Source organism: Streptomyces sp. NPDC088147, from assembly GCF_044741565.1.
In the GTDB taxonomy this organism is placed as follows: Bacteria; Actinomycetota; Actinomycetes; order Streptomycetales; family Streptomycetaceae; genus Streptomyces.
Genome location: NZ_JBIUSY010000003.1, coordinates 568315 through 683657 on the forward strand (window position 1 = coordinate 568315; position 115343 = coordinate 683657).

Sequence of the window (115343 nt, forward strand, 5' to 3'; positions counted from 1 at the left end):
GGTATCGCGGGCGCCTTCACCGGCGGCTGGCTCTCCGCGAAGTTCCTCGACCGTCCCATACAGAACGAGTTCTTCGACCTCGCGACGTGGGGTGCGGCAATCGGCGGCTCCCTGGTCCTGCTGATCGTGTACCGCCTTCTCTTCGGCAATTCGCGCGACTGACCCACAGGCAAGGCTCCGCGGCCGGCCGAAGACGGGCCCGCCCCACGAGACGCCGGACTCCGGGCCGCCACCGCGGCGGCGGTGCGGGCGGATGGGTGGGCGCGGCGGCGTGACGTCACGGCCCGGGGCGTGTTCCGGCCAAGCTTGTTGCGCGTTGAACGAATACCGACCGTGCTCCGTACTCACAAGTGGCCCGGCCTCCACCCGGATCCGGGACGGGCCGGGCCGGATCCGTCCGTACTCGATGGGAGAACTCGCCGTGACTTCTGCCGCCTCCTGGCGCACCCGTACCGCAGCCGTACTCCTGACGGCGCTGACCGTCGCGGGCTTGACGGGAACATCCGCTTCAGCGGCTGCCGTGCCCGTGGTCACCTGCCCCTCGTCCTCCTGCACGACCCTGGTGACCGGCCTCGGCGAGCCCGTCGACGCCGCGTACGACACAGGCGACAACGCCTACCTCACGTACCAGAACGGCGAACTGCGCACGGTGAACCTGGTGACCGGCGCGCGCTCCACCGTCGCCACGGGCCTGGGCAATCTGCGCGGCATCGCCCTCGACGGCACCGGCAGCGCGTACGTCGGAGACTTCGACGGCAATCTGCGCGAGGTCGATCTGGCCACCGGACGGCAGCGCCTGCTCGCCTCCGGGCTCGGCGCGCTGCACGCCATCGCCCACAGCGGCACCACCGTCTACGCCACCGGTGGCAGCGGCAAGCTGTACGAGGTGAAGGAGAGCGGCACCGTGCGCGTCGTCGCGTCCGGCCTCGGCCTGTCCCAGGGCATCGCGATGGACGGACGCGGCGGCGCCTACACCGCCGACATGTTCACGGGCCGGATCCTGCGGACGGACCTCACCACCGGGACGACGAGAACCGTCGCCACCCAGTTCTACGAGCCCACGTCCATCTCCGTGGGGGCGGACGGCCAGGTCTACTTCGCCGTCGGCAACGAGGTCACGCGTCTCGACCCGGACACGGGCGTGGGCACACAGGTCGCCAGTGTGCGCGGCCTCAACTTCTTCGCCTTCGAGCTGGACCGGGACGGCAACGCCTACACGACCCAGGTGACCGGCACGGGCTCGCTCTGGAAGATCGCCAACCTGGTCCCGCGGCGCTGATTCCCGCCGCCCGGACCCGGGCCTGATCGCAGAACGGGCCGCACTCGGCCGCCACCGCCCACCAGTGGCCCGCCAGAACAGGAAAAAGACCCCTTCTGACCTACGTTTCCGCAGGTCAGAAGGGGTCCTTGAGAGTGGAGCCTAGGGGAGTCGAACCCGAATCGACCGGTCCTCCCACCTGTGGTTTTACCAATCCTTTGCGTTGACGTGCCGACGGAAGCCCCTGCACCGTCTCCACCAAGTGGATCACAGTCAAGCCGCTCGGGATGGGCGGCTACCAGCTCGCGCGGGACGGCCGCGACCAAGGCCGTCTTCAGGATGGACAGCACGGGAGTGACCCCGCTGCCGCCCGCCAACAGAAGGAGATCGCCATCCACGGTGCGAGGGGTCAACACCCCCGACGGCGGCAGCACCTCCAGTGCCGTGTCGGCCGTCACGTTGTCGCAGATCCAGTTCGAGGCGGTGTGTGCGTCGGCTGTCTCACGGACCACCTCGGCAACGGTGAGGCGCAGCGCTTCAGTCATTCTCGGGCACCCTTACGATTCCTTCGCGCACCGCCTGCTGGATCGACGCGCGCAGCGCACCGCAGTGCGTCACGCGCGCCGCGTACTCGCCGTCCGCCACCCGCAGGGCTATCTTCTCGCAGGCGACGGCGGCGTCGGTCGTCCACTGGACGCTGGTGTGCGGAAGGCTGTTCTTCTGGACCAGGACTCGGGCTCTGCAGGTCCGGCAGCCGACCTCCTGCATGCCTAACCCCGCGCCGACTGCGGGATCATGGAGTAGGAGACGCCGTTGGCAACGTTCTCCGCGACCTCCTTCTCCCACGCGTCGACCGCCCGGTCGGTGTCGATCTCGAACTCGAACCGGTTGACCATGTCGGGCGTGACGTCCTCGACGTCCACGTAGAACTGCTGGTACCAGCGTCGCAGCTGGTAAACAGGCCCGTCCTGGTCGCTCAGCAGCGGATTGTCGATGGCCGTCTTGTTCTTCCAGATCTCGACGTCCTGCAGAAAACCGAGCCCGACGCCCTCGGCCACCTGCGCGGCCATCGCGTCCGCGTCTTCGTCGGACATGCCCGGGAATTTCTTGACGATCGCTCCCCACTGGAGCATGAAGCCGTTGTCGGAGATCGGGTAGTGACAGTTGATCAGCACGGTCTCGACGGTCTTGCCCGAGGCCTCGTTCCAGAGGTAGTCGATCATGTAGGACGGCCCGTAGTAGGCCGACTCCGACCGCTGGGTGATTTTCTGGGTCTCCGCGCCCGGCACCAGCCCGAGGGAGGCGTCCTCGCGGGACACTCCGTCGAAGTACTGGGTCGCGACGTGCCCCTCGAAGATGTTCTTGAAGTATGTCGGCAGCGCGTAGTGCACGTAGTAGAAGTGCGCCATGTCCACCACGTTGTCGACGATCTCCCGGCAGTGTGAACCGTCCACGCGCAGCTGGTTCCAGGTCCAGGACGACCACTCGTCGCTGTACGCCCCCTCGATCCGAGGAATGGTGACCTCGGGCGGCGGCGGGTTGCCCTGCGGGTCGTGGTAGACGAACAGCTGTTTGTTCTGCTCCAGGGTCAGCCACGCCTGGGTGCGGGCCCCGCGCGGGACTCGGTTGGCGTAGGGGATGCCAGCGCACTTGCCGTCGCCGTCCCACCGCCAGTCGTGGAACGGACAGGCGACGGCGTTGCCCTTGACCGTGCCCTGCGTGAGGTCGCCACCCATGTGCGGGCAGTAGCCGTTGAGGACCTTCAGCTCTCCGTCGCCGCCCTGGAAGACGACGAGCTTGGTGCCGAACGCCTCGACGGCGTGGGGCTTGCCGTCCTTGAAGGACTCGGCGATGCCGAGGCAGTGCCAGCCGCGGGCAAACCTGGCGGGCGGCGGGGCCGCCTCGATGACGCGGTGGTTCATTTCTTGACTCCCTGCGCAGCGATGTGGGTGGCAGCGACATAGCCGAAGGTCATCGAGGGTCCGAGCGTCGCGCCCGGTCCGGGGTAGGTCTCACCCATGACGGCGGCCGAGACGTTGCCGGTGGCGTACAGGCCCTCGATCACCGAGCCGTCCGGCCGCAGAACGCGCGCCTCGACATCCGTGACGAGGCCGCCTTTGGTGCCGATGTCTCCGGGGACGATGGGCACCGCGTAGAACGAGCCCTTCAGCGGCCTGAGATTGGGGTTCGGCAGCGTCGGGTCACCGTAGTAGTTGTCGTAGGCACTGTCACCGCGGCCGAATTCCTCGTCCTTGGCGTTGGCGGCCATCGTGTTGAACCGCTCGACGGTCGCCTTGAGGTTGCCGGCGGGTACGCCGATCTGGGGCGCCAGTTCCTCGAGTGTCGTACCGGTCTTGAGGAACCCGGTGGCCTTCCAGTCCCTCGGGAACGGCTGCCCCGGGAGCAGGCCCACCCAGATGTACTTCTTGTGCGCCCACTCGTCGATGATCATCCACGAGGTCATGGCCTTCTCACCGTGGGCGTACATCTGATCGAGGAACTCGTGGTACGGCAGGGTTTCCTTGACGTACCGCTCGCCGTCGGCGTCCACGATGACCATCGACGGGATGGCCCGGTCGGCAACGAGGAAGAACAGCTTCCCGTCAGGGGTCGGCACCGAGGGGGCGCCCCACACCTTGTCCATCAGGTCGACCGCGGCTCCGGCGGCGAGGCCTGCCCGCAGAGCGTCGCCGGTCTGCCCTTCGGACGCATGGCTCCACTCGGCCTTCGTCGGCTTCGGCAAGTACTGCTCCCGCAACGTCTGGTCGCGCGAGAAGCCTCCTGCCGCGAGGATCACTCCCCCGCGAGCACGGATCGAGATCTCCTTCCCGTTCCGCATCACCCTGATCCCGGTGACGCGGCCGTCCTCCACGACGAGGTCCTGGAACGGTGTGGACAGCCACAGCTCCCCCCTGGCCTCCCGGAGCGCCAGCCGCAGCCGTGCCACCAGCGCCTCACCGAGCGACAGCAACTTCCGCCCGGTGAGCAGGGCCCTGACGGCCCGGAGGCCCACGAGCAGGGCGGTCTTCTTGCCCTTCCAGGTGCGCATGACCATGTTGAGCTTGGGGAAGTCGGCCGAGGTCAACGTCAGCCCGTGCGTGGGCAGCCCGGCCCGGCGCATGTTCCTGAACTCGGGGCCGAGCTTCTTGCCGTCAATGATGCACGGTTCGACGGACCGTCCCTGCGGCTTCCCACCGGGAGTCTCCGGGTAGTAGTCGGGGTAGCCGGGTGTGTGGATGAACCGCACGTGCGGGCTCTTTCGGTCGAAGAACTCGACCATCTCCGGGCCGCGCGTGAGGTACGCCTCCCTACGGGCGGCCGGTACGCGGTCTCCGACGGTCGCGTCCAGGTAATTGCGGGCGTTCTCCAGGGTGTCGTGCTCGCCCGCCCGCTCCAGGTAGACGTTGTTCGGCACCCAGATGACTCCGCCGGACAGCGCGCTCGACCCGCCGTACTTGTCGGTCTTCTCCACCACCAGAGAGGACAGCCCGCGCAGTCGTGCGACCGTTGCCGCGGCGAGGCCCCCCGCGCCCGATCCAACGACCACCACGTCGTACTCGTGATCCCAGTGGGTGCTCATGCCTGACCTCCTGGAACGGCGCGCGGCGAGACGGCCTTGGCCCCGCCCGGATCGGTGACTCCGTATCGCTCGGCCGGCTCCGCCGCGATGAGCCTCCAGCCTCTGTGACCGAGGAGCTCGGAGTCGGCAGCATCCCCGAGTACCGCCGCGACGCCTTTCCCGGCGCTGCGGCGGTCACCGGTGGCCAGTGGGACCGGCAAGGTCACTTGTGACCCCAGTACGCGTCCTCGGTGATCTCCTTGACGGTCCAGTCGGCATCGTCGACGAGGATCGCGTCGCAGCCGTACTCGACCTGGAAGGGGCCGGGAGTGGCAGCGTAGAAGGAGACCATCCTGTCGTTGGTGTGGCGGCCGAGGGACTGCTGGACGTCGTAGCCCGCCTTGTGGACGCGGTCGAGGCCGCGGCCGACCTCGTCCAGGCTGGACAGCTCCAGCATGAAGTGGAAGATCATGCCCGGCATCGGGGCCTCGCACAGGCCGAGGCTGTGGTGGCGCGGGTTGACGCCGAGGAACCGCACCCAGTTCAGCTGGCCTTCCGGCCCACCGAACGCGACGGCCGGGAAGCGCAGGGAGTCGCGGTGGCGGAAGCCCAGCAGCTCGGTGTAGAAGGAGAAGGACGCCTCGATGTCGGCGGCCGACAATACGATGTGGCCGAGCCCGAGGTTCCCTGCCAGGAACTTGTTGCCGTACGGGTTTGCCTGCGGCGCGTGGTTCATCGCCGGGGAGTAGTAGATCTCCAGGTGGTTGCCGTTGGGGTCGTTCACGTGGACAAGTGCCTCGACACGACGGTCGGCGGCCTCCTCCGCGGTGCCAGGGGTGACGGTGTGGCCCGCCTTCTCCAGCCGTTCGACGGTCTCACGCAATGCCGCCGCGTTGGCGACTTCCCAGCCGGCGGCCAGCAGCCGGTCGCTCTCGCCGGGCAGGAACGTGAACCGGTTGGCGTATTCGTCATGCCGGAAGTACAGGGCGTTGTCGTCCGGACCGGTGACGGTCTCGAGGCCGAGCACGTCGGCGCCGAACGAACGCCACTTTTCGAGGTCGGCGGTCTCGAAGCGCAGGTAACCGAGGGAAGTGATCATTCAGGACTCCAGGAAGTTGAGAGTGACACGGTTGAACTCGTCGAAACGCTCGGTCTGGGCCCAGTGGCCGCTGTGCGGGAAGACATGCAGCCGCGCGTTCGGGATGGTCTTCAGGGCGACGAGCGCGCCGTCCAAGGGGTTGACGCGGTCCTCGCGGCCCCAGGTCAGCAGCGTCTCGTGGCGGATCTTGTAAGCCTCGCGCCAGAGCATCCCCTCCTCGGCCATCCCGGGGTTCGCGAAGGTCGCGGCCATCGCGGCATTGCCACGTACGGTCTCGGGGTCGGTCGCCGAGGCGAGGCGTTTGGCGATGAGATCCTCGGTCACCAGTGCCGGATCGTGGGCGAGGGCCGTCAGGAAGGCGACGAGACCCTCGCGTGTCGGGTCCGCCGAAAAATCGAACAGCCGCCTGATGCCCTCGGTGGGGTCAGCGGCCAGCACGTTGAGGCTTACCCCACCCGGGCCCATGAGGACGAGCCTGTCGACCCGGTCCGGATGGTTGATCGCCATCCGGGCGGCGGTGCCGCCGCCCAGGGAGTTGCCCAGGACATGGGCCTTGTCGATGCCCAGTTCATCCATCAGCTCGACGACCGCTTCCGCGGCGGCGGTGAAGAACTGCTTCTCGAAGCGTTCGGGCTTCACCGAACGGCCGTAGCCGGGCTGGTCCACCAGCAGGGTGCGGAACCGCTCGCCGAACACCGGCAGATTGGCGCCGAAGTTGCTGACCCCGGACGCGCCGGGCCCGCCGCCGTGCAGCATGATCAGCGGATTTCCGTCACCCTCTTCGGTGTAGAACAGGCCGTTCTTCGCGGTTCCCTCAGTCACAGCATCACGTCCGTCACTTCGAGACCGAGCGCGCCCTTGCCGTACATGGCGAGCGCGCGCTCCGGGTCGTTGGCGACGTGGACACGGCCCGCGTGGGCATCGCGCCAGGCCCGCTGGACCGGGTTGCCGGCCTTGAGTGCGTGCCCGCCCGCGTTCTCGAACAGCAGGTCGACGGCCTTGATCACGCGCTGAGTGGCCATCACCTGGTCACGCCGGGTGGCCAGGCGGAGCTCCAGCGGGAGATCCTCCCCCGCCTCGGTCAGCCGGAGCTGCTCGGCGATGTTGCGGGAGAGCTGGAGCCAAGCGGCGTCGATCTCGCTGGCGGCGGTGGCGATACGCACCTGGGCGTGCGGGTCCTCGGCCACCTTCTGGCCGCCGTAGGAGAGGCGGATGCGTTCCTTCGTGGCCTGGAGGTAGGCGTCGAGGGCGCTCTGCCCTATGCCGACGATCGGGGCGGAGATCGTCGTGGTGAACATGGCAGCGAACGGGAGCCGGTAGAGCGGGGAGGTGTTGACCTCGTTACCGGGGCAGTCCAGGGCACTCGTGTTCGCGAAGCTGAGAGTCCGGTGCTCGGGGACGAATACGTCCTCGACCACAATGTCGTTGCTGCCCGTACCGCGCAGGCCGACGGTGTCCCAGACGTCGTCGATCTTGTAGTCGGTGCGGGGCAGCAGGAGGGTGCGCATGTCGACGGGGGTACCGTCGGGGCCCGGGATCAGGCCTCCCAGGAACACCCACTGGGCGTGGTCACAGCCGGAGGAAAAGCTCCAGCGGCCGCTGACCCTGAAGCCGCCGTCGACCGGCGTGATCCGGCCGGTCGGCGCATAGGAGGAGGAGATGCGGGCGCTCTGGTCATGGCCCCAGACCTCATGCTGCGCCTCGTCCGGGAACAGGCCGAGTTGCCAGGAGTGGACTCCGACGACCGAGGCGACCCAGCCGGTCGAGCCGCAGGCGGCAGCGATCTCCTTGACGGCGGTGTAGAAGAGCACAGGGTCGGCTTCCAGCCCCCCGTAGCGCTTCGGCTGCAGCAACCGGAAGAAGCCGGCGTCGGACAGCTCCTCGATCGTCGCTTCGGGAACCCGCCGGGCTGCTTCCGCCTCGGCGGCCCGCTCGCGGATGACCGGGACGAGGGAACGGACGACCTCGAATACTTGCTCGCTCAATTCGCGCTCCTTACTCCGTGCGTCCTGTGAGCCAGCTCACGGACCCGTTGCGGATACGTTAAGCGGGGTGTTCCTATTAGGAATAGGAACATCCCGCTCAGCGGGAGACCGAGCGCCCACCGATGAAGTCCAGCCATGCGGGCGCCGCGTTCAAGATCGGGAAAGCCGGTCGGTTCCGCCCACCGGACGGACAGGAGTCGACATGGCAGTCCCCGCCGCCAGCGGACCCGACATCGGCAGCTCGATGCTCGCGCGGGCCGCACTGATCCTGTATTCCTTCAACACGTCCACGCCGGAGCTGTCGTTGATGGACGTGGTGCGCCGCACAGGCCTGCCGCGATCCTCGGTGCACCGGATCCTCGACCAACTCGTCCAGCTCAAAGGACTGGAGCGCACGGGTGCCAAATACCGGCTCGGCCTCAGGCTGATCGAGCTGGGCGCGCTCGCCGCCCATCAGAACTGGCTCCGCGACGCCTCACTCCCCTATCTGCACAATCTGCACAGCAGCACCGGTGCCCTGGTCCACCTCTCCATCCTGGACGGACACGAGATCGTCTACCTGGAGAAGATCGGCGGCTCTCCCGACAACCGCATTCCCTCACGCCTGGGCGGCCGCCAGCCCGCCTACTGCACCAGCGCGGGAAAAGCGATGCTGTCTTTCGCCGACGAGGACGAGCTGGACGAGATCCTCAAGACGGGCCTGCCCGCCCGGACGCCTTTCACCATCACCGATCCCCACGCGTTCCGCCGTGAACTCGCCCAGATCCGGGAACGCGGTGTGGCCTTCGACCGCGAGGAGAACTACCGGGGCATCGTCTGTGTCGCGGCGCCGCTCCGGGATGCCACGGGCCGTGCCATCGCCGCCATTTCCCTCGCGGGTGCACCCAGCCGGATCAAGCTGCAGGCTCTGATCCCACCGCTGCTGGTCACGGCGCGCCAGACCCGGCACGCCCTGTTCGTCCCGGGGCACCGCGGCCCCGTCCCGTCGGCGGAACCACCACGACCGGACCGGGCCGGCCAGGTCTGGTCCGGCCCGAGGATGCGCTGAGCCCGACTCCGCCGGGGACCTTGGCGATCCCCGGCGGGGCGGCATGATCGACGGGCATGCTCGGCGCTGTTCAAGGCCCGACGCAGTTGTCGAGGTGTCCGTTGTCGCTCCATGCCCGTTCGGGTGAGCAAGTTCCTTCTCCGACCGTGCAGATGGCGCGGGCGAGCGACCCGGGTGGTACGGCGGCGATGTGAGTGAGAGACCGCCTGGGCGGGCTGTGGCGTGACGAGGACTTCGCCGACCGGTATCCGCGTGACGGCCGTCCGGGTCTCCTCGCCCGCTCAGCCGGCCACCGTGTGTGCTGCGGTTCCTGCTCGGTCTGTCGGATCGGCAGGCGACCGAGGCGGTTCGCTGCCGCATCGATTTCACGTACGCGCTGGCCTGCGGCAGATGATGGTGCAGAACTACTGCCGCGACGGGGCGGGCCGCCTGCGCCGGCGCACCGCTGAGGACGGCGGGCTGCCGCGCTCAGCCGTCGCAGTCGTCTCGGCCTACGACCCGACGGCCCGCATCGTGGCACCGTTCACCAAGAGCCAGTGCCGCCCCTGTCCGGTCCGATCCGCTGCTCGACCATCGCCGACAGCGCCCGAACAGTCGGCTTTCCCCCGCGAGAACTCCGCGATCTGCAACTCCGCGTCCGCGCCGGGCAACAGACACCCGAATGGCAGGCCCGCTATTCGGTCCGCTCCGGAGTGGAAGGCACCGTCAACGAGCTCGCTCACGGACACGGCATGCGCCGCTGCCACTAGCGGGGACAGCAGAAAGCCCACCTACAGCACGTGTTCACAGCCATCGCCGCAAATGTCGAGCGCCTCAGCCGACGGCCGCCGACCGGAGAAGGACCCCCGTCCCGGCCGCCGGCCGCCTTCCAGAACTTGCTGGACCAGCACGGGATCCCCCGGCCGGGGTCTTGACGGTCCGCCAGAGACCGAGCAGGTGATACCAATATCCCCGACGAAGTCGAGCTGAGCGGGATTGTCGCCTGGACGCCGCGCAGCGGCTGGATGTGAGGGCTGCACCGACCCCGTCGGGCGGCCGGGGGCGTCAGCCCTGCCCGGCGATCTCCAGAGCGATGTCGATGAGCTGATCCTCCTGCCCGCCGACAAGGTTGCGCCGGCCGGCGCGGACGAGGATCTCCGCGCCGGAGACGCCATAGCGGTCGGCGTGCTGGGCGGCGTGCTTGAGGAAGCTGGAGTAGACACCCGCGTACCCCATCATGAGCTCCATGCGGCCCAAGGTGCACTCGTCGTCCATGACGGGACGGACGACGTCCTCGGCCGCGTCGACGATTTTCATGACGTCGATGCCGGTACGGAAGCCGAGCTTCTCGCAGACTGCGGCGAATGCCTCGACGGGTGTGTTGCCCGCACCCGCGCCGAACCTGCGGACGGAGCCGTCGATCTGGAGGGCGCCCGCGCGGACGGCAGCGACGCTGTTGGCGACGCCGAGGCCCAGGTTCTCGTGCCCGTGGAAGCCGACTTGGGCGTCGTCGCCGAGTTCGGCGACCAGGGCGGCGATCCGGTCGGTGGTCTGTTCCAGGATCAGGGCGCCCGCGCTGTCGACGACGTAAACGCACTGGCAGCCGGCGTCGGCCATGATCCGCGCCTGCCTCGCGAGCACCTCGGGCGGCCGGCTGTGGGACATCATCAGGAAGCCGACGGTCTCCAGGCCCAGTTCGCGAGCCAGACCGAAGTGCTGGATCGACACATCGGCCTCGGTGCAGTGGGTGGCGATCCGGCAGATCGACGCTCCGTTGTCCGCGGCCTCGCGGATGTCCTCCTTGACGCCGAGCCCGGGCAGCATCAGGAAAGCGATCTTCGCCTGACGGGCCGTCTTCACCGCGGCCTTGATGAGCTCTTGTTCGGGCGTCTTGGAGAATCCGTAGTTGAAGGAGGAGCCCCCGAGACCGTCGCCGTGGGTGACCTCGATGACGGGCACGCCTGCTTCATCGAGGGCGGAGACGATGTCCACGACATGCTCGACGGTGAACTGGTGGCGCTTGGCGTGAGAGCCGTCGCGCAGGGACGAGTCGGTGACGCGGATGTCCCACTCGTTGTTGTAAGGCATGTCAGGCTCCCGCGATGCGTTTGGCGAACTCTTCGCCGACCTTGGTGGCGGCGGCCGTCATGATGTCGAGGTTTCCTGCGTAGGGCGGCAGAAAGTCCCCCGCGCCCTCGACCTCCAGGAAGATCGCCACCCGGGCGAGTCCGCCGGAGACCGGGGTGGGGTCGTCGAACTGGGGATCGCCGCACAGCCGGTAGCCGGGTACGTAGACAGCGACATCGGCGGCGATCTGGTGAACCGACTCGGTGATCTTGTCGCGGTCGGCGTCGGCAGGGATGGCGCAGAAGACCGTGTCACGCATGAGGGGCGGCGGGTCGGCCGGGTTGAGGATGATGATCGCCTTGCCCCGGCGGGCGCCGCCGATCACCTCGATGCCGCACCGCGTGGTCTTGGTGAACTCGTCGATATTGGCGCGCGTGCCCGGCCCCGCACTCTGCGACGCCACCGAGGCCACGATCTCCGCGTACTCGACCGGGACGACCCGCGACACCGCGTGGACCATCGGGATCGTCGCCTGCCCGCCGCAGGTGATCAGCGAGACGTTGTCCGCGTCGAGGTGTTCGGTGAGATTCGCAGGGGGTACCACGGCAGGTCCGACGGCGGCCGGGGTGAGGTCGATCGCCCGGATGCCCGCCTCCCGGTAGCGGGGGGCCGCGGCCCGGTGCACGTAGGCGCTGGTGGCCTCGAAGACCAGATCGGGCAGCTCCGTACGGGAAAGCAGCCAGTCGATGCCCTCGTGGCTGCTTTCCAGGCCGAGGTGCGCGGCCCTTTTCAGGCCCTCGGACTCCGGATCGACGCCGACCATGTAACGGGGTTCGATGCGGTCGCTGCGCAGCAGCTTGTAGAGCAGGTCGGTGCCGATGTTGCCGGGCCCGACGATGGCCGCGGTGGCTTTGGCCACGGGGCGCTCCTTTACGTGAAGGTGAGCGAGACGGAACCGAGGCCGGTGAACTCGGCGGTGAACGTCTGACCAGCGGCGACGTCGATAGCGCGAGTGCAGGAGCCTGGCAGGATCACGTGCCCGGCATGCAGCCGGACCCCGAAGGAGGCGACCTTGCCGGCCAGCCAGGCGACAGCGGTGACGGGGTTGCCGAGCACGGCGTCGGAGCGGCCTGCGACGACATGCTCGCCGTCGCGGTAGAGGGTCGCTTCGATCGCTGTGAGGTCGAGGCTGTCCGGGACGACGCCCTCTCCGATCACATATCCGGCCGAGGACGCGTTGTCGGCGATGGTGTCGGCCAGGCCGATCTTCCAGTCGCTGATCCGGCTGTCGATCAGTTCGAGGGCGGGCACGACGCGCTCGGTGGCGTCGAGGACGTCCTCGACGGTGCAGCCCACGCCGGGCAAGTCCTTGCCGAGAACGAAGCCGACCTCGACCTCGACGCGCGGACAGCAGTACCGGGCAGCCACGACCGGGACGTCCTGCCGCAGCTCCATTTCGGCAAGCAGATGCCCGTAGTCAGGTTCTTCGACGCCCATCATCTGCTGCATCGCCTTCGACGACAGACCGACCTTGTGCCCGTTGACCACGGCTCCGGTCTCGAAACGCCGACGCATGTTGATCAGCTGGATCTCATAGGCGTCGACCGCGTCTATCGCCGGGAACAGTTCAGTGAGTGGCGCGATCGGTGCCCGCCGCAGTTCGGCGGCAAGCAGCAGATCGGCCGCCCGCCGCCGGTCGTCCTGTGTCAGCATGCAGTTGACCCTAGGGACGTTTGACGGGCTGACACTGCCCTGTCTCCCGCTGGCTGGGAGGGTTTCTCATTTCGGGCCCGACAGGCGGGCTAACCGAGGCGAGCGCCCGCACGTGTGGGCCACGGCCATGCCGAGTGAATGCCGGCGCAACCTGGACGGCCTGCCAGGGGACGGCTCCCGCCGGGGCCAGGCGGTCCTTCACGGCGGATGCGCGCGGCCGGCCACCGGCGAGACTTCATGACGCCCGGTACTCGCCACCGTTCAGGCCCGGCCGGAGCGCACGTCGAGCATGCCGACCCGCTCGGCGACGCGTACCCGGTGGTTGTACTTGAGCGGCATGCAGACCACGCCGTGGCCCATACGAATCGTGGAGGTCTTCGCTGGCACCCGGGTGAGGAGAACCTCGGACGCCGTCATGCGGGCATGGCGCTCAAGGCCGTGGTGCTCGACCGCCCAGATCGGGTCGAAGCCCATCTGGGCGTGGGGTTGGCGATTTGCGCCTCGAGGGTCATCGAGAACTGCACGTGAACTTCGATATTTCGACTAGGAATAGTTCCAACAGGTATATAGCGTTGCCGCTTCATCATGGTTCGGTAGCCTTGAGGGGTGACTGAGAAATCCCCCACCCTGCCGCCGACCAGTTGGGCGGTCCTCGGGCTGCTCTCCTTCGGAGAGGAACTGTCCGGCTACGACCTCAAGAAGTGGGCCGACTCGAGCCTGAAGTTCTTCTACTGGAGCCCGTCCTACAGCCAGATCTACAGCGAGCTGAAGCGACTGGAGAGGGCCGGCTATGCGGTGTCGCGCGTCGAGCTGACCGAGAGCACACGTGGCAAGCGCGTCTACACGATCACCGGCGAAGGGCGGGAGGTTGTCACACGGTGGGCCCGGGACGCCCCGGTCGAGCCGCCCATCCTCAAGCACGGGGTCATGCTCCGGGTGTGGCTCGGCCACCTGATGGAGCCCGAGAAGTTGCGCGGGGTCATCGAACAACACCGGGACTACGCCGATAAGATGCGCAAGCTCTCCGCGATCGACGCCGAAGCCGCCGCCGAGGTCTCCGACTGGGCCTATCCCGAGATGGTCCTGCGCTGGTCGGAACGGCACTACGAGTCCGAGCGCGACCTGGCCCAGCACATGCTGAACGACCTCGACGCCCTCGCGGCCCAGCCCCGCCCCCAGCCTACGGGCGGAGCCTACGCCCGCTTCAAGAAGCAAGCCGCTCGGACGTCGGGTACCCGTTCCCGGCTGAAATGATCGCCCGGGCCCCCTTGGCCCGTTCTGGTCAGTTCAGCCGGGACAACCGGCGGTGGAGTGATCCCGGCGGAAGCACGCAGGGCAGCCCGGCACTGTTCAGGAGCGCCGGCACCCCTCAGATCCAACGGGACACCACCCTCATGCATCATCGGCACACATCGGCCGCGCGCTGGGACCTGGCCGCCAGGGTCAGCGACCCCGACGCAGGAGACAGCCGGATCAGAACCAGCGGTCTCCGCTCAGTGCGCCGATCAGGTCGCGCGGGACTCGGTCGCTTCCGCCGGGAACAGATGTCAGGGTCCCGAACGAGCTGCGGAAGAAGAGGAGCGGAGCACCGTCCCCCTCAGCCGTCAAGGCGGTGACGGCGCCGACGGCGATGCTGTGGTCGCCGCCAGCCAGTTCGTCGGCGAGGTCGGCCTCGATCCAGGAGAGCGCGCCGGGCAGCAGTGGTGCGCCATTGACCCCCGGGCGCCAGTCGAGGCCGTCGAACTTGCGGGGCCCGGCGAGAGCTTCGCAGAGGCGACGCTGGTCGGCCGCCAGCACATTAATCGCGAACCTGCCCGCGGCTCGGATCTTCGGCCAGGACGTCGAGGCCTCGCCCGGGCAGAACAGCACCAGAGGCGGGTCGAGGGAGAGCGACGAGAACGACTGGCAGACCATGCCGACCGGCTTCTCGTCGTGGATGGCGGTGACGGCAACGACCCCGCTGGCGAACGTTCCGAGCACCCTGCGCAACTCGACGGACATGACGATCCTCCCTTAGCTCGGAAGCTATTTCAGTTGGGTATGTTCTGACTGGCGATGACCCCCGCACTCGCCTCGGAGTACAGCAAGGAGAACGCCGGCCCGGGTCTGCCGGAGGACGCCGACTACACGCTGATCGCGAAACTGCTTCCTGCCACGGGCGACGGCTTCGGGCGGCCGGAGCCCGTGGCCGGCGTCGTCGCGAACTCGGCTCAACCGACGGCTCATTCATCATCGGGTACCGAGATCCGCGACGACGAGGGTACGCACTGCTGAGGCGCAGCTCCCCCGTGATGGGTACGGTGGAGCAGACCTGCTCGGCGCCGACGGCGCGGTCCGGCGGCGCGTGGCCGCCCCCAGCCGGTGGCCTCCCCGTCAGCGTTCGGCCAACACACAGTGCGTGCCACTGAAGGTGGTGGGGCATGCACTTGTTGCAGTGGATGCACAGAGACCGGGTGCCGCTCTCGCTCTCCATACGATTGATCAGGTCAGGTTCACGCAGCAGTGCCCTGCCCATCGCCACGAACTGGAAGCCTTCGGCCATGGCCCGCTCCGCGGTCTCCCGCAGGGACACCCCGCCGAGCAGGACCAGCGGCAGGCCGAGCGCGGCACGGAACTGCCGGGCGCTTTCCAGCAGATACGCCTCTTGGTACGGATAACTGCGGATGAACTGTTTGCCCACCATGCGCACGCCCTGACGGACGATCGGATTGCGCATCGCGGCGGCGAACTCCGTGAGTGGCGCCTCGCCCCGGAACAGGTACATCGGGTTGAGCAGCGAACTGCCCGCGGTGAGTTCAAGGGCATCCACACTGCCGTCGACCTCCAGCCACTGGGCCACCTGGAGGCTTTCGTCCAGCCACAGTCCGCCCGGAACGCCGTCGTCCATGTTGAGTTTGGCCAGGATAGCGATGCGGTCACCCACAGCGTCCCGGACCGCGCGGGCAGCATTACGGGCGACTTTGGCACGGCCCTCCAACGTGCCGCCGTACTCGTCCTTCCGCTTGTTGATCTTGGGGCTCAGAAAGGAGCTGGCGAAGTAGTTGTGGCCGAGGTGGATCTCCACCGCGTTGAAACCGGCTTCGACGGCGTGCAGTGCTGCGTCGGCGTGGGCCGTGGTGATGCGTGCAATGTCGGTTTGGCTCGCCCGCCGTACCCGTCGGAGCGACTGCTTGTTGAACGTGGTCGAAGGACCGAGGGCCGGCACGCCGTTGGAGCTGCCGTCTGCCACCGGGCCCGCGTGGCCGAGCTGCGCCGAGACCGCCGCGCCCTCGGCGTGCACCGCATCGGTGAGTCGGCGCAGCCCCGGAACGGCCTCCGGGCGCATCCAGATCTGATCGCGTTCGGTTCGGCCCTCCGGGGCTACGGCGCAGTAGGCAACAGTGGTCATGGCCACGCCGCCCGCGGCGTGGCGGCGGTGGAAGTCAATCAGTTCGTCGCTGACCAGCGCACCCTTGCTCATGCCCTCGAACGTCGCCGCTTTGATGAACCTGTTGCGCAGCGGCAAGGGGCCGAGCCGCGCTGGTCCGAAAAGGGCGGGTGGTGTCATAGCGACCTCCAGTGTGCGGTAGACGTGCGGGGCAGGGACGCATGGCGGTGGGCTGGGTGTCCGGACGCAGGGCTGCGGCAATGCCACCGCCGGCGAAGAGGATCGTCGGGGCGGACACCCTGCGGCCCGCGGCGCTGTCAGCGGCCGCTTGCCATCAGGGTGGCGTCTGGTATGTCATGACCGCCCTTGAAGTAGAGCAGCGGCGCGTCCTTGCGTTCGACGCGCATTTCGCGCACCCGGCCCACCACGATGTCGTGGTCGCCGCCGTCGTACACGGCCTCGATGGCGCACCCGAGCCAGGCGAGGACCCCGTCCAGGATGACGGTCCCGCCTGGTGAGCGGCGCGAGCCGACGGCGTCGAACTTGGGACCGTAGGTACTCCCGAACGCCTTGCAGACCTCGCGCTGGTCCTCGGCCAGTATGTTGACCCCGAAGTGGCCGGAGGGGCGGATACGTGGCCAGCTCGTGGAGCTGTGCCCCGGGCAGAACAGGACGAGCGGCGGATCGAGGGAGAGCGAGGAGAACGACTGACAGGTCAGGCCCACCGGCTCATCACCGTCCAGACCGGTGATCACGGTCACTCCGGTGGCGAACTGTCCCAGGACGGCGCGGAACGTCCGTATGTTCGCACTGGGCAGCATAGGAACTCCTTCAGTGTTCGGGAGCCGGGCGGCTCAGTCATAGACGACTTCCACCTGGTCAGTGAGCGGCACCGCCTGGCAGGCCAGGACGTACCCCTCAGCGAGGTCTTCCTCCATCAGCACGGAGTTGCGCAGCAGCTTCACTTCGCCGCCGACCACCCGGCAGGTGCAGGCGCTGCAGGACCCCTCCCGACACGAGAACGGTGCGTCGAGGTCCTGGGCGAGAAGGAGGTCGAGAAGAGTGGTGCGGGCCGGCCACGGGAATGTCCGGCGCTCCCCGTCGAGTTCGACGGTCAGCGTCCCGGTACACGCCTCGTCGGCGGGCGGTGGCGCGGGCGCCGCGGACAGTTCCGCGAACGGGTTCGACGTCAGCGACTGGTACTCCTCGGACAGCACCCGCGAGCGGTCCATGCCGGCCGCCTCCAGCGCCTCGGCCGCCGTGTGCATGAACCGCTTGGGCCCGCACAGCAACGCGGCGTCGGCTCCGGCCCAGGGCCGGACCAGGGCCGTGAGACGACCCAGGTCAGGCAGCCCGTGCAGGGTCTCCAGCCAGTGGACCACCTGGACCCGGTCCGGGTACTCCTCGGTCAGACGGCGCAGTTCGGCCGCGAAGATGACCGACCGTTCGTCGCGGTTGGCATACACCAGAACGGCGCTGCCGCCCTCCCGGACCCGGGACCGCAGGATCGACATCACCGGGGTGATGCCGCTGCCTGCCGCGAGCAGTAGCAGGTCGCGGTGGCCCGGCGCGGGGGTGAACCGGCCGGCCGGAGGCAGCACCTCGATGGTGTCACCGGGACGGAGCCGGTCACAGATCCAGTTGGAGGCGAGGCCGCCCGGCACCCGCTTGACGGTGACGGTCGGGCGGGGATCGCCCGGCGCGCTGGACAGGGAGTAGCAGCGGGCCACCCAGCCGTCCGGCCCTGGTATCCGTAGGGTCAGGAACTGGCCCGGCTTGTAACGGAGTTCGTCGGCAATCCCGGCTTCGGTCTCGAAGGAGACGGAGACGGCGTCGGCCGTCTCCGGCGTCACCTCGGCGACACGCAGTGTGCGGACCACGCCGCTCACGCGTCGACCACCGCCAGGGCTCCGTTCCGTAGGGTCCGTTCGATCGTCGCCCGCAGCCAGGTGCAGGTGGGAATCACCGGGGTCCGGGGTCGTCCGCGGGTGGCGATCGCTTCGGCGAACTCCGCGCTGCCCTCGGCGCTGTCGGGCCACTGCATGGAGGTCTGCGCCAGGCTGCTCTTGCGCACCAGCACCGCGGTGGCGCGGCTCTGGCACACCAGGGGTTGCACGTTGGCTGTCCGCTCCGGGTCCGCGAGCGGGCCCCGTGCGCCGGCCATATGCGGGCAGTAGCCGTTGAGGATGTTGAGCTTGCCCGTGTTGTCGGCGAAGACCACGAGCTTGGTACCGAAAGCCTGCACAGCGTGCGGCTTGCCATCCCGGAACGTGTCGGCCAGGCCTGGGCAACGCCGGCCGCGGGCGTATCGGGTGAGGGGTGTTCCGGTCTCGATGACGCGGACATCGTCGTCCGAGTCGACTGTTGCCATCGCTCCTCCATCTGTACGCGGCACGCGGCTGGGGCGTCACGTCCTGCCGACCCCTCAGCGTCACTCCTGGCCGTCATCGTGCGAACGGGACGACGGTCCAGAAAGGCCCGTTCCCGCTGACCGGGACGGCGGGGTCAAAAGTCGGCCACGGGTGGAACCAGCCGTCGCGGGACAGGTTCCAACGGGGTGAGAGACCACATCGGCCACCGCACGACGGCGCCCCGAAAGAGCGGCACGGGGAATCACGCACATCCGCCACCACGGCGCCGCGAGTCATGCCGCCACTTCCCCAAACCCCTTCTCGGCACCTGCGGTCCAGCGGATCGGTCCCGGTCAGCGGGAGCCACCCGTACGGCCGGTGCCGAACCCCTCTAGCGTCGGGCCGACCGGGCGACGGCACACAAGAGGGCCGTTCGCGGTGAGGTTCGGAGGTTGTGATGACGCACGAAGTGGTCCGCCGAGTCGAGGAGGTCTCGCCGCTCCCGGCGGCGACGGCCGAGGAGACGGAAGCGCTGTGCAGGCTCACCGACCGGGGTGTCTAGCTCATCCGCCAGGCGGGGGTGATGCGGCTTCTGCAACCGCGGGACTTCGGCGGCCACGCGGCCCACCCGCGCGACTTCGCGGAGGCGGTGATGGCGGTGGCCCGCGTCTGCGGGTCCACGGGCTGGGTGAGCGGTGTCGTCGGAGTGCACCCGTGGGAGATGGCGCTGATGGACCGCAAGCTCCAAGCGGAGGTCTGGGGTGAGAACCCCGACACCTGGATCGCATCCCCGTATGCGCCTCAGGGCATCGCCACCCGGTGGACGGCGGCTACACCCTGAAGGGGCACTGGAACTTTTCCTCGGGAACCGATCACTGCGACTGGATCTTCCTCGGCGCGCTGGTTGCCGGCCCCGACGGCAGACCGCTGCAGCCGGTCAAAGTGCTGCACGTGGTGCTGCCCCGCTCCGACTACACGATCGTGCCGGACTCCTGGGACGTGATCGGCCTGTGCGGAACCGGCAGCAAGGACGTCATCGTCGATGACGTCTTCGTCCCCGACTACCGCACCATCGACGCCGATGAGGTTTCCGAGGGCGAGAAGGCAGCGGAGCGCGTGGGCCGCTCGGACACCCTGTACCGGTTGCCGTTCTGGGCCATGTTCCCACTGGGCATCACAGCGTCGGTGATCGGCACCGCCGAGGGTGCGCTCGCTGCCCATCTCGACTACCAGCGGGACCGCGTCACAGCGAGAGGTACGAAGATCAAGGAAGACCCCTACGTGCTGCCCGCCATCTCGGAGGCGGCCGCCGAGATCAGCGCCTCCCGCACGCAGCTGGTCGACGGCATCAGCAGACTGTACGACAAGGCCGAGAACGGCCGTCCGATCACTTTCGAAGACCGTGCAGCCGTCCGGCGCGACCAAACCCGTTGCGCCTGGCGGGCAGTGGCCGCAGTCGACGAGATCTTCGCTCACTCCGGCGGGAACGCGGTGCGCAAGCATAACGTGATGCAGCGCTTCTGGCGCGACGCCCATGTGGGCCTCCAGCACGCCATCCACGTCCCCGGCTCGATCTACCACAGCGCCGCTCTCACCGCGATGGGAATCGAGCCCGAGGGACCGCTGCGGGCACTGATCTGACGCGCTCCGCCACGTGGCCCTGTCACTTTCCATACCGCTTACCGATCAGATTCTGAGAGGAACACAGTTCGCTGGGCTACGTGAGGGGCCGGGCCGCCGGCATGGCGGCCCGGCGTGCCTTCGCCTTCGAGACGGCCGGCTTCGCAGAAGGGAGCGGCCCGGAGTCGGAAGCGCTGTATCTGCGCATGGACGAGCGTTGCGGGCGGATCGTGATCCTGCCGGGTCGGGAGGACCGGGTCGAGGTTGTGGGCCGGGAGGTCCGCGACCATCTGGTACTCGGCCAGGTGCGGCAGGCCGTCGAGGCCGCCGTGATCAAGCCACTGTCCCAGGAGGACTGCGATCTGCGTCGAGTGGAAGCGTGCCTCACCTTCGAGGCGCCGGGCGGTACTCCGGTTGAGATCTTCCATGGCCGGCTCTGGACCACGGCCCAATCGCCACCCCGTACGGCAACCGCTTCGTCACGGCACGCTGGGCGCAGGGCATGTTGTGGTGCCGGTGGGGGACCTAAACGGGGCGGTCCGTTTCTGCACCGAGACGCTCGGCTTCTTGCCGCGCGGTGCGTTCCGGCTGCCCGCTCCGCCGGAGTTCGGCCCGGTCCGGCTGCGTTTCCTCGGATCCCGACAACCTCACTTCGCTGCGGCCGCCGCAGCAACTCCCGCGCCCCCGAGACCGGTGGCCTCTCCATGCCGCTGTCAGCGACCGCGGTTCGGGCGGGCGGCTCGCCGAACACGCCGAGCGTGGGCCCGAGGCACGTGAGCCGCAGGACAACTCCGCCGGCTATTCCGGCGCCCGTGCGTACATGTGTGAGGGGTGAGGCCGCCCACCGAAGCGGCCTCACCCCTCACACGGTCGTGCCGGTCATGCCCATGCGGCGTCGTGCGTCTCTGGAGGCCGGTCCAGCAGGTGGCGCGCGGCCAGCATGATCTCGTATCGCCCCTCACCGGGAGAGGTCCGCCTGCTCAGCGCCGAGAAGAGAACGCCCCACCAGCTGTACGTGAACATCCGCGCAGCCGTGACCCGTGCCGGGCTGTGGTACTCGTCACCGAGCGTGCGCAGGATCGCGTCGTCCAGGAGCGATTCCGGTACCAGTACCTGCCGCGCCGACTGGTCGCTGTAGTTGGCCGCGGTCGACCGCATCATCGCTCCGCACAGTGTCGGCTGTTCCATGAGGCGGTGAGCCAAGGCCACGAGCCGCTCATCCGCAATCGCCATGGCTTCCGCGTCTGTGTCGCAGTCCTGTTCTCCCGGCAGCCACTCCTCCTCGAGGAAGCACGCGACGCGCGAGGCGGACACGGCGGCGAAGAGCTGCACCTTGGGCGGAAGTAGCGGAAAGAGCGTGCCGCGTGCCACATCGGCGGCACGCTCTGTCCCCTGCATCTGCACCACATCCTCGTACTCCGTGTCGGAGCCGAGAGCCGCCGCCGCGTCCGCTATGCGGTTCCAGCGCTCGGGCGCCCCTCAGACATCGCCACCCGGCCGGTTGAGGAAGGCCAGGACGGCGCTCTCCCAGGCGTCCTTCTGTTCAATCATCACCCAGTGACCGCAGTCGGGCATGACGTGCAGCTCCGCCTTGGGCATGGTGCGCATCGGCAGCAGTGCCATGTCCACGGGGCTGACCCGGTCGTCGCGCCCCCAGGTGATGAGGGTGGGTACGGTGATCTTGTGCAGCATGGCCCAGTACGGCGGCTGGTCGCCCGCCTCATCGGCGGCGAGGAGCGCGGCCAGCGCCTCGCGCCCGAACATACGGCGAGCCGAGGCCAGCGTGTCCGGATCGGTGGCCTGGGCCCAGCGCTCCTCCACCATCTCGTCCGTGACGACCGCAGGGTCGTACACCATGGAGTGCATCCAGCGGACCAGGGCTTCCCGGGACGGATTTTCGGCGAACTCCACGAGCAGCTTGATGCCCTCGCCAGGGGACGGGCTGAACAGGTTGCGGCCGATGCCACCCACGGACACGATGCGCCGGAACAGACCGGGCCGCGCGATCGCCAGGTTCGCTGCGACGATCCCGCCCATGGAGTTACCCACGACATCGACCCGGTCCAAGCCCAGCCCCTCCAGGAATCGGACCACGGCCTTGGGTGCGGCAAGCATCGGGTGCTCGTTCGTCGGGTCACTTACTCCGAAGCCGGGGAACTCCAGGACGAGACAGCGGAAGTGCCGGGCGAACGCGGCGAGGTTGCCCCGGTAGTTGCGCCAGCCGGTCACACCGGGACCCGAGCCGTGGAGCAGCAGCAGGGGCGGACCGTCACCTGCCTCGTGGTACCTCAGAACACCCTGATCGGTGGGGAGTTCACGCAGTGTCTCGGCATAGCTTGGCACCGCGGGCGTAGCCTCAATCATGGTTCTCGCCACCTCTTGTGTCGGAGTCATCAACGCCGTCCCGGTCTCGGTGTCTCGGGAGCCGTCGTGCTTGACGTTAATCAGATTCCCATGCACCTGTGCCCGCGCATCCCGGACAGCGGGAGCCGCCCGAAAGTGCGCCGGCTCGCCTGTCCGGCGCCGACGACCTGTCCGGCGTCGGGCCGTTCGGCAAGGACCCGGGCTGTGCCCGGCACAACCCTCCGGGCGGTTCCCCAACCCGGCCGCGGCGAAGATCAAGCCGGACTGGGACGTGGTCGACGGAGGGCGCCGCGGCGGGCAATCTTCTCCTCGGACCAACCGTCTGCCCGCACGGTCGCGGTCTCTTCCTCGTGGTCGTCGTTCCACTGGGCGGCCACGTCCTGTGCGTGCTGGCGGTCCGTGAACGGGACTTCCCGGCCGCCGAGCGTGACGACGAAGACCGGGTCGTCCCCATGCTCCGTATCGTCCTGCGGCATGTCGCTGGCATCCTTCCAGGTCTCCTGAGCCAGGCCGGAGGGCTGGCGGGGCACTTGGGGGAGTCGGTCTGTGGCGGACGCAAGGCCGGAGCGCTCCAGGAAGCCGGGAAGCGGAGCGGTTGGGTCCATGGCCCATTCGACGGCGGCCACAACCTCGTCGTCCAGCGCGTCCAGCAGATGCCCGTACGTGTCCACCGTCGTGGTGATGGACTCATGGCCCAAGCGGCGTTGGATGGCGGGTAGCGGCACCTTCGCCGCGATCAGCCACGACGCATGCGAGTGCCGGATGTCATGGATTCTCGGCCGCTTGATCAGGCCGTACTTCTCGGCGGCCAGTTCGATCGCGGGCAACCAGCGCAGGCGACGGAAGGTGCCCGGGTCCCATTTATTGCCCTCCGGCCCGGTGAAGAGAAGGTCGTTCCGCTTCAAGCCCTGGGCCCGGCGCCGCAGCATCTGGTCCAGCTTGTGCGTGATCACGACCGTCCGGCGCGACTTCCGAGTCTTCGGAGCACCGAGCACAGACTTCCCGTCCTCGTCCTTCTTCCACGCCCTCTGCACCCGGACAGCGGGGCGGCCGTTGCGCCGCCGGAGGTCGCGCGGCTGGAGTGCGGTCACCTCGCCCCATCGGAAGCCGGTCTCCGCGATGGTCTCGCCAAGGTCCTTGGCGTCGTCGGGAAGGCATTCGTAGATCCACGCCCACTCATCGCGTTCGAGGAAGACGATCTCTTCCTCATCCTCGGTGGAGTCGAGCCGGGGCAGACGGGTCTTAGCGCAGGGATTGGAAGCGCGCAGTGACGTTTCTGCATCGACGGCGGATTGCATGATCGCGCTGAGGAGGCCGTGGACGTTGTGGACGGTCTTCGGCTTGTACGCGGTTCGGGGCTTCCGATTTGGGGGATCAAGCGGAGCGAGGCGGCCGGCCTCCAGGTCGTTGACCCAGTCCTGGACCATGGAGCGGAGGATGCTCCCCTCGCCGTCCTCCACGCAGTACGGCCCGAACCAGGGGACCATATTGTCCAGAACTTGCTTCTTGTACTTCGCGCGCGTATCGCCCTGGATGCCGGTGAGGCGACCTACGTAGGCGAGGGCGAAGGACTCGAACATCGTCTCCGCACGGCGTCGGTCGGCAACGAACCCCTGCCCGCGAATCCACCCGGGGGGCCAGTTCTGACCATGCCCGTTGACCAGATCTTTGAAGCGCTTGGCATCCTCCTCCTCGTCGAAGACCTCCGAGTCCTGCTTCCCCCCGGCGGTCCCACCGGCTCGCCACATGACGGTGTAATAAACCGATCCGTCGCTTCTGACCCTGTCCTTCACGTACGCCATGCCGAGCACCGCAAAACAGGTCGATGCTGACGCGGTGCTGACGTTATAAACACGGAGAGCCCACCTGACCTACGTTTCCGCAGGTCAGGTGGGCTCTCGGATTGTGGAGCCTAGGGGAGTCGAACCCCTGACATCTGCCATGCAAAGACAGCGCTCTACCAACTGAGCTAAGGCCCCTCGACGGGATGGTACGACCGAGCCGCGCGAGAGCGCTCGTCCATCACCGGGACCAGGGTACCGGGTGTACCGAGTGATCCCGCAAAAGGATTGGGACTCCCCGTGCACGACCACGCTCCGTAAGATGCCCCACGAGGTTCGCAGCAGCGAAGCTGCCGCATTGGGGAAGCGATGGGGAGACGCGCATGGACGCCGCACAGCAGGAATCGACTGCCAGAGCCAGAGAACTCCAGCGGAGCTGGTACGGAGAGCCGTTGGGGGCGCTCTTCCGTCGTCTCATAGATGACCTGGGCCTGAACCAGGCCCGGCTCGCGGCGGTCCTCGGACTCTCCGCGCCGATGCTCTCCCAGCTGATGAGCGGTCAACGCGCGAAGATCGGCAACCCGGCCGTGGTCCAGCGGGTCCAGGCCCTTCAGGATCTGGCGGGGCAGGTGGCCGACGGAAGCGTCAGCGCCGGGGAGGCCACGGACCGGATGGAGGAGATCAAGAAGTCGCAGGGCGGCTCCGTCCTCACCGGTACGAGCCAGACGACGAACAGCTCGGGCGCGCCGACCGTGCGCCGGGTGGTCCGCGAGATCCAGTCCCTGCTGCGCTCGGTCGCGGCGGCCGGCGACATCATCGATGCCGCGGACTCCCTCGCCCCGACCCAGCCCGAACTGGCAGAGTTCCTCAGGGTCTACGGCGCCGGGCGCACCGCGGAGGCGGTCGCCCACTACGAGGCGCATCAGAGCTGACGGCGTACGGGACGACGGGGAGCGAGCGCGGCGCATGGGTGAGGTCTTCGCGGGACGGTACGAGCTGATCGACCCGATCGGACGCGGTGGTGTCGGCGCCGTCTGGCGCGCCTGGGACCACCGGCGTCGGCGCTATGTGGCGGCGAAGGTCCTCCAGCAGAGCGACGCGCACACCCTGCTGCGCTTCGTACGGGAGCAGGCGCTCCGGATCGATCACCCGCATGTCCTCGCCCCGGCCAGCTGGGCCGCGGACGACGACAAGGTCCTGTTCACCATGGATCTGGTGAGCGGCGGTTCGCTGGCGCATCTCATCGGCGACTACGGGCCGCTGCCGCCGCGCTTCGTCTGCACCCTGCTCGACCAGTTGCTGGCGGGTCTGGCCGCGGTGCACGCGGAGGGGGTCGTGCACCGCGACATCAAACCGGCCAACGTCCTGCTGGAGGCCACCGGAACGGGCAGGCCGCATCTGCGGCTGTCCGACTTCGGCATCTCCATGCGCAAGGGCGAGCCGCGCCTGACGGAGACCAACTACGTGGTGGGAACGCCCGGTTACTTCGCGCCCGAGCAGATGATGGGCGCCGAGCCGGACTTCCCCGCCGATCTCTTCGCGGTCGGTCTCGTCGCGCTCTACCTGTTGCAGGGTCAGAAGCCGGACGCCAAGGCCCTGGTCGAGCATTTCACCGCGCACGGCACCCCCGGGGCGCCCCAGGGCATCCCCGAGCCGCTGTGGCAGGTCCTGGCGGGCCTTCTGCAACCCGACCCGCACGCGAGGTTCCGTACGGCCACGGGCGCCCGCAAGGCGCTGACAACGGCCGCGGAGCTGCTGCCCGAGCCCGACATCGACGACGAGATCGTCGAGGTCTTCGACCAGATCGGTCCGCTCCCCTCGGCGTTCGGTCCCGAGGGCCCCGAAGGCCGCGTCGGCCCCGCAGCTCCCGCCGGTCCCGTAGGTCTCACCGGTCCCGCCACGGATCCCCACACCGGCGGCCACACCAGCGGCCGGACCGGCGGCCACACCGGCGGCCACCCCGCCGCTCCCTACACCGACGCCACCGGCGGCCCGTACACCGATCCGCGCGGGGCCCAGCCGCCCGCCGGACCGGCGACGGCCGCGTCGCCCGTCACACCGCCGCCCGCCACACCCCCGCCCGCCACACCGCCGCCCGCGCCGTCCCCCACTCCGGCGCCAGGGCCCGCCTCCATGTCGGAGACCGGCAGCTTCCATCTCCCCCCACCGCCCGGCCGGGACCACGTGTCCCAGCAGACCCCGCAGACCCAGCAGGCTCAGCACCCCCCGCAGCCTCAGCCCGCCCCGCAACAGGCCTACGTCCCGCCGTATCCGGCGCAGCACATCCCCCCTCACTACGGCTACGGCACCCCGCCCGACCTCTCCCAGGCGGAGACGGCGGCGGTCCGGCACGAAGAACAGCCCCACACCCGCCCCTACACCGCTCAGAGCCCGCAGATCCCCTTTCAGCAGCCCGCGCCCGCGGTTCCCCATCCGCGGACACCGGCCCACCACGGCCCCGGCAAACGCCCGGGACCGCCCCCGAAGGTGACGGTCCCGGTGCTGCTGCTCGCGCTGGCCTGTTTCGCCGTGGGGATCTGGGCCCTCACCCAGATCCGGAGCTGACGGCCCGGACCCTCAGCCGGGTCCCGGTGCCGCGCGCCGCCGCGCGAGCAGCGTCCACACCCCCAGGCCCGCCACCAGCACGGTCCCCATACCGATCCCGCCCGCCGCGACCAGTGTCATCGTGCCGTTGTCCGCCGCCGCGGCGGTCCGGGACGTGTCACCGCCCGTCGACGCCTGCCGGTCGTCCGGGTCCACGCTGAAGTCGCCGGCGGGCCCCGCGTACGCCGGAGCGCCCTTCGGGTCGCCCGTGACGTCGACCCGCAGCGTCAGCCCGTACGGCCCCGGGCCGAACTCCTTGCCCACCTCCGGGCTGAGGCTGACGCGCAGGTAGTACCAGCCCGCGAACCGCATCTCCTTGTCACCGGTCCGCGAGCCGAAGCGGTTCTCGTACGCCACCGGGGGCAGCGCGTCGAGAGCCGTCGTCTTCTGCTTCCCGTTGTACGAGAGCGAGTTGCTGGTGTCGACGAGCCCTCGCGCCGGGTTGTAGAGGGCCATGGAGAAGGCGCCGCTCACAAACCCCGACCCTGACCCGGACCCGGTTCCCGCCGCGCTGCCCAGGTCCGCGCCGGCGAAGATCTGCTGCCCCCAGTCCACCGGCACCCGGTAGAAGAGCGAGGCGCCCGGCTCGATCTCCGCCGTCCACTCGCCCTTCCCCAGCTCCGCCGCGTCGTAGAAGCCCGTACCGCCCGCCCGCGCCCGAGACTCGCCGCCGACCGGCTCCGGCGAGGCACTGGGCCACCCCGAGGGCGCCTCGGACGGTCCGGGGCTCGTGAGCTCCGGCTCCGAGACATGGCGGATCTCCAGCTCCCACGGCTCGGGGGTGGAGCTGTCCTCGCCGGTCCGCTCGATGACGACGTAGTACGGGCCGGCCTCCTGGCAGGAGTACGCCCCCTTCTCGACCAGCCGGTAGGCATAGGCCGCCAGCGGCCGGGGGTATTTGCTCGCCGTGCCGAACTGCGCGTCGTTGGAACTGCAATCGCTGCCCTGGCTGTTCTGGAGCGAGATCTCGATCTTGTCCCCGTAGGCGACCGTCGACGCCGCCCCGGGCACGGCGACGGCCGAGACATAGGCGTTCGTCCGCGCGTCGAGGTTCAGCCGGTAGATGCGCGTGCCGCCGGGCTCGATCGAATCGCGGTAAGTGCCGTCGGCGTCAAGCTGCTTGGCCCCGCTCGTGGTCGCCGCTCCGCTGATCCGCTTCGCGCCGGGATCGAAGACGTACGGGCTCGGCCCACTGTCCGCCCCGGCCTGGACCGGCAGCGCCGCCAGCACACACACCGCCGCGCCCACCGCCGCCGCCCTGGCCGACGCCGCCCGCCCCCTGCTGCGCTGCCACTTCACGCGCTTCCCCTCGCCCTCTCGGCCCCGCCTGGCCCCCGTCCGGTCGGTCCATCCTGCCCCGGGGCTCCCACCGCTGTCTGCGGGGTCCGCACGGTCAGCCGGATCCCTCCCGGTCTACCCAGCCATTCTTTGCGTAAGCAAGTCAAAGATTCACGTAAGTGAACCCTTCCAGTGGGCGCACGGAGCCCGCCGGCACGAGTCCGGACAGCACAGAGCCCCGACCGCTCGGCGGCCGGGGCTCGTATCAGGACTACTGCGTCTCACACACCCGAACCTGCGGGCACGGAGTCGGTCTCCTCCGTCCACAGATCCTGCTCGGCGCGGTCCGCCTGGATCTGGCGGTACACGAGGAGCCCGCCGATGGCGGCCAGTGCGACCAAGAGAAGCTTCTTCACCGCGCGACCTCGTCTTTCCTTGACGTAGGGGACTTCTGGCGCCCGACTATACACACCGACCGATACCGATCGGTGACCTGCCCGCAACGCGAGGCGGGGCCGCCACCCATAGGAAGAATCGCGAAAAGCAATCGGCTCGTACGGAGCGATCCGTACGAGCCGATTGTCGCGGTGGGGCTAACAGGATTTGAACCTGTGGCCTCATCCTTATCAGGGATGCGCTCTAACCAACTGAGCTATAGCCCCGCGCTGCCCCTGAAGATTAGCGCACTTCAGGGCCAGCCCCAAAATCGATACCCGGCCCTCACTCGTCCTCGGCGAGCGTGAGCTCAACACCGCCCACAAAGCCCGCGGACAGGTTGTAGATGAAGGCGCCCAGCGTCGCCAGCGCCGTGGCGAGCACCACGTCGATCACCGCGATGACCGACGTGAAGATGATCACTCGCGGCAGCGACAGGAACGACTGAAGATCGAAGCCGTTGCTCTCGTTCGAGCCCGTGGCCTCACTGATCGTCCCGCCCACCGTCGAGAAGACGCCCATCGCGTCCATGACCATCCACAGCACGGCTGCCGCGACGATGGTGCACAGACCCAGCGCGATGGAGAGCAGGAAACTGACCTTCATCACCGACCACGGATCGGCCTTCGCCACCCGCAGTCGCGCCTTGCGGGTGCGCGGAGTCGTCCGCGCGCCCGTCCGCGGCCGGCGCACCGCGGAAGCGGAGGAAGCCGCCGAAGGACCGGTCCCACCGGAAACGGCAGATGTCACGGGAGCCCCTTGCTGGATCTGCTGTCCGCCCTGACTCGGCCCGCCGCCCTGTGGCGATGGGTACGCCTGCGGCGGGTGATACGGCTGAGCCCCCGGCTGCGGCTGCTCGGGGCCGTACGTCTCGTAAGGGGGCTTCTGCCCCCGGGTGTCGGTCACCGTTACCCCCTGGGAGTCCGTGGCAGGGCCACGGGCACCGTTCGCTCCGGAAGCGGCCGATCCGGCGCCCGTGGCTCCACTCACGCTCTACTCCTCGTGCTCCCCGGCCGAGGGCTGAGTGCCCTCGGCGACGACCTCGGCCGTACCAGCCTCTTCGGTCCCCGGGTCATCCGTCCCGTCGACCTCTTCGGCTTCACGTCCCGCCTCGGCGTTGCGCGCGATACCGACGACGGCATCCCGCTTGCCCAGGTTGATCAGTTGGACACCCATCGTGTCACGGCCGGTCTCCCTGACTTCGTTGACTCGCGTGCGAATCACACCGCCGCCGAGAGTGATGGCAAGGATCTCATCCGTTTCCTCCACCACCAACGCACCGACGAGAGAACCCCGATCCTCCACAATCTTGGCGGCCTTGATACCCAGACCCCCACGACCCTGGACGCGATACTCGTCGACGGCGGTTCGCTTCGCGTATCCGCCATCTGTAGCAGTGAAGACGAAAGTACCGGGCCTGACGACATTCATCGAGAGCAGTTCGTCGCCCTCCCGGAAACTCATGCCCTTCACGCCCGAGGTGGCACGCCCCATCGGCCGCAGCGCGTCGTCCGTCGCCGTGAACCGGATCGACTGCGCCTTCCGGCTGATGAGCAGCAGATCGTCCTCCGCCGACACCAGCTCCGCGCCGATCAGCTCGTCGTCCGCGCCGTCGTCCGTCTCCCGGAGGTTGATCGCGATGACACCGCCCGAGCGGGGTGAGTCGTAGTCCTTGAGCGGGGTCTTCTTCACCAGACCCGCCTTCGTGGCCAGCACCAGATACGGCACGGCCTCGTAGTCACGGATCGCCAGGATCTCGGCGATCTGCTCGTCCGGCTGGAAGGCGAGCAGATTGGCCACATGCTGACCCCGCGCGTCGCGCCCGGCGTCCGGCAGCTCGTACGCCTTCGCCCGGTAGACCCGGCCCTTGTTCGTGAAGAACAGCAGCCAGTGGTGGGTCGTCGAGACGAAGAAGTGGTCGACGATGTCGTCTTCCTTCAGCTTCGTACCGCGTACGCCCTTGCCGCCGCGCTTCTGCGAGCGGTAGTCGTCCGTCTTCGTCCGCTTCACATAGCCGCCACGCGTGATCGTGACGACGATGTCCTCCTCGGCGATCAGGTCCTCCATGGACATGTCGCCGTCGAAGGGCACCAGCTTCGAACGCCGGTCGTCGCCGAACTTGTCGACGATGACGGCCAGTTCGTCATGGACGATCTGGCGCTGCTTCTCCGGCGAGGCCAGGATCGCGTTGTACTCGTTGATCTTCTGCTGGAGCTCGTCGTGTTCCGCGACGATCTTCTGCCGCTCCAGGGCCGCCAGCCGGCGCAGCTGCATCTCCAGGATCGCGTTCGCCTGGATCTCGTCGATCGTGAGCAGCCCCATCAGGCCCTCACGCGCGATCTCGACCGTGTCACTGCGCCGGATCAGCGCGATGACCTCGTCGATCGCGTCGAGCGCCTTGAGCAGACCGCGCAGGATATGTGCGCGCTCCTCGGCCTTGCGCAGCCGGAACTTCGTACGCCGGACGATGACCTCGATCTGGTGCGTCACCCAGTGCCGGATGAACGCGTCCAGCGAGAGCGTGCGCGGCACGCCGTCCACCAGCGCCAGCATGTTCGCGCTGAAGTTGCTCTGGAGATCGGTGTGCTTGTACAGGTTGTTCAGGACGACCTTGGCGACCGCGTCCCGCTTCAGGACGACGACCAGGCGCTGGCCCGTACGCGAGGACGTCTCGTCGCGGACATCCGCGATGCCGCCGATCCTGCCGTCCTTGACCAGGTCGGCAATCTTCTGAGCGAGATTGTCCGGGTTGGTCTGGTACGGCAGCTCCGTGACCACCAGGCACTGGCGGTTCTGGATCTCCTCGACCTCGACCACCGCGCGCATCGTGATCGAGCCGCGGCCCGTGCGGTAGGCCTCCTCGATGCCCTTGCGCCCCACGACCAGCGCACCGGTCGGGAAGTCCGGGCCCTTGATCCGCTCGATCAGCGCGTCGAGCAGCTCCTCGTGGCTCGCCTCGGGGTGCTCCAGCGCCCACATCGCACCGGCCGCCACCTCCCGCAGATTGTGCGGCGGGATGTTCGTGGCCATACCGACGGCGATCCCGGCGGAGCCGTTGATCAGCAGATTCGGGAACCGCGCCGGCAGAACCGTCGGCTCCTGGTTCCGGCCGTCGTAGTTGTCCGTGAAGTCGACGGTCTCCTCGTCGATGTCCCGGAGCATCTCCATCGACAGCGGCATCATCTTGCACTCGGTGTACCGCATCGCCGCGGCCGGGTCGTTGCCCGGAGAACCGAAGTTGCCGTTGGAGTCCACCAGCGGCATCCGCATCGACCACGGCTGCGCCAGCCGGACCAGCGCGTCATAGATCGAGGAGTCGCCGTGCGGGTGGTACGTACCCATGACGTCACCGACGACGCGGGCGCACTTGTAGAAGCCCTTCTCGGGCCGGTAGCCGCCGTCGTACATCGCGTAGAGCACACGCCGGTGGACGGGCTTGAGGCCGTCCCGTACGTCCGGCAGCGCGCGCGACACGATGACGGACATCGCGTAGTCGAGATACGAGCGCTGCATCTCCGTTTCGAGCCCGACCGGCTCTACGCGCATCGCGAGACCCTCGACCGCCTCGACGGCCTCCTGCACCACGGGGGTACCAGGGGTGCCGGGGGCGCCGGAGCTCTCGGGGATATCAGGGGTGTCAGGGGTGTTCTCGTCGGCCATTGCTGGTCAGTGTTCCTTTCGGCCTTGTCGAATCCGTCAGCTGAGACCGACTCAGATGTCGAGGAAGCGGACGTCCTTGGCATTGCGCTGGATGAACGACCGCCGCGCCTCGACGTCCTCGCCCATCAGCACCGAGAACAGATCGTCGGCCTGGGCCGCGTCGTCCAGCGTGACCTGGCCGAGCACCCGGTGGTCGATGTCCATCGTGGTGACCCGCAGTTCCTCGGCGTTCATCTCGCCCAGGCCCTTGAAGCGCTGGATCGAGTCCTCGCGGATGCGCTTGCCGTTCTGCTTGCCCAGCTCCACCAGGGCGTCGCGCTCCCGGTCGGAGTAGGCGTACTCGAAGTCGTCCCGGCCCCACTTGATCTTGTAGAGCGGCGGACGCGACAGATAGACGTGCCCGGCCTCGACCAGGGGGCGCATGAAGCGGAAGAGGAACGTCAGCAGCAGGGTGTTGATGTGCTGGCCGTCGACGTCGGCGTCCGCCATCAGGATGATCTTGTGATAGCGGAGCTTCTCGATGTCGAAGTCCTCGTGCACACCGGTGCCGAACGCCGAGATCAGCGCCTGCACCTCGGTGTTCTGGAGGATCTTGTCGATCCGCGCCTTCTCGACGTTCAGGATCTTGCCCCGGATCGGCAGGATCGCCTGGTACATCGGGTTACGGCCCGACTTCGCGGAACCACCGGCGGAGTCACCCTCGACGATGAAGATCTCGCACTTCGACGGGTCGTTCGACTGGCAGTCGCTCAGCTTGCCCGGCAGCGACGCGCTCTCCAGCAGACCCTTGCGCCGGGTGAGATCCCGCGCCTTGCGGGCGGCGACCCGGGCCGTGGCGGCCTGGATCGACTTGCGGATGATGTCCGCCGCCTCGTTCGGATTGCGGTCGAACCAGTCCGTGAGGTGCTCGTGCACGATCTTCTGGACGAAGGTCTTCGCCTCGGTGTTGCCGAGCTTCGTCTTCGTCTGGCCCTCGAACTGCGGCTCGCCCAGCTTCACCGAGATGATCGCGGTCAGACCCTCGCGGATGTCCTCGCCCGCCAGGTTGTCGTCCTTCTCGCGCAGGAACTTCTTCTCGCGCGCGTAGCGGTTGACCAGACCGGTCATCGCCGCGCGGAAGCCCTCCTCGTGCGTACCGCCCTCATGCGTGTGGATCGTGTTCGCGAACGAGTACACGCCCTCGCTGTACTGCGCGTTCCACTGCATCGCGATCTCGACCGAGAGCAGCCGCTCCTTGTCCTCGGCCTCGATGTCGATGACCGTCGGGTGGATCAGCTCGCCCTTGCGCGAGTTCAGGTACTTCACGAAGTCGACGATGCCGCCCTCGTAGAAGTACGTGACCGTACGGACGGGCTCCTCGCTCGTCCCCTCCGTCACGTCCGTGCCCGCGACATCGGCGCCCACGACGGCCTTCGCCGACTCGCGCTCGTCGGTCAGCGTCAGGGTCAGGCCCTTGTTGAGGAAGGCCATCTCCTGGAAGCGCCGCGACAGCGTCTCGAAGGAGTACTCCGTCGTCTCGAAGATGTCCGGGTCGGCCCAGAACGTCACCGTCGTACCGGAGTCCGAGGTCTCCTCGTTACGGACCAGCGGAGCCGTCGGCACACCGAGCTTGTAGTCCTGCGTCCAGCGGTAGCCGTCCCGCTTGACCTCGACCGCGACCTTCGACGACAGGGCGTTGACGACCGAGACGCCGACGCCGTGCAGACCACCGGAGACGGCGTAGCCGCCGCCGCCGAACTTGCCGCCCGCGTGCAGGACCGTCAGCACGACCTCGATGGCCGGCTTGTTCTCGGACGGAACGATGTCCACCGGGATACCGCGGCCGTTGTCGACCACGCGCACCCCGCCGTCGGCCAGGATCGTCACGTCGATGGTGTCCGCGTGGCCGGCCAGGGCCTCGTCGACGGAGTTGTCGACGACCTCGTACACCAAGTGATGCAGCCCACGTTCACCGGTGGAGCCGATGTACATACCGGGCCGCTTGCGGACCGCGTCCAAGCCCTCGAGCACGGTGATGGCACTGGCGTCGTACGAAGCGGTGACCTCGCCGTTCTCTCCAGTGGCGGTGGACGGAGTCTTCTCATTGGGGTTGCCGGAATCGGCCACGAAGCGCCCTTTCTGGCACAGCACAGGCCGTTCTCCGGCGAGCGGGAGCGGCTGCGTCGTTCGGCTTGTATCGACGGGTCCCGCAAGCAGAGCGGGATTTTCCACCAGTCTACCGGTAGCGCCGACCCGAATGGGGGTTTGCCGGTACCTGAGTCCGCATGTGCCGCCCTGAATGAGCGCCCGCCGACTCCCCATATTCGGGAAGGGGCTCCAAGAGGCTCACACCGGCATTGAGCGCTTCGGCCTGTCAACCTCCCACTACGGTGAGGGACACCTCAGTCTCCACAGGCGTCCCACCAGGACATCCCGGAGTCGGAGAGAGGGCCGCGGCAGCCGGACGACCGGCCCGCGGCGGGCCGCGCGAGAGCACACCGGACCCGCCGCCACGGAGCGGACGGCGGTCGGCAGCCGCGTCCCGTCGACGGCGAAAGACCTGGTCAGAGCCTTCTTCCGACTGTCAAGGCGGAACCGGCGCCATCAGCCGTACGTGTCACCCGGGCCCTTGCTGCCCGGCGCCCGCAGCCTGCCGAACCGCTGCGGCGGACCACCCGGGCCCAGCACCTTGATCATCCGTACGGTGCCATGCCCCAGGTCCTCGTTCAGCCGCGCCACCAGTCGCGGCGCCAGCAGCCGCAGCTGTGTCGCCCACGCCGTCGAGTCGCACTGCACCGTCAGCACCCGCTCGTCATTGCCGTCGTCGTACCGCTGCGGCACACAGTGCTTCGCCACGTCCTCGCCGACGATCTGCGGCCACCGGCCCATGACCCCGCCCACGGCGGCCGGCGTCTCCCAGCCCCGCTCCGTGATCAGCCGGTTGATCGCCGCACCCAGCGGCAGCGGATCACGGCCGTCCGCGCGCGCACCCGAGCGCAGCCCGCCGCCACGCCGCGCCTGCTTCTTCTGCTGTACGGCGGCGCCCCGTGCCCGCGCCTGCTCCTTAGCCGCCCGCAGCGCGACCCGCGCCAGGTCCACCCCGGACGACTCCGCGGGCAACGGCGCACCCGGCGCTCCGGACCCACCGGAGACTCCGGGGGCAGCGGAGACCGAAGGGGCAGCGGAGACCGGGCCGGAGCCCGGCAGCTCGGCGGGCCCCCTGGATCCGTCGGCCCCGGACGGCCCGGCCGCGCCGCTCGGCCCGGACGGCCTGCGAGAGGTGCTCATACGCGCTCCACCGCACCGTCGGCCACCGCGAACCGCGCCCCGGCCAGCACCCCCGGCACATCGTCGTCCACGGCCGCCGTCACCAGCACCTGCTCTCCCGGAAGCACCAGTTCCGCGAGCCGCTCCCGGCGCCGCGCATCCAGCTCCGCGAACACGTCGTCCAGCACCAGCACCGGTTCATTGCCCTCGGCGCGCAGCAGATCGTACGAGGCCAGCCGCAGCGCCAGCGCGAAGGACCAGCACTCGCCGTGGCTGGCGTACCCCTTCGCGGGCAGCCGGCCCAGCTTCAGCACCAGGTCGTCGCGGTGCGGGCCGACCAGCGTCACCCCCCGCTCGATCTCCTGCTTGCGCACCCCGGCCAGGGCCGCCAGCAGATGCGCGTACAGCTCGTCGCGCGATGTCACTCCCGGGGCGACGAGCCCGTCGGCGGCCCCGGGCCCCGCAGCGTCGTCGCCGGAGGCGCCAGACGCCCCCGGGTCGCCGGGATCACCGGCGGAGGAACGGTACTCCAGCGCCACCGGACCGCCCCCCGGCGCCAGTTGCTCATACGCCTTGTCCGCCAGCGGCTGGAGCGTCGCGATCAGATCGACCCGCTGTGCCAGCAACTCGGCCCCCGCGCGCGCCAGATGCTGGTCCCATACATCCAGCGTCGACAGATCCATGCCGCGCCCGCCGTGCCGCCGCGCCATCGCCGCCGACTTCAGCAGCGTATTGCGCTGCCTGAGCACCCGGTCGTAGTCCGACCGCACCCCGGCCATCCGGGGCGAGCGCGCCGTGATCAGCTCGTCGAGGAACCTGCGCCGCTCACCCGGATCGCCCTTCACCAGCGCGAGATCCTCCGGCGCGAACAGCACCGTGCGTACGATCCCGAGCACATCACGCGGCCTGACCTGCGAAGACCGGTTGATACGCGCCCTGTTCGCGCGGCCGGGATTCAACTCGAGCTCCACCAGCTGCGAACGCTCGCCCTGGGTGACCGCGGCCCGGATCACCGCACGGTCCGCGCCCATCCGTACCAGCGGGGCATCCGACGACACCCGGTGACTGCCGAGGGTCGCGAGATAGCCGACCGCCTCGACCAGATTGGTCTTCCCCTGCCCGTTCGCCCCCACGAAGGCGGTGACGCCCGGATCGAGCGGTACCTCGACCCGGGCGTAGGACCGGAAGTCGGCCAGCGACAGATGCGTGACGTGCATGGATGTACGCGGGCCTCCCCGGCTCAGGGCTCTACTTCTTCGGCTTGTTCGTCTCGACCGCGTGGCCGCCGAACTGATTGCGCAGCGCCGAGACCATCTTCATCTGCGGCGAATCGTCCTGCCGGGACGCGAACCGCGCGAACAGCGACGCGGTGATCGCGGGCAGCGGCACCGCGTGGTTGATGGCCGCCTCGACCGTCCACCGGCCCTCGCCGGAGTCCTCCGCGTAGCCCTTCAGCTGCTCCAGGTGCTCATCCGCGTCCAGGGCGTTGACCGCCAGGTCCAGCAGCCAGGACCGGATGACCGTGCCCTCCTGCCAGGAGCGGAAGACCTCACGGACATCGGTGACCGAGTCGACGCTCTCCAGCAGCTCCCAGCCCTCGGCATAGGCCTGCATCATGGCGTACTCGATGCCGTTGTGGACCATCTTGGCGAAATGGCCCGCGCCGACCTTGCCGGCGTGTACGGAACCGAAGTTGCCCTCGGGCTTGAGCGCGTCGAAGACCGGCTCGACCTTCGCCACGTTCTCCGGAGTGCCGCCGTACATCAGCGCGTAGCCGTTGTCCAGGCCCCATACGCCGCCGGAGACACCGCAGTCGACGAAGCCGATGCCCTTGATGCCCAGCTCGACCGCGTGCTTCTCGTCGTCCGTCCAGCGGGAGTTCCCGCCGTCCACCACCACGTCGCCGGGCGACAGCAGCTCGGCCAGCTCGTCGATCGTGGCCTGCGTCGCGGCACCGGCCGGAACCATCACCCACACCACTCGCGGACCCTTGAGCTTGCTGACCAGCTCCTGGAGGCTGTGGACATCGGCGAGGTCCGGATTGCGGTCATATCCGATGACGGTGTGGCCTGCGCGGCGGATCCGCTCGCACATGTTGCCGCCCATCTTGCCGAGACCGACGAGACCGAGCTCCATCAGGTGTTCCTTAAGCGTTGAGGCGATTCGTACCCGGGTTTGTACCCGGATCCGAGCCTACGCCCGGACCCGGCCACTCACCTGTGGGGTCAGCCGCTCAGGCGTACCGGCATGATCAGGTACTTGTACGCCTCGTCCGCCTCCGCGTCGACGGCCGGGCGGCCGCTGAGCAGCGCCGGCTTCGTGGACGTCGTGAAGGAGAGCTGTGCGACCGGCGAGTCGATCGCGCTCAGCCCGTCGAGCAGGAAGGTCGGGTTGAAGGCGATCGAGATGTCATCGCCCTCCAGCTGTGCGTCGACTCGCTCCACAGCCTGTGCGTCGTCGCTGGAACCGGCCTCCAGGATCAGCACGCCCTGCTCGAAGCTGAGCCGTACCGGGGTGTTGCGCTCAGCGACCAGCGCCACACGCTTGACGGCCTCGACGAACGGGGCGGTCTCGATCACCGCGACCGAGTTGAACTCCGTCGGGAAGAGCGTGCGGTACTTCGGAAGATCACCTTCGAGCAGCCGGGTGGTCGTACGCCGCCCGGCGCCCTCGAAACCGATGAGCCCCTCGCCGGCGCCCGCCCCGGAGAGCGCCAGCGTGACCGTGTCACCGCTGGTGAGCGCCTTGGCGGTGTCCAGCAGCGTCTTGGCGGGCACCAGCGCGACCGCGGACACGTCGGGGGCCTCCGGCTTCCACAGGAACTCACGGACCGCGAAGCGGTAGCGGTCGGTCGAGGCCAGGGTGACCGTGTCGCCCTCGATCTCGATCCGTACACCGGTCAGCACCGGCAGCGTGTCGTCACGGCCCGCGGCGATGGCGACCTGGGAGGCGGCCGAGGCGAAGACCTCACCGGGGACCGTGCCCGTCGCGGTCGGCATCTGCGGCAGCGCCGGGTACTCGTCCACCGGGAGGGTGTGGAGCGTGAAGCGGGAGGAGCCGCAGACCACGGTCGCCCGTACACCGTCTGTGGAAATCTCCACCGGCCGGTTCGGCAGCGCGCGGCAGATGTCGGCGAGGAGCCGGCCGGAGACGAGGACGGTGCCGTCCTCCTCGACCTCGGCGTCCACCGAGACCCGCGCCGAGACCTCGTAGTCGAAGCTGGAGAAGCTGAGAGCGCCGTCCTCGGCCTTCAGCAGAAGGCCCGCGAGTACGGGCGCCGGCGGACGGGCCGGAAGGCTACGGGCCACCCAGGCCACCGCCTCCGCGAGTACATCGCGCTCCACCCGGATCTTCACCGGAACCGCCTCCTGCTGTTGCTGGCTCGCCCTGCTGGCCTTCGTCGTCGGCTGTGATGCCGGGGACCAGTCTGACGTACGGCGCCGACAGTCGGTGCGGCTGTGGGTCAAGTCGGAGCGGCGGGTGTCGGAGGCTCCGGGGCCGAGTTGTGCACAGGGCCTTCTTCGAAGCGGATTCCCCGTTAACTCTGAGTGGGAGTAGTAGTAGGGCCTGTGGAAACCGTGGATAACGTCATCCGCGCAGGTCAGACCCGTTTTTTTGTCCACCGACCCTGTGGGCGCCGTCCGTGGACAACCCGGTCGTTCTGTGGACGGGCGAAAGTTCTGCACAACCGATGCACAGGGCACAGGGACTTCTCCCCAGCCACGTCCCCAGCTTTACCCACGTTCCCCACAGCCCAATCGACCTCCTTGGTGTGATGCCTTTCACTCGACTCAGCGATCCCGGGCGTTTCGTTGCCGAACAGTGGACAGGGGTGTGGAGAAGCTGTGGGAAAGAGAGGCCTGCCTGTGGGCCGCCAGTGGACAACAGCGACGGCGCCCTGTGGAAGAATTTTCCGTCCACAGTCTGTGGAGCAGCGTCGACCACAAATCCACAGGGCTCTGACCTGGGCAGATGCCCTTCCGCTCGGTGGGCCTGTGGACGCGATCTGGACAACTTCCCGGTCCCCAGGCTGTGGACGGAAGATCACGACCCGATCTGTGGAGAAGACCCCTCCGCCCCCAGGTATTCGAACAGCCGGGGCCGGGCGACGACACGCGGCCCCGGCCGCCGCGGGGTCCACACACCGCGAAAAGGCGCCCAGGGACCGTCGTGGACGGTGTCCCTGAGCGCCTCGGCAGCGGGCGGAGAGCCGGCTGTCAGCCGTTCTTGATGCGGTTGGTGAGCTCCGTGACCTGGTTGTAGATCGAGCGCCGCTCGGCCATCAGCGCGCGGATCTTCCGGTCCGCGTGCATCACGGTCGTATGGTCCCTGCCGCCGAACTGCGCGCCGATCTTGGGCAGGGAGAGATCGGTCAGCTCACGGCAGAGGTACATCGCGATCTGCCGGGCCGTCACCAGCACCCGGCTCCTCGACGAGCCGCAGAGGTCCTCCACCGTCAGCCCGAAGTAGTCGGCGGTCGCCGCCATGATGGCGCTCGCGGTGATCTCCGGGGCCGAGTCCTCCCCGCCCGGGATCAGATCCTTGAGGACGATCTCGGTGAGCCCGAGGTCCACCGGCTGCCGGTTGAGCGAGGCGAACGCCGTCACCCGGATCAGCGCGCCCTCCAGTTCGCGAATGTTCCGCGAGATCCGGGAGGCGATGAACTCCAGGACCTCGGGCGGGGCGTTGAGCTGCTCCTGCACCGCCTTCTTACGGAGGATCGCGATACGCGTCTCCAGCTCCGGCGGCTGGACGTCGGTGGTCAGACCCCACTCGAAGCGGTTGCGGAGCCGGTCCTCCAGGGTGATCAGCTGCTTGGGCGGCCGGTCCGAGGAGAGCACGATCTGCTTGTTGGCGTTGTGGAGCGTGTTGAAGGTGTGGAAGAACTCCTCCTGCGTCGACTCCTTGCTCGCCAGGAACTGGATGTCGTCGACCAGCAGGATGTCGACATCCCGGTACCGCTTGCGGAAGGTGTCGCCCTTGCCGTCGCGGATCGAGTTGATGAACTCGTTCGTGAACTCCTCGGAGCTCACGTACCGCACGCGCGTGCCGGGGTAGAGGCTGCGCGCGTAGTGCCCGATGGCGTGGAGCAGATGCGTCTTGCCGAGCCCGGACTCCCCGTAGATGAAGAGCGGGTTGTACGCCTTCGCCGGGGCCTCGGCGACCGCGACCGCGGCCGCGTGCGCGAACCGGTTGGACGCCCCGATGACGAACGTGTCGAAGAGGTACTTGGGATTCAGCCGGGCGTGCGGCTCTCCCGGACCGGGTGCCGGGGCGGGCTGGGCGCCCAGCGGCCCCAGCGGTCCGCCGCGCGGACCCCCGCGGCCGACATGGGGCCCGCCGCCATGGCGCGGTGACGGCGGCTCCTGGAGATCGTGCCGTTCGGGGCGCTGCTCGTACGGAGAGTGCTCGGGCCCCTGCGGCTGCCGGTAGTCGTGCTGCGGCTGCTGCTGATGAGCGGTGGCGTACGGATCACGGTCCTGGTAGCCGCCGAGCCGGGGCTGCTGCCAGGACAGGTCCTCCTGGGGCCGCGGCCAGGCGCCGGGGTCGGGGCGCTGCTGCTGATAGTCCGGGTACGCGGGCCGTACCGACGGCATGCCGTCGTCCGACGGGCGGTGCCCGTAGCCGTCGTATGTGTCGCCCTGCCGCTGCTCGTCATGGGGCGGCCCCTGGTAGCGGTGCTGCTGGGGCACGGGCGGGGCCGGCGGCGTGGGCTCGGCGGCCGAGTCGTCCACGGTGATGGCGATCCGGATGGGCCGCCCGCACTCATGGCTCAGCGTCTCGCTGATGAGAGGGGCGAGCCGGCCCTCCAGGACCCTCTTGCCCCATTCATTGGGGACGGCGAGCAGTGCGGTGTCGGCGACGAGTGCGAGAGGCTGACAGCGTTCGATCCACTGTTTGTCCTTGGGCTCGACGCCCTGCTGGCCCTCCCTGAGGAGCTGCTCCAGCACTCGTGGCCACACTGCGGCAAGATCGGCAGGTACATCAGCCACAAGGCACGCTCTCTCGCAGGTCCTGGTCCCACGAATGTGTGGTTCTCGGGACGGGATGGGAAGACCGGCAGGAAATGAAGCCGGAGTTCAGCCACGGTAGTCAGGGCGACCCGCGCGGTTCAAGTTGTTGTCCACAGCCTGTGCACAATGGAACCCGGCCTGGAACTGGTTTGACCGGATGGCGTAGCCGCGCGTACCGTGACCAGGTCGAGTTGTCGATGGCTGCTGCCGCCTGCCTCCGATGGGCAAAGATCACGATCTGTGGTTATGAAGCGGTGCACTCGAGCGTTGATCGCGAGCTTCTCAGGTTCTCGTGGGCGCACGGTGACAGCCAGGCGATGTCCCGCCGTCCACACATCATTTTCTGGAGCCCCCGAGTGAGCAAGCGCACCTTCCAGCCGAACAACCGTCGTCGCGCCAAGACCCACGGGTTCCGGCTGCGGATGCGTACCCGTGCCGGCCGCGCGATTCTCGCGACCCGCCGTGGCAAGGGTCGCGCCCGTCTGTCGGCCTGATCACCTGATCGCCAACAGGTCATGACGTGCTGCCTACCGAGAATCGGCTGAGGCGGCGCGAGGACTTCGCGACCGCGGTACGCCGGGGACGCCGGGCCGGACGCCCGCTTCTCGTCGTCCATCTACGCAGCGGTGCAACGGACCCGCACGCGCCTGGGGAGAGCGCCTCCCCGACGCGTGCGGGTTTCGTCGTGAGCAAGGCCGTGGGTGGAGCCGTCGTCCGTAACCAGGTGAAGCGGCGACTGCGTCATCTGATACGCGAACGACTGTCCGAGCTGCCCCCCGGTAGCCTGGTTGTCGTACGGGCGCTGCCCGGAGCAGGCGACGCCGAATACGCACACCTGGCCCGAGACCTGGACGCCGCCTTTCAGCGGCTGCTGGGAGGGGGCACGCGATGAAATACCCGCTGCTGGCTCTGATCAAGCTGTACCAGTGGACGATCAGCCCGCTTCTCGGGCCCGTCTGCCGGTACTACCCGTCGTGCTCGCACTACGGATACACGGCCATCGACCGGCATGGCGCGGTGAAGGGCACGGCGCTGACCGCCTGGCGCATTCTGCGGTGCAATCCGTGGTCGCCGGGTGGTGTGGACCATGTCCCGCCGCGCAAACGCCCGCGTTGGCATGAATCGCTGCGCAATGCCTGGCGTGGCGGTAAGGGCGGACACTCCGCCGCTGGCGTGCCCTCCGGGGGATCGGCCCCCGACGCCCCGAGTCCGGCCGCAGAGACCTCGCCCAAAGCTCAAGGAGCCTGATTAGTGGACACGATTGCCAGTTTCTTCAGTTTTATTACCACACCTGTTTCATGGGTCATCGTCCAGTTTCACTCGCTGTACGGGATGATTTTCGGCCCCGACACGGGCTGGGCCTGGGGACTGTCCATCGTGTCCCTGGTGGTACTGATCCGGATCTGTCTGATCCCGCTGTTCGTCAAGCAGATCAAGTCGACCCGGAACATGCAGGTGCTCCAGCCCAAGATGAAGGCGATCCAGGAGCGCTACAAGAACGACAAACAGCGTCAGTCCGAAGAGATGATGAAGCTGTACAAGGAGACGGGCACCAACCCGCTCTCCTCCTGTCTTCCCATCCTGGCGCAGTCACCGTTCTTCTTCGCCCTGTACCACGTGCTCTCCAGCATCGCGAGCGGCAAGACCGTCGGCGTCATCGATGACCAGAGGCTGCTGGACAGCGCGCGTCAGGCGCATATCTTCGGTGCTCCGCTGGCCGCCAAGTTCATGGACAGCGCCGACAAGGTCGCGTCCCTGAACGCCTCGCTGACCGATGTGCGGATCGTCACCGCGATCATGATCGTGATGATGTCGGCGTCGCAGTTCTACACGCAGCGCCAGCTGATGACGAAGAACGTCGACCTGACGGTCAAGACGCCGTACATGCAGCAGCAGAAGATGCTGATGTACATCTTCCCGCTGATCTTCGCCGTCACGGGTGTCAACTTCCCCGTCGGTGTGCTCGTCTACTGGCTGACCACCAACGTGTGGACCATGGGCCAGCAGATGTATGTGATCAACCAGAACCCGACCCCGGGCAGCAAGGCGCAGGACCAGTACTTGCAGCGTCTGCTGAAGACCATCACCACGCACAGTGAGGTGCGGTCCCGCCGTAAGCGCACGATCGTCCAGGCGATCGTGGCCAAGGGACCGGACCGCAATGACAACGAGCGCAAGTTCGTCACGAGCCTGGCCAAGGCGGGGCTGGCCGCCCAGCCCGACGGAACGGTGATCAAGAGCGACACCGCCGCTGCCGAGGCCGAGTCCGGTGCCGCGGCGAGGCGGCACCAGCCCAAGCGTCAGACCAAGTCGAAGCGGCAGGCCGCCGCCCAGTCGGGTACGGACAAGGCGGACCAGCCCAAGGACTCCGAGGCCGCTGGTGAGCCGGCGAAGACTTCGTTGCAGAAGGGCGAGCCGCAGGACACCACGTCCAAGCCGACGGGCAAGCCCGCCGCCGGTTCCGCACGCCAAGCCAAGTCGGGGCAGCGTAAGGGCCAGCAGCGGCCCAAGCACCCGTCCAAGAAGTAAGAAGGAGTCCATCCGTGACGGAAGGCACCATCTCCGCCGCCGAGTCCGCCGACGAGGGGGGCGACACCCTGACCCGCCTGGAGCAGGAAGGGGAGATCGCGGCCGACTACCTCGAAGGTCTGCTCGATATCGCTGATCTCGACGGCGATATCGACATGGACGTCGAGGCCGACCGGGCCGCGGTCTCGATCATCAGTGACTCGGCACGGGACCTGCAGAAGCTTGTCGGACGCGACGGTGAGGTGCTGGAGGCACTTCAGGAGCTGACTCGGCTCGCCGTGCACCGGGAGACCGGGGACCGCAGCCGGCTGATGCTGGACATCGCCGGCTTCCGGGCCAAGAAGCGCACCGAGCTGGCCCAGCTGGGCGCCAAGGCCGCGGACGAGGTGAAGAGCACCGGTGAGCCGGTGAAGCTGAAGCCCATGACGCCCTTCGAGCGGAAGGTCGTGCACGACGCGGTCGCCGCCGCGGGTCTGCGGAGTGAGTCCGAGGGCGAGGAGCCGCAGCGCTTCGTCGTGGTGCTCCCTGCCTGAGCGGTCCATTCTTTTCGGCCCCGTCTGTTGCGCAGACGGGGCCGAGTTTTGTCAGCCTGATAGTCAGCCACCGGCCGGTGGTTCGGTATGGAAGGACGGTTCCCGTGACGGAGGCAGCAGAGCTTCCCCCCGCACCGGATGAGGCGCGCACTGTTTTCGGTGAGTTCTTTCCGGAGGCTGTCCGCTACGCGGAACTACTGGCGGACGCGGGGGTCAAGCGTGGCCTGATCGGTCCGCGTGAGGTCCCGCGGCTGTGGGAGCGGCACCTGCTGAACTGTGCGGTGCTCTCCGAGGTCGTGTCCGAGGGCGTGACGGTCTGCGATGTCGGTTCGGGTGCGGGGCTCCCCGGGATCCCGCTGGCGCTGGTACGGCCCGATCTGAAGATCACGCTGCTGGAACCGCTCCTGCGGCGGACGAACTTTCTTCAGGAAGTCGTCGAGCTGCTCGGCCTGGACCATGTGACGGTGGTGCGTGGCCGTGCCGAGGAGGTCCTCGGCACCCTTCAGCCGGTCCATGTGGTGACGGCGCGCGCGGTGGCTCCGCTGGACAGGCTGGCGGGCTGGGGGGTGCCCCTGCTGCGGCCGTACGGCGAGATGCTGGCGCTCAAGGGCGACACCGCCGAGGAGGAGATCAACGGGGCCCGCGCGGCACTGAGCAGGCTCGGTGTGGTGGAGACCTCGGTCCTGCATGTCGGTGAGGGCATCGTCGACCCGCTGGCCACCGTGGTGCGTGTGGAGGTCGGGGAGAGCCCCGGCGGTGTGCGGTTCGCCACGAAGCGGGCCAAGGCCGCACGGGCCGGCCGTGCGCGGCGGCGCCGTTGAGCCGTACAGTCCGTACTGCCTATCAGTGATGCTCCATACAAGCTGCCATACCTATGCAATGCGGAGTGTCGTGACGGTGTAGCTCTGCGGCCCGTGCATCGTGTTTCACGTGAAACGTCGCTCACTGCTGCAGGGAATCATCGGCCGTGGCCGCGCTGCTGCTACACCGCGCGGCCGAAAGCCCCTCGCAAGGGGGACGGAGTTGTCCACAGTGATGGATTCCTCCACAGAACCACGGGCCTCGCTGGTTCACGACCCCGAAAGCATGGCAGGCTCTGTCCATTGCGAGTCTGAAGTCGAGGAGAGTGAATCCTTGCGGTCCGACGCCAACATCGCGGGACCGATGACCGATCCGGTCCCCGGTCCCCGTACCGAGTCGGCGGGGGAGGATGTTTCACGTGAAACACCACCCCCGATGGACGACACCCCCATTGGCCGTGCTGCCCAACTGGCGGTGGAGGCACTGGGCCGCGCCGGTGAGGGTCTGCCCCGCCCAGAGCAGACGCGTGTCATGGTTGTCGCCAACCAGAAGGGCGGCGTAGGGAAGACCACCACCACGGTCAATCTCGCCGCCTCGCTCGCGCTCCATGGCGCGCGCGTGCTGGTGGTCGACCTCGACCCCCAGGGCAACGCCTCCACGGCGCTGGGGATCGACCATCACGCCGAAGTTCCCTCGATCTATGACGTCCTGGTGGAGAGCAAGCCACTTTCGGAAGTGGTCCAGCCTGTCCCGGACGTCGAAGGTCTCTTCTGTGCCCCGGCCACCATCGATCTCGCCGGTGCGGAGATCGAGCTGGTCTCGCTGGTGGCACGGGAGAGCCGACTACAGCGGGCGATCGAAGCGTACGAGCAGCCGTTGGACTACATCCTCATCGACTGCCCGCCCTCGCTCGGCCTGCTGACCGTCAATGCGATGGTCGCCGGTGCGGAGGTGCTGATCCCCATCCAGTGCGAGTACTACGCGCTGGAGGGGCTGGGTCAGCTGCTGCGGAACGTCGACCTGGTGCGGGGGCATCTCAACCCCACACTGCATGTCTCGACGATCCTGCTCACCATGTACGACGGCAGGACGCGGCTCGCCTCGCAGGTGGCGGACGAGGTACGGAGCCACTTCGGCAAGGAGGTGCTGCGGACGAGCATCCCTCGGTCCGTACGAATCTCCGAGGCACCGAGTTATGGGCAGACGGTGCTGACCTACGATCCGGGATCCAGCGGATCCCTGTCGTATCTCGAAGCCGCCCGTGAGATCGCGCTACGGGGGGTCGGGGTCCACTACGACGCCCAGCAGGCCCATGTGGACAGTCAGAACAGTCAGCAGAGTATGTCGGAGGGGATCCAGTGAGCGAGCGACGCAGGGGATTGGGACGTGGGCTCGGTGCGCTGATCCCTGCCGCTCCGCAGGAGAAGCAGGTGACCTCTCCAGGAGAGGCCGCTGCCACTCTGGGGGCGGCTCCCGTACTGACCGCGGAGCGGGGTGTGGCCGCAGCGAAGGTGACGTCGCTGCCGCAGGCCTCCATGGCGCCGGAGACGGAGACGGTCGCGTCGGAGTTCGAGGCGGCGCCCGAGCCGGCGGCGACGGCAGGGGCGCACTTCGCCGAAGTGCCGATCGACTCCATCACGCCGAACCCTCGCCAGCCGCGCGAGGTATTCGACGAGGACGCCCTCGCCGAACTGATCACCTCCATCAAAGAAGTCGGTCTCCTCCAGCCCGTGGTCGTACGGCAGGTGGGCTCCGAGCGCTACGAGCTCATCATGGGGGAGCGGCGCTGGCGGGCTTGCCGGGAAGCCGGACTGGAGCGCATTCCGGCGATCGTCCGCGCGACCGACGACGAGAAGCTGCTGCTGGATGCGCTGCTGGAGAACCTGCACCGTGCTCAGCTGAATCCGCTGGAAGAGGCCGCGGCCTACGACCAGTTGCTCAAGGACTTCAACTGCACGCATGACCAGCTGGCCGACCGGATCGGTCGCTCACGTCCGCAGGTCTCCAACACGCTCCGGTTGCTGCGTCTCTCTCCCCCGGTGCAGCGCAGGGTCGCCGCCGGTGTGCTCTCGGCCGGCCACGCGAGGGCGCTCCTCGCGCTGGACGACTCCGAGGAACAGGACCGGCTGGCGCACCGCATCGTGGCCGAGGGTCTCTCGGTGCGCGCGGTCGAGGAGATCGTGACCCTGATGGGTTCGCGCCCGCAGAACTCCTCCAAGGCGAAGGGTCCGCGGGCCGGCGCCCGGCTGTCGCCGGCGCTGACTGATCTCGCGTCACGTCTCTCGGATCGTTTCGAGACCCGGGTGAAGGTCGACCTGGGCCAGAAGAAGGGAAAGATCGTCGTCGAGTTCGCCTCGATAGACGATCTGGACCGGATTCTCGGCACCCTCGCCCCCGGTGAGGGGCGCGTCCTGGACAAGGGACTCACCGAGGAAGCCGGGGAAGACGACGAGAGCTGAGGCCCTCAAACAGCCTTTGGGCGGGCCGTGTTCCACGCTTACCGGAACACGGCCCGCCCTTTGCTGTCTCGCGGTGTGCCGGACATCTACGGGTGGATACGATGCGTTCTGGTATGGCGCATCCACCTTGATCCATCCCGGAAGGAGCGCGGGGGCCATGCGATCGGTGAGCCGCAGTCGGCTGGTATCGGCTGGACTGGGTCTTGGAGTGCTCGGCGGTTTCGTCGGCAGCCTGCTTCGGGAGCGGAGCGCGCTGACGGCCGCCCGCGGCGCGGCAGGCGAAGGAAGTGAGGAACAGCCTCCATGGGGCGTCGGCTCGTACCGCTCACGCTGGACAACCTTTCCGACCTCCCCAAGCGCTGCCGCGCGTGTGTCTTCTGGGAGCTTGATCCGGTCAGCGGGGAAGCAGCGGTAGGGGCCGGCCGGGCCGAGGCGGAGAAGGAAGCCTGGATCTCGGCCGTTCTGCTGGAATGGGGATCCTGCGGCCGCGTGGTGTATATCGACGATGTGCCGGTCGGCTTCGTCCTGTACGCGCCTCCTGCGTATGTGCCGCGGTCCATGGCCTTCCCGACGAGCCCGGTCTCTCCGGACGCCGTCCAGTTGATGACCGCGTGGATGATGCCGGGGTATCAGGGGCAGGGACTCGGCCGAGTGATGGTGCAGACCGTGGTGAAGGATCTGCTGCGGCGGGAGTTCAAGGCCATCGAAGCCTTCGGCAACACCCGCTGGAAGGAACCGGCCTGTGTGCTCCCCGCGGACCATCTGCTGGCGGTGGGCTTCAAGACCGTACGTCCGCATCCGACGTATCCACGGCTGAGGCTGGAGCTGCGGACCACGCTCTCCTGGAAGGAAGACGTGGAGCTGGCGCTGGACCGGCTGCTGGGAGCGGTCAAGAAGGAACCCGCGCTACGGCCGCTCTGAGCCGGGCGACGTATGCGAAAAGAGAAACGGGCCGACTCCCCCATGGGGAAGTCGGCCCGTTTCACGTGAAACATCGAGGGTCGGCGGCTGCCGACTTACTGGCCGATGAAGTCCTCAAGGTCGCGGACGAGCGCGGCCTTCGGCTTGGCACCGACGATGGTCTTGGCCACCTCACCGTTCTGGTACACGTTCAGCGTCGGAATGGACATGACGCCGTACTTGGCTGCCGTGGCCGGGTTCTCGTCGATGTTGAGCTTGACGATCTCGATCTTGTCGCCGTGCTCGGCCGCGATCGCCTCGAGCGACGGCGCGATCTGGCGGCACGGTCCGCACCAGGCGGCCCAGAAGTCCACCAGTACGGGCTTGTCGCTCTTGAGTACGTCGTCGTCGAACGACGCGTCGGTCACATGCTTCAGGTCGCCGGCCACGGCGGCCTCCTTAGATTCGCGGGGTGTGGGTCGGTACAGCTGGTCAGACGGTGGCGGTCTTCTCCGGCTCGGCGTTCTCGCTGTCGCTCAGCGCGGCGAGGAAACGCTCGGCGTCGAGAGCGGCGGAGCAACCGGTGCCCGCAGCCGTGATCGCCTGGCGGTAGGTGTGGTCGACGACATCACCGGCGCCGAAGACACCGGACAGGTTCGTCCGTGTCGACGGGGCGGCGACGGTCAGGTAGCCCTCGGGGTCCAGATCGAGCTGGCCCTTGAACAGCTCGGTCCGCGGGTCGTGGCCCACCGCGATGAACAGACCGGTCACGGGGAGCGCGGAGGTCTCGCCGGTCTTGGTGTTGCGCAGGGTCAGACCGGAGAGCTTCTGCTCGCCGTGGATCTCGGCGACCTCGCTGTTCCAGGCGAACTTGATCTTGGGGTCGGCGAAGGCGCGGTCCTGCATCGCCTTGGAGGCACGCAGGGTGTCCCGGCGATGGACGATCGTGACGGACTTGGCGAAGCGCGACAGGAAGGTGGCTTCCTCCATCGCGGTGTCGCCGCCGCCCACCACGGCGATGTCCTGGTCCTTGAAGAAGAAGCCGTCGCAGGTGGCGCACCAGGAGACACCCCGGCCCGAGAGCGTGTCCTCGTTGGCCAGGCCGAGCTTGCGGTGCTGGGAGCCGGTCGTCACGATCACGGCCTTGGCCTGGTGCACGGTGCCGGCCGTGTCGGTGACCGTCTTGATGTCACCGCTGAGGTCGACCGCGACGACATCGTCCGGGACGAGCTCGGCGCCGAAGCGCTCCGCCTGTGCCCGCATGTTGTCCATCAGGTCCGGGCCCATGATGCCGTCGCGGAAGCCCGGGAAGTTCTCCACATCAGTGGTGTTCATCAGCGCACCACCGGCGGTGACGGCGCCCTCGAAGACCAGCGGCTTCAGCGATGCACGCGCGGTGTACAGCGCGGCGGTATAGCCGGCGGGCCCGGAGCCGATGATGATCACATTACGGACGTCGCTCACGGGTTTCTTCCTCGTCTCTGCAGACTGCCTACTGGGGCCGGATCAACGACTTTCACCCCATCCAACGGATCCTACGGGTCCCGCATTCCCGAGGTGTCCCGGCTCCACGAAGGGGGATCGTCAGCGGCGAGGGTAGGCGTGCTTCAGGAGGACTTTCCCCTTGCCCGAAGGATCACTGTCGACGCAGGCCGCGTCGATCACATAGGCCTGCACACGGGTGCTGTCGGCGGCGTGCGGCAGCACGACGAGGTAGGCGCTGCTGCCCCGGTACGTACCCGGCTCGGCGGCGAGGGCGGGCGCGGTGCTGCCCGTGCCCTGTCGAATACAGGGCGGAATCTCGGGCTCGGGCTGGACCAGCGGCGAATTCGCCGTGCTCCGGTCACCCCCGGTAGCGCGAGGTTCCTCTGCCTGTGAACCCCTGGACTCCTTGACCGTGGCGCCCGGGGCCAGCAGCGCGTCCACGCGGCTCTGAAGGTGGGCTTCCGAGAACTCTTTGCCGTTCCCCGGGGCGCTGGCCGCGGAGTCGGCCGCAGAGCTTTTGGCGCTGTTCGTCGCCCCGAGCGACCCGAGCGACTGGATCAGGAGAACGCTGACACCCACGGCCGCTGTGCCGAAGACGGCCCCCAGGACGGCGTTGCGACGGCGACGGCGGGTGTGCCCACCGCGGCCGGGGCCGGTGGCTGCCCTCGGACGGCCGGCGGGCCGGTCCGTCCGTACCGAGTCCGGCGACGTGGTCCCCGCCAGGGCCGGCGGTCCGGTCGGTGTGGCGACGGACGGTGCCGTCGGCGTGGGGGATGAGGACGTCCGGGACGAGGGCGGTGTTTCACGTGAAACATCCGCGGTCTCATCGGGGGCAGTGGCGTTCAGGAGCGCTTCCGCGGCCAGCGCGGCATCGATACGTCCGGCGACATCGGCCGGCATCCGAGGTGGTCCGGGCAGGGTGCCCAGGAGCCCCCGGATCTCTTCGAGCGAGTCATGGACATCCGCGCACAGAGCGCAGCCGTCGAGATGGCGTCGTACAGCGGCGGTACGGGACGGCGAGAGCAGCCCCTCCGCGAGATCGGAGATCTCCGAGACATCCGGGTGCTGAGCCGTGTCGGTCGTAGATGTCACGCGCGCCCACCTCCGCCCTTCACTCCAGCAGGATCACTCGGTCCTGGGTCTGTTGGTTCCGCTGCCGGTGGGACGGATGCCCCCGGCGTCCGGTTCCTTCCCCGGCCAAGAGCGCTGTTATCCCTGGTGGCCCCGCGTAGATGCGAGAGCATGGGCAGCAATCTGGCCCGGCCGCGTGCGCAGCGGCTCTTCACTGTTCCGGTGGGCACGCCCAGCACCGCGGCGGCCTCTGCCACGGGGTAGCCCTGCATATCGACGAGAACCAGGGCGGCCCGCTGGTCGACGGGGAGTTTGGCCAGCGCCGCCAGCAGCTCACGGTGGAGATCCTGGCGTTCCGCGGGGGCCTCCGCCGACTCGTGGGGCTCAAGGAGCTGCTCCAGCCGCTCGGTGTCGTCCACGGGGGAGGTTCGGCGTGAGGCGGCCTTACGGGCTCGGTCGAGACAGGCGTTGACGGTGATGCGGTGCAGCCAGGTGGTCACGGCGGACTGCCCGCGGAAGGTGTGGGCCGCTCGGAAGGCGGAGACCAGTGCGTCCTGGACCGCATCGGCGGCTTCCTCCCGGTCACCCAGCGTCCGCAGGGCCACCGCCCAGAGCCGGTCCCGGTGGCGCCGTACCAGCTCGCCGAAGGCGTGAGGGTGGCCCTCGACATGAGCGCTCAGCAGATCCTGGTCGCTTGAGTCGCCGAGTGCGGCATCGTCCAACAGTGAGCCCCCCTCCCCTGATCCCTCAGCCGGTGAACGTGATCTCGGAGATTCCCCCGCGAAAGCGGTCGGCGGACCCGTCCGTGGGCAGTTCGGTGATGTGGATCAATACGTACCGGGTTCGCACGGGCTTGTCGAGAGTGGTCTTGAGAGTTCCGCCCACAGTCTCCAGCTTGGTGAGGCGCTGAGAGAAGTCCGCGAGGGCCGACGGGTCCGACGTATCCGCATCCGCCGCGAGTAGCTCGGCCTTCTGGCCGCTGCGGTACATGTCTATGTCGATACCGGACACGTCCTTCACGCTGCCCAGGTCGACGATGATTCCGCTGCCTTCCTTGCGGTCCGGGCGATTGCCGAAGTTCGGGAAGTTCTGATACTGCGCTGTGATCCAGGCGGTGCCGGGGTCGCCGTCCACGGAGTTCGGTGCGAGTTCGGGCTTTATCCCGGACCCGCTGGGCATGAACTCCGTCGCGTCCGCGATCCGCAGCGGCTTGGGAACCTTGGTCGCCTTGTTGTCGCCCGTGGTGGGCTGGGTGGGCGCGGGATCGTTGTCGCTGCCCTGGTCGAGGAGGCGGTCGGCGACCTGCCAGCTGCCGAGCCCCAGCGCGGCGATGAGGAGCGCGGCGACGGTCCACTTCAGCAGCTTGCCGGTACGGCTCTGGAGCGGGGGCGGCGGGGGCGCCACCGGCGGGAGGGGCGGAGCGCCGAGGCCCGCCTGCGAGCGTCCGTAGGTGCCCTGCTGGTAGGTGGTGCGCTGGTACTCCGGCGGAGCGGTGAACGTGGGCTCGGGCGGCCGGATGCGCGGCATCTCCGCGACGGCCGCGGCCAGCTCGTCGGGGGTCGTGCACGGCGGTTCCTGGCGCGAGGCGGTGGCGCCGTCATTGACGAGGGCGCGCATGGCGAGCTCGGAGAGACCGCGGTGGATGCCGGCGCGGACCTGGTCGGGGGCGATGAGCCCGACGCCCTTGGGAAGGCCGGAGAGCCCGTACGCGTCGGCTTCGTAGGGCCAGCGCTGGGTCAGTGCCGCGTAGAGGAGCGCGCCGATCGCCTCCGTGTCGGTGCGCTGCGGCCGGTCCGCGCTGATCCCGCGCAGAGCGGCGTTCACGGCGAGGCCGCGGATGCGGTACTGACCGGTGGACGTACGCAGCACCGCTCCGGGCGTCAGCCGCAGGTGGGCGAGACCCTCACGGTGGGCCGCAGCCATGGCCTGGGAGACCTGGCTGACGAGCTGATACGCCTCATGGGCCTCCAGCGGCCCCGCGGCGAGGAGTGCGGTCAGCTCGACCGCGTCGGGCAGCCACTCGTGAACGACATAGACGAGGTCGTTCTCCTCGACGGCGTCCAGGACCTGTACGAAGCGGGGATCGCCGAGCAGGGCGGAGGACCGGGCCGCCGCCAGTACGGAACGGGCCCGCGGATGGTCGGCCGGGAGGAGATGCACGCCGACGGCGCGGCGCAGCTTCTCGTCGACCGCTCGCCAGCTGCTGAAACCGTCCAGACGGGTGACGCACTCCTCCAGACGGTAGCGTCTGGCGAGTTTGTGGCCGCTGTGCAGCTCGGGCGCCGAGATGCCCGGCTCGGTGTTCTGCCGTTCGCTGCCCGTGTCCGCCGCGGACTTCTCCGCCTTGTCCTGGGCTTCCGCCAACCCGTCGGTCGTGGCCTTGCCCGCCTTGGCGGCCAGCGGCTCATCACCGCTGTTGTCGGCCACGTCGACGGCAGCCGTGCTACGTTCCGCCACCGTCGCTCCTGCCTCCCCATCCGTTGCGCACTATCCAACAGCCAAGCCAATTGTGCCCACAGTTGGACGCTATGCACGACACGCGGCAGCCGCTGATGGTTGTGCTGGACCCTGCCGCGTTTACCGTCCGAGGCGTCCGCGCACCATGCCGACCATGGCGTTCATCTCTTCGATCCGCATCTTCTTCGCCGCGACGAAGAAGAGGGCCAGCAGGGCGAGACCGCCGCCGAGCAGTGCCACCAGCGAGCTGAGGGCGCTGCTGCCCAGAGCGTTCAGGACGGCGTAGGCGATCGCACCGGCCGCGAGGGCTCCGGGGACGGCCGCCAGGCAGAGCCGGGCGTACGTACGCAGGACGCGGCCACCGTCCAGATCGCCGCCCAGCCGGTTCCGCAGCCTGCGCCAGGCGACACCGACACCGACCGCGTAGGCGAGGCCGTAGGAGGCGGCCATGCCGACGACGGCCCAGCGGGAGGGCAGGAGCACGAACGAGACGCCGGAGGCGGCGGCGTTGACCGCGGCGACGATCACGGTGTTGTAGAAGGGCGTCCTGGTGTCCTCGTAGGCGTAGAAGCCGCGCAGGACGACGTATTGCACGGAGTACGGGATGAGTCCGAGGGCGAACGCCATCAGGATGAAGCCCATGGAGCGTGCCGATTCCAGGCCGCTGGACGAGAACATCAGGATCGACAGCGGGACGCCCAGTGCGAGGAAACCGAAGGCGATCGGCACGATGGCGACCGCCGAGTTGCGCAGTCCCTGGGAGATGTCGTCGCGTACGGCGCCCGGGTCGCCGTCGTGGGCGGCGCGGGAGATCCTGGGCAGCAGGGCGGCCATGACGGAGACGGTGATGATGGCCTGCGGCATGCCCCAGATCAGCTGGGCGTTGCTGTAGGCGAGGATGCCCGTGCCGTCCTTGCCGGAGGCGACGCCGGCGGCGGTGGCGAGCTGGGTGACGACCAGGACCCCGGCCTGGTTGGCGAGGACGAAGAGCACCGTCCACTTGGCCAGTTTGACCGTCTTGCCGAGGCCGTGGCCCTTCCAGTCGAAGCGCGGGCGGAACCGGAAACCGGTCTCCCGGAGGTAGGGGATCATCGCGAGCGCCTGGACGACCAGACCGAGCAGCGTACCGATGCCCAGTAGCCGCACGCCGTCCGGCGGGATCGTCTGCACGGTCATGCCCGAGTCGGCGGCGGTGCCGTACACCCAGATGAACAGACCGAACGTGGTGATCATGACGATGTTGTTGAGGACCGGAGTCCACATCATCGCGCCGAACTTCCCGCGCGCGTTCAGGATCTGGCCCATCACCACATGCACACCCATGAAGAAGATCGTGGGCAGGCAGTAGCGGGCGAAGGTGACGGCGACGTTGTTGGCGGCCGCGTCGCTGGCGATCGGGTCGGACATCAGACGCACCAGCCACGGTGCCCCGAACACGGCGAGGGCCACGATCGCGCCGAGCGCCACCATGACGAGGGTCAGCAGCCGGTTGGCATAGGCCACGCCACCGTCGTCGTCGTTCTTCATCGCCCGCACGAGCTGCGGGACGAACACGGAGTTGAGGCCGCCCCCGACGGTGAGGATGTAGATCATCGTCGGCAGCGTGTACGCCACGGTGAAGGAGTCACCGAGCAGGGCCGCGCCCAGCGCGGCGGTGATCACCAGGCTTCGTACGAAGCCGGTGAGCCGGGAGACCAGGGTGCCCGCGGCCATCAGGGCACTGGACTTGAGGAGCCCGGCGGCCTTGCCTCCTGACTTCTTGGGCGGCGGTGCGGGTGCTGCTTCGGGCTCCGGCGCGGTCAGTACCTGGCCCGAGCCCTGCTGGTCGCGGTAGAGATGGGCGAACGCGTCCGGATGGGAGTCTTCGTCGCCTGCGCGGGAGACCAGGTCGTCGAGGCCGGTGAACTGGGTGGTTCGCGGGTCTTCCCCGTACGGGAGATGGCGCATGGGCCCGGAGGGCTCGGGCGCCGGGGTCTGGGCCCATACCCGGGGGTCGGGCGCGTTCTGCGGGGTGGGCGGCTGCTGGTAGAGCTGGTGGGCCTCCGGATAGGTGCCGGGAGGCGGCGGCGGATGTGAGGCGCGGTCGTACAGCGCCTCCGTCACCGGATCCTGCGCGGAGAGATCCTGTGACCAGTAGGGGTCCCGGTTGTAGGCATCCTGGACATAGGGATCCTGGGCAGGCTGCGGAGTGGGCGGAATCCGGCCCGCCGGGTCGCCACCCGCGCCCTGCCCACGGTCACCGTCGTACGGCGCGTTCATGGTTACCCCACCTCATCGTCCCCGGCCGACCGGCCACGACATCGCTCAACGGTCCACTTTCTCACCCGCGCCCGACGCGTCCGCGCTTTCCGGACCGGTGTCCGGTGTCGGGTCACTCGGCTGCCCGGGATCTGTGTCCTCAGGGGCCCGCGCGCCGTCCGTGCTCTGCGTGTCCCGCGCCTTCCCGTCCGTGTCGATGCCGTCCGCGCCGTCGTCTCCGCCGTCCGTGTCCTCAGCGGCTGCCTTACGGGCCACCGCGCGCTTGCGCTGGCTGTACATCTTGACCCCTGCGAGGACGAGAAGCAGCACACCGCCGGCGATGACGAGCATCACGGTGGGGGTGATCTCGGAGACCTTGACCTGGAACGTCATCGGGCTGCCGTACGGCGTGCCGTCCACCGTGTAGAGCTGGGCGGTCACCTGCACCGGGCCGTTGGCATTGCCCGCCCCGGTGAACTTCACCGACTGGCTGTGCCCGCCGTCGATCTTGATCGGCCGCTCCGCGACCGCACGGTCGCCGTCCAGCTTGAGCCGCGTCGGGTTGTCGGACTTCAGGCGCAGTACCAGATTCTGGACGCCCTGCAACAGCTGGTTCTGGACGGTCACCGGGATCGTCGCACTGCGCCCCGACAACGTCAGCACGGACTTCGGGATGAGCTGGACCTCGGTGGTGAGGCCCACCAGATAGTCCTCCACCGTGTGGCGGTACTGCTCGGCCTCGTCCGGCTCCCCGCGCCACGAGGTCGACATCGCCCGGCCGATCGCGTTGCCGAAAGGCGCGGCCACCCGGTCCGGAGCGCTGAGGATGGCCTTGAAGTTGTCGAGCCGCTCCTGTGTCTCCTTGATGTTCAGGAAGACCTCGGTCGACAGCTCCTGGTCCCGAAGCTTCTTCGGGTACCGCGAAGAGCCGGGCACCTTGGTGGTGGCGTCCGAGTCGGGTGTGGCCGCCGCCGCCGCGATGAGATCGGACGGCTCGGTCCAGCGCTCGGAGTCCAGGCCTCGTAGGGCACGCGCCATCGACTGCGCCTGGGCGGCGCTCGGCATCCGCTGGGGAGCGACGACGATACTGCGCTGGTTCTCCGGGTTCTGAAGCGTCACGGCCAGCGACTGGGCGAGGAACCTCTGGACCGCGAGGGTGGACGTGCCCGCCTTCGACATATCCCCCTGGAAGGCGGTGGAGAGCCGGGTGTCGGCGACGACGGCTGTCGTGCCGCCACCGATCGGCCGTGCCGCGGTGGGGGTGTACGGCAGGTTGTCCTGGAGGCTGTCGCTGCGGGTGATGATCTCGTGGGCACCCGCCGAGGTCGCGACATCGACGATCGAGGGATCGATCGCACCGTCCACGGGCCAGGCGAAGTCGACGGACGGCTTCACATGGAGGATGGTCTCCACGGTCTTCCCGGCCACATCCGTGGCGGGCTGTAGATGGCTGAGCGCTCCGGAGACGTCCTTGCCGCGGTGGGCCAGCGACGCCAGGTCCGGGTCGGCGAACGGCAGTGCGACCACCTTGGCGCCGCCCGTCACCGCCTTCTCCAGGGAGTCGAGCCACTTGGTGGCAACGGCCTGGTTCTTGCCGGGGACGGTCGTGTCCCCGCTTCTGACCCGGTAGTCCTTGGTCATGGCGTCGGCGGTGGCGAGCAGATCGGGGTCGATCACCCAGGTGACGGGAAGCTGACTGCCGAGGGAGACCAACTGCTCAAGCCGGCCGCCGGGGGCCAGCTCCGCGGCCAGGTCGTCGTTCTCGAAGACGGGGGTCTGCTGATCGTCCGAGCCGGTCTCCGCGGACAGGCGCGTGGACGAGATCAGTGGCCAGAGGACGCTGAGCTGTGTCTTCTCCTCCGTCGCGTCCGGCTGCCAGGGAAGGAACGTGCGCTGGATGCCCAGCACCTGGTCGTACGGCGCGGACGAGGTCTTTCCGGTCAGTGAGACACCGAGCTGATAGACACCGTCCTGGCCGAGCCCGAGCTTGCTGACCGGTACCGAGAGCGCGAAGTCCTGGGAGATGCCGACATCGAGCCTCGGGATGGTGACCTTGTACTTGCCGCCGATCGGAGCCACATCGCCCGAGGTGCTGGTGCGCTCGGCGGCGTCATCGATGGCCGTCCTGCCGTACATCCGCGGGCCCACGCGCAGATCGACCTGCGCGTCGCTGATGGTGTTCTTGCCCTCGTTGGTCACCGTCCCCGAGACGGTGAGCGTGTCGCCCTTCACCGGTGCACTGGGGGTCAGTGTGTCGATCGACACATGGACCGCACGGGAGCCGGCGGCCGTCGGAGCGGCTTGGGCCGCGGGCGCCGCCGTCCCGGCCAGCAGACCCGCCAGGAGCGGCGCTCCGGCGAGCACGGAGGCTGTGCGCCGCAGCCACCGGCGGGCAGGAGAATGACCCATCCCCTGGAAGTCTGCCGCCTCCGCCACGCGCTCGCCCGTCCCTCGTCATCGTCGGTTGCCGTTGGTGGTTGTCAATTGTCGCGTCCACGCATGGTAACGATGTGCGCTGTGGCGAAGTGCTGGGGACTGCTCCACATGATCGGAAGAATCTCATGAGCCACCGGAAACCTCCGCATCGAGGCGGGGAGGGCCGAAACGGGAGCGCCCGCGGGGGCCGCGGCACGTACCCTTTTCTGTTGTGCCGAAAGCCAATGAAGACAATCCCCGTGCCCTCAGTCAGGTGCAGCGCCGCGCGGTCAGCGAACTGCTACGGGTGTCCCCCGTCGCCGACGACCTCGCCCGCCGGTTCCAGGATGCCGGATTCACCCTCGCCCTCGTCGGCGGCTCGGTCAGGGACGCCCTTCTCGGCCGGCTCGGCAACGACCTGGACTTCACGACCGATGCCCGGCCCGAGGACGTTCTGAAGATCGTCAGGCCTTGGGCGGATTCGGTGTGGGAAGTGGGGATCGCCTTCGGCACGGTCGGTGTCCAGAAGGATGCCCGTGTCGGAGACGCCGATCAGCGCTTCCAGATCGAGGTGACGACGTACCGCTCGGAGGCCTACGACCGGACATCACGGAAACCCGAGGTGTCCTACGGCGACTCCATCGAGGACGACCTCGTGCGCCGGGACTTCACGGTGAACGCGATGGCCGTCGCGCTGCCGCAGAAGGAGTTCATCGATCCCCACGGCGGGCTGGAAGACCTCTCCGCGCAGGTGCTGCGGACCCCCGGCACCCCCCAGGAGTCCTTCTCCGACGATCCCCTGCGGATGTTGCGGGCCGCACGGTTCGCCGCGCAGCTGGACTTCGAGGTGGCCCCGGAAGTGGTCGCGGCCATGAAGGACATGTCCGGCCGTATCGAGATCGTCTCCGCCGAACGCGTACGGGACGAGCTGAACAAACTGATCCTCTCCGGCCACCCGCGCAAGGGCCTGGCGCTGCTCGTCGACACCGGGCTCGCCGACCGCGTGCTGCCCGAGCTGCCCGAGTTGCGCCTGGAGAGCGATGAGCACCACCGGCACAAGGATGTCTACGAGCACTCGCTGACCGTCCTGGAGCAGGCCATCGACCTGGAGGAGAACGGGCCGGACCTGGTGCTGCGGCTGGCCGCACTGCTGCACGACATCGGCAAGCCCCGGACGCGCCGCTTCGAGAAGGACGGCCGGGTCTCCTTCCACCACCACGAGGTGGTGGGCGCGAAGCTGACCAAGAAGCGCATGACCGCGCTCAAGTACTCCAACGAGATGGTGAGGGATGTCTCCCGGCTGGTGGAGCTGCACCTGCGCTTCCACGGCTACGGAACGGGCGAGTGGACCGACTCGGCGGTGCGGCGCTACGTACGCGACGCCGGGCCCCTGCTCGACCGGCTCCACAAACTGACCCGCTCGGACTGCACCACGCGCAACAAGCGCAAGGCGAACGCTCTCTCCCGGGCCTATGACGGCCTGGAGGAGCGCATCGTCCAGCTCCAGGAGAAGGAGGAGCTGGACGCCATCAGGCCCGATCTGGACGGCAACCAGATCATGGAGACCCTGGGTGTCGGCCCCGGACCGGTGATCGGCGCCGCGTACACGTTCCTGCTGGAGCTGCGGCTGGAGAACGGTCCCATGGAGCACGACACGGCTGTCGCCGCCCTCAAGGAGTGGTGGGCCACGCAGAACTGAACCGGCGCGGGTCATGTTTCACGTGAAACATGACCCGCGCGTGATGCTTCGGGGGCGATGTTTCACGTGAAACATCGCCCCCGCGCTCTGTACGTCAGAGCCGCGGCCACGCCCAGATAGAGCACGGCCACCGTCGCCACGAGCGGTACGGAGCGGCCATCCCGCGGCAGCATCAGCGCGGCCACCCCCGCCGCGCCGACGAAGGCGACATTGAAGAGGACGTCGTAAAGGGAGAAGACCCGGCCGCGGAAGTCGTCGTCGACCGCCGTCTGCACCACCGTGTCCGTGGCGATCTTCGCTCCCTGAGTGATCAGGCCGAGGATGAAGGCGGCGGCCAGGATGGGTGTGGGCGCGAAGGTCAGCCCCAAGGCCGGCTCCAGGACGGCCGCCGCTCCCGCGCACAGTGCCATCCACCCGTACGTGCCGAGCCGTCCCACCGCCCAGGGCGTGAGGACCGCGGCGGCGAAGAATCCCGCCCCGGAGATGGCGACGGTCAGTCCGAGCAGTGCGAGCCCGTCGGCCTCACGCTCCGTCCAGGCGTATCTGCAGAGCATCAGCACCATCACTGTCAGCGCCCCGTAGCAGAAGCGCATCACCGTCATGGCGGCCAGCGCACCGGCCGCGGACCGTCGCTCCGCGAGATGCCGTACTCCGTCCGCGAGTCCGCGCGCGCTGGAGGACAGGGCGGTCCTCAGCCGGGGCCGGCCCCGCGACGGCTCTCCGGGCCCCAGCAGCTCGCGCGACATCAGGAGCGAGGTGAGCGCCCCGCAGAGATAGAGCGCGGCGCCCAGCAGCACCACGGCGGCGTCGGAGTCCGCGACCGTCAGCCGTACGACGAAGGCGAGTCCGCCGCCCACGGTCGCGGCGAGCGTTCCGGCGGTCGGGGAGAGGGAGTTCGCGACGACGAGCCGCTCATCGTCGACCACATGCGGCAGGGCGGCCGAGAGCCCCGCGAGAACGAACCGGTTGACGGCGGTCACGGACAGCGCCGCGATGTAGAAGAGCCAGTCGGGCACGGAGGCCACGAGCAGTACCGCCGTACAGGCCGCGAGAAGAGCCCGCAGCAGATTCCCGTACAGAAAGACCTGGCGGCGCTGCCAGCGGTCCAGCAGCACCCCGGCGAACGGGCCGACCAGTGAATACGGCAGCAGGAGTACGGCCATCGCGGAGGCGATCGCGCCGGGCGAGGTCTGTTTCTCCGGGGAGAAGACGACGTATGTGGCGAGCGCCACCTGGAAGACGCCGTCGGCGGCCTGGGAGAGCAGCCGGACCGCCAGCAGTCGGCGGAAGTTTCCGAGGCGCAGGAGCACACGCAGATCACGCACGACAGGCATGTGAGCCAGCGTCACACACGCGGCTCCGGTACACACGAGAAGGGTCGCCGGACCAGCAGTCCGGGGACCCTTCTCGTGGTGGCGGGGAGGCCGCGCTCTAGCGCTCGACCTCGCCGGCGATGAACTTCTCGACGTTCTCGCGGGCCTGGTCGTCGAAGTACTGGACCGGCGGCGACTTCATGAAGTACGAGGACGCGGAGAGGATCGGGCCGCCGATGCCGCGGTCCTTGGCGATCTTCGCGGCGCGGACGGCGTCGATGATGACACCCGCGGAGTTCGGGGAGTCCCAGACCTCCAGCTTGTACTCCAGGTTCAGCGGGACGTCACCGAAGGCGCGGCCCTCAAGGCGGACGTACGCCCACTTGCGGTCGTCGAGCCAGGCGACATAGTCCGACGGGCCGATGTGGACGTTGTCGGCACCCAGGTCACGGTCGGGGATCTGGGAGGTGACGGCCTGCGTCTTCGAGATCTTCTTGGACTCCAGGCGCTCACGCTCGAGCATGTTCTTGAAGTCCATGTTCCCGCCGACGTTCAGCTGCATCGTGCGGTCCAGGACAACGCCCCGGTCCTCGAAGAGCTTCGCCATGACGCGGTGCGTGATCGTAGCGCCGACCTGCGACTTGATGTCGTCACCGACGATCGGGACACCGGCCTCGGTGAACTTGTCCGCCCACTCCTTCGTGCCGGCGATGAAGACCGGGAGGGCGTTGACGAAGGCGACCTTGGCGTCGATGGCGCACTGCGCGTAGTACTTCGCGGCGTCGTCGGAACCCACGGGCAGGTAGCAGACCAGGACGTCGACCTGCTTGTCCTTGAGGGTCTGGACGATGTCCGCCGGCGCCTCGGGGGACTCCTCGATCGTCTGGCGGTAGTACTTGCCCAGACCGTCGAGGGTGTGGCCGCGCTGGACGGTGACGCCCGAGGACGGAACGTCGCAGATCTTGATGGTGTTGTTCTCGCTGGCGCCGATGGCGTCCGCGAGGTCGAGGCCGACCTTCTTCGCGTCTACGTCGAAGGCGGCCACGAACTCGATGTCCCGCACGTGGTACTCGCCGAACTGGACATGCATCAGCCCCGGTACCTTGCCCGCCGGGTCGGCGTCCTTGTAGTACTCGACGCCCTGCACCAGTGAGGCGGCGCAGTTGCCCACGCCGACGATGGCTACGCGTACCGAACCCATTCCGGTTGCTCCCTGTGTGATGTCAGTGTTCGTGATGAAACCCTGCGGAGATGCAGGACCTCACTTGGTGGTGTCCGCGGACGGATCCGGCGGGCCTGGATGTCCCGGGGGCGTGCCCCCGGAAGACGCGACATCCCGGTGCCGGGGCAGGCCGTCCGCTTCTCCCGATGTGTCTTCCTGCTCAGCGGGGCTCCCGGGGCCGGACCGTCTCTGGTCCCGTCCCGCCCGCTCGCTTTCGATGAGCTCGTTCAGCCAGCGCACCTCGCGCTCCACGGACTCCATGCCGTGCCGCTGGAGCTCCAGCGTGTAGTCGTCGAGGCGCTCGCGGGTACGGGCCAGGGAGGCGCGCATCTTCTCCAGACGCTCCTCCAGCCTGCTGCGGCGGCCCTCCAGCACCCGCATCCGCACCTCGCGCTCCGTCTGCCCGAAGAAGGCGAACCGAGCAGCGAAGTGCTCGTCCTCCCAGGCGTCGGGACCGGTGTGGGACAGCAGCTCCTCGAAGTGCTCCTTACCTTCCGCCGTCAGCCGATAGACGATCTTGGCGCGGCGCCCCGCCAGCGAAGCGGCGAGCGCGTCCTCCGGAGCGCTCCCCGGCTCCTCGATCAACCAGCCGTTGGCGACCAGCGTCTTGAGGCAGGGGTAGAGCGTCCCGTAACTGAAGGCGCGGAAGATCCCCAGCGATGTATTGAGCCGTTTCCGCAGCTCATAGCCGTGCATAGGGGACTCGCGGAGCAGACCGAGGACAGCGAACTCAAGGATGCCCGAGCGTCTGCTCACCCGTCGCCTCCTTCGCTGTCCGGACTCTTATGCCGTACTGATGTATCGACTCGATACATCCCGACGATAGAACGGAGTGGAGGTCGCGACAAGAGGGGCCATGGTGAACGGCGTCACATCACCAATTCTCAGGAAGCAACTTGCCTGATTTAGGGTGAACTTCAGCTCTCGGGGGGTTTTGACCGTGCGTAGTCTGTGCGGCATGCAGACCACCGGGAACCGATTGGCGTCGGTAAGCGTCAAGACTGTCGGCTTACCGGATGCATATCGGATGAGCCCCATGCCGGGCCGGTCCGTATTCATTTCGGGGGACCGGAACCCAACTGCCGCTTCCAGGCGTCCGCGCCTGCCCGAGGAGTAGTCGTTCGATGAGCGAGCACCGTCGCAAACCGCCGCAGTCGCAGGGGGGCGGTCGTGCCGCGGCCAGGCGTGCAGCCCAGCAGGCGTCCGGCCGCCGCGCGGCCCCGTCCCGAGAAGCCGTTTCGGCCTCACCCTCCGATTCGTACGAGGAGGAGCAGCCCTACGGCGGCCGCGCCGCGGCCAGACGAGCCGCCCAGCGCGGTGGCCGCAGGCGTGGGGGGGACGATGGAGGCGCCCGACGTGGCGGATCCGGCCGCGGCCGTGGTGAGCCGTACAAGAAGCGGCTGATCGACTACCCGCGCCAGGGCAAGTACGGCTGGCGGCGCTGGGTGCCGTCCTGGAAGCAGACCACCGGACTCGGCATCGCCTTCGTCGGCTCCATCCTGGCCGCCGGGACCATCGCGTACGCCGTGGTGGAGGTGCCGGACCCCAATCTCGCCTCGAAGGCCGAGAACAACGTCTATTACTGGGACGACAACACCCAGATGGTCGCCACCGGCGGTGAGGTCAACCGGCAGATCATCCCGATCGAGAAGATCCCCGGTGAGATGCAGAACGCGGTGATCTCGGCCGAGAACAAGACTTTCAGGGACGACTCGGGTGTCGACCCGATGGGTATCGCCCGCGCTCTGGTCAACATGGCCAAGGGCGGCAACACGCAGGGTGGCTCCACCATCACCCAGCAGTACGTCAAGAACGCCCGGCTGGGCGACCAGAGCCAGACCCTGAGCCGCAAGTTCAAAGAGCTCTTCATCTCCATGAAGGTCGGCACCGAGATGAAGAAGCCCGCGATCATGGAGGGCTATCTCAACACCTCCTACTACGGTCGAGGCGCCTTCGGTATCCAGGCCGCCGCCCGTACGTACTACGGCAAGGACGCGTCTGATCTGAACGCCAGTGAGTGCGCGCTCCTGGCCACGCTCCTCAAGGGCGCGACGTACTACGATCCGGCCGGCCAGACCTCCATCGACCCGAGGGCCACCGCGGCGGCGAACACGGAGAGAGCCACCAAGCGCTGGGCCTGGATCCTCGACGAGATGGTCAAGGACGGCCACCTCGAGGCGGCCGAGCGGGCCAAATACACCAAGTTCCCGACGCCGGACGGAGTCAAGAAGAACACCGCGCAGGGCGGACAGATCGGCTACCTGGTCGACCTCGCCAAGGCGTACTTCGTCAACAACAACACACAGGGCATCACGGCGGACGACCTCTCCAGAGGCGGGTTCGAGATCCACACGACCTTCAACAAGAAGAAGGTCGAGCAGCTGACCAAGGCCGTCACGAAGGTCTACGACGCCAACATCGACCCCAAGAAGCGCCCGAAGACCGACACACACGTTCAGTTCGGCGGCGCCTCCGTCGAGCCCGCTACCGGCAAGATCGTCGCCATCTACGGCGGCCAGGACGCCACCAAGCACTTCACCAACAACGCCGACCAGACCGGTGCGCAGGTCGGATCGACCTTCAAGCCGTTCGTCCTGGCCGCGGCGATGGAGGACGGCGTCCGCGATCCGGCCGACGGCACCCGTACCCCCATCTCGCCGGACAAGACCATCTACAACGGCGACAACAAGCTGAAGATCAAGAACTATGACGGTTCGATCTGGACCAACGAGGAAGACAAGGAGTGGCTGCAGGTCAACGATGGCGACAAGTCCTACGGGCCCATCGATCTGCGCTACGCCATGCAGGAGTCGGCCAACTCGCCGTTCGTGCAGCTGGGCATGGACGTAGGCATCCCCCAGGTGCGTGACGCCGCCATCAAGGCCGGGCTTCTGAACAGCTCCCTCTCCCAGTCGAACGTGCCGTCCTTCTCGATCGGCATCTCCGACCCCAGCGCCATCCGGATGGCCGGCGCCTACGGCACGTTCGCCTCCAGCGGCAAGCAGCGCGACCCCTACTCCGTCACCAAAGTGCTCCGGAGCGGCAAAACCGTCTACGAGCATGAGGGCAACGAGAAGAGGGCATTCCAGCCGGCTGTCGCGGACAACGTCACGGACGTGCTGAAGACCGTCGTGGAGAAGGGCACCGGTACGAATGCCCAGCTCCCGGGGCGCGAGGTGGCCGGCAAGACCGGCACCACCGACGGGAACAAGTCCGCCTGGTTCGTGGGCTACACCCCGCAGCTGTCGACCGCCATCGACATGTACCGGATGGACGACGACGCGACGAACAAGAACCGCGAGTTCCTGAAGATGTTCGGCACGGGTGACCAGGCAAAGATCCACGGTGCCTCGTTCCCCTCGGAGATCTGGCACGACTACATGGCGGAGGCGCTCAAGGGGCAGCCGGCCGTGAAGTTCCCCGAGCCCGAGCCCATCGGAGAGGCCTGGTACGGCGGAGGTGCGTCCCCGTCCCCGACGCCGAGCGAGACGCCGTCCGAGACGCCCAGCGAGACCCCGTCCGAGACGCCGAGCGAGACCCCGTCCGAGACCCCGTCCGACACGCCGTCCTCCTCGGAATCCTGCGACCTGCCGTTCGGCTGCACCGACGGCGGGCCCGGCGGCAACGGCGGTAACGGAGGCAACGGGGGTAATGGCGGCAACGGCGGGCCCGGCGGAGAAACCAGCTCGTCACCCGGGCCCGGCGAGAGCAACGACAACAACGGAGGCATCTTCGGAGGCCCCGAAAGCTGACCGCCGCGGGCCCGGGAGGCTGACCGCCTCCACGGAACCCGTCACGAGGGCCGCCGCACCGGCACGTACCGACTCGCGTACGTGTACGGTGCGGCGGCCCTCGCCGTGTTCCTGGCGGCGTACGGCAGGATGGGGGCCATGCCCAGCGCAGAAGAGACCACCGTGGACCAGGACCGGCCGGACGTGCCGCCCACGCGGCGCGACGAGATCGCCGCGGCCGGCAGTGAGCTGATCGGCGGCCCGGTCGGGCGCTGGGCCCGGTTCGGCAGCAGCCGACTCACCCCCGTACGCGTCGTCTCCCTCGTGGCGCTCGGCATGTTTGCGCTGGGCATGGCGCAGAAGATGCCCTGTTACGACTGGGCCTGGTTCCGCGGCGCCAGCTCGCAGTACACCCACGCCTGCTACTCGGACATCCCGCACCTCTTCCTGGGGCGGGGCTTCTCCGACAACCTGGTGCCGTACTTCGACCGCCTCGGCGGCGACATGGAGTACCTGGAATACCCCGTACTGACGGGCCTCTTCATGGAGGTCGCCTCCTGGCTCACACCGGGCGGCTCCTTGCAGTACCGCGAGCAGATGTACTGGATGGTCAACGCGGGAATGCTGATGATCTGCGCCGCGGTCATCGCCGTCTGCGTCGCCCGCACTCACCGCCGCCGCCCCTGGGACGCCCTGCTGGTCGCCCTGGCGCCCGCCTTCGCGCTCACCGCCACCATCAACTGGGACCTGCTGGCCGTGGCGCTCACCGCCGCCGCGATGCTGATGTGGTCGCGGGGCCGCGCCCTGGCGTTCGGCGTCCTCATCGGCCTCGCCACCGCCGCCAAGCTCTACCCCGTGCTCCTCCTGGGACCACTCCTCCTGCTGTGCTGGCGGGCCGGGAGATTCCGCGAGTACGGAACGGCGGTCCTCGGCGCTGCCGCCGCGTGGCTGGCGGTGAACCTGCCGGTCATGATGCTGGCGCCCGAAGGATGGAAGAAGTTCTACACCTTCAGCCAGGAGCGCCAGGTCGACTTCGGCTCCTTCTGGCTGATCATCACGCAGCGCACAGGCAAGTCCCTGGACGTCGGCACCGTCAACAACTACGCGATGCTGCTGATGCTCCTGGCGTGCGCGGGCATCGCGACGCTCGCCCTGACAGCCCCCCGCCGGCCGCGCTTCGCCCAGCTCGCCTTCCTCGTCGTCGCCGCCTTCATCCTCACCAACAAGGTCTACTCACCGCAGTACGTCCTGTGGCTCGTCCCGCTGGCGGCCCTCGCCCGGCCGCGCTGGCGCGACTTCCTCATCTGGCAGGCCTGCGAGGTCATGTACTTCCTGGGCATCTGGATGTACCTCGCCTACACGACGAGCGGAGACGCCCACAAGGGCCTGCCCACCGAGGGCTACCAGCTCGCCATCGCCCTGCATCTGCTGGGGACGCTGTACCTGTGCGGACTCGTCGTACGGGACATCCTGATGCCCGAGAAGGACGGCGTGCGCACCGACGGCTCCGACGACCCGTCCGGCGGCGTTCTGGACCGCGCGGAGGACAGGTTCGTACTCGGCGGGGCGGCCCGGCCGACACAGCACGCCGCCCAGTCGGTGGAGGCGCCCCGGGTCGAATGGGGAGTACGGCCCCCAGGAGCGGCCTGAGCCGCCCGTCAGCCCGCAAGGGCCGCCCGAGGGGTGTCTCCACCGCCCTCATCGTCCCAAAAGGCCGCGGAGCGCCCCTTGGAGCGCTCCGCGGCCTTTCAGATGACGTCCCGCTCAGCGGTCGGCTCCGCCTCAGCGGTCGACGAGACGGTCGAACTGCGTCGTCGTGTGCCGCAGATGCGCCACCAGCTCATCCCCGACCTTGGGCTCCTGCGCGTCCGACGGCACGAACAGGATCGACACCTGCATATGCGGCGGCTCGGCGAACCAGCGCTGCTTCCCGTCCCAGACGAACGGCGACAGATTACGGTTCACCGTGGCCAGACCCGCCCGCGCGACACCCTTCGCACGCGGCATCACGCCGTGCAGCGCCTTCGGAGCCTCCAGACCCACCCCGTGAGACGTCCCCCCGGCGACGACCACCAGCCAGCCGTCGGAAGCGACCTTCTGCTGGCGGTAGCCGAACCGGTCTCCCTTGGAGACGCGGGTGACGTCCAGCACAGAGCCCCGGTACTCGGTCGCGTCATGATCCCCCAGCCACAGCCGCGTACCGATACGAGCCCGGAAACGGGTCTGCGGGAACTGCTGCTGCAACCTGGCCAGCTCCGCGGCGCGCAGATGACTCACGAACATCGAGTGCAACGGAAGCCGTGCCGCACGCAGCCGGTCCATCCACGCGATGACCTCCTCCACCGCGTCGGAACCGTCCGTACGGTCCAGCGGAAGGTGCAGGGCGAAGCCCTCCAGCCGCACATCCTCTATGGCCGCGTGCAACTGGCCGAGCTCCTCCTCCTTCACGCCATGGCGCTTCATGGAGCTCATGCACTCGATGACCACACGAGCGCCCACCAGCGCGTACACACCATCGACGGACGAGACCGAACGCACCACGCGGTCGGGCAGCGGCACCGGCTCCTCACCCCGCCGGAACGGCGTGAGAACCAGCAGATCACCGCTGAACCAGTCCTTGATCCTGGCCGCCTCGTAGATGGTTCCGACAGCCAGCATGTCGGAGCCGAAGCGCGTGGTCTCGTCCGCGAGACGCTCATGACCGAAGCCGTAGCCATTGCCCTTGCAGACCGGGACAACCCCCGGGAACTGCTCGATGACCGACTTCTGGTGCGCCCGCCAGCGCGCGGTGTCGACGTAGAGGGAGAGCGCCATGCCGGTCCGGAACCTTTCTCTCGGCTGCGGTGAATCGAAGAGATGAATGAACGAGGGGAAGGACGAGGGAGGAGAGGAAAAGAAGAGGAGAGGAAAAGAAGGGGGGAGAAGGAAACGAGCGGCCGCCGTCAGCGGCGCGACATATAGATGTCGAGCGCCTTGTGCAGCAGTTTGTTGAGCGGGAAGTCCCACTCACCGATGTACTCGACGGCCTCGCCGCCGGTACCCACCTTGAACTGGATCAGGCCGAAGAGATGATCCGTCTCGTCGAGCGAGTCGGAGATCCCGCGCAGGTCGTAGACCGTCGCCCCCATCGCGTACGCGTCACGCAGCATCCGCCACTGCATCGCGTTCGAGGGACGGACCTCACGCTTGTGATTGGCCGACGCGCCGTACGAGTACCAGACATGACCGCCGACGATCAGCATGGTCGCCGCCGCGACATTCTCACCCTCGTGACGGGCGAAATACAGCCGCATACGGTTCGGATCCTCGTTGTTCAGCACCGTCCACATGCGCTGGAAGTACGAGAGCGGGCGCGGCCGGAAATGATCCCGCTCGGCCGTGATCTCGTACAGCCGCTGCCACTCACCGAGATCCTCGTAGCTGCCCTGCACCACATCGACGCCGGCCTTCTCGGCCTTCTTGATATTGCGGCGCCACAACTGGTTGAAGCCCTTGAGGACATCGTCCAGCGACCGGTTCGCCAACGGCACCTGGAAGACATAACGCGGCTGCACATCACCAAAGCCCGCGCCGCCGTCCTCCCCCTGCTGCCAGCCCATCTTGCGCAGCCGGTCGGACACCTCGAACGCGCGCGGCTCGATATGCGTCGCCTCGACGTCCCGCAGACGCTTCACATCCGGATCCTGGATGCCCGACTTGATGGCACCCGCGTTCCACCGGCGGATCACCACGGGCGGACCCATCTTCACCGAGAAGGCGCCCTGATGCTTCAGATGCGCCAGCATCGGCTGCAACCACTCGTCCAGATTCGGGGCGTACCAGTTCAGCACCGGCCCCTCGGGCAGATACGCCAGATACCGCTTGATCTTCGGCAGCTGACGGTAGAGCACCAGACCCGCACCGACCAGTTGGTCGTTCTTGTCGAACCAGCCCAGGTTCTCCGAACGCCACTCCGTCTTGACGTCAGCCCATGCCGGGACCTGGCAGTGACTCGCCGCCGGCAGACTCTGGATATACGCCAGATGCTGCTCTCGACTGATGGTCCTCAGGGTCAGGCTCATGCGGGGCGCTCCTCGGCAGGTGTGTCCCCATCGATACAGGGGCTCCGGCTCTCGCGCCGAAGCCTACTGCGCCGATGGAGCGCCCCGTCTGGCTGTGGGCGGAGCGTCCGGCTATCCGAGGACCCCACCGAACAGTCCGCCATGCGCCATTCCGAGGAAGAACCCGACCGCCGAGGCGCCGAGTCCGAGGATCGTCAGGAACCGTTCACGCGTCGTCACGGAGATGAACTGCCCGTACGCGCCCGTCAGGATCCCCACCAGCCCCGCCCACGAACTGAGCAGATGCAGGTTGTGGAAGAAAGCCGAGACGAAGGCGAGCACGCCCAGCGTCAGCGTCACCGCGACCAGGGTGTCCTGGAGTGGATGACGCTTGCCGTCCGTGGAGAACAGAGAAGTGGCGGAGTTCGGTCGCATTGCCTGTGCCATCTGGCACCTCCTGGCCTTGCCGGAGGCGGCGCATCGTAGCGCCGCGCACACCCGATGTGTACAGATTGCGTCCGCAGGCGGCCGGATTTCAACCGGAAGCCGGTCTGTGAGTAGTCTGTACGGTCTGCGCCGGTGTCTGCCCACGCCAGAAAACGATCCCCTCGCCCAGCGAGCAGGATTGTCAGTGGCGGCGGATACCGTTGCTTACGCATCACGACCCTCCTGCCACGGAACGACCGTGGCCGCTGAGTCCAAAGGAGGTGGGTTTTACATGCGTCACTACGAGGTGATGGTCATCCTCGACCCCGATCTCGAGGAGCGCGCTGTCTCCCCGCTGATCGAGAACTTCCTCTCCGTCGTCCGTGAGGGCAACGGAAAGGTCGAGAAGGTCGACACCTGGGGCCGTCGTCGTCTCTCTTACGAGATCAAGAAGAAGCCCGAGGGCATCTACTCGGTCATCGACCTGCAGGCCGAGCCCGCAGTCGTCAAGGAGCTCGACCGACAGATGAACCTGAACGAGTCGGTCCTCCGGACCAAGGTCCTCCGTCCCGAGACCCACTGAGCTCCTAGCTCAGAGGTCATCGGGTCCGAGCAGCAGCAAGCAGCCAGAAGCAATCCCCGCCGAGAGGTTCACCCATGGCAGGCGAGACCGTCATCACGGTCGTCGGCAATCTCGTCGACGACCCCGAGCTGCGCTTCACCCCGTCCGGTGCGGCGGTCGCGAAGTTCCGCGTCGCGTCCACTCCCCGCACCTTCGACCGTCAGACCAATGAGTGGAAGGACGGCGAAAGCCTCTTCCTGACCTGCTCGGTCTGGCGTCAGGCGGCGGAGAACGTCGCCGAGTCGCTCCAGCGAGGCATGCGCGTCGTCGTGCAGGGCCGGCTGAAGCAGCGGTCCTACGAGGACCGCGAGGGCGTCAAGCGCACGGTCTACGAGCTGGATGTCGAGGAAGTCGGCCCCAGTCTCAAGAACGCCACGGCCAAGGTCACCAAGACCACCGGCCGTGGTGGCCAGGGCGGCTACGGCGGCGGCCAGCAGGGCGGCGGAAACTGGGGCGGCGGCCCCGGTGGTGGTGGCCAGCAGGGCGGCGGCGGAGCACCCGCCGACGACCCGTGGGCCACCAGCGCGCCGGCCGGCGGCGGCCAGCAGCAGCCGCAGAGCGGCGGGGGCAATGGAGGCGGCTGGGGCGGAAGCTCCGGCGGCGGCTACTCGGACGAGCCGCCCTTCTAGGGCGGGCTCGCACCCCACTTCTTGATCACACAGGAGAAACACCATGGCGAAGCCGCCTGTGCGCAAGCCTAAGAAGAAGGTCTGCGCATTCTGCAAGGACAAGACCCAGTACGTGGACTACAAGGACACGAACATGCTGCGGAAGTTCATTTCCGACCGCGGCAAGATCCGTGCCCGCCGCGTCACCGGCAACTGCACGCAGCACCAGCGTGACGTCGCCACGGCAGTCAAGAACAGCCGTGAGATGGCGCTGCTGCCCTACACGTCCACCGCGCGATAAGGGAAGGGTGACCGAATCATGAAGATCATCCTCACCCACGAGGTCTCAGGCCTCGGTGCCGCCGGCGACGTCGTCGACGTCAAGGACGGATACGCTCGCAACTACCTGGTCCCGCGCGGTTTCGCGATCCGCTGGACCAAGGGCGGCGAGAAGGACGTGGCGCAGATCCGCCGCGCCCGCAAGATCCACGAGATCGCCACCATCGAGCAGGCCAACGAGATCAAGGCCCGCCTCGAAGGCGTGAAGGTGCGTCTGGCCGTTCGCTCCGGCGACGCCGGCCGCCTCTTCGGCTCCGTCACCCCGGCCGACCTCGCCTCGGCGATCAAGTCCGCCGGTGGCCCGGAGGTCGACAAGCGCCGCATCGAGCTCGGTTCGCCGATCAAGACCCTGGGCTCGCACCAGGTGTCCGTCCGGCTGCACCCCGAGGTCGCCGCGAAGCTCGGCGTCGAGGTCATCGCCGCCTGAGCAGAGCGCTCAGCAGTACGCAGTGCAAGGAGAGGGCCGCATCCCCTGGGGGTGCGGCCCTCTCGCTCGCTCTTCCCGACCCTGCTTCCTCTGGGCCCGGGACTGTGCATGTTTCACGTGAAACGTGGACTGCGCTCGCCCGTCAGCGGGTGGCGCCCGTGACCAGCCAGTGGCCCGACCGGGTACGCAGCCAGAGGGTCAGCATGCGGACCGCCATCATCAGTCCCATCGTCCACCACAGGGCCGTCAGGCCGCCGCCCCAGGCGGGGACGAGCAGGGCGACCGGGGCGAAGACCGCCAGCGTCACCAGCATCGCTCCCGCCAGATACGGGCCGTCCCCGGCGCCCATCAGTACACCGTCCAGCACGAAGACGATCCCCGAGATCGGCTGCGTGACGGCCACCACCAGCAGGGCAGGCAGCAGCGTGTCCCGGACCACCTGGTCACCGGTGAACAGCGGAATGAACAGCGGACGCGCCGCCACGATCAGAACGCCGAGCAGCACGCCCGCCGCGACCCCCCACTGCACCATGCGACGGCAGACATCCCGGGCGCCCTGAGTGTCCCCCGCCCCCAGATAGCGGCCGATGATCGCCTGTCCCGCGATGGCGATCGCGTCGAGCGCGAAAGCCATCAGGCTCCACAACGACAGAATGATCTGATGGGCCGCGACATCCGCGTCCCCCAGCCGCGCGGCGACCGCCGTGGCGATCATCAGGACCGCGCGCAGCGACAGCGTACGAATCAGCAACGGCCCGCCGGCCTGGGCGCTCGCCCGTATCCCCGCCGCGTCGGGACGCAACGACGCGCCGTGCCGGCGCGCTCCCCGGACCACCACGATCAGATAGACGGCCGCCATGGCGCACTGGGCCAGTACCGTCCCCCAGGCGGAACCGGCGATCCCGAGACCGGCACCGTAGACGAGCACGACATTGAGCACCGCGTTGGCACCGAACCCGCCGATGGCGACGTACAGCGGTGTCCGGGTGTCCTGGAGCCCGCGCAGCACGCCGGTGGCGGCCAGCACGACCAGCATGGCGGGGATACCGAGACTGGAGATCCGCAGATAGGTGACCGCGAATGGGGCGGCCGTGTCCGATGCCCCGAACAGACCGATGAGCCAGGGAGCGGCCGGCAGCGTGACGGCGATGACCGCCGCACCGAGCAGAAGAGCGAGCCAGATGCCGTCCATGCCCTGGCGTATGGCGGCCTGGAGATCGCCGGCGCCGACCCGCCGGGCCACGGCCGCGGTGGTGGCGTAGGCGAGAAAGACGAAGATGCTCACCGCGGTCGTCAGCAGGGCCGCCGCGATCGCCAGTCCGGCGAGTTGGGGGGTGCCGAGATGGCCGACGATCGCGCTGTCCACCATCACGAAGAGCGGCTCGGCGACGAGGGCGCCGAAGGCGGGAACGGCGAGGGCGATGATCTCGCGATCGTGGCGTCGCGGGGCAGTCCTGGATATCGCGGGAGCCTTTGTCATGCGCTCAATCTAATCTTCCACAGGTAAGTGCTGCAAGCTATCAGGGATCCTTACCGAGCCGCCCGGTGAAGGCTCGGCTGTGTGCCGTTTGTTCTGATCTTGGCCCAGTCGGGAAAGTTTTTCTCCCCCACAGCCGGTGGACGGAAAAACCCCAGCTCAGAGTGGGTTCGGCGGGGTTGCTATGAGTTTGTCCACAGTGCTGTCCCCCGGTCCGTGCACAGGTTCGCCGGGGTTCTCCACAGCATCTGATCGGTCGTCCACATGGCCTGTGGATAACCAGATTGGCTGACGGTGCCCGCGGGCCTACCGTGGACCGGCGTCCGACGCGCCGGAACCGGAGTCAGGCCTCTCGTTTTGTCAGTGTCGTGCCGTAGAAAGAGTGGCACGGCGAGGTCCGCTGAGCGGACGTGAGGAGGTGGCCGGTGAGCATTCCCGAGCCATTGGACGACCCCTGGACCGACGCCGGTCCCAGTGACCGTCTGCCTGTCTCCCGGCAGCGCCGTGGTGAGGGCCGGGGCCGCGAGGAGCAGCACGAGCGCGGCCGGGACGGGGGCGCATGGGACGGCGGGTCTCCCGGGTTCGAACGGGTGCCGCCACAGGACCTCGACGCCGAGCAGTCGGTTCTCGGCGGCATGCTGCTGTCCAAGGACGCCATCGCCGACGTGGTGGAGATCATCAAGGGGCATGACTTCTACCGCCCCGCGCACGAGACCGTCTTCCAGGCGATCCTCGACCTCTACGCCAAGGGGGAGCCGGCCGACCCGATCACGGTGGCGGCCGAGCTGACCAAGCGGGGTGAGATCACCCGTGTCGGAGGGCCGTCGTATCTGCACACGCTGGTCCAGTCGGTGCCCACGGCGGCCAACGCCTCGTACTACGCGGAGATCGTCCATGAGCGGGCGGTGCTTCGGCGGCTTGTCGAGGCCGGCACGAAGATCACGCAGATGGGATACGCGGCCGACGGCGATGTGGACGAGATCGTCAACTCCGCCCAGGCCGAGATCTATGCCGTCACCGAGCAGCGGACCAGTGAGGACTATCTGCCGCTCGGCGACATCATGGAGGGCGCGCTCGACGAGATCGAGGCGATCGGCTCGCGCAGCGGCGAGATGACCGGTGTGCCGACCGGCTTCACGGACTTCGACTCCCTCACGAACGGGCTGCATCCCGGCCAGATGATCGTCATCGCGGCCCGTCCCGCCATGGGTAAGTCCACGCTCGCTCTGGACTTCGCGCGGGCCGCGTCGATCAAGAACAATCTGCCGAGTGTGATCTTCTCGCTCGAAATGGGGCGCAATGAGATCGCGATGCGTCTGCTGTCGGCGGAGGCACGGGTGGCGCTGCACCATATGCGATCGGGCACGATGACGGACGAGGACTGGACCCGGTTGGCTCGTCGTATGCCGGATGTCTCGCAGGCTCCGCTCTATATCGATGATTCGCCGAACCTCTCGATGATGGAGATCCGGGCCAAGTGCCGGCGGCTGAAGCAGCGGAACGAGCTGAAGCTGGTGATCATCGACTATCTGCAGCTGATGCAGTCAGGTGGTTCGAAGCGGGCCGAGAGCCGTCAGCAGGAGGTCTCGGACATGTCGCGAAACCTGAAGCTGCTGGCCAAGGAGCTGGAGCTGCCCGTCATCGCGCTGTCGCAGCTGAACCGTGGTCCGGAGCAGCGTACGGACAAGAAGCCGATGGTCTCCGACCTGCGTGAGTCGGGTTCGATCGAGCAGGACGCGGACATGGTCATCCTGTTGCACCGCGAGGACGCGTACGAGAAGGAGTCGCCGCGCGCGGGAGAGGCCGACCTGATCGTGGCCAAGCACCGTAATGGCCCGACGGCGACGATCACGGTGGCGTTCCAGGGCCACTACTCGCGCTTCGTGGACATGGCCCAGACCTGAGCCGGGCCGCCATAGGCGCTCAGTTCTCCTGGATCTCTTCTCTCGGATCTCTCCGACCGGGCGGCCATACCGGGAGACAGTCCGGAGCGCAGCGGGGTGGGGACGACGCGATGAGCATCGGATACCGGACCCGGTCCACCGCGACGTCACGCTGGTACTGCTGGATCGACGTCGGCCAGCGCGAGTCACCGCAGATCACATGGAAGCGGCTGACCGCGTCTCCGAGATCCCCGGTGGGGACGCGTTTCGCGTCCCCACCGGGGCAGTCGTGCGGACGGGGGCAGGCGACTCCGGGGCAGGCGGCCCCGGGTCAGGCGTAGAAGTTGCGCTGCCAGCGGTGCTTGGCGAGCAGGGTGAGCTGGTCGTCGGTGAGCAGGCGTCCGTCGCTCACGGCGGTGTTGCGCTCCACGTTCCGTACGGTGCGCATGCCGGGGATGACGGTGGAGACGGCCGGTGCGCTGAGCACGTACCGCAGTGCGGTTTCCGCGATCTCGTCGGGGGCGATGCCCAGCTCGCTGGTGATCGCGTCGACGTGCTGCTCGACCTGGGCGGGACGGTCGCCGCGGAAGTAGCGGCTGCGGAAGTCGCCGTCGGGGAAGGTGGTTCCGGCTGTGATACGCCCCGTCAGGCCGCCTTCGTCGAGGGCCACCCGGACGATCACGCCGACCCCGTGTTCCTGGCAGGCGGGAAGCAGGGTGTCGGCCGGGGCCTGGTCGAAGATGTTGTAGATGACCTGCACGGTGTCCACCACGCCGCTGCGGACCAGGGCGAGGGCGTTGTCGGGCTGGTGGTCGTTGATGGATACGCCGAACAGGCGGATCTTTCCTTGCTGTTTCAGCTCGGCGATGGTCTCCAGCCAGTCGCCGCGCCCGGCCCACTCGTCGCTCCAGACGTGGAACTGCAGTACGTCGAAGTGGTCCAGGCCGCTGACGCGCAGGCTGGTCTCCAGGCTGTCGCGGATATGCGCGCCGGGGAAGGTCTCCGCGGGGTCCAGCCCGTCCGGGGCGGGCCAGGCGCGGTTCTTCGGGGGCACTTTGGTCGCCACGTACACCTGGTCACCGGCCCGCTCGCGGACCACCTGGCCCACGATCCGCTCGCTCTCGCCGTAACCGCGTGCGGTGTCGATGAAGTTCACGCCCTGGTCGATGGCGCGGTGCAGCGCGCGTACGGATTCGTCCTCCGTGGCACCCACCCAGCCGGACTCGCCGATGCCCCAGGCTCCGTAGCCGATCTCGGACACCGACAGTCCACTGCGTCCCAGCTCGCGATAGCGCACAGTGCTCCTCCACATCATGGTTGGTCAGGATGGTGCATCAGGCCGCTCGTTCCGCGGCGCTGCGTTCCACGCAGAATTCGTTGCCCTCCGGGTCCGCGAGGGTGACCCAGCCCGTGCCGTCGGGGCGGCGGTGGTCGCCCACGAGGGTGGCGCCGAGGGCGAGGAGGCGGTCCACCTCTTCGTCGCGGGTGCGGTCCTGTGGCTGGAGGTCCAAGTGGACCCTGTTCTTGGCGGACTTGCCCTCGGGCACCTCGATGAACAGCAGCGTGCCGCCCTCTGACACGAGCAGTGCCTCCGAGTCGCCGGGCAGGTCGTCGTCCGCCAGGGAGGCGCCGAGGACCTTGCCCCAGAAGCCGCCCAGGGCGTACGTGTCGCCGCAGTCGATGGTGATATGGCGTACCAGGGATGTCATGTGGTCACTCTGATCATTCCGGTCGTTTCTGTCCAGGGCGATTCCGTGGGCCAAAAGAAGTCGACCGGGCGGGTTGTCGCCGGTAGATGTGGAGCATGACCTCATCTCCTGAAGAGCTGTTGCCCAGTACACGTCGGGCTCTGTCGCATCGCATCGCCCGAGCTCAGGCCGAGGGCCGCGCTCCGTCACTGGTCGGTGCGGTGGCGCGGGAGGGGCGGATGGTGTGGACAGGGGCCCGTAGTTGCATGGAGGGGCATGCTCCGGACGCGGATACGCAGTACCGGATCGGGTCGATCACCAAGACGTTCACCGCCGTGCTGGTGCTGCGGCTGCGTGATGAGGGTCTGCTCGATCTGAATGATCCGCTGGAGAAGCACCTTCCGGGCACCGGGGTGGGCGAGGTCACGATCGCTCAGCTCCTGGGGCACAGTGCGGGGTTGAGCGCGGAGGCCCCGGCGCCCTGGTGGGAGCGGACACCGGGTTCGCTCCGCCCGGAGCTCGCGGACGTCCTCGGGGAGCGGCCCGTGCTGCACCCTGCGGGGCGACGCCACCACTACTCGAATCCGGGCTTCACGCTGCTCGGTTCGCTGGTGGAGGCCGTGCGGGGGACGTCCTGGGAGGAGGCGCTGCGGCGTGAGGTTCTTGAGCCCTTGTCCATGGGCCGTACGTCCGCTCAGCCGGTGGCTCCGCACGCGGGTGGCTGGGCTGTGCATCCCTGGGCCGATGTGATGCTGCCGGAGCCGGTGGAGGACCTGGGACTGATGGCCCCCGCCGGTCAGCTCTGGTCGACGGCCGCCGATCTCTGTCGCTTCGCGGTCTTCCTCTCGGAGGGGGACGAGAGGGTCCTGAGCGCGGAGTCCGTGCGGGAGCTGCGGACTCCGGCCGTCCCGCCCGCGGCCGGGGAGCGGAACGGCGGCTACGGGCTCGGGACGCAGCTTGTCTGGTGGGAGGACCGGACGCTGGTGGGGCATACGGGTTCGCTGCCCGGCTTCGTCGCCGGCCTGTGGGTCAGCGTGGAGGACGACGTGGCCGCGGTGGTGCTGGCCAATGCCACGTCGGGGCCGTATGCCGGGGCGGTCGCGGCCGATCTCATCGGCATTGTGGCGGACGCGGAGCCCCGCTTCCCCGAACCGTGGCGTCCGCTGCCCGAGGCCGAACTGGAGCTGCTGGCTCTCACCGGGCCGTGGTACTGGGGCACGCAGCCCTTCGGGCTGAAGTGGTCCTCGGCCCGGGGCCTGGAGCTGAACCCGCTACGGGGCGGCGGACGTGGTTCCCGCTTCGTGGTGCGGCCGGACGGCGACTGGACGGGGCTCGATGGCTACTACGCGGGGGAGACCCTGCGGGTGGTACGGCGCCCTGACGGCTCGGTGAGCCATCTTGACCTCGGGTCGTTCGTCTTCACGCGCGAGCCGTATGCGCCGGACGACGCGGTGCCGGGGGGTGTGGACGCGAAGGGCTGGCGCGGCCTCGGGGATCTCAGGGAGTAGCCGACCATGATGTTTCACGTGAAACCGGGCAAGCCGGTCAGTCGGCGGTAGAGCGCGTGCGGGCTCCGAAGCCGCACGCTCGGATCGCGGCTTCGGCTCCGTACGTGGAGGTGGACTACGCGCGGGTGCGGTCTCAGATGCTCATCTTGAAACCGACGTGCGAGGCGGTGAAGCCGAGCCGCTCGTAGAAGCGGTGGGCGTCGGTGCGGCTGGCGTCGGAGGTCAGCTGGACCAGCTGGCAGCCCTGGCGGCGGGATTCGTCGACCGCCCACTCGATGAAGCGGGTGCCGAGTCCGCTGCCGCGCTCGTCGGCGTGGACGCGTACGGCTTCGATGATGGAGCGGGTGGCGCCGCGCCGGGAGAGGCCAGGGATGATCGTGAGCTGGAGCGTGCCGATGACCCGGCCGTCGCGTTCTGCCACGACCACATGCTGGTTCGGGTCGCGGGCGAGCCGTTCGTAGGCCTCGGTGTACGGGGTGAGGTCGTCGAGGGACTCGCGCTGGGCGCCCAGCGGGTCGTCCGCGAGCATCGCCACGATGGCGGGGATGTCGTCGGGGGCGGCGGGCCGTATGTTCAGATCGCTCATGATCCGCAGCGTACGCCTGAGGCCGGCGGCAGCGGCCGGACGGATGCCCAGGGCCGGTCTCGGGGCTTCCGGTGGCCCGCACCGCGGCGCCGTGCGGCATCCGGGCGGTTGGCCGGACGGACGGCTCAGCCGGTGGCCATGTTGAGTGGCGCGAATCGCCGGGACCGGTCGCCGGGCAGGTCCCGGTCGCCGTACGCCATGAGTGTGGTGAGGGTGACCGGCTTCAGATCGTGGTCCTTGAGCCAGTTCAGGAGTTCCTTGTGGCGCAGGTCGATGACGGTACGTACGGGGCGCTCCGAGCCGTCGGCCAGTGAGGAGATCAGCGCTTTCGCGGTCTCGGTGTCCCGGGCGATCAGCGGGCCGATGACATCTGCGGCCGGTGTGGGCCAGACCGCCGCGTAGCCGATGAGGGTGGAGCCTTCTTCCGCGACTCTGAGCCGGTCGGCGAAGGCGGGGAGCCGTGCGATGAGGTGGGTGCGGTCTGCTCCGAAGACTTCGGTGTCGAGGCGTACGAGGGCCGGCAGGTCACCGGCGGTCGCGGGGCGGGTGGCGACCCGTGGCGGGTGTTCCGGTGACCGGAGGTGTCCGAGGAGCGTCTCGGCCTCGCCGACGTCGGTGAAGCCGAGCTTTTCGTAGAGCGGGCGTCCGAACGGGGTGGCATAGAGGGTGAGCGGGGTGTCCCCGGCCTCGTGCAGCGCGTGGTTCATGAGCCGCCGCCCGAGCCCCTGGCGGGCATGCCGTCCGGCGACGAGCATCATGCCGATGGCCGCGAGTTCCGGACGGTCCGTGGGTCCGTACGAGGTGACGACACAGACCGCGGCCAGTCCGTTGCCTGTCGGGTCGTCGATGCCGTAGGCGGTGCTCGCCGCGAGCAGCAGGCCCCACTTGTGCTCCTCGCGTGCCCAGTCGCGGTCCTCGGCGAGGTCCGCGCAGGACTGGAGGTCGCTCATGGTCAGGCGGCGGATCGGCTGTGCGGAGAGCGGTGTCGGCATAAGGATCAGGCTGTCGGAGCCGATGATCGTTCGTCCACCACTTTACGAGAAGTGATCCGACGGGATGGAGCCGTGCGCCGTAGACGCCTTCCGCGCTGTGTGAGTCCCCAGGGTTTGAGGATGGAGATCGCTGTCATGAAGAGATAGGCGCAGCTCGCCACGGTGGGTGCGGCGACGAGGCTGCTGTCGGGGAGTCCTGCGGCCGCGGCGTCGGTGATGCCGGGCCGCAGGGCGAAGACGGTTGCCGCGAGGGTGATCAGGGTGAGCCAGAACTTGGTCCACACCCAGCGGTGTCGGGCCAGGCCCCAGGGGGTCCCGAGTGAGAGCAGGACTCCGCTGAGGAGGGCGAGCAGGGCGATGGGGATGATCAGCCAGTCGGCGAAGATCTTCATGGCACGGTAGGCGGCCTGTGTGGTGGCCGCGTCGTCGGTGATGAAGGCGGTGACGCCGAGGGTGAGGAGGCCGAGGGTGAGTCCCAGCCAGCTCACGGATGTGGCGACATGCGTGACGAGAAGGGTCCGGCGCGCGGGCCGCTTGAGTTGTTTCACGTGAAACACGGTGCCTGGCGGCGGGGGTGTGGGGCGTCTGCCCGCGGGAGTAACCCGGCGTACTAACCTCGGCGTACATGGCGAGCGAACGCAGACTTCATCTCTTCGATCTCGATGGAACGCTGATCCGTGGTTCGGCGGCGGCCGTGGAGATTTCGCGGCAGCTGGGGCTGGGGGACGAAATCGCTGAGCTGGAGCGTGAGTTCCTGTCGCTCGGGCTGGCGCCGGACGAGTTCGCGGTGCGGGCCCGGGAGCTGTGGGCGGAACTCACTACGGTGCAGGTGGCGGCGGCTTTCGAGGGTGCGCCTTGGCTGCTGGGTATCCGCGAGGTCTGGGCGGATATCCGGAAGCGGGGGGATTACTGCGCTGTTATCTCCTTGTCGCCCGACTTCTTTGTCGCGCGGCTGCTGGAGTGGGGTGCGCATGCCGCGCATGGTTCCCGCTGGCCGGTGCTGCCTTTCACCGAGCCGGTCGACCGGGCGGGCATTTTGAACCCCGCCGCCAAGGTGAAGATCGCGAACCGGCTGTGTGCAGAGTTCGGGGTGAGCCTGGACGACTGTGTCGCCTACGGTGATTCGATGTCCGACGCGGAGATCTTCGCCGCGGTGCCCCGGGCGGTGGCGGTGAATGCGGATCACCATCTGTCGGGGCTTGCCACACACACGTACACGGGGGGTGATCTGCGTGAGGTCTATGAACTGGTCCGCCTCCAGTGAACCGGTACGGCGGCGGCAGTAATACTCTGACCCGGAGGTGCCGCGGGAAACGCGGCCGGAATCCGGCGAATGAGCACAGGAGCGATGCAGCCTAACGGTAAATCCGGTGTGGATGCCCGGACTTCGCGCTCTTTGTCCCCTGTGGCGAGTTCGCCTGTCATGCTGCGTGTGCAGGCGTTGCGGACAATGTCGCACTCCTTCACCTTGTGCCCGAATTGGGGCTTCGGTGGAGGTTAACGTGAGGTGTCAACAGTCCTAGTCAGAGCGGGGAATTGCTAGCGTATTCCGGGCCAGCGGAAGTGCGCAGACCGACCGAAAGATGTTCGAGGCGAGGCACACCATGGACGCTCCGACCACCACGTCGGCCGACAACGGCACTTCCGGAGACGGCGGAGGAGGCGGTTGGTTCGCGCCCCGTAAGGCCCCGAAGAGCGAGGGCCGGCCGGACTCCGGGACCACGGGCGGCGCGGAGGAGGCAGCGGGCCGGGAGCGAATACCCGTCCCGAGTCGCTCACTTGCCTCCATACGCCCGGTGGGCTCCGGGGCCGCTCGTTCCGCTCCGCCTTCGCGCGAGGGCGCCGCGGGACATGAAGCACGGACGGATACGGCGGCCGGGCGGCAGCCAGGGCCCGTGGATGATGTTCCCGAGGCCTTCCGGCCGCGCGGCAAGGGGGTGCGCGGCGGGGACGGACCGGCTCCTCATCCGCCGGTCCACGAGGATCCTGTCGATCCCGATCCCGCCACGGTCGCCGCGGACTCCGCCATAGCCGCCGCTGATCCCGTCGCGGCGGCCGGGAGCGGCGCTGAACCGGCCTCCGCGGCCATGCCAGGAGAAGCGCGGCCAGGAGCGGCGGAGCCGGGTGCACCGGTGCCGCCCGCACCCGTGCCGCCCGCACCCGTGTCGGCCGCGCTGCCTCCCGAGGTTCCGGCGCCGCAACCGTCCGCCGCGGCCCCGGCAGCGCCCCCCGCTCCCGCCGGCCCCTCCGCTCCCGCGGACGACCCGAACGCTTCTCCGGACGCGGTCCTGGTCCGCCGTACGCTGGCCGAGATCGCTCCGGTCGCCGACCAGGTCACCTCGTACTTCTATTCGCTGCTCTTCGTCCGTCACCCGGATCTGCGCGCGCTGTTCCCCGTCGCCATGGACGCCCAGCGCGACCGGCTCCTCAAGGCGCTGCTGACCGCCGCCGAGCACATGGACACCCCGGACGTGCTGACGGGCTATCTCCGGCAGCTGGGCCGGGGACACCGCAAGTACGGCACGCAGGCCGCGCACTATCCCGCTGTCGGTGAGGCCCTTCTGGGCGCGCTGTCCCGTTATGCCTCGGCCAGTTGGGACGACGAGACCGAGGGCGCCTGGGTCAGGACGTACACCACGATCTCGCAGATCATGATCGACGCGGCGGCGGAGAACGAGCGGCACGCGCCGGCGTGGTGGCAGGCCGAGGTGGTCTCGCACGATCTGCGCACGTCCGACATCGCTGTCGTCACGGTCCGCCCCGACCAGCCGTATCCGTTTGTGGCGGGGCAGTACACCAGCCTGGAGACGCCGTGGTGGCCGCGGGTCTGGCGGCACTACTCGTTCGCTTCCGCGCCCCGCCCGGACGGTCTGCTGTCCTTCCACGTGAAGGCGGTTCCGGCGGGCTGGGTCTCCAACGCGCTGGTCCATCACGCCCGTCCCGGCGACGTTCTGCGTCTCGGCCCGCCGGCCGGTTCGATGACGGTCGACCACAGCACGGACAACGGTCTGCTCTGCCTGGGCGGCGGTACGGGCATAGCGCCGATCAAGGCGCTCGTCGAGGATGTCGCGGAGCACGGGCACCGGCGCCCGGTCGAGGTCTTCTACGGTGCGCGCCATGACGAGGATCTGTACGACATCGAGACGATGCTGCGGCTCCAGAGCGTGCATCCGTGGCTGGCGGTGCGTCCGGTGGTCGCCGAGGGGCCCAGCCAGGGGCTTACGGGGCGGCTTCCGGAGGCGGTGCGCGACTACGGTCCCTGGCACGAGTACGACGCGTATCTGTCGGGGCCGCCCGGGATGATCCGCAGCAGCCTCGACGCGCTCAAGGGATCCGGGATCCCGCTGGAGCGCATCCGTCACGACTCCCTCGAAGAACTGGTGGCGGCGATCGGCTAGGCCCTGTCCGGTGGGACAGGGCCCGCTCCTGCGGCTCGGAACCCGGTGCCGCCGGGCCGGCCGGTGGTCTCAGCCCAGGTCGGGGGCGTGCATCGCGCGTACGCCCTCGATATTGCCGTCCAGGTAGTGCCGCAGTGACAGCGGTACGAGGTGGACGGCGGCGATCCCGACGCGGCTGAAGGGCACCCGGACGATCTCGTACTCCCCGTGGGGCTCCTCGATCTCGGGGCCGTGCCGCTGCGAGGGGTCCATCGACGCCAGCCGGCAGACGAAGAAGTGCTGAACTTTGACGCCGGTCACGCCGCCGTCGGCGATGTGCTCCACGGTATCGACGAAGCAGGGCACCACATCCATGACCTTGGCGCCGAGCTCTTCGTGGACTTCGCGGTGGAGTGCGTCGACGACGGTCGCGTCCGTCGGCTCCACTCCGCCGCCGGGGGTGAGCCAGTAGGGATCGACTCCCGGCTTGGTGCGTTTGATCAGGATCAGGTCGTCGCCGTCGAGCAGGACGGCGCGTGCGGTGCGCTTGACCACGGGCCTTTCGGTCATGGGAAGAGGTTCGCCCGGGATCCCCCTTCTGAAACTCCCGCCCGCTTCTTCCCTCACCACTCCTCCGCGGCGCGCAGCAGCCACTCGTGCGCCCGTGCGACGGGGGGCAGGGTGAGGGTGCCGGTGCGTACGACCAGGAAATACGTGCGCAGCGGGGGTACGGGCGGATCGAGCAGCGCGACCACTTCTCCGCGCTCCAGCGCTCCTTCGCAGAGGTAGCGGGGCAGTACGGCCAGCCCGGCGCCCGCCGCCGTGCATTCGAGGACGGCCCGCAGGTCAGGGGCGATCACGGTGCCGGCGGCGGCCGGCTGGGACTCGAAGACGCTCGCCCAGTAGCGGGAGACGAGCGGGAGGGACTCGTGCACTTCCACCACGGGCAGCTGTTCCAGCACCACCTGGCCCTCGCGCAGTACGTCGTGGCCCAGCCTGGCGGCCCAGCGGGGTGCGGCGATCAGTACGTGCTCCTCGTCGCAGAGCGGGGTCGAGGTGAGCAGTCCGCCGCGCGGCCGGGTGGTGGTGATGGCCAGATCGTGGTGTCCGGCGGCCAGTCCTTCCAGGGCCTCTTCGGGGTTGCCGAAGAACGAGGTGCGCAGGGCGAGGCCCTGGGTGGTGAGCGGGGTGAGCGCGGGCAGGGCGCGCAGGGAGGTGAACTCCGGTGGTCCGGCCAGGTGGAGTGTCCGTACGCCGGATTCCTCGTCGAGTCCGGTCTCGGCGATCTCGACGAGCGCGTCGAGATGGGGCGCGGCGCGCTGGGCGAGTTCGTCGCCGATGGTGGTCGGGGTGACGCCGCGCGCCTGGCGCAGGAAGAGCGGCCGGCCGAGCTGTCGTTCCAGGGTTCTGATCTGGCCGGTCACCGCGGGCTGGGAGAGGCCGAGCAGGGCCGCGGCGCGGGTGAAGGAGCCTGCGCGGTGCACGGTGACGAAGGTGCGCAGCAGGGCCAGGTCCATGTTCCCGCTCTCCCGTCTCGAGCCTCGGCCCCCGCGGCAACTCCGGACAGTCAACTATAAATAAGTCGATAGGTCGCTGTCGCTACTGTGATTGGACACTGACGCAGAGTCAACTAGCCTTGGGCAAATGGTTCTCCGCGCGTGGAACCTGGGACGGTCCGAGCCATGAGGGGGGAGGCTCGGACCGTCTGCCCGGAAGAGCCGGGAGACCCGGAAGCCCCGGAAGACCCGGAGAGCGCGTGGGGCGGAGCGGGGTCATGCCACGGAGGCCTGTGCTCAGGGAGCCGCCTCGTCCAGGGCCCGCAGTACATCCGCGACCAGGTCTTCGGGATCCTCGGCCCCGACGGAGAAGCGGATGAAGCCTTCCGGCACGGCGTCGCCGCCCCATCGTCCGCGCCGTTCCGCCGTGGACCGTACGCCGCCGAAGCTCGTCGCGTCGTCGACCAGCCGCAGTCCGTCCAGGAAGCGTTCGGCCCACTCCCGGTCGGGGAGTACGAACGACACCACGGAGCCGAAGCGCCGCATCTGCTGGGAGGCGACGGGGTACGAGGGGTCGTCGGGCAGGCCGGGGTAGCGCAGCCCGTCGACGTCGGCGCGTGTCTCCAGCGCCCGCGCCAGTACCAGCGCGCCGGCGCACTGCCGGTCGACGCGCAGCTGGAGCGTGGCCAGTGAGCGGTGCGCGAGCCAGGCCTCCATCGGCCCGGGGATCGCCCCGACGACCTTGCGCCAGCGCCGTACGCCCGCCGCCAGTTCCGGATTCCCGCTGGTGACATGGCCGAGCAGGATGTCGCCGTGGCCGGTCATGCCCTTGGTGTCGCTGGCCACCGAGAAGTCCGCGCCCAGTTCCAGCGGTCGCTGGCCGAGCGGGGTGGCGAGGGTGTTGTCGACGGCGACCAGCGCGCCCGCGGCGTGCGCTTCCCTCACCATCCGCCTGATGTCGCAGACGTCCAGGCCGGGGTTGGACGGTGTCTCGATCCAGAGCAGCCGCGCCCCCTCCAGGACGCGCAGCTGGGCGTCCGCGCCGGTCGGCGCGGTCCGTACCGTCACGCCGTACGCCTCCAGGCGCTCCCGCAGCAGCGGCAGGGCCTGGTAGCCGTCGTCCGGCAGGACGATCACCTCACCGGCCCGCAGCTGCGAGAAGGCCACCGCCGAGATCGCGGCCATGCCGGAGGCGAAGACGACGGTCTCGGCCGGCTCCCCCGGTGCCTCCAGCTCGCTGATGGCGCGTTCGAGATGGGTCCAGGTCGGGTTCTCGTCCCGGCCGTAGGTGTACGGGCCCGTCGGCTCGCCCGGCAGGTGGAAGTGGGCGGCGAAGACCGGTCCCGGCAGGGTCGGTTCGTACTTCACGGGGTCGGGCAGCCCGGCCCGTACCGCTCGGGTGCCGTCCCCGATGCTCATGCTGTCTCCTCGCTCGCTCATGCCGCCTTCTCGATCGCGTTCCGTACGGTGGCGAGCAGTCCTTCGCTCGCCGCCTCCACCATCTCCAGGCACTCCTCGAACCCGGCGCTCCCGCCGTAGTACGGGTCGGGCACGCCGAGATCGCCGGACGGTTCGCCCGAGAGCCCGAGGGAGGGATCGGGGGAGGGCGCGAGGGACAGGTCGTAGGACCGCAGCAGGCGCACCTTCGCCGCGTCCTCCGGCGTCGGCGCGAGGCGCCGCAGCTCGCGCAGATGCCCTTCGTCCAGTGCGATCACCAGATCGAGCCGCAGGAACCACGAGGCGTGGAACTGCCGTGCGGTGTGGTCGCTGCCGTAGCCGTGCGCGTCGAGGACGGCGACGGCGCGCGGGTCCGCGCTGTCGCCTTCGTGCCAGCCGTCGGTGCCCGCGCTGTCCGCTTCGACCAGGCCGTCGAGGCCGGCTTCCGTGAGCCGTGCGCGGAAGACGGACTCGGCGATGGGCGAGCGGCAGATATTGCCCGTGCAGACGAAGCAGACGCGGTAGGGAGAGGTCATGGGGCCGCTCAGTCCTTGCCGTCGGGGAGCACGACGTTCAGCGCCCACGACACGATCGAGATGATCAGGCCGCCGAGTACGGCTGTCCAGAAGCCTTCGACGTGGAAGCCCAGGTCGAGCGTGTCCGCGAGCCACGAGGTCAGCAGCAGCATCAGGGCGTTGATCACCAGCGTGATCAGCCCGAGTGTGAGGATGAACAGCGGCAGTGTCAGCAACTGCACCACCGGCTTGACTATGAAGTTGATCAGGCCGAAGAGCAGGGCGACGAGCACCAGCGTCAGGGCCTTCTTGCCGGTGCTGTCGCCGGTCAGGGTGATGTTCTGGATCAGCCAGATCGCGACTGCCAGGGCGCCCGCGTTGGCGATCGTCTTGACGAGGAAATTCTTCATGTGTCTGATCGTGGCATGAAGGCATTCCGACTGGATGAGCTGGAGGCGGAACGTGCCGCCAACGACGGGGCGTATCTGCAGTTTGTGCGGGAACGCAACATGTCTGTGGGGCTGTACGCGCTGGACGCCGGCGCGAGCGACCCGCAGCAGCCGCACCGGCAGGACGAGGTCTACTTCGTCGTGAGCGGCCGTGCCTCGCTCACCGTCGGGATGGAGACCACGCAGGTCAGCCGGGGAAGTGTGGTGTACGTCCCGGCCGGCACCGCGCACAAGTTCCATCACATCAGCGAGGACCTGCGCGTGATGGTCGTGTTCTCCCCGCCCGAGGGCTGACCGCCGCCCGCGCCCTTCCTGTCCTCCCCGTTCATCCGCCCACCGCTTCCCCGCCGTCCGTCCCGCTGCCTCGCCGTCCCCGACCGTCCGCCTCCCGACCCTCAGGTCCGCCTCAGGGTCGGATCAGGGGAGATCGGGGGCCGCGGGGCCGCCACGCACGCCCCCTCGCCTCTAGCATCGAGGGAGCAAGACGGATACTCGGGCTTTTCGGCGAAGCGAGGTAAGGACGATGGCGGTTCGGGGCGTACTCTCGGGGCTTCCCTGGTGGGTGAAGTGGATCGCGGTTCCCGTGATCGTCCTCGTCGTGTTCGGCGGACTGATCACGACGGTCGTCTCGATCGTGGTCGGCCTGCTCTTCAAGCTGCTGATCCTGGTGGCCCTGGTCGGCGGACTGGTCTATGTCGTACGGAAGTTCATGTCTTCCTCTTCCTCCTCGTCGCGCGGTGACTGGTAGAACTCCCCGCTCGAACGGCCGTTAGCCCGCGCGAGGGAAAGGTGAAGGGGAAAACATCCCTCGCCCCGGCCTGCCCTTAGAGTGGCAAACCACTGTCGCGCCCTGGGAAAACACCATCGAAGATCGCTCTGACCATTGGTTTGTGCGATTTTTCTGGGCGGGGCCTCAAGGTTCCTCGGATCCGTCTCGAGGTGCCTTCGGTCCCTCGGTTCCCTCAGGAGTGCGGCGGGCGCGCGGGGGCGGCCCCCGCGGGCGGGCTCTCGCCCGTCAGCACGCCTGGGGGTGACCTTTGGCCACAGCTACACGTACCGCAGCCCCAACTCTGATCGGTTCGGTACAGCGAGCGCTGCGACTGCTGGAGTCGGCGGCCTCCCATCCGGACGGGGCCCCCGCGAAGCAGCTCGCACGCGAGGCCGGCCTCCCGCTCCCCACCGCCTACCACCTGCTGCGCACGCTCACACACGAGGGCTATCTCCGACGGGAGAGGGGCGTCTTCGTACTCGGCGACGCCGTACAGCGGCTGGCGCACGGCGACGCCCCGCAGAATCGTCGCAGCAAGATCACCGAATCGCTCGGCCGATGGCACGACGCGACCGGGGCCCCGGTGTACTTCGCGGTCTACGACAACGGTGAGATCGATCTCGTCTCCGTGGCGGACAGCCCCGCGGCCCCGGCGGTCGCCGACGGGGCGGACATCCGCGAGAGCGGGCACGCACACGCGCTCGGGCAGTGTCTGCTCAGCCGGCTCGACGAGGAATCCCGCCGCGACCATCTGGACCGCTACCCCGTCCGCCCGCTCACGCCCTATTCCGTACCGGACCGCGGGACGCTGCTGGAGCGCCTCGGGTCGCTGGGACCCGCGGAGCCGGTGGTGGAGCGACAGGAATACCGGCTCGGCACCGTCTACGCGGCCGTACCGATCGAGGCCGGAGCCGCCGCGGGCGCCGTGGCCATTTCCATACCACTCCATCAGCAGGAACAGCTGCTTCTGGCGGTCGAGCGGTTACGCAGAGAGATCGAATCGCTGGCGAACTCTCTCGCCGTCTCTATCAGTATCTGAAAAATTACTCCTTGTGATCCGCTAGCGCTTACAGCACGATTGCGTCAAGAGGGTCCATGGGATCATTCCCAGCCACTGCTTCATCTACTCCGGAGTACACGATGCGCGAGTCGGTCCAGGCCGAGGTCCTGATGAGCTTCCTCGTCTCCGAGGAGCTCTCGTTCCGAATCCCGGTGGAACTCCACTACGAGATGCGGGATCCCTACGCCGTGCGGATGACCTTCCATCTGCCCGGCGATGCCCCCGTGACCTGGACTTTCGGCCGCGAACTGCTGCTCGACGGAATCAACACGCCCAGTGGGGACGGCGATGTGCATATCGCGCCGACCACGCCGGAGGACCTCTCCGACGTCCATATGCGGCTCCAGGTCGGCGACGATCACGCGCTCTTCCGCGTCAGCGCGGCGCCGCTGGTGGCCTTCCTCGACCGTACGGACCGGTTGGTCCCGCTCGGTCAGGAGCGCACGCTCAGTGACTTCGAGGGCAATCTGGAGGAGGCGCTCGGTCGCATCCTCGCCGAGGAGAACGCCGGCTGACCGACCGTCCGGCCTCACGCCAGCACGGTCACTTCTTGCGCCGGCGTCCCCTGCCACCGAGCTTGCGGGTCAGCGCGTTCTGCGCCGGCAGCGAGGTGGCCGTCGTAGAACCCTGTTCAGGCGCTGAACCGTGTCCGGGCGCTGCCCCCTGTCCTGGCGCCGAACCCGGGCCGGGGCCCGGTCCCGCGGGCGCCGGGTACGGTGCCATGCCAGGCGCCTCCGGGGCGTGCCGGTCGGCGGAGACCACCAGCGCCGCCAGCGCTGTCGTGACCGGCACGGAGGCGACCAGCCCGATCGAACCCACCAGCGTGCGGACGATCTCCTCCGCCACCAGCTCGCTGTTCGCGACCGTTCCCATGCTCGACTGCGCGATCGAGAAGAGCAGCAGCAGCGGCAGCGCCGCGCCCGCGTAGGCGAGGACGAGCGTATTGACCACCGAGGCGATATGGTCCCGGCCGATCCGGATGGCCGCCCGGTAGAGCGCGCGTGGTCCCATCGTCGGATCCGCCTGACGTAGCTCCCAGACCGCCGAGGTCTGGGTCACCGTCACATCGTCGAGCACGCCGAGCGAACCGATGATCACGCCCGCCAGCAGCAGACCGCTCATGTCGATCTCGGGATACAGGCCGTGGATCAGCCCGGTGTTGTCGTCGGTGTTGCCACTCAGGCTCGCCCAGCCGATGAAGACGGACCCCAGCAGCCCGATCAGCAGTAGCGAGATCAGCGTGCCCAGGACCGCGACCGAGGTACGTGCCGTCAGACCGTGGCAGAGATAGAGGGCGATCAGCATGATCGCGCTGGCGCCGACGACCGCCACGATCAGCGGATTCGATCCCTGCAAGATCGCGGGCAGGATGAAGAGCGTCAGAACGGCGAACGAGGCGATGAGCGCGACCAGCGCCATGACGCCGCGCATCCGCCCCACCACGACCACCACGAGCGCGAAGATCCCCGCCAGCAGTGTCAGGGGGAGCTTACGGTCCACGTCCGTCACGGAGTACTGGAGATCCCGCGGCGCATCGGGTGCGTATGCCACCACGACGCCCTGTTTCACGTGAAACTGCCGCGGCGCGTCCGGCTGGACGACCTCGACGAAGGTCCGCCCCTTCTCCTTGCCGGTCGTGACCTCGACCGTGGCCTTCTTGCACTCCCCGGTCTCCGCCCGCTGCGCCTCACGCCCCTGGGGCTGTGTGGTGTCGCCGGTCGACGGGAGCTGGGAGGCGTTGACGTCCTTGCAGTCGACCCGTTCGATCCGTACGACCTGGCCCTGCTCCGTCTGCCGGTCGAAGCCCACACCGGTGCGCTCGTGTGCCGGGGCACCGCCCGGCCAGAGCACGGCGAGCCCGACGGCCACGGCGACCGCGAACGGAATCAGGACCGCCGCGATGACTTTGCGGAGGTGCTGGGAGACCGGAGCGGCCGGACCATGGCTGTGCGAGTGGCCGTGCGCTTCGTGAGTCTGCTGGGGAGGGGTCACCGACCGATCATCGCAAGAAGGAAGGGGCCCTCTGTTCAGCACGCCGGATATGACGCTAGCGTGGAGGCAACCTTTGCACACGCGGGAGCTCGGAGCACCGGGCTGAGAGGGCGCTGACTGTGTGCCCGGGGTCACTTCCCCGGACACCTGCGCTGCGCCGACCGCTGAACCTGTTACCGGGTAATGCCGGCGTAGGGAGTAGGTCTCATGACCGTTCAGGCCGCACATCCGTCTGCCTCCGATTCGGGGAAGCCGAGCGAGGCCGGAAAGTCCATCGGCTGGCACAAGGGATATGTCCAGGGTTCGCGCCCGGACCTCCAGGTGCCCGTCCGTCAGGTGCATCTCACCAACGGCAAGGACGTCACGCTGTACGACACGTCGGGTCCGTACACCGATCCCGGAGTCGAAACCGACGTACGCCGCGGTCTCGCACCGCTGCGCGAGAACTGGATCATCGGTCGCGGCGACACCGAGGAGTACGCGGGCCGACCGGTCCGTCCCGAGGACGACGGGCTCAAGCACACCTCACCGCGCGGAGGACTGCTCCGGAGCGGATCGACCGATCTGCGCGGTCTCGACGCGGTCTTCCCCGGCCGGCCGCGTCAGCCCAGGCGAAGCAGGGACGGGCAGCCGGTGACCCAGCTCGCGTATGCCCGGCGCGGTGACATCACCCCGGAGATGGAGTACGTCGCGATCCGCGAGAACGTGCCCCCGGAGGTCGTCCGCGAGGAGATCGCCGCCGGGCGGGCCGTCCTGCCGGCCAATGTCAATCACCCGGAGATCGAGCCGATGATCATCGGCAAGCGGTTCCTGGTGAAGGTCAACGCCAACATCGGCAACTCCGCCGTCACCTCCTCCATCGAGGAGGAGGTGGAGAAGATGACCTGGGCGACCCACTGGGGCGCGGACACGGTCATGGACCTCTCCACGGGCCGCAATATCCACACCACCCGGGAGTGGGTGCTGCGCAACTCCCCCGTTCCCATCGGCACCGTCCCGCTGTACCAGGCGCTCGAAAAGGTGGACGGCAAGGCCGAGGAGCTGACCTGGGACATCTACAAGGACACGGTCATCGAGCAGGCCGAGCAGGGCGTCGACTACATGACGGTGCACGCCGGAGTGCTGCTGCGGTATGTGCCGCTGACGGCCCGTCGCAAGACGGGCATCGTCTCGCGCGGCGGTTCGATCATGGCCGCCTGGTGTCTCGCGCACCACAAGGAGTCGTTCCTCTACGAGAACTTCGAGGAGCTGTGCGAGATCCTCGCGGCGTATGACGTGACGTACTCCCTGGGTGACGGTCTGCGGCCCGGTTCCATCGCGGACGCCAACGACGAGGCGCAGTTCGCCGAGTTGCGCACGCTGGGCGAGCTGAACTCGACCGCGAAGCGGCTGGGCGTGCAGACGATGATCGAGGGCCCGGGGCATGTCCCGATGCACAAGATCAAGGAGAACATCGACCTTCAGCAGGAGATCTGCGAGGAGGCGCCGTTCTACACGCTCGGCCCGCTGACGACCGATGTGGCCCCGGCGTACGACCACATCACCTCCGGCATCGGCGCGGCGATGATCGCGTGGTGGGGCACGGCGATGCTCTGCTACGTCACCCCCAAGGAGCACCTCGGTCTGCCGGATCGTGACGACGTGAAGACCGGTGTCATCACGTACAAGATCGCGGCCCACGCTGCGGACCTGGCCAAGGGGCATCCGGGGGCGCAGGAGTGGGATGACGCGCTGTCGGACGCCCGGTTCGAGTTCCGGTGGGAGGACCAGTTCAATCTGGCACTCGACCCGGACACGGCACGGGAGTTCCATGACGAGACCCTGCCGGCCGAACCCGCGAAGACCGCGCATTTCTGTTCGATGTGCGGGCCCAAGTTCTGCTCGATGAAGATCAGCAGAAGCATCACAGAGCAGTTCGGCGGCGACGAGCCGGCGGCGTCCGAGGAGGAGATCGCCGAGGGCATGCTCAAGAAGTCGGCGGAGTTCGCGGCCTCGGGCAACCGGGTCTACCTGCCGCTGGCCGACTAACGAGGGCGCACATGTGATCGGCCCGCGACCTCATGGGCGGAGTCGCGGGCCGATTTTATTGCGCCACGGTCTTGTGAGTCGGTGAGCTTCGGCTAGACCGGACCGCTTGTTTCAAACCGGCACTAGCCCATTTCATTGACCGTTTCCGGTTCAGGCCGTTCTGCTGGACTCCCGACTCTCTTTATAGCCAGAGTTGCAGAACGGGTGAGTCAAGGCCGCGTTGCTGGGAGCCCCTGTTCCTCCATCTTCCTTCCGAATCTTGTGGTCTACAGTGACGGATTTGAAGTCCAGGCGGGCTCTGCAAATTTCACACCTGGTGGCTGCCGTCAACGTCTCCTTCAGGAATACAGAGTTCTTCGTCTCGGCCGAGAAATTTCTGCGGTGGGTCCGGTCATCGTCGGTAGTGACCTTCACGGGCACGCGGGGCGACGTGGTGTCTGCTTGCAGGCGGGCAACTATCTCGGCGGCGTCAGCTCCTTCAGCCATCGCTTCGAAGGCGACTCGGTACATTTTCAAAATGGATGGCACGGAACGCTGCAGACTTCCGTACGCCTGCACGATCTGGTTCAGGAAATACTTGTGGTCGACCAGGAATTCCTCGAACTTCTCGCGAATGTCCGTAAATTTGAAAAGCCGGTTCTTCTCTGCCAGCTCTTGGATGAATTCTGTCGCGGCCAGGAAAGCCGCCGCCTGAAATCGCCCTGTAGCGCTGTAGAAATAGACTGCGGGGTGAAGTCCGAGGGACGCCGGTTCGTTCCCTGCGATCCTGCCAGCGGTCCTTTTTACTGCCCGCATATATTTGAGCGTGCTGGCGCCATCGAGGTCGTCAGCCAAAATGTCGAGCTGGTCCTGGCTTCTGCTTCCGCGCTTTCCTGTGCCCAGGTCTCGGCGGGTCTTGTTGACGAAATTTACTAGCTCGAACACCATCTTGACGCTATCAGCAGAGTATCCCCTGCCAGCTACCGGAAGATCGGCCGAGCGGATAGCGATATCCATGTTCGGTTTGAAGATCAGGTCGTAGACATCCTTGGCGAGAGACTCGATCTCCGCCTGGACTGTCTCCTCGAAAGATGACCAGTATTTGTGTCCGGTGCCTGCTCGGATGAAGGCGCGAGCGGCGAGTGCGTTGGGCTTTCGGCGCGCCTTGATCATTTCGAGTTCGATCGGATCGATTGGTGTTGCCTGTTGGTTGATCCTAAAGAACGAACTCTCCGCCTTCTCTGCCTCTCCGTTCACCCACTGGAGGTGTACCGCGAAAGCACTTAGGTTTCTTGCGAGCTGAAGCTTCTCCCTCGAAGTGGTGTCGGGGTTTCTGAGGGCGAGGCCCAGGTCTGCGTACGATCCGATGCTCTGCTGGATCAGCTTGCGCGTGGCTTCGGCAGCCTTCTTCTGCTCGCTTGGGATTGAATTATCGAAGAACCTGATTGATGTGTGCTTGTCGCCGTAGTCGTCTTGGACCCAAGCGGCGAGCGCGCTGAGTCTATGGGCGCCATCAATTACGAAGATATTCCCGCTAGCTGGGGAGCGCCATAGGATGATGGAAGGAATCAAATCGCCGGCAAGGAAGCTACGAACGAGTTCGGCAACCTTTTCGGGTGTCCAGTTAGCCGTTTCTCGCTGAAAATCAGGTTTCCGCAGGACGTTGTACATAAGACTGTCCTGGGTGAGGTCAGTGATTTTCAACGTGGTGCTTAGGACGGAGGTCGGGGCTGCCTGTTCGGACGGCAGAGCCTCAAAATCTTCACGTGGGATCAATGCGTCAAGATTGACCATGTGTGTCGGCATTACCAGTCCCCTTCGCATGTCTGCTGCTAGGCAGAGTCATTCACGCGCGTCGAATCACGGTCACACTAACGGTTTCTGGCGTCAATTGGGGGTGAATGATTACCCTCGACGTACTGGAGAGTATTTTTATCTACGTATGACACTAAATTTCCCCTTTTGCCCATATGTGCCTTCTATCGATCGCGCCAAGTGGTTGCTCAAGGCGTCGGCAGGGCTGTTTCCCGTTGTGGAAATTCGATGCCTTGCAACGCCCTCGTGTTACTCGGGACCATGAAGCGGTACACAGGGCAGCCGTAGCGAGGGGGCAGCACGTGGAGGCCAGGAAGCTCGTAACGACCTGTGAGAACGGTGACTGTCCCACGCTGTATGCGACGGACAGAGACACCCTTCTCGTGCAGGGTGAGACCCGGACTGGCCACGGGTTGGAGATCCCGGCGCACGAGACCCTGGTCGAGATCCCCATGGAACTCATCCGGAAGGCCATCCGTGATCAGCTCATCTAGCAACCTGGCGGAGCGGTTCAAGACGTTCCACCGCGAGGCATTCCGACTGGAGATCCTGGACGAGTACAACGTCCCGTCGAGCGCGGATAACCTCCGGGCCTTCCTGGCGGGTGAGCCGCAGCCGGAGGACTACAACGCGGGATGGGTCGAGACCGTCCGGGCCGCTACGCACGCCGGCAAGCGGATGCACCGGGTGCACATCGTCTCCCGTCCGCTGACGGACTACCTCCGCTATGAGCTCGGCTGGGGGTACGTGAAGAACATGACGGGCGGTGAGGAGTTCTTCATCCTGGACGTCACCGAGAGGCCGAACCCTTTGGCAGGAGTGCCGGACTTCTGGCTGTTCGATGAGGTTTCCCCCGTCGTCATGAACTACGACGACGCAGGTGTGTTCCTCGGGCCGGACTTCCTTGAGGCCGGGCGTGCGGCGGAGTTCGTCCGTTACCGGGACACGGCTCTCGCTCACGCCGAGCCGTTCCCCGAATGGTGGGCGAAGTACGGCGGGTGAACAGAACGGAGCTGGGTACAGCGCTGCGGGCTCTGCGACAGGCATCCGGTAAGGAGGCCAAGGCGGTAGCCCGTAGCGCGGTCATGTCCACCGCCAAGCTGTCGAAGATTGAGAACGGCCACGTGGCGCCCAGCGTGATCGACGTGGAGCGCATCCTGACGGCCTTGGAGGTGTCCGAACAGGTCAAGGCCGAGTACATGGCCGCGGCCCGAGCTCAGGCCACGGAGGCGACGGCCTGGCGGCTGTTCAGACGTATGGGCTTCCACCGGAAGCAGGAGGAGATCCGGGCGCTGGAAGCGTCGATGGAGCTCCTACGGCTGTTCCAGCCGTCCCTGGTCCCCGGCCTGTTGCAGACACCCGAGTACGTACGAGCTGTCCTGCAAGGCAAGGGGCTGAGCGAGGACCAGCTCGCCCGAACCATCGGTGCACGGATCGAACGGCAACGAGTGCTGTACGACACAGGGAAGCAGCTCCGCTTCGTGATCACGGAACCCGTTCTGCGCTGGCGCCTTCTCCCATCCGCCATGATGGCCGGACAGCTGGACCGCATCGCCTCCGTCTCCCGCCTGCCGAACGTGGACGTCCGGGTCGTCCCGCTGGACCGTCCACAGATCGATGTGCCGGGGCACTCCTTCGTCGTCCGGGACGACCGCACGGTGACCGTCGAGACCACGCATGCCGAGGTGATCGTTACCGATCCCAGGGATGTCGCTCTGTATGTCGAAAAGTACGAGCGATTCGCCTCGGTGGCCCTTGCCAGCGACGAGATGCGGAGGATGCTCGCGGACATCCGGGACGGATTCTTGCGCGAACGGGAAACGGACTAGATCCCGCTGATCAGCGGCTGGACCATCGACTCCACCGATTGAGCGAGCGGGGAGGCGTACGGCGTGAGCAGAGCGCAGACGACGATGTCGGGGCCGATGTACCTGTCGTTGCCGAACCTGCCACCGAAACCGGCGGACGGGTGTGGGGTGTGCAGGGCCTTGGTCGCGCAGCGGCAGGAGGCTCGGGACCGAGGCGACCTCTCGGCGGCGACGGACGCGGATGTGGAGATCCGCAACCATCCGCACCGGACTCGGGGGTCGCGATGACGCGGTCGGTCCTGCGGTACGTGGAACACCGGATCACTCAGCATCCAGGAACGGACATGACGTTCGAGGCCGAATGCCTGCGCTGCGACTGGCAGGCGCCAGCATCGGACGACGGAGCCGCGGTGGACATCGAGAGCATGAGCCACACAGGCCGTACGGGTCATAAGGGCTTCCGGCGCCGGTGTACGTCCTTCGCATGGGTCGAGCGGACGGGATAGCCCGACCACAACCCGGGCAGCCGATTTCAGGCGTCCTCGGCAAGGTGGCGGTACAAGGTGGCGCGGGAGACACCGAGAGCCTTGGCGATGGCACTGACGCTCTCACCTTTCGCCTGCGTGGCTCGGGCGACGGTCAGCACGTCTTCGGTGACTACCGTCGGCCGCCCGCCGGTACGCCCCTGGGTCCTGGCTGCATCGAGTCCAGCGCGGGTCCGTTCCTTGATCAGGCTGCGCTCGAACTCCGCCATCGCACCGACTACCTGAAGCATGAGACGGCCGTCCGCCGTACCGGGGTCGATGTTGGCCAGTGCGCCAGTGAGGACTTTGAACCCGATGCCTCGCTCCCTGAGGGTGTCCACCATCGTTACGAGGTCGATGAGCGACCGGGCGAAGCGATCTAGCTTCCAAACGCAGAGGGTGTCGCCAGGGCGGGCGTAGTCCAGGGCGGCTCTCAGCTCTGGCCTGTCGGTGTTCTTACCTGAAGCCCTGTCCTCGAAGATCCGGGCACAGCCTGCGACGGTCAGCGCGTCGCGTTGAAGCCGTGCTTCTTGGTCGTCCGTCGAAACACGGGCGTAGCCGATGAGTTGGCCGGTTGTGGTGGTGATCGTTGCCATGGCAAGACTGTCTCATAACTCGTCTCAAAATTGCAAGATCGAAGAGTCTGTTGTGAGACGGGTTTTGAACAGGGCGGCTCCCTTCCTCTGCACCTTGGCGGGCTCGTCTCACAACCCCCCCTTGGTTATTGAGACCAAGGCTCGTAGTTACGCTTCGCAGCGAAGCTAGGCTCCCGCACATGGCCAACGATCTCGGTTACACCTGCTCATGCTGCGGCGAGTACCACGCGGAGCTTCCGATGAGCTACAGCACCACAGCCCCCGACGTCTGGGACGAGAGCTTCGAAGGCCGACCTGACAGCCTGCTCTCCTCGGACCAGTGCGTCATCAACGCCGAGCACTACTTCGGCAGGGGTCTGATCGAGATACCGGTCGTCGGCAGCGATGAGGTGTTCTCGTGGGGGGTCTGGGTTTCGCTCAGTCGGGACAACTTCTCCCGGGCCGCCGACATGTGGAACACGCCGGGACGCGAAGCTGAGAAGCCGTACTTCGGCTGGCTCACCACCGAGCTTCCGATCTACTCGCCCAGCACCATCAACCTGAAGACGAACACTCACACCCGCCCGGTCGGCCAGCGCCCCTACATCGAGCTCGAACCCACTGACCACCCCCTCGCAGTCGAGCAGCGCACCGGCATCACTCTTGACCGCGTACGCCAGATTGCCGAAGCCGTCCTCCATGGCAACGGCGCGAACGGCTGACCGGCAAAGCTGTTCAGATCGGCGGCGAAGGGGTGGGGGTATGACCCCTTGAGCCCGACAAGGCGGACCGCCACGTCTTGGCCGCAGAGGTCCTGCCACGGTTCCAAAGGTCGTCCGACGATGGCGAAAGGAGACGGCTGCGAAGAACATGCAGGTCAAGCCGCCTCATCCCATCCGGCCGGTGGCCAGGAGACTGCACAAGAGTGCATCCGTTGAGCTTGTCCTTCGAGGCTTCGCTCGTTTTGGGGCGCGTAGCGCCCCACCTGGTTAACTTCCTGGCCTTCGTCTTTCGGCCCCTGGGGGGCCGCTTTGTCGAAACAGGCTCGGACGATGGCGGCCCGACGGCCGCCCTTGCCTCAGATGAGGGCGCTGTCGCGCCTCGCCCCCCTTCGTTGCTGCTCAGCATGACGCTTTGTGCTGTCGGCCCCGGCAGGGGCCGCACTGTGTGGCCAAATAGATAAGAGAGACCGTGTGCGTTTCCGCAGCTCAGAGGCATTGCGGCTACACGTGTGGTGTGTGTGGGCTACACGTGGCAGCGGTGTCTATCGGTCCTGGTGGATGCGGCACGGCACCGGGGCGCCCTTCCTCTTCTGGAAGAGGTGAGGAGGGACAACGAGGCAAGCGGCCCCGGACCGGGGTGACACGAGGTCCAACCGCTTCGCGCGGATGACGGCATTGGTCGCGCTCTGGTCCGACAAGGGCTGCTCCTCATTGCCCAGCAGAGCGGCCAACTTCCCAGGACCGAAGCTCGCGTGGCCCTGACAGTCGGCCCACCCGAGGGCGGCGAAGTGGACGCGGTAAGCGAGCTGGTGCCGGATGTCCTGGGCCATGCGTCGGTACTCGTGCTGGGAGATCCCACCCCAAGGACGGCCAATGCCGAAGTGGATAGCCACTGAGCGCGGCTCCTTCCTGTGCGGCGCACGGGTGCGCCAGTTACCCCCGCCTGATGGCGGGCCATGTGCCTCCCTTTCTTCGCGGGGGTGGACCAGCCACGGCCGGCATGGTTTTCACAGGTCGCCCAGGCTTCGGGCCTGGACTCGGTCTCGTGCAGTCGGGAGCGACGACGGCGACCTCCTGTGCAGCATACCGAACGAGGGAAAGGCTTCGGGAATGGAGCGGGTTCGGTGACGTATGTCGCAGCTGTACGCATGATGAATTGACAGGCTGCTATGTCGAATTGATGGAGTGGAGGGTATTATGGATTCCTTGTGTTTGCTGCCCTAGGAGTTTGAGATAGTCATCGCTTCCACATCTGGTTCGGTCGGTACGTGTGCACAAGGCGAGCGTCGACAGGTGGATTGACCGGCATGTAAACGACTCTCTCCCATTCACCGAAGCTCAGCTTCAGCAAATGGGGGAGATCCTGGGAGTGAGACTTACTCGGCGGAGCTAGCCCATACCGGGGCGAGCAGTTCCACGTCGAACTTCGCCCGACCGGTCTTGCCGCTCGGCTTCGCGATGACCGTGGTCAGGGTCTTCTTGATGAGTGCCCGCTTCTGGGTGAGCGTGCGGGACTCCCACGCCGTTGCCACGTCGGCCGTCGCCTCCTCGGCGGCGGCCTTCAGGGCCAGGTGCTTGGCCTGCTCCGCCCGCAGCTCCTTGACCCGGGCGTCCAGGCCCGGGAGGTTGCGGTAGAAGACATCGTCCTCGACTTCGCCAGCCTGCCAGCGGCGCTCCAGTTCGCTGCGACGCTTCAGGGCCTGCTCCAGTTCATCCGCGCGGCCCCACTCGGGAATATCCTTCGCAGCGGCGGCAGCCTGGCGTTCCAGCTTGGCGATGACCAGCTTCTCGATGTGCTTGTCGGTCTCGTCTCCGCGTTTGTATGTCTTGTTGCAGCCGCCGTCCACGTTCTTCTTGCACATGTATGCGTGCTTGTACGTGAGCCATTTGTTTGCCTTGATGCCGATCATCTTGTTGTTGCAGATCGAGCCGTCGTCCAGCGCGGCCCCGCAGCGCAGGATTCCTGTGAGCAAGTATTTGTGGACCGTGCCGCCGGTGGGAATTCCGCTTCCCCGGCCGCGTTCCTTGATGGTGGCCTTCACCGCATACCACTGCTTCGGGGTGATGACGGCTTCCCATTCGCCCACGACCGGCTGGTCGTCGCCATCTCGGACCAGCTCGCCCTTGATCTCCCGGTAGCCGCAGAGGCGGGCGCTCGTGAGCACCTGCTTCACACTGTTGTACTGGAACGCGTTGCCCCGGGCCGTGATGAACCCGGCTTCCTTCCACCGTGCGGTGATCTCCCCCACCGACGCACCGCTGATGACGTCGTGGACAGCGGTCCGGATGGCGTCGACCTCCGCCGGGCACAGGGTCACCTTGTCGTCGTCCCAGCCGAACGGGCGCCAAGCGGACACGGACTCGCCACGCATGGCGCGGCTGCGGTGGCTCTGCTTGGCTCGGCGCTGCTTCTTCCTCGTCTCGGCCAGGGACATGGCCACGCCGACCAGGCCCTTGATCTCGAACCCTTCCGCGTACAGATCCTGGACACCGTTGGAGTCGTGATAGACGCGGCCCTCGTGGGCGGTGAACGCCTTCAGGTAGCGCTCCCAGTCGGCGGGACGTCGGTACAGGCGGTCGTCGTTGGCCGCCATCACGCCATGGATCGGGTAGCCCTCAGGGGTCTGGCCGACGCGTAGGTCCTTGAGCAGCCGCTCGAAGTCGTCGCGTACGACATCCTCGCGGCTCGCGCTCTTGTCGTTGTCCGTGTAGCGATCGACGAGCAGCCAGCCGAATGAGCGGGCGGCGGCGGTCATCTCGCGATGCTGGTCCTCGATTCCGTGCCCGTCCTTCTTCCGGCCGTCGAAGGAGATACGGGCGTAGGCCACCACGCACTTGAGGGTGGGGTCCGCGGCGAGCTTGACCCGTACCTCCGCAGGTGTCGGCAGGTCGTCCGGCACTCCCCGATGCCGGCCGACGGTCGTTTCCTGGTCGCTCAACTCTGCTCCCCCTGAGTGGTTCTGATGCGGTGGGAGTAGCAGCCTAGCCAATTTATGTGTGCTCTGATGATGTTTTGATCGATGAAGATCTCGCAGGACATCAGGCGCAGGCACGGCGGCGAGATGGAGGCGGGCATGGCGGAGAAGTCCAAGGAGTTCGCCGCGGCGGGCAACCGGGTGTATCTGCCGCTCGTGGACTGAGCGAGCGTCTGGCGCAGGGGCGCAGGGGCGCGCGGGGTGTCGCGGAGGGTGTCTGTGTCTGCCGCCGCGGCCCCTGCGCAGCGCTTCCGCGACGCGGCCACGCACCGGGCCGGTACGGCCGGGCACCGGCCGGAGAGGCTACTCCGGCCGGTGCTCCGGGCCTCCGAAGTCGGGGCTGGAGAAGTCCGGGCTGCTGTAGGTCGGGCGCCGGCCGGAGGCCGAGCCCTCGTCCGGGCTGGAGAAGTCGGGGCGGCTGTAGCCGATCTTGGGCAGGTGCTTCACCGGCTGTGCCGCGCGCGGTGCGGGCGGGGCGGCCGGAGTGGTGCCCGGGTCGGCCAGCGCGGCCCGCAGGAAGGGCAGGATGCCGCGCTCCAGCAGGGCCTGGCGCCAGGCTTCCCGCGCGTGGGCCACCTCGTCGGGCAACTCGTCGCCCCACCCTTCCTCGGCCGGAAGCTGGGTCGCGGTGTTGCGCAGGGCCGTGACGAGCAGACCTGTCGCGGCGACCAGAAGGCCGACGACGGTGACGGCGGCGAAGAACCAGCCGACCGCGACCATGCTGCGGGCGAAGGCGGGCGGCGGGCTGAGCGCTTTGAGGAGGTAGCCGACGAGCAGGAAGATCACCGCCGCGGTGCCGCCGAGGACCGGGGCCAGCACGGCGATGACGGCCGCGAGCCCCGCTCCGGCCTCCGGAGTCCCGCTCCCCGACGGGGTCGAGGCGATGTCACGCACCGACGAGGACGAGGACGAGGGGGCCGGTGAGCGGAATTCCTCGCGGATCTTCGCGAAGTGTTCGTACTCGGCGGCGGCGGACGAGGTGATCAGCGCCGTGGCGCTCAGGGCCATCGTGCGCAGTTGCTCGCTGTTGAGCCGCTGTCCGGCCGCGGAGAGTTCCGCGAGTTCCGCATGGTCGTGCGTCTGGCGCAGTGCCTCGTCGAGGATCCGCTCGAAATCCGCGCGATCCTCGCTCAGCAGGTGTGGAGCGCTGTTCATGTGCATCCCCCGATGCTCCGTAGGGCCGGTTCGCCCGTGTGGGACGGGCAGTTGGCCGGAAACGGAGGAGAGCCTGCTACGGATAAGGCGATGGTAGAGCCGTTGTGGCGGGGCGTGACAGGGGGTTTGGGGAAATCACCTGTCACACATTGACTCACTTATCCAGTGGAAGCTGTACGACCAGCAGTTTTCCCGCCATGGTGACGCCACCGTCCATGGCGATGGCAAGTGCGTCGGCATATACGTGTGGCCCTTCCACTACCGGGCCCGTGTCGCCTTCGTCGTCGGAAGCGTCTTCTGTGCCGACTTCGCCGAGCAGATAGGGAATGGGGCTGTGGCCGTGGACGACCCGCTTTCCGCCGTACTGGGAGAGGAGTTCGCGGACGGCCTGCGGCCCGCCGTCGTCACGGAACGCGAAGCGTTTGGTGAGTTTGCGGAACAGGTCCCAGCATTCGTCGGCGTCATTGCGGGTGAGGATCTGATGGACGGTGTCGTTGACGTCCTCGATGGTGGATCCGTAGTCCAGATAGGCCGTCGTGTCGGAGTGCATCAGCAGATGCTCGTCCTCCTCGACGACCGCGTCGAGCCGGGACATCCACTGCAGATGGACGTCCTGGAGGCGCTCCATATCGGTCCGCTGGCCACCGTTGAGCAGCCAGGCGGCCTGGAAAGTGGCGGTGCCGGCGCCTGAGTTGACGGGCGTGTCGCCGAATCGCCTGGCGCCGATGAGCAGCAGTTCGTGATTGCCCATCAGGGCTTTGCAGTAGCCGCCGGCCGCCGCCGCCTCGGCGGAGAGCCGCATGACGAGGTCGATGACCCCGATGCCGTCGGGGCCGCGGTCGGTGAAGTCGCCGAGGAACCAGAGCCGGGCGTTGCCCGCGGCCCAGTGGCCGTCGGCGTCGATGAGGTCCTGCGCGGCCAGCGCGGCGAGGAGTTCGTCGAGATAGCCGTGGACGTCGCCGACGACATAGAGCGGGCCGCGGCCGTCGGGCGCGGACGGCTCCACGGGGTCGACCCGTACCTGGACGGTGTCCCCCCGGTTGATCACCGGGAGGTCGCGTTCGGTGGGGGTGTAGCCCTCCGGCGGTTCGTGGTCCGGGACCGCGTTGCCGGGATGCCCTGACGGGCCGTCGGCCGGCGGTCCGGGCGGACCGGGCTCTCCGGACTGCACGGGAACCTGCGCGTACGGCGGTACGCGGAAGTCGCGCAACGTCGCCGTCCGCACCACGGGTCCCTCGCCGGCCCCCTGTGTCATCGACCCCTCCACCACCGTCGCGCCGCCGTACACCTCTCGGGCCCGCCGGGCTGGATGGGGGTGAGCCCATCGCAGGTAGGACGAGGTCCGTGGTGTCGTGCGCCCATCATAGGAACGCCGCTCCCGCTCTGTGACGCACCAGGGGGGAGAATTCGGCGGGACCTCGGGTTCAGCGGCTGTTTTCGTGCCGATCGCCCGATATGCGAAAAGGTCTGGTCCTTCTTTCGGCCCCGGGGACGGCGAGTCTCCGGCGCTGTCCGGCGGGTTGACCGGGGCCGCCCGGCGAGTCGTCGGGACCGTACGGCGGCTTCCCGGCCTGTCCGACGGGACCACGGAACCACCCGACGGTCTGCGGGACTGTCCGCCCGACGGTCTGCGGGACTGGCCGACGGGTTCGCGGGGCCGTCCGGCGGGTCTGCGGGAAGCTCCACAGACCCGGGGACCGTATCGTCCGTTGTCCTCGGCCTTCGGTCAGTCGCCCGCGGGGGACCGGGGCGCGCTGACCGTGGTGCGCGGCGGCCGCCGCTGGGAGGAGGTCCGGATGATCAGTTCGGTCGGTATCACCTGCTCCACCGGCCGGCCGGTGTCGATCCCCTCGATGGCGTCGATGAGGAGCTGGATGACGGCGGTGCCGATGCGGCGCGGCTTGAGCGAGAGCGTGGTGATGGGCGGTTCTGTCGCGGCGTACACCGTGGACTCGCTGCAGCAGACCAGCAGCAGATCCTCGGGGACGCGCAGCCCGTAGCGCCGGGCCGCGGCGAGCAGATCGGTGCCGTTGGGGTCGAAGAGCCCGTAGACGGCGTCGGGGCGGTCGGGGCGGGCCAGCAGCCGGTCGGCGGCGACGGCCCCGGCACACGGGTCGTGGGCGGGATAGGACTCGTAGACCGGGTCCTGGCCGACGCGCTCGCACCAGTGCAGATAGGCGGTGGTCGAGAGCCGGGTGTAGGTGTCCGTGGTGGTGCCGGTGAGCAGGCCGATCCGGCGTGCCCCGGCCGCGGCGAGATGGTCGAGCAGTTCGAGGACGGCCGCCTCGTGGTCGTTGTCGACCCAGGCGGTGACGGGGAGGGTGCCCGCGGGCCGGCCGTCGGAGACGACGGGAAGGCCCTGGCGGACGAGTTCGGTGACGACCGGATCGTGGTCGGAGGGGTCGATGACGACGGTGCCGTCGAGGGCGACGTTCGACCAGACGTCATGGCGGGAGGTGGCGGGGAGGATGACGAGGGCGTAGCCGCGCGCGAGCGCGGCGGAGGTCGCGGCCCTGGCCATCTCGGCGAAGTAGGCGAACTCGGTGAAGGTGAAAGGTTCATCCCCGTATGTGGTCACGGTCAGGCCGATGAGTCCTGACTTGCCGGTACGGAGGGTTCGGGCCGCGGCGGAAGGCCGGTAGCCGAGGCGCTCTGCGACTTCTCGGACATGGCGTCGGGTGGCGTCGGGTAAGCGTCCCTTGCCGTTGAGCGCGTCCGAGACAGTCGTGATGGAGACACCGGCTGCGGCGGCTACGTCCCGGATGCCCGCCCGACTTTGCCGGCTTCCCCGGCGGGTTGTGTCCGTCCGGCTCACCTGGTGTTTCCCTGCTGCTGTCATGGCGAGCCGATAGTAGGGCGCTGAGGGGCGGTGGGGCCGGTCGCATATGCACCCGGCAGCAGGCACGTTTCTGCATGATCCAAAATCACCAACGAGCTTGGAAGGAAAGGGCGTTGGTGGGTTTCACATTGGTCTGCCATGCAAGGAGCGGCATGGGCCTGTCGAAGGGCCCATGTTTCGAAGAGGTCTCAACTCACCTCTACGGGGGATGCGCGCCACGGCGCGGGCCACCGGCGCGCGCCAGGAAGGCGAGCGCGCCCCACCCCTGCGGGCTTTCCTGGTGCCCGCCATTCGCAGGGGCCGCGAATCCTCATAGGGTGAGCAGTATTGAAGAGGTAAGGACCCGTGAACGGCCGAGGAGGACCTGCGGTGAGCGAGACGAGCCCCAAGCTGCGTACCGAGCTGGACGGCATCCCCACGTACAAGCCGGGCAAGCCCGCGGCCTCCGGCGGACCGGTCGCGTACAAGCTGTCCTCCAACGAGAACCCGTATCCGCCGCTGCCCGGCGTCATGGAGCAGGCGATCTCGGCCGCGGGCGTCTTCAACCGCTACCCCGACATGGCGTGCACCGGCCTGATGAACGAGCTGGCCGACCGTTTCGGGGTGCCCGTCTCGCATCTGGCCACCGGCACCGGCTCGGTGGGCGTCGCCCAGCAGCTGCTTCAGGCCACCGCGGGCGCCGGTGACGAGGTCATCTACGCCTGGCGCTCCTTCGAGGCGTACCCGATCATCACGCAGATCTCGGGCGCCACCTCGATAAAGGTGCCGCTGACCGCGGGCGAGGTGCACGATCTGGACGCGATGGCCGGGGCGATCACCGACAGGACCCGGCTGATCTTCGTCTGCAACCCGAACAACCCGACCGGCACGGTGGTGCGCAGGGCCGAGCTGGAACGGTTCCTCGACCGGGTACCCGGAGACGTGCTGGTGGTGCTCGACGAGGCGTACCGCGAGTTCATGCGGGCCGGCGAGGGCGATGGTGGTGCGATTCCGGACGGGATCGACATCTACCGGGACCGGCCGAATGTGGCTGTGCTGCGGACCTTCTCCAAGGCGTACGGGCTGGCCGGCCTGCGGGTCGGCTTCGCGGTCGCCCATGAGCCGGTCGCGGCGGCGCTGCGGAAGACCGCGGTCCCGTTCGGTGTGAGCCAGATCGCACAGGAGGCGGCGGTCGCCTCGCTGCGCGCCGAGGACGAGCTGCTGGGGCGGGTCGGCTCGCTGGTCGCCGAGCGGGAGCGGGTGTACCGGGGACTGGTCGGGCAGGGCTGGACCGTGCCCGAGACGCAGGCCAATTTCGTGTGGCTGCGGCTGGGCGCGCGCACGCTGGACTTCGCCGCGGCGTGTGAGGCGGCCGGTGTGGTCGTACGGCCGTTCGCGGGCGAGGGCGTACGGGTCACGGTCGGCGAGAACGAGGCCAATGACCTCTTCTTGCAGGCAGCCGAGGCGTTCCGCAAGGAGATGTAGTCCGGGCGCAGCAACGACTCCGGCTCCGAGCCGGAAGCGGAGTTCTGGAGCGAAGGGCGGTCTCTTCGAGGCCGCCCTTCGGCGTTCCCGGGCGCCTCTTCGCGGGCGTTCCCCGGGTCTCTCCGTGGAGGGGACCCCCCACGCAAAGATCCGGAAGGCTGTGCGACATAATGCTTGTGAATGTGAACGCGTTCACAAGCGTGCCCCAGTTCCTGGTGTTACGTCCAGGGCAAATGGGGCAGGCCGCGGCTGCGACCGCGGCGACGTGATGTAAGGAGAGATGACGTGGACCTCGCTCTGGCGCCGGAGACCCTGGCGCGATGGCAGTTCGGCATCACCACCGTCTACCACTTCCTCTTCGTCCCCCTGACGATCTCGCTCGCCGCGCTCACCGCGGGGCTGGAGACGGCGTGGGTACGCACGGAAAACCCGAAGTACCTCAAGGCCACGAAGTTCTGGGGCAAGCTCTTTCTGATCAATATCGCGATGGGGGTCGTCACCGGCATCGTGCAGGAGTTCCAGTTCGGGATGAACTGGTCCGACTACTCGCGGTTCGTCGGAGACATCTTCGGAGCCCCGCTCGCCTTCGAGGCGCTGATCGCCTTCTTCTTCGAGTCCACCTTCATCGGACTGTGGATCTTCGGCTGGGACAAGCTGCCCAAGAAGATCCATCTGGCCTGTATATGGATGGTCTCGATCGGCACGGTCCTCTCCGCGTACTTCATCCTGGCGGCCAACTCCTGGATGCAGCACCCGATCGGCTACCGGATCAACAAGGAAGCCGGCCGGGCCGAACTCACCGACTTCTGGGCGGTGCTCACCCAGGACACGGCGCTCACGCAGTTCTTCCACACGATCACGGCCGCCTTCCTCGTCGGCGGCGCGTTCATGGTCGGTATCGCGGCCTTCCACCTGGCCCGCAAGCGCCACATCCCGGTGATGCGCACCTCGCTGCGCCTCGGTCTGATCACCGTCATGGCGGCCGGACTGCTCACCGCCGTCAGCGGCGACACCCTCGGCAAGGTCATGTTCAAGCAGCAGCCGATGAAGATGGCCGCGGCCGAGGCGCTCTGGGAGGGCGAGGCGCCCGCGCCGTTCTCCGTGTTCGCCTACGGGGACGTCGACAAGGGGCACAACGACGTCGCCATCGAGATCCCCGGGATGCTCTCCTTCCTCGCCAACAACGACTTCAGTTCGTACGTCCCCGGCATCAACGACATCAACAAGGCCGAGCAGGAGAAGTTCGGTCCCGGCGACTACAGGCCCAACATCCCCGTCGCCTACTGGGGATTCCGCTGGATGATCGGCTTCGGCATGGCGTCCCTGGCCATCGGCATGGTCGGGCTGTGGCTGACGCGCAAGAAGTTCCTGCTGCCACCCGCGCTGCGGACCGGCGAGGACGAAGTGCCGAATCTGGTGCTCTTCCGGAAGAAGGCGCTCAGTCCGAGATTCGCCAAGTGGTACTGGATCACCGCGCTCTGGACGCTGCTCTTCCCGCTGATCGCCAACTCCTGGGGCTGGATCTTCACCGAGACGGGGCGCCAGCCGTGGGTGGTGTACGGAGTGCTGCGCACCGCCGACGCCGTCTCCCCCGGCGTCTCCCAGGCCGAGGTGCTCACCTCGATGATCGTCTTCACCCTGCTGTACGCGGTCCTCGCGGTCGTCGAGGTCAGGCTGATGGTCAAGTACGTCAAGGCCGGGCCGCCGGAGCTCACGGACGCCGACCTCAACCCGCCCACCAAGATCGGCGGCGACCACACGGACGCCGACCGGCCGATGGCCTTCTCGTACTGAGGAGTTGAGGAGCGATGGAACTCCACGACGTCTGGTTCGTCCTGATCGCCGTTCTCTGGACCGGCTACTTCTTCCTCGAGGGATTCGATTTCGGTATCGGGATCCTGACCAAGCTGCTGGCCCGGAACCGCAAGGAGCGACGGGTCCTCATCAACACCATCGGGCCCGTCTGGGACGGCAACGAGGTGTGGCTGCTGAGCGCCGGAGGGGCCACCTTCGCCGCCTTTCCCGACTGGTACGCCACGCTCTTCTCGGGCTTCTATCTGCCGCTGCTGCTCATCCTGGTCTGTCTGATCGTGCGCGGTGTCGCCTTCGAGTACCGGGCCAAGCGGCCCGAGGAGAACTGGCAGCGCAACTGGGAGAACGCGATCTTCTGGACCTCGCTGATCCCCGCGGTGCTGTGGGGCGTCGCCTTCGGCAACATCGTGCGGGGCGTGAAGATCGACGCGCAGAAGGAGTACGTCGGCACCCTCGGCGATCTGCTCAACCCGTACGCGATCCTCGGCGGGCTGGTGACCCTGGCCCTCTTCACCTTCCACGGCACGGTGTTCGCCGCGCTGAAGACGGTGGGGGACATCCGGTTCAGGGCGCGGAAGCTGGCCCTTCGTCTCGGAGCGGTCACCGCCGTACTGGCGCTCGGCTTTCTGCTCTGGACCCAGGCGGACAACGGGGACGGCAAGAGCCTGGTCGCGATGATCGTCGCCGTGGCGGCGCTGGCCGCCGCCATCGGGGCCATCGCGGCGGGGCGTGAGGGCTGGTCGTTCGCGCTCTCCGGCGTCACGATCGTGGCCGCGGTCGCGATGCTCTTCCTGACGCTCTTCCCGGACGTCATGCCCTCCTCGCTGAACGACGCGTGGAGCCTGACGGTGACGAACGCCTCGTCGACCCCGTACACGCTGAAGATCATGACGTGGTGCGCCGGGATCGCGACTCCGGTCGTGCTGCTCTATCAGGGCTGGACGTACTGGGTGTTCCGTAAGCGGATCGGTACGCAGCACATCGCCGAGTAACCGCGGCGAAGGCGCCGGATCACGCGGCGCCGGATCACGCGGTGCCGGACCCCGTGGCGCTGGATCACGAGGCCCGGAGCGCGAGCCGCCGGACCATATGGCTCCGAGGCGCAGGCAGAGCAGTAGCGGCAGAGCAGTAGGAGTAGGTGTTTCACGTGAAACCAATCGACCCTCGTCTGCTCCGGTATGCGCGGGCCACCCGCTTCTTCCTGGTGGCGGTGGTGGTCCTCGGGGTGGCCGGCGCGGGACTGGTCATCGCTCAGGCGATGCTCATCGCAGAGGTGGTGGTCGGCGCGTTCCAGCGCGGGTTCGACGGCTCCGACCTGCGTACTCCTCTCCTGCTGCTGGTGGCGGTCGCCGCCGGGCGTGCTCTGGTCTCCTGGCTGACCGAGCTGGCCGCTCACCGGGCGAGCGCCGCGGTCAAGTCGGAACTGCGCGGACGGCTGCTGGAACGGGCCGCCGAGCTGGGCCCGGGGTGGCTGAGCGGGCAGCGCATCGGTTCGCTGGTCGCGCTCGCCACCCGCGGGGTCGACGCACTGGACGACTACTTCGCGCGCTATCTGCCGCAACTGGGACTCGCCGTGGTGGTGCCGGTGGCGGTCCTGGCCCGGATCGTCACGGAGGACTGGGTCTCGGCGGCCATCATCGTGGTGACCCTGCCGCTGATTCCGCTGTTCATGGCGCTCATCGGCTGGGCCACGCAGGCCCGGATGGACCGTCAGTGGCGCCTGCTCTCCCGGCTGTCGGGCCACTTCCTGGACGTGGTCGCCGGGCTGCCGACCCTCAAGGTCTTCGGCCGGGCCAAGGCGCAGGCCGAGGCGATCCGTACGATCACCTCGGAATACCGGCAGGCCACCCTCCGTACGCTGCGGATCGCCTTCCTGTCGTCGTTCGCGCTGGAGCTGCTCGCGACCCTGTCGGTGGCGCTGGTCGCCGTCACCATCGGGATGCGGCTCGTCCACGGCGAACTCGATCTGTACACCGGGCTGGTGGTACTGATTCTCGCCCCCGAGGCATATCTGCCGATCCGGCAGGTGGGGGCGCAGTATCACGCGGCGGCCGAAGGGCTGTCGGCGGCCGAGGAGATCTTCAGGGTGCTGGAGACCGAGCCTCCGGCGGGCGGTACGGGGGAGGTGCCGGGCGCGCTGCGGCTGGAGCTGGACGGGGTGACGGTCCGCCATCCGGGCCGTACGGAGCCGTCGTTGGACGCGGCCACGCTGACGGTCGAGCCGGGGGAGACCGTCGCTCTGGTCGGCCCCAGCGGTGTCGGCAAGACCACCCTGCTGCATGTGGTTCTCGGCTTCGCCGTACCCGATGAGGGCCGGGTGCGGGTGGACGGCCGTGATCTGGACTCCCTCGACCAGGAGCGCTGGCGCGAACGGATCGCGTGGGTGCCGCAGCGGCCGTATCTCTTCGCCGGGACGGTCGCGGAGAACGTACGGCTGGCCCGGCCGGACGCGGACGACGCGGCGGTACGGGACGCGCTGCGGGACGCGGGAGCGTACGACTTCGTGGCGGCCCTCCCGGACGGACCGGACACCGCGCTCGGTGAGGACGGGGCGGGGCTCTCGGCGGGCCAGCGGCAACGGCTCGCGCTGGCCCGCGCCTTCCTCGCGGACCGGCCGCTGCTGCTGCTCGACGAGCCCACGGCGGCGCTCGACGGCGAGACGGAGGAGGGCATCGTCGAGGCGGTACGGCGCCTGGCGGTGGGCCGTACCGTACTGCTGGTCGTCCACCGGCCGGCGCTGCTCGCGGTGGCGGACCGGGTGGTGACCCTCACGGAGCGGGCGCGGCCCCTCGAACGTACGGCGGGATCCGAGGGGCCGGAGCTGCCCGGGTCGCCGGTATCCATGGCGCAGCCCCTGACGCCTCTGACTCCCCTGGCGTCGATGGCGTCAGTGGGGTCGGCGATCGAGGAGTCCGGTCCGGGGCTCGGCATTGGTGACCTCCCCGCGCTGCCCCCGCCCGACGAAGAAGGCGCCGTGCCCGCCGCCTTCGGCGCGGTGGACGGCGGGTACGGAGGCGGACGCGCAGACGGCGGGGACACCGGAACACGCGGGAACGGTGGGAGCGCCGCGGCGCGGGCTCCGCTCGCGCGGATGCGGGCCGCCGTCGGCGCGCTCCGTGGCCGCTTCGTGCTCGCGCTGGTCCTCGGGAGCTGCGCGCTCGGCTCCGCCGTCGGGCTGATGGCCGTGTCGGGCTGGCTCATCTCGCGCGCTTCCGAGCAGCCGCCCGTTCTCTATCTGATGGTCGCGGTGACGGCGACCCGCGCCTTCGGTATCGGGCGGGCCGTCTTCCGGTACGCCGAGCGGATCGTGTCGCACGACGCGGTGCTCAGGATGCTCGCCGACCTCAGGGTCTCCGTATACCGGCGGCTGGAGCGCATCGCGCCGGCCGGACTGCGCGAGACCCGGCGGGGCGATCTGCTGTCCCGGCTGGTCGCCGATGTGGACGAACTCCAGGACTACTGGCTGCGGTGGCTGCTGCCGGTCGGCTCCGCCCTGCTCGTCGGGGTGGGGGCCGTCGGATTCACCGCGTGGCTGCTGCCCGAGGCGGGCGCCGTACTGGCCGGGGGGCTGCTCGTCGCCGGTGTGGGCGTACCGCTCCTGAGCGGTGCCCGCGCCCGCCGGGCCGAGCGGCGACTCGCCCCGGCGCGGGGACTGCTGGCCACACGCGTCGCCGATCTGCTCAGCGGTATGGCCGAGTTGACCGTCGCGGGCGCGCTGACGAGCCGGATGCGCGGGACGCGGGAGGCGGACGGGACGCTGACGGCCATCGCCTCCCGTGGCGCGAGCGCCAACGCGCTGGGCGGCGGGCTCACCGCCCTGGTCTGCGGGCTGACCGTCGCGGCGACCGCGTACGTGGGGGTCGGGGCCCTGGCGGACGGACGGCTCGCGGGCGTCGAACTGGCCGTGGTCGTCCTGACCCCGCTCGCCGCGTTCGAGGCGGTCACGGGGCTGCCGCTCGCCGTGCGGTACCGGCAGCGCTCCCGGCGCAGCGCGGAGCGGGTGTGCGAGGTGCTGGACGCGCCCGTACCCGTACGGGAGCCCGAGCGGCCGGCCGCGCCTCCCGTATCGCCGTTCCCCCTGGAGGTGCGCGGGCTGGCCGCGCGGTACCCGGGGCAGCGGCGGGACGCGCTCAGCGGCTTCGATCTGACGCTGACCGCCGGGAAGCGGGTCGCCGTCGTCGGGCCTTCCGGTTCGGGCAAGACGACGCTGGCTCAGGTGCTGCTGCGCTTCCTGGACGCGCGCGAGGGCGGCTGCCGGCTCGGCGGTACCGACACGGCCGCACTCGACGGGGACACCGTCCGGCGGTTCGTGGGGCTGTGCGCCCAGGACGCGCATCTCTTCGACAGCTCCGTACGGGAGAACCTGAGGCTCGCCCGTACGGACGCGACCGAGGACGAACTGCGCGACGCCCTGCGCCGGGCCCGGCTGCTCGACTGGGTCGACACCCTGCCCGCCGGACTCGACACGCTCGTCGGCGAGCATGGCGCACGGATCTCCGGGGGCCAGCGGCAGCGGCTCGCGCTGGCCCGCGCGCTCCTCGCCGACTTCCCGGTGCTGGTGCTCGACGAGCCGGCCGAACATCTGGACCTGGCGACGGCCGACGCACTGACCACCGATCTGCTGGCGGCGACCGAGGGGCGGACAACGCTGCTCATCACCCACCGTTTGCAGGGCCTCGACTCGGTGGACGAGGTGATCGTTCTCGACGGCGGTCGCCCCGTACAGCGCGGTTCGTACGCCGAACTGGCCGCCGACGAGGGGCCGCTGCGCCGGATGCTCGAACGCGAGCGAGCCGGAGACCTCCTGGAAGCCCAGAAGTCGACTTTCCCTGTCAAATAGGACTTATTAGGCTCTTGGGTATGGACGTGCCCGAACCCAAGGACCCCCTCGAGGCCGCCGCCCGCGCGGCAACCAGCCTTGAGGGCCTGTCCGCCGAGACCGCCGCGCGCGTGCCCCAACTGCTGGAGGCGATGTGTTCGGCCGGCACCGGTCTCGGGCAGCACTCCACGCTCGACCGGATCTGTGAGACCGCGGCCGAACTCGCCGACGCCCGGTACGCGGCGATCGGTGTGGTCGACGAGGAGGGCGAGGGCCTCTCGGACTTCGTGACCTACGGGGCGAGCGAGGAGGTGGCCCGGCGGATCGGGCACAGACCGGACGGACGGAGCGGCCTTCTCGGCGCACTGATCCGGGACCCCGACCCGATCACGCTCACCGATCTGACGACCGATCCGCGCACCGTCGGATTCCCGCCGGGCCATCCGCCGATGCGGACCTTCCTCGGCGTCCCCGTCCGCCTGAGGGACAGGACGATCGGCAATTTCTATCTGGCGGAGAAGGCGGGCGGGGGCGAGTTCGACGACGGTGATCTGCGCCTGTTGCGGGTGCTCGCCACCGAGGCCGGGGCGGCCATCGGCAACGCCCGGCTGTACGAGGCGGCCCGGCAGCGCGAGCGGTGGATCGACGGCTCGGTCGCGGTCACCACCACCCTCCTCTCCGGTGGTGACGCCGACGACGCGCTCTCCGTCGTCGCGGAGCAGGGCCGCAGGCTCTCGGATTCGGCCATGTGCGCGGTGATGCTGCGCGCGCGGAACGGCAGCCTGGAGGTCGTGGCCGTGTCCGCGGAGCATCCGGCGCTGCGCGTGGGCTCCTCTGTGCCGGCCGCGGCCCCCGC

The 115343-nt window shown here is 68.2% G+C and carries 103 protein-coding genes, 2 tRNA genes, 3 pseudogenes and 1 riboswitch (2 of these 109 only partly in view); of the genes and pseudogenes, 46 read left to right on the plus strand and 62 right to left on the minus strand.

Annotated features, from left to right (window positions below):
* A protein-coding gene (locus tag ACIOGX_RS13365) for a GlsB/YeaQ/YmgE family stress response membrane protein (protein ID WP_356508856.1) crosses the window boundary here: on the plus strand, positions 1-162 show its 3' portion. It extends 105 nt beyond the left edge of the window; 162 of the gene's 267 nt are visible here — the last part of the coding sequence; its start codon lies beyond the left edge, outside the window; the stop codon is at positions 160-162.
* 259 nt (positions 163-421) lie between these two features.
* On the plus strand, positions 422-1279 hold the full coding sequence (locus tag ACIOGX_RS13370; protein WP_401912776.1) for a hypothetical protein: 858 nt from the start codon (positions 422-424) through the stop codon (positions 1277-1279).
* Positions 1280-1795: 516 nt separating this feature from the next.
* Here ACIOGX_RS13370 and ACIOGX_RS13375 read toward each other — a convergent pair.
* The 6 genes from ACIOGX_RS13375 to hsaA form a co-directional block, all read right to left on the minus strand.
* Positions 1796-2026, minus strand: coding sequence for a hypothetical protein (locus tag ACIOGX_RS13375; protein WP_356508860.1), 231 nt, complete (start codon positions 2024-2026; stop codon positions 1796-1798).
* Positions 2027-2028: 2 nt separating this feature from the next.
* Complete coding sequence (locus ACIOGX_RS13380) at positions 2029-3180, minus strand: Rieske 2Fe-2S domain-containing protein (protein WP_356508861.1); 1152 nt, start codon at positions 3178-3180, stop codon at positions 2029-2031.
* The gene (locus ACIOGX_RS13385; protein WP_401765616.1) at positions 3177-4838 is read right to left on the minus strand and encodes an FAD-dependent oxidoreductase; all 1662 of its coding nucleotides are present in this window, start codon (positions 4836-4838) and stop codon (positions 3177-3179) included. Before ACIOGX_RS13385 ends, ACIOGX_RS13380 begins: the two co-directional genes overlap by 4 nt.
* A 202-nt stretch (positions 4839-5040) precedes the next feature.
* Entirely contained in the window at positions 5041-5916 is an 876-nt protein-coding gene (locus tag ACIOGX_RS13390) for a VOC family protein (protein WP_356508865.1), read from the minus strand.
* Positions 5917-6738, minus strand: coding sequence for a 4,5:9,10-diseco-3-hydroxy-5,9,17-trioxoandrosta-1(10),2-diene-4-oate hydrolase (hsaD, locus tag ACIOGX_RS13395; protein WP_401912780.1), 822 nt, complete (start codon positions 6736-6738; stop codon positions 5917-5919).
* A complete protein-coding gene (gene hsaA, locus ACIOGX_RS13400) occupies positions 6735-7901 on the minus strand; it encodes a 3-hydroxy-9,10-secoandrosta-1,3,5(10)-triene-9,17-dione monooxygenase oxygenase subunit (RefSeq protein WP_356508869.1) in 1167 nt (388 codons plus the stop codon). The genes hsaD and hsaA overlap by 4 nt, the downstream gene beginning before the upstream one ends.
* Positions 7902-8103: 202 nt before the next feature.
* Between hsaA and ACIOGX_RS13405 the strand changes: the two genes are divergently transcribed.
* Together ACIOGX_RS13405 and ACIOGX_RS13410 are read left to right on the plus strand one after the other, a co-directional pair.
* Positions 8104-8949 carry an IclR family transcriptional regulator gene (locus ACIOGX_RS13405; RefSeq protein WP_356508871.1) on the plus strand — a complete coding sequence of 282 codons (846 nt, stop codon included), beginning with the start codon at positions 8104-8106 and terminating at the stop codon, positions 8947-8949.
* A 536-nt stretch (positions 8950-9485) separates the two neighbouring features.
* Entirely contained in the window at positions 9486-9698 is a 213-nt protein-coding gene (locus ACIOGX_RS13410) for a transposase (RefSeq protein ID WP_356508873.1), read from the plus strand.
* Positions 9699-9993: 295 nt separating this feature from the next.
* On the opposite strand, the gene dmpG is transcribed toward ACIOGX_RS13410, so the two are convergent.
* From dmpG to ACIOGX_RS13430, 4 genes are all read right to left on the minus strand, one after another.
* Positions 9994-11016 (minus strand): 4-hydroxy-2-oxovalerate aldolase, encoded by a 1023-nt coding sequence (gene dmpG / locus ACIOGX_RS13415; protein WP_356508875.1) that lies wholly within the window; start codon positions 11014-11016, stop codon positions 9994-9996.
* A 1-nt stretch (position 11017) separates the two neighbouring features.
* On the minus strand, positions 11018-11914 hold the full coding sequence (locus ACIOGX_RS13420; RefSeq protein WP_129770022.1) for an acetaldehyde dehydrogenase (acetylating): 897 nt from the start codon (positions 11912-11914) through the stop codon (positions 11018-11020).
* Positions 11915-11925: 11 nt separating this feature from the next.
* Entirely contained in the window at positions 11926-12708 is a 783-nt protein-coding gene (locus ACIOGX_RS13425) for a 2-keto-4-pentenoate hydratase (protein ID WP_356508877.1), read from the minus strand.
* A 261-nt stretch (positions 12709-12969) separates the two neighbouring features.
* Positions 12970-13182 (minus strand): hypothetical protein, encoded by a 213-nt coding sequence (locus ACIOGX_RS13430; protein WP_401912786.1) that lies wholly within the window; start codon positions 13180-13182, stop codon positions 12970-12972.
* A gap of 132 nt (positions 13183-13314) precedes the next feature.
* On the opposite strand from ACIOGX_RS13430, the gene ACIOGX_RS13435 reads away from it, so the two are divergent.
* Positions 13315-13962, plus strand: coding sequence for a PadR family transcriptional regulator (locus tag ACIOGX_RS13435; RefSeq protein ID WP_356508881.1), 648 nt, complete (start codon positions 13315-13317; stop codon positions 13960-13962).
* A gap of 219 nt (positions 13963-14181) precedes the next feature.
* On the opposite strand, the gene ACIOGX_RS13440 is transcribed toward ACIOGX_RS13435, so the two are convergent.
* Positions 14182-14709, minus strand: coding sequence for a flavin reductase family protein (locus tag ACIOGX_RS13440; RefSeq protein ID WP_356508883.1), 528 nt, complete (start codon positions 14707-14709; stop codon positions 14182-14184).
* 54 nt (positions 14710-14763) lie between these two features.
* Between ACIOGX_RS13440 and ACIOGX_RS13445 the strand changes: the two genes are divergently transcribed.
* Positions 14764-14982: a hypothetical protein gene (locus ACIOGX_RS13445; RefSeq protein WP_356508885.1), complete on the plus strand. Its 219-nt coding sequence runs from the start codon at positions 14764-14766 to the stop codon at positions 14980-14982.
* Positions 14983-15081: 99 nt separating this feature from the next.
* Here the strand turns inward: ACIOGX_RS13445 and ACIOGX_RS13450 are convergent.
* The 4 genes and pseudogenes from ACIOGX_RS13450 to ACIOGX_RS13465 form a co-directional block, all read right to left on the minus strand.
* Positions 15082-16255: pseudogene (locus tag ACIOGX_RS13450) on the minus strand (NADH:flavin oxidoreductase).
* Between the two features lie 137 nt (positions 16256-16392).
* The gene (locus tag ACIOGX_RS13455; protein ID WP_401912790.1) at positions 16393-16896 is read right to left on the minus strand and encodes a flavin reductase family protein; all 504 of its coding nucleotides are present in this window, start codon (positions 16894-16896) and stop codon (positions 16393-16395) included.
* Positions 16897-16929: 33 nt separating this feature from the next.
* Positions 16930-17964 carry a ferredoxin--NADP reductase gene (locus ACIOGX_RS13460; RefSeq protein WP_356508890.1) on the minus strand — a complete coding sequence of 345 codons (1035 nt, stop codon included), beginning with the start codon at positions 17962-17964 and terminating at the stop codon, positions 16930-16932.
* Entirely contained in the window at positions 17961-18446 is a 486-nt protein-coding gene (locus ACIOGX_RS13465; RefSeq protein WP_356508892.1) for a Rieske 2Fe-2S domain-containing protein, read from the minus strand. The genes ACIOGX_RS13460 and ACIOGX_RS13465 overlap by 4 nt, the downstream gene beginning before the upstream one ends.
* 563 nt (positions 18447-19009) lie before the next feature.
* Between ACIOGX_RS13465 and ACIOGX_RS13470 the strand changes: the two genes are divergently transcribed.
* From ACIOGX_RS13470 to ACIOGX_RS13485, 4 genes and pseudogenes are all read left to right on the plus strand, one after another.
* Positions 19010-19267, plus strand: coding sequence for a hypothetical protein (locus ACIOGX_RS13470; protein ID WP_401912793.1), 258 nt, complete (start codon positions 19010-19012; stop codon positions 19265-19267).
* A complete protein-coding gene (locus ACIOGX_RS13475) occupies positions 19246-20067 on the plus strand; it encodes an acyl-CoA dehydrogenase family protein (RefSeq protein WP_356508895.1) in 822 nt (273 codons plus the stop codon). The genes ACIOGX_RS13470 and ACIOGX_RS13475 overlap by 22 nt, the downstream gene beginning before the upstream one ends.
* Before the next feature lie 101 nt (positions 20068-20168).
* A pseudogene (locus tag ACIOGX_RS13480) lies at positions 20169-20231 on the plus strand (hypothetical protein); the annotation flags it as partial.
* Positions 20232-20472: 241 nt separating this feature from the next.
* Positions 20473-20823, plus strand: coding sequence for a VOC family protein (locus ACIOGX_RS13485; protein WP_401913398.1), 351 nt, complete (start codon positions 20473-20475; stop codon positions 20821-20823).
* 102 nt (positions 20824-20925) lie between these two features.
* Here ACIOGX_RS13485 and ACIOGX_RS13490 read toward each other — a convergent pair whose 3' ends face one another.
* From ACIOGX_RS13490 to ACIOGX_RS13505, 4 genes are all read right to left on the minus strand, one after another.
* Entirely contained in the window at positions 20926-21453 is a 528-nt protein-coding gene (locus ACIOGX_RS13490) for a hypothetical protein (RefSeq protein WP_401912796.1), read from the minus strand.
* Positions 21454-21525: 72 nt separating this feature from the next.
* A complete protein-coding gene (locus tag ACIOGX_RS13495) occupies positions 21526-22410 on the minus strand; it encodes an alpha/beta fold hydrolase (RefSeq protein WP_401912799.1) in 885 nt (294 codons plus the stop codon).
* Between the two features lie 254 nt (positions 22411-22664).
* Positions 22665-24212 (minus strand): site-specific integrase, encoded by a 1548-nt coding sequence (locus ACIOGX_RS13500; protein ID WP_356508905.1) that lies wholly within the window; start codon positions 24210-24212, stop codon positions 22665-22667.
* Positions 24213-24316: 104 nt separating this feature from the next.
* A tRNA-Ala gene (locus tag ACIOGX_RS13505) sits at positions 24317-24389 on the minus strand.
* 185 nt (positions 24390-24574) lie between these two features.
* Here ACIOGX_RS13505 and ACIOGX_RS13510 point away from each other — a divergent pair.
* Together ACIOGX_RS13510 and ACIOGX_RS13515 are read left to right on the plus strand one after the other, a co-directional pair.
* The gene (locus tag ACIOGX_RS13510) at positions 24575-25123 is read left to right on the plus strand and encodes a transcriptional regulator (protein ID WP_030354386.1); all 549 of its coding nucleotides are present in this window, start codon (positions 24575-24577) and stop codon (positions 25121-25123) included.
* A gap of 34 nt (positions 25124-25157) precedes the next feature.
* Positions 25158-26756, plus strand: coding sequence for a serine/threonine-protein kinase (locus ACIOGX_RS13515; RefSeq protein ID WP_401912803.1), 1599 nt, complete (start codon positions 25158-25160; stop codon positions 26754-26756).
* Between the two features lie 12 nt (positions 26757-26768).
* Here ACIOGX_RS13515 and ACIOGX_RS13520 read toward each other — a convergent pair whose 3' ends face one another.
* The 11 genes from ACIOGX_RS13520 to dnaA all read right to left on the minus strand — a co-directional run bounded on the left by ACIOGX_RS13520 (position 26769) and on the right by dnaA (position 41407).
* The gene (locus ACIOGX_RS13520) at positions 26769-28094 is read right to left on the minus strand and encodes a hypothetical protein (RefSeq protein WP_401765638.1); all 1326 of its coding nucleotides are present in this window, start codon (positions 28092-28094) and stop codon (positions 26769-26771) included.
* 260 nt (positions 28095-28354) lie between these two features.
* On the minus strand, positions 28355-28489 hold the full coding sequence (locus tag ACIOGX_RS13525) for a DLW-39 family protein (RefSeq protein WP_211266759.1): 135 nt from the start codon (positions 28487-28489) through the stop codon (positions 28355-28357).
* Between the two features lie 172 nt (positions 28490-28661).
* Positions 28662-28735: transfer RNA gene (locus ACIOGX_RS13530), tRNA-Ile, on the minus strand.
* A 58-nt stretch (positions 28736-28793) separates the two neighbouring features.
* A complete protein-coding gene (locus tag ACIOGX_RS13535) occupies positions 28794-29414 on the minus strand; it encodes a DUF3566 domain-containing protein (RefSeq protein WP_356508911.1) in 621 nt (206 codons plus the stop codon).
* Between the two features lie 87 nt (positions 29415-29501).
* Entirely contained in the window at positions 29502-32168 is a 2667-nt protein-coding gene (gene gyrA / locus ACIOGX_RS13540; protein WP_356508913.1) for a DNA gyrase subunit A, read from the minus strand.
* Positions 32169-32219: 51 nt separating this feature from the next.
* Positions 32220-34298, minus strand: coding sequence for a DNA topoisomerase (ATP-hydrolyzing) subunit B (gene gyrB, locus ACIOGX_RS13545; protein ID WP_356508915.1), 2079 nt, complete (start codon positions 34296-34298; stop codon positions 32220-32222).
* A 453-nt stretch (positions 34299-34751) separates the two neighbouring features.
* A complete protein-coding gene (locus ACIOGX_RS13550; RefSeq protein ID WP_401912808.1) occupies positions 34752-35435 on the minus strand; it encodes a DciA family protein in 684 nt (227 codons plus the stop codon).
* Positions 35432-36631, minus strand: a complete 1200-nt coding sequence (recF, locus tag ACIOGX_RS13555) for a DNA replication/repair protein RecF (protein ID WP_356508919.1) — start codon at positions 36629-36631, stop codon at positions 35432-35434. Before recF ends, ACIOGX_RS13550 begins: the two co-directional genes overlap by 4 nt.
* Positions 36632-36662: 31 nt before the next feature.
* Complete coding sequence (gene gnd, locus ACIOGX_RS13560) at positions 36663-37550, minus strand: phosphogluconate dehydrogenase (NAD(+)-dependent, decarboxylating) (protein ID WP_401912812.1); 888 nt, start codon at positions 37548-37550, stop codon at positions 36663-36665.
* A gap of 89 nt (positions 37551-37639) precedes the next feature.
* Positions 37640-38770: a DNA polymerase III subunit beta gene (gene dnaN / locus ACIOGX_RS13565; protein WP_030354377.1), complete on the minus strand. Its 1131-nt coding sequence runs from the start codon at positions 38768-38770 to the stop codon at positions 37640-37642.
* A gap of 861 nt (positions 38771-39631) precedes the next feature.
* Entirely contained in the window at positions 39632-41407 is a 1776-nt protein-coding gene (gene dnaA / locus ACIOGX_RS13570; RefSeq protein WP_356508922.1) for a chromosomal replication initiator protein DnaA, read from the minus strand.
* A 377-nt stretch (positions 41408-41784) separates the two neighbouring features.
* On the opposite strand from dnaA, the gene rpmH reads away from it, so the two are divergent.
* The 9 genes from rpmH (at position 41785) to ACIOGX_RS13615 (ending at position 48671) form a co-directional block, all read left to right on the plus strand.
* Positions 41785-41922: a 50S ribosomal protein L34 gene (gene rpmH / locus ACIOGX_RS13575; RefSeq protein WP_030354375.1), complete on the plus strand. Its 138-nt coding sequence runs from the start codon at positions 41785-41787 to the stop codon at positions 41920-41922.
* A gap of 26 nt (positions 41923-41948) precedes the next feature.
* Complete coding sequence (gene rnpA / locus ACIOGX_RS13580; protein WP_129767285.1) at positions 41949-42320, plus strand: ribonuclease P protein component; 372 nt, start codon at positions 41949-41951, stop codon at positions 42318-42320.
* Positions 42317-42676, plus strand: coding sequence for a membrane protein insertion efficiency factor YidD (yidD, locus tag ACIOGX_RS13585; RefSeq protein ID WP_356508925.1), 360 nt, complete (start codon positions 42317-42319; stop codon positions 42674-42676). The genes rnpA and yidD overlap by 4 nt, the downstream gene beginning before the upstream one ends.
* A gap of 3 nt (positions 42677-42679) precedes the next feature.
* Entirely contained in the window at positions 42680-43957 is a 1278-nt protein-coding gene (yidC, locus tag ACIOGX_RS13590) for a membrane protein insertase YidC (protein ID WP_401912816.1), read from the plus strand.
* A gap of 14 nt (positions 43958-43971) precedes the next feature.
* Positions 43972-44490, plus strand: coding sequence for a R3H domain-containing nucleic acid-binding protein (locus ACIOGX_RS13595; protein WP_129767288.1), 519 nt, complete (start codon positions 43972-43974; stop codon positions 44488-44490).
* Between the two features lie 104 nt (positions 44491-44594).
* Positions 44595-45311, plus strand: coding sequence for a 16S rRNA (guanine(527)-N(7))-methyltransferase RsmG (gene rsmG, locus ACIOGX_RS13600; protein WP_129767289.1), 717 nt, complete (start codon positions 44595-44597; stop codon positions 45309-45311).
* 265 nt (positions 45312-45576) lie between these two features.
* Positions 45577-46653: a ParA family protein gene (locus tag ACIOGX_RS13605; protein WP_129767290.1), complete on the plus strand. Its 1077-nt coding sequence runs from the start codon at positions 45577-45579 to the stop codon at positions 46651-46653.
* Positions 46650-47750: a ParB/RepB/Spo0J family partition protein gene (locus ACIOGX_RS13610; protein ID WP_401912820.1), complete on the plus strand. Its 1101-nt coding sequence runs from the start codon at positions 46650-46652 to the stop codon at positions 47748-47750. The genes ACIOGX_RS13605 and ACIOGX_RS13610 overlap by 4 nt, the downstream gene beginning before the upstream one ends.
* Before the next feature lie 303 nt (positions 47751-48053).
* Positions 48054-48671: a GNAT family N-acetyltransferase gene (locus tag ACIOGX_RS13615; protein ID WP_401912823.1), complete on the plus strand. Its 618-nt coding sequence runs from the start codon at positions 48054-48056 to the stop codon at positions 48669-48671.
* A 95-nt stretch (positions 48672-48766) separates the two neighbouring features.
* Here the strand turns inward: ACIOGX_RS13615 and trxA are convergent, their stop codons facing one another.
* The 7 genes from trxA to ACIOGX_RS13650 all read right to left on the minus strand — a co-directional run bounded on the left by trxA (position 48767) and on the right by ACIOGX_RS13650 (position 58337).
* Positions 48767-49099 (minus strand): thioredoxin, encoded by a 333-nt coding sequence (trxA, locus tag ACIOGX_RS13620; RefSeq protein ID WP_129767293.1) that lies wholly within the window; start codon positions 49097-49099, stop codon positions 48767-48769.
* Between the two features lie 43 nt (positions 49100-49142).
* Positions 49143-50114, minus strand: coding sequence for a thioredoxin-disulfide reductase (gene trxB, locus ACIOGX_RS13625; RefSeq protein ID WP_356508933.1), 972 nt, complete (start codon positions 50112-50114; stop codon positions 49143-49145).
* Between the two features lie 120 nt (positions 50115-50234).
* Entirely contained in the window at positions 50235-51227 is a 993-nt protein-coding gene (locus tag ACIOGX_RS13630) for an anti-sigma factor family protein (protein WP_401912827.1), read from the minus strand.
* Positions 51224-51928: an RNA polymerase sigma factor SigM gene (gene sigM, locus ACIOGX_RS13635; RefSeq protein WP_356508936.1), complete on the minus strand. Its 705-nt coding sequence runs from the start codon at positions 51926-51928 to the stop codon at positions 51224-51226. The genes ACIOGX_RS13630 and sigM overlap by 4 nt, the downstream gene beginning before the upstream one ends.
* 25 nt (positions 51929-51953) lie before the next feature.
* Entirely contained in the window at positions 51954-53663 is a 1710-nt protein-coding gene (locus ACIOGX_RS13640; RefSeq protein ID WP_401912830.1) for a protein kinase family protein, read from the minus strand.
* A gap of 120 nt (positions 53664-53783) precedes the next feature.
* The gene (murJ, locus tag ACIOGX_RS13645) at positions 53784-55922 is read right to left on the minus strand and encodes a murein biosynthesis integral membrane protein MurJ (protein WP_356508940.1); all 2139 of its coding nucleotides are present in this window, start codon (positions 55920-55922) and stop codon (positions 53784-53786) included.
* A gap of 45 nt (positions 55923-55967) precedes the next feature.
* Complete coding sequence (locus ACIOGX_RS13650) at positions 55968-58337, minus strand: DUF6049 family protein (RefSeq protein WP_401912832.1); 2370 nt, start codon at positions 58335-58337, stop codon at positions 55968-55970.
* A 211-nt stretch (positions 58338-58548) separates the two neighbouring features.
* Here ACIOGX_RS13650 and ACIOGX_RS13655 point away from each other — a divergent pair, with 211 nt between their 5' ends.
* The gene (locus ACIOGX_RS13655) at positions 58549-60015 is read left to right on the plus strand and encodes a CCA tRNA nucleotidyltransferase (protein WP_401912835.1); all 1467 of its coding nucleotides are present in this window, start codon (positions 58549-58551) and stop codon (positions 60013-60015) included.
* A 62-nt stretch (positions 60016-60077) separates the two neighbouring features.
* On the opposite strand, the gene ACIOGX_RS13660 is transcribed toward ACIOGX_RS13655, so the two are convergent.
* The 3 genes from ACIOGX_RS13660 to ACIOGX_RS13670 all read right to left on the minus strand — a co-directional run bounded on the left by ACIOGX_RS13660 (position 60078) and on the right by ACIOGX_RS13670 (position 63306).
* Entirely contained in the window at positions 60078-61349 is a 1272-nt protein-coding gene (locus ACIOGX_RS13660) for an MFS transporter (RefSeq protein WP_401912838.1), read from the minus strand.
* Positions 61350-61446: 97 nt separating this feature from the next.
* On the minus strand, positions 61447-62529 hold the full coding sequence (locus ACIOGX_RS13665) for an inositol-3-phosphate synthase (protein ID WP_030354358.1): 1083 nt from the start codon (positions 62527-62529) through the stop codon (positions 61447-61449).
* Positions 62530-62589: 60 nt separating this feature from the next.
* Entirely contained in the window at positions 62590-63306 is a 717-nt protein-coding gene (locus ACIOGX_RS13670) for a helix-turn-helix transcriptional regulator (protein WP_356508948.1), read from the minus strand.
* Between the two features lie 368 nt (positions 63307-63674).
* Here ACIOGX_RS13670 and ACIOGX_RS13675 point away from each other — a divergent pair, with 368 nt between their 5' ends.
* On the plus strand, positions 63675-66302 hold the full coding sequence (locus ACIOGX_RS13675; RefSeq protein WP_401912842.1) for a transglycosylase domain-containing protein: 2628 nt from the start codon (positions 63675-63677) through the stop codon (positions 66300-66302).
* Positions 66303-66440: 138 nt separating this feature from the next.
* Positions 66441-67931, plus strand: a complete 1491-nt coding sequence (locus ACIOGX_RS13680; protein WP_356508952.1) for a glycosyltransferase 87 family protein — start codon at positions 66441-66443, stop codon at positions 67929-67931.
* 132 nt (positions 67932-68063) lie between these two features.
* Here the strand turns inward: ACIOGX_RS13680 and ACIOGX_RS13685 are convergent, their stop codons facing one another.
* The 3 genes from ACIOGX_RS13685 to ACIOGX_RS13695 all read right to left on the minus strand — a co-directional run bounded on the left by ACIOGX_RS13685 (position 68064) and on the right by ACIOGX_RS13695 (position 70768).
* Entirely contained in the window at positions 68064-69095 is a 1032-nt protein-coding gene (locus tag ACIOGX_RS13685; protein ID WP_356508954.1) for an alanine racemase, read from the minus strand.
* Positions 69096-69223: 128 nt separating this feature from the next.
* Positions 69224-70342, minus strand: coding sequence for a peptidoglycan bridge formation glycyltransferase FemA/FemB family protein (locus tag ACIOGX_RS13690; protein ID WP_129767305.1), 1119 nt, complete (start codon positions 70340-70342; stop codon positions 69224-69226).
* Between the two features lie 111 nt (positions 70343-70453).
* Positions 70454-70768: a hypothetical protein gene (locus tag ACIOGX_RS13695; RefSeq protein WP_356508956.1), complete on the minus strand. Its 315-nt coding sequence runs from the start codon at positions 70766-70768 to the stop codon at positions 70454-70456.
* 271 nt (positions 70769-71039) lie between these two features.
* Between ACIOGX_RS13695 and rpsF the strand changes: the two genes are divergently transcribed.
* From rpsF to rplI, 4 genes are all read left to right on the plus strand, one after another.
* A complete protein-coding gene (gene rpsF / locus ACIOGX_RS13700; RefSeq protein WP_006604399.1) occupies positions 71040-71330 on the plus strand; it encodes a 30S ribosomal protein S6 in 291 nt (96 codons plus the stop codon).
* A 74-nt stretch (positions 71331-71404) separates the two neighbouring features.
* A complete protein-coding gene (locus tag ACIOGX_RS13705; RefSeq protein ID WP_249951482.1) occupies positions 71405-71998 on the plus strand; it encodes a single-stranded DNA-binding protein in 594 nt (197 codons plus the stop codon).
* 43 nt (positions 71999-72041) lie between these two features.
* Positions 72042-72278: a 30S ribosomal protein S18 gene (gene rpsR / locus ACIOGX_RS13710; protein WP_003967857.1), complete on the plus strand. Its 237-nt coding sequence runs from the start codon at positions 72042-72044 to the stop codon at positions 72276-72278.
* A gap of 18 nt (positions 72279-72296) precedes the next feature.
* Entirely contained in the window at positions 72297-72743 is a 447-nt protein-coding gene (rplI, locus tag ACIOGX_RS13715; protein WP_030354350.1) for a 50S ribosomal protein L9, read from the plus strand.
* A gap of 142 nt (positions 72744-72885) precedes the next feature.
* On the opposite strand, the gene ACIOGX_RS13720 is transcribed toward rplI, so the two are convergent.
* Complete coding sequence (locus tag ACIOGX_RS13720; RefSeq protein ID WP_401912847.1) at positions 72886-74223, minus strand: MATE family efflux transporter; 1338 nt, start codon at positions 74221-74223, stop codon at positions 72886-72888.
* 422 nt (positions 74224-74645) lie between these two features.
* Between ACIOGX_RS13720 and dnaB the strand changes: the two genes are divergently transcribed.
* Positions 74646-76124, plus strand: coding sequence for a replicative DNA helicase (gene dnaB / locus ACIOGX_RS13725; protein ID WP_129767308.1), 1479 nt, complete (start codon positions 74646-74648; stop codon positions 76122-76124).
* A 310-nt stretch (positions 76125-76434) separates the two neighbouring features.
* Here the strand turns inward: dnaB and ACIOGX_RS13730 are convergent, their stop codons facing one another.
* Positions 76435-77400: an aldo/keto reductase gene (locus ACIOGX_RS13730; protein WP_384768966.1), complete on the minus strand. Its 966-nt coding sequence runs from the start codon at positions 77398-77400 to the stop codon at positions 76435-76437.
* A gap of 40 nt (positions 77401-77440) precedes the next feature.
* Positions 77441-77812: pseudogene (locus ACIOGX_RS13735) on the minus strand (VOC family protein); the annotation flags it as partial.
* Between the two features lie 95 nt (positions 77813-77907).
* On the opposite strand from ACIOGX_RS13735, the gene ACIOGX_RS13740 reads away from it, so the two are divergent.
* On the plus strand, positions 77908-79299 hold the full coding sequence (locus ACIOGX_RS13740; protein WP_401912851.1) for a serine hydrolase domain-containing protein: 1392 nt from the start codon (positions 77908-77910) through the stop codon (positions 79297-79299).
* Positions 79300-79432: 133 nt separating this feature from the next.
* On the opposite strand, the gene ACIOGX_RS13745 is transcribed toward ACIOGX_RS13740, so the two are convergent.
* The 3 genes from ACIOGX_RS13745 to ACIOGX_RS13755 all read right to left on the minus strand — a co-directional run bounded on the left by ACIOGX_RS13745 (position 79433) and on the right by ACIOGX_RS13755 (position 81425).
* A complete protein-coding gene (locus tag ACIOGX_RS13745) occupies positions 79433-79885 on the minus strand; it encodes a GNAT family N-acetyltransferase (protein WP_356508969.1) in 453 nt (150 codons plus the stop codon).
* 125 nt (positions 79886-80010) lie between these two features.
* Positions 80011-80877 (minus strand): GNAT family N-acetyltransferase, encoded by an 867-nt coding sequence (locus tag ACIOGX_RS13750; RefSeq protein ID WP_401912855.1) that lies wholly within the window; start codon positions 80875-80877, stop codon positions 80011-80013.
* Positions 80878-80882: 5 nt separating this feature from the next.
* Positions 80883-81425, minus strand: a complete 543-nt coding sequence (locus tag ACIOGX_RS13755) for a DUF2269 domain-containing protein (protein ID WP_401765688.1) — start codon at positions 81423-81425, stop codon at positions 80883-80885.
* Positions 81426-81502: 77 nt separating this feature from the next.
* On the opposite strand from ACIOGX_RS13755, the gene ACIOGX_RS13760 reads away from it, so the two are divergent.
* Both ACIOGX_RS13760 and ACIOGX_RS13765 read left to right on the plus strand, forming a co-directional pair.
* A complete protein-coding gene (locus ACIOGX_RS13760; RefSeq protein ID WP_129767317.1) occupies positions 81503-82141 on the plus strand; it encodes an HAD family phosphatase in 639 nt (212 codons plus the stop codon).
* Positions 82142-82481: 340 nt separating this feature from the next.
* Entirely contained in the window at positions 82482-84275 is a 1794-nt protein-coding gene (locus tag ACIOGX_RS13765) for a globin domain-containing protein (protein ID WP_401912858.1), read from the plus strand.
* Between the two features lie 69 nt (positions 84276-84344).
* Here ACIOGX_RS13765 and ACIOGX_RS13770 read toward each other — a convergent pair whose 3' ends face one another.
* The 5 genes from ACIOGX_RS13770 to ACIOGX_RS13790 all read right to left on the minus strand — a co-directional run bounded on the left by ACIOGX_RS13770 (position 84345) and on the right by ACIOGX_RS13790 (position 88112).
* Positions 84345-84824, minus strand: a complete 480-nt coding sequence (locus ACIOGX_RS13770; protein ID WP_129767319.1) for an NUDIX domain-containing protein — start codon at positions 84822-84824, stop codon at positions 84345-84347.
* 53 nt (positions 84825-84877) lie between these two features.
* Positions 84878-85771: a LysR family transcriptional regulator gene (locus ACIOGX_RS13775; RefSeq protein WP_129767320.1), complete on the minus strand. Its 894-nt coding sequence runs from the start codon at positions 85769-85771 to the stop codon at positions 84878-84880.
* 276 nt (positions 85772-86047) lie between these two features.
* The gene (locus ACIOGX_RS13780; protein WP_401912862.1) at positions 86048-87169 is read right to left on the minus strand and encodes a cystathionine gamma-lyase; all 1122 of its coding nucleotides are present in this window, start codon (positions 87167-87169) and stop codon (positions 86048-86050) included.
* A gap of 17 nt (positions 87170-87186) precedes the next feature.
* A complete protein-coding gene (locus tag ACIOGX_RS13785; RefSeq protein WP_401912865.1) occupies positions 87187-87723 on the minus strand; it encodes a low molecular weight protein-tyrosine-phosphatase in 537 nt (178 codons plus the stop codon).
* Positions 87724-87731: 8 nt separating this feature from the next.
* Positions 87732-88112 carry a phage holin family protein gene (locus ACIOGX_RS13790; RefSeq protein ID WP_356508985.1) on the minus strand — a complete coding sequence of 127 codons (381 nt, stop codon included), beginning with the start codon at positions 88110-88112 and terminating at the stop codon, positions 87732-87734.
* Positions 88113-88127: 15 nt separating this feature from the next.
* On the opposite strand from ACIOGX_RS13790, the gene ACIOGX_RS13795 reads away from it, so the two are divergent.
* The 4 genes from ACIOGX_RS13795 to ACIOGX_RS13810 all read left to right on the plus strand — a co-directional run bounded on the left by ACIOGX_RS13795 (position 88128) and on the right by ACIOGX_RS13810 (position 90495).
* Positions 88128-88445 (plus strand): cupin domain-containing protein, encoded by a 318-nt coding sequence (locus ACIOGX_RS13795; RefSeq protein ID WP_129767324.1) that lies wholly within the window; start codon positions 88128-88130, stop codon positions 88443-88445.
* A gap of 229 nt (positions 88446-88674) precedes the next feature.
* Positions 88675-88899 carry a DUF5326 family protein gene (locus ACIOGX_RS13800; RefSeq protein ID WP_401765702.1) on the plus strand — a complete coding sequence of 75 codons (225 nt, stop codon included), beginning with the start codon at positions 88675-88677 and terminating at the stop codon, positions 88897-88899.
* A gap of 289 nt (positions 88900-89188) precedes the next feature.
* Positions 89189-89959, plus strand: coding sequence for an IclR family transcriptional regulator (locus ACIOGX_RS13805; RefSeq protein ID WP_401912870.1), 771 nt, complete (start codon positions 89189-89191; stop codon positions 89957-89959).
* A 101-nt stretch (positions 89960-90060) separates the two neighbouring features.
* On the plus strand, positions 90061-90495 hold the full coding sequence (locus ACIOGX_RS13810) for an SsgA family sporulation/cell division regulator (RefSeq protein WP_129767327.1): 435 nt from the start codon (positions 90061-90063) through the stop codon (positions 90493-90495).
* Positions 90496-90523: 28 nt separating this feature from the next.
* Here the strand turns inward: ACIOGX_RS13810 and ACIOGX_RS13815 are convergent, their stop codons facing one another.
* On the minus strand, positions 90524-91972 hold the full coding sequence (locus ACIOGX_RS13815) for a YibE/F family protein (protein WP_401912873.1): 1449 nt from the start codon (positions 91970-91972) through the stop codon (positions 90524-90526).
* A 71-nt stretch (positions 91973-92043) separates the two neighbouring features.
* Positions 92044-92187: riboswitch (TPP riboswitch) on the plus strand.
* Here ACIOGX_RS13815 and thiC point away from each other — a divergent pair.
* The gene (gene thiC / locus ACIOGX_RS13820) at positions 92180-94000 is read left to right on the plus strand and encodes a phosphomethylpyrimidine synthase ThiC (RefSeq protein ID WP_401912875.1); all 1821 of its coding nucleotides are present in this window, start codon (positions 92180-92182) and stop codon (positions 93998-94000) included. It overlaps the preceding riboswitch by 8 nt.
* Before the next feature lie 150 nt (positions 94001-94150).
* Here the strand turns inward: thiC and ACIOGX_RS13825 are convergent, their stop codons facing one another.
* Positions 94151-95785, minus strand: a complete 1635-nt coding sequence (locus ACIOGX_RS13825; RefSeq protein WP_401912878.1) for an HNH endonuclease family protein — start codon at positions 95783-95785, stop codon at positions 94151-94153.
* 311 nt (positions 95786-96096) lie between these two features.
* Here ACIOGX_RS13825 and ACIOGX_RS13830 point away from each other — a divergent pair, with 311 nt between their 5' ends.
* From ACIOGX_RS13830 to ACIOGX_RS13840, 3 genes are read left to right on the plus strand one after another with little or no spacing between them, the layout of a single operon-like run.
* Positions 96097-96288: a hypothetical protein gene (locus tag ACIOGX_RS13830; RefSeq protein WP_401912881.1), complete on the plus strand. Its 192-nt coding sequence runs from the start codon at positions 96097-96099 to the stop codon at positions 96286-96288.
* A complete protein-coding gene (locus ACIOGX_RS13835) occupies positions 96272-96796 on the plus strand; it encodes a DUF6879 family protein (RefSeq protein WP_401912884.1) in 525 nt (174 codons plus the stop codon). The genes ACIOGX_RS13830 and ACIOGX_RS13835 overlap by 17 nt, the downstream gene beginning before the upstream one ends.
* Positions 96793-97623 carry a helix-turn-helix domain-containing protein gene (locus ACIOGX_RS13840; RefSeq protein ID WP_401912887.1) on the plus strand — a complete coding sequence of 277 codons (831 nt, stop codon included), beginning with the start codon at positions 96793-96795 and terminating at the stop codon, positions 97621-97623. Before ACIOGX_RS13835 ends, ACIOGX_RS13840 begins: the two co-directional genes overlap by 4 nt.
* On the opposite strand, the gene ACIOGX_RS13845 is transcribed toward ACIOGX_RS13840, so the two are convergent.
* Positions 97620-97859 carry a hypothetical protein gene (locus ACIOGX_RS13845; RefSeq protein ID WP_401912890.1) on the minus strand — a complete coding sequence of 80 codons (240 nt, stop codon included), beginning with the start codon at positions 97857-97859 and terminating at the stop codon, positions 97620-97622. The two genes, ACIOGX_RS13840 and ACIOGX_RS13845, sit on opposite strands and share 4 nt — an antisense overlap.
* Positions 97860-98134: 275 nt before the next feature.
* Positions 98135-98722 (minus strand): recombinase family protein, encoded by a 588-nt coding sequence (locus tag ACIOGX_RS13850; RefSeq protein ID WP_401912892.1) that lies wholly within the window; start codon positions 98720-98722, stop codon positions 98135-98137.
* A gap of 239 nt (positions 98723-98961) precedes the next feature.
* Here ACIOGX_RS13850 and ACIOGX_RS13855 point away from each other — a divergent pair, with 239 nt between their 5' ends.
* Positions 98962-99423 carry a DUF2199 domain-containing protein gene (locus tag ACIOGX_RS13855; protein WP_401913401.1) on the plus strand — a complete coding sequence of 154 codons (462 nt, stop codon included), beginning with the start codon at positions 98962-98964 and terminating at the stop codon, positions 99421-99423.
* A gap of 1376 nt (positions 99424-100799) precedes the next feature.
* Here the strand turns inward: ACIOGX_RS13855 and ACIOGX_RS13860 are convergent.
* The 4 genes from ACIOGX_RS13860 to ACIOGX_RS13875 form a co-directional block, all read right to left on the minus strand.
* Positions 100800-102362 (minus strand): recombinase family protein, encoded by a 1563-nt coding sequence (locus ACIOGX_RS13860; protein WP_401912895.1) that lies wholly within the window; start codon positions 102360-102362, stop codon positions 100800-100802.
* A gap of 339 nt (positions 102363-102701) precedes the next feature.
* The gene (locus ACIOGX_RS13865; RefSeq protein ID WP_401912898.1) at positions 102702-103559 is read right to left on the minus strand and encodes a hypothetical protein; all 858 of its coding nucleotides are present in this window, start codon (positions 103557-103559) and stop codon (positions 102702-102704) included.
* 148 nt (positions 103560-103707) lie between these two features.
* Complete coding sequence (locus ACIOGX_RS13870; RefSeq protein ID WP_383969204.1) at positions 103708-104823, minus strand: metallophosphoesterase; 1116 nt, start codon at positions 104821-104823, stop codon at positions 103708-103710.
* Between the two features lie 456 nt (positions 104824-105279).
* A complete protein-coding gene (locus ACIOGX_RS13875; protein WP_030349867.1) occupies positions 105280-106392 on the minus strand; it encodes a LacI family DNA-binding transcriptional regulator in 1113 nt (370 codons plus the stop codon).
* A 369-nt stretch (positions 106393-106761) separates the two neighbouring features.
* On the opposite strand from ACIOGX_RS13875, the gene hisC reads away from it, so the two are divergent.
* From hisC to ACIOGX_RS13900, 5 genes are all read left to right on the plus strand, one after another.
* Positions 106762-107856 carry a histidinol-phosphate transaminase gene (gene hisC / locus ACIOGX_RS13880; RefSeq protein ID WP_356508997.1) on the plus strand — a complete coding sequence of 365 codons (1095 nt, stop codon included), beginning with the start codon at positions 106762-106764 and terminating at the stop codon, positions 107854-107856.
* Between the two features lie 285 nt (positions 107857-108141).
* Entirely contained in the window at positions 108142-109650 is a 1509-nt protein-coding gene (locus ACIOGX_RS13885) for a cytochrome ubiquinol oxidase subunit I (protein WP_356508999.1), read from the plus strand.
* A gap of 14 nt (positions 109651-109664) precedes the next feature.
* Entirely contained in the window at positions 109665-110660 is a 996-nt protein-coding gene (gene cydB / locus ACIOGX_RS13890) for a cytochrome d ubiquinol oxidase subunit II (protein ID WP_401912902.1), read from the plus strand.
* A 155-nt stretch (positions 110661-110815) separates the two neighbouring features.
* On the plus strand, positions 110816-114508 hold the full coding sequence (cydD, locus tag ACIOGX_RS13895) for a thiol reductant ABC exporter subunit CydD (RefSeq protein ID WP_401912904.1): 3693 nt from the start codon (positions 110816-110818) through the stop codon (positions 114506-114508).
* 20 nt (positions 114509-114528) lie between these two features.
* Positions 114529-115343, plus strand: partial view of a GAF domain-containing protein gene (locus ACIOGX_RS13900; protein WP_401765719.1) — the 5' end (the start) only. 892 nt of this gene lie beyond the right edge of the window; 815 of the gene's 1707 nt are visible here — the first part of the coding sequence; the start codon lies at positions 114529-114531; its stop codon lies beyond the right edge, outside the window.

What these genes read in the sequence shown, in the direction of transcription:
- ACIOGX_RS13375 (WP_356508860.1), bottom strand. Translation starts at nt 2,026, where the DNA reads ATGCAGGAGGTCGGCTGCCGGACCTGCAGAGCCCGAGTCCTGGTCCAG.
- ACIOGX_RS13380 (WP_356508861.1), bottom strand. Translation starts at nt 3,180, where the DNA reads ATGAACCACCGCGTCATCGAGGCGGCCCCGCCGCCCGCCAGGTTTGCC.
- ACIOGX_RS13385 (WP_401765616.1), bottom strand. Translation starts at nt 4,838, where the DNA reads ATGAGCACCCACTGGGATCACGAGTACGACGTGGTGGTCGTTGGATCG.
- ACIOGX_RS13390 (WP_356508865.1), bottom strand. Translation starts at nt 5,916, where the DNA reads ATGATCACTTCCCTCGGTTACCTGCGCTTCGAGACCGCCGACCTCGAA.
- ACIOGX_RS13405 (WP_356508871.1), top strand. Translation starts at nt 8,104, where the DNA reads ATGGCAGTCCCCGCCGCCAGCGGACCCGACATCGGCAGCTCGATGCTC.
- dmpG (WP_356508875.1), bottom strand. Translation starts at nt 11,016, where the DNA reads ATGCCTTACAACAACGAGTGGGACATCCGCGTCACCGACTCGTCCCTG.
- ACIOGX_RS13425 (WP_356508877.1), bottom strand. Translation starts at nt 12,708, where the DNA reads ATGCTGACACAGGACGACCGGCGGCGGGCGGCCGATCTGCTGCTTGCC.
- ACIOGX_RS13430 (WP_401912786.1), bottom strand. Translation starts at nt 13,182, where the DNA reads ATGGGCTTCGACCCGATCTGGGCGGTCGAGCACCACGGCCTTGAGCGC.
- ACIOGX_RS13440 (WP_356508883.1), bottom strand. Translation starts at nt 14,709, where the DNA reads ATGTCCGTCGAGTTGCGCAGGGTGCTCGGAACGTTCGCCAGCGGGGTC.
- ACIOGX_RS13445 (WP_356508885.1), top strand. Translation starts at nt 14,764, where the DNA reads ATGACCCCCGCACTCGCCTCGGAGTACAGCAAGGAGAACGCCGGCCCG.
- ACIOGX_RS13455 (WP_401912790.1), bottom strand. Translation starts at nt 16,896, where the DNA reads ATGCTGCCCAGTGCGAACATACGGACGTTCCGCGCCGTCCTGGGACAG.
- ACIOGX_RS13465 (WP_356508892.1), bottom strand. Translation starts at nt 18,446, where the DNA reads ATGGCAACAGTCGACTCGGACGACGATGTCCGCGTCATCGAGACCGGA.
- ACIOGX_RS13470 (WP_401912793.1), top strand. Translation starts at nt 19,010, where the DNA reads ATGCGGCTTCTGCAACCGCGGGACTTCGGCGGCCACGCGGCCCACCCG.
- ACIOGX_RS13485 (WP_401913398.1), top strand. Translation starts at nt 20,473, where the DNA reads ATGGCCGGCTCTGGACCACGGCCCAATCGCCACCCCGTACGGCAACCG.
- ACIOGX_RS13495 (WP_401912799.1), bottom strand. Translation starts at nt 22,410, where the DNA reads ATGATTGAGGCTACGCCCGCGGTGCCAAGCTATGCCGAGACACTGCGT.
- ACIOGX_RS13500 (WP_356508905.1), bottom strand. Translation starts at nt 24,212, where the DNA reads ATGGCGTACGTGAAGGACAGGGTCAGAAGCGACGGATCGGTTTATTAC.
- ACIOGX_RS13510 (WP_030354386.1), top strand. Translation starts at nt 24,575, where the DNA reads ATGGACGCCGCACAGCAGGAATCGACTGCCAGAGCCAGAGAACTCCAG.
- ACIOGX_RS13515 (WP_401912803.1), top strand. Translation starts at nt 25,158, where the DNA reads ATGGGTGAGGTCTTCGCGGGACGGTACGAGCTGATCGACCCGATCGGA.
- gyrA (WP_356508913.1), bottom strand. Translation starts at nt 32,168, where the DNA reads ATGGCCGACGAGAACACCCCTGACACCCCTGATATCCCCGAGAGCTCC.
- ACIOGX_RS13550 (WP_401912808.1), bottom strand. Translation starts at nt 35,435, where the DNA reads ATGAGCACCTCTCGCAGGCCGTCCGGGCCGAGCGGCGCGGCCGGGCCG.
- recF (WP_356508919.1), bottom strand. Translation starts at nt 36,631, where the DNA reads ATGCACGTCACGCATCTGTCGCTGGCCGACTTCCGGTCCTACGCCCGG.
- gnd (WP_401912812.1), bottom strand. Translation starts at nt 37,550, where the DNA reads ATGGAGCTCGGTCTCGTCGGTCTCGGCAAGATGGGCGGCAACATGTGC.
- yidD (WP_356508925.1), top strand. Translation starts at nt 42,317, where the DNA reads ATGAAATACCCGCTGCTGGCTCTGATCAAGCTGTACCAGTGGACGATC.
- ACIOGX_RS13605 (WP_129767290.1), top strand. Translation starts at nt 45,577, where the DNA reads ATGGCAGGCTCTGTCCATTGCGAGTCTGAAGTCGAGGAGAGTGAATCC.
- ACIOGX_RS13615 (WP_401912823.1), top strand. Translation starts at nt 48,054, where the DNA reads ATGGGGCGTCGGCTCGTACCGCTCACGCTGGACAACCTTTCCGACCTC.
- murJ (WP_356508940.1), bottom strand. Translation starts at nt 55,922, where the DNA reads ATGAACGCGCCGTACGACGGTGACCGTGGGCAGGGCGCGGGTGGCGAC.
- ACIOGX_RS13660 (WP_401912838.1), bottom strand. Translation starts at nt 61,349, where the DNA reads ATGCCTGTCGTGCGTGATCTGCGTGTGCTCCTGCGCCTCGGAAACTTC.
- ACIOGX_RS13665 (WP_030354358.1), bottom strand. Translation starts at nt 62,529, where the DNA reads ATGGGTTCGGTACGCGTAGCCATCGTCGGCGTGGGCAACTGCGCCGCC.
- ACIOGX_RS13675 (WP_401912842.1), top strand. Translation starts at nt 63,675, where the DNA reads ATGAGCGAGCACCGTCGCAAACCGCCGCAGTCGCAGGGGGGCGGTCGT.
- ACIOGX_RS13680 (WP_356508952.1), top strand. Translation starts at nt 66,441, where the DNA reads ATGCCCAGCGCAGAAGAGACCACCGTGGACCAGGACCGGCCGGACGTG.
- ACIOGX_RS13685 (WP_356508954.1), bottom strand. Translation starts at nt 69,095, where the DNA reads ATGGCGCTCTCCCTCTACGTCGACACCGCGCGCTGGCGGGCGCACCAG.
- ACIOGX_RS13690 (WP_129767305.1), bottom strand. Translation starts at nt 70,342, where the DNA reads ATGAGCCTGACCCTGAGGACCATCAGTCGAGAGCAGCATCTGGCGTAT.
- ACIOGX_RS13695 (WP_356508956.1), bottom strand. Translation starts at nt 70,768, where the DNA reads ATGGCACAGGCAATGCGACCGAACTCCGCCACTTCTCTGTTCTCCACG.
- rpsF (WP_006604399.1), top strand. Translation starts at nt 71,040, where the DNA reads ATGCGTCACTACGAGGTGATGGTCATCCTCGACCCCGATCTCGAGGAG.
- ACIOGX_RS13705 (WP_249951482.1), top strand. Translation starts at nt 71,405, where the DNA reads ATGGCAGGCGAGACCGTCATCACGGTCGTCGGCAATCTCGTCGACGAC.
- rpsR (WP_003967857.1), top strand. Translation starts at nt 72,042, where the DNA reads ATGGCGAAGCCGCCTGTGCGCAAGCCTAAGAAGAAGGTCTGCGCATTC.
- rplI (WP_030354350.1), top strand. Translation starts at nt 72,297, where the DNA reads ATGAAGATCATCCTCACCCACGAGGTCTCAGGCCTCGGTGCCGCCGGC.
- ACIOGX_RS13720 (WP_401912847.1), bottom strand. Translation starts at nt 74,223, where the DNA reads ATGACAAAGGCTCCCGCGATATCCAGGACTGCCCCGCGACGCCACGAT.
- ACIOGX_RS13740 (WP_401912851.1), top strand. Translation starts at nt 77,908, where the DNA reads ATGACCTCATCTCCTGAAGAGCTGTTGCCCAGTACACGTCGGGCTCTG.
- ACIOGX_RS13745 (WP_356508969.1), bottom strand. Translation starts at nt 79,885, where the DNA reads ATGAGCGATCTGAACATACGGCCCGCCGCCCCCGACGACATCCCCGCC.
- ACIOGX_RS13750 (WP_401912855.1), bottom strand. Translation starts at nt 80,877, where the DNA reads ATGCCGACACCGCTCTCCGCACAGCCGATCCGCCGCCTGACCATGAGC.
- ACIOGX_RS13760 (WP_129767317.1), top strand. Translation starts at nt 81,503, where the DNA reads ATGGCGAGCGAACGCAGACTTCATCTCTTCGATCTCGATGGAACGCTG.
- ACIOGX_RS13765 (WP_401912858.1), top strand. Translation starts at nt 82,482, where the DNA reads ATGGACGCTCCGACCACCACGTCGGCCGACAACGGCACTTCCGGAGAC.
- ACIOGX_RS13770 (WP_129767319.1), bottom strand. Translation starts at nt 84,824, where the DNA reads ATGACCGAAAGGCCCGTGGTCAAGCGCACCGCACGCGCCGTCCTGCTC.
- ACIOGX_RS13775 (WP_129767320.1), bottom strand. Translation starts at nt 85,771, where the DNA reads ATGGACCTGGCCCTGCTGCGCACCTTCGTCACCGTGCACCGCGCAGGC.
- ACIOGX_RS13780 (WP_401912862.1), bottom strand. Translation starts at nt 87,169, where the DNA reads ATGAGCATCGGGGACGGCACCCGAGCGGTACGGGCCGGGCTGCCCGAC.
- ACIOGX_RS13785 (WP_401912865.1), bottom strand. Translation starts at nt 87,723, where the DNA reads ATGACCTCTCCCTACCGCGTCTGCTTCGTCTGCACGGGCAATATCTGC.
- ACIOGX_RS13790 (WP_356508985.1), bottom strand. Translation starts at nt 88,112, where the DNA reads ATGAAGAATTTCCTCGTCAAGACGATCGCCAACGCGGGCGCCCTGGCA.
- ACIOGX_RS13795 (WP_129767324.1), top strand. Translation starts at nt 88,128, where the DNA reads ATGAAGGCATTCCGACTGGATGAGCTGGAGGCGGAACGTGCCGCCAAC.
- ACIOGX_RS13800 (WP_401765702.1), top strand. Translation starts at nt 88,675, where the DNA reads ATGGCGGTTCGGGGCGTACTCTCGGGGCTTCCCTGGTGGGTGAAGTGG.
- ACIOGX_RS13810 (WP_129767327.1), top strand. Translation starts at nt 90,061, where the DNA reads ATGCGCGAGTCGGTCCAGGCCGAGGTCCTGATGAGCTTCCTCGTCTCC.
- thiC (WP_401912875.1), top strand. Translation starts at nt 92,180, where the DNA reads ATGACCGTTCAGGCCGCACATCCGTCTGCCTCCGATTCGGGGAAGCCG.
- ACIOGX_RS13825 (WP_401912878.1), bottom strand. Translation starts at nt 95,785, where the DNA reads ATGCCGACACACATGGTCAATCTTGACGCATTGATCCCACGTGAAGAT.
- ACIOGX_RS13850 (WP_401912892.1), bottom strand. Translation starts at nt 98,722, where the DNA reads ATGGCAACGATCACCACCACAACCGGCCAACTCATCGGCTACGCCCGT.
- ACIOGX_RS13855 (WP_401913401.1), top strand. Translation starts at nt 98,962, where the DNA reads ATGAGCTACAGCACCACAGCCCCCGACGTCTGGGACGAGAGCTTCGAA.
- ACIOGX_RS13865 (WP_401912898.1), bottom strand. Translation starts at nt 103,559, where the DNA reads ATGCACATGAACAGCGCTCCACACCTGCTGAGCGAGGATCGCGCGGAT.
- ACIOGX_RS13875 (WP_030349867.1), bottom strand. Translation starts at nt 106,392, where the DNA reads ATGACAGCAGCAGGGAAACACCAGGTGAGCCGGACGGACACAACCCGC.
- cydB (WP_401912902.1), top strand. Translation starts at nt 109,665, where the DNA reads ATGGAACTCCACGACGTCTGGTTCGTCCTGATCGCCGTTCTCTGGACC.